Origin of the sequence: Aquirufa ecclesiirivi, assembly GCF_011250515.1 — a bacterium.
GTDB lineage: Bacteria > Bacteroidota > Bacteroidia > Cytophagales > Spirosomataceae > Aquirufa > Aquirufa ecclesiirivi.
Window position 1 is genome coordinate 1 of record NZ_JAANOP010000009.1, and the last position, 115,343, is coordinate 115,343.

General features: G+C 37.2%; 109 protein-coding genes and 3 tRNA genes (1 of these 112 running past the window's edge). 59 read left to right on the forward strand and 53 right to left on the reverse strand.

The annotated features are described in order from the left end of the window. Positions 1–272: 272 nt before the first annotated feature. From G9H65_RS11350 to G9H65_RS11365, 4 genes are read right to left on the reverse strand one after another with little or no spacing between them, the layout of a single operon-like run. Positions 273–1,115: a 3-hydroxyacyl-CoA dehydrogenase gene (locus tag G9H65_RS11350; RefSeq protein WP_166375462.1), complete on the reverse strand. Its 843-nt coding sequence runs from the start codon at positions 1,113–1,115 to the stop codon at positions 273–275. A 1-nt stretch (position 1,116) separates the two neighbouring features. Continuing rightward, on the reverse strand, positions 1,117–2,142 hold the full coding sequence (locus G9H65_RS11355) for a phosphotransferase family protein (protein ID WP_166375463.1): 1,026 nt from the start codon (positions 2,140–2,142) through the stop codon (positions 1,117–1,119). Beyond that, positions 2,139–3,350: an acyl-CoA dehydrogenase family protein gene (locus tag G9H65_RS11360; RefSeq protein ID WP_166375464.1), complete on the reverse strand. Its 1,212-nt coding sequence runs from the start codon at positions 3,348–3,350 to the stop codon at positions 2,139–2,141. The genes G9H65_RS11355 and G9H65_RS11360 overlap by 4 nt, the downstream gene beginning before the upstream one ends. Positions 3,351–3,355: 5 nt before the next feature. Further along, positions 3,356–4,123: a glucose 1-dehydrogenase gene (locus tag G9H65_RS11365; protein ID WP_166375465.1), complete on the reverse strand. Its 768-nt coding sequence runs from the start codon at positions 4,121–4,123 to the stop codon at positions 3,356–3,358. 111 nt (positions 4,124–4,234) lie between these two features. Here G9H65_RS11365 and G9H65_RS11370 point away from each other — a divergent pair, with 111 nt between their 5' ends. Continuing rightward, entirely contained in the window at positions 4,235–5,200 is a 966-nt protein-coding gene (locus G9H65_RS11370; protein WP_166375466.1) for a zinc-dependent alcohol dehydrogenase family protein, read from the forward strand. Between the two features lie 113 nt (positions 5,201–5,313). On the opposite strand, the gene G9H65_RS11375 is transcribed toward G9H65_RS11370, so the two are convergent. After that, complete coding sequence (locus G9H65_RS11375) at positions 5,314–6,501, reverse strand: alpha/beta hydrolase family protein (protein ID WP_166375467.1); 1,188 nt, start codon at positions 6,499–6,501, stop codon at positions 5,314–5,316. A 20-nt stretch (positions 6,502–6,521) separates the two neighbouring features. Beyond that, positions 6,522–6,902, reverse strand: coding sequence for an iron chaperone (locus G9H65_RS11380; protein ID WP_166375468.1), 381 nt, complete (start codon positions 6,900–6,902; stop codon positions 6,522–6,524). 660 nt (positions 6,903–7,562) lie between these two features. Here G9H65_RS11380 and G9H65_RS11385 point away from each other — a divergent pair. Further along, positions 7,563–9,089, forward strand: a complete 1,527-nt coding sequence (locus tag G9H65_RS11385) for an LTA synthase family protein (protein ID WP_166375469.1) — start codon at positions 7,563–7,565, stop codon at positions 9,087–9,089. Here G9H65_RS11385 and G9H65_RS11390 read toward each other — a convergent pair. The 4 genes from G9H65_RS11390 to G9H65_RS11405 form a co-directional block, all read right to left on the reverse strand. Continuing rightward, positions 9,063–10,265: a hypothetical protein gene (locus G9H65_RS11390; protein WP_166375470.1), complete on the reverse strand. Its 1,203-nt coding sequence runs from the start codon at positions 10,263–10,265 to the stop codon at positions 9,063–9,065. The two genes, G9H65_RS11385 and G9H65_RS11390, sit on opposite strands and share 27 nt — an antisense overlap. Before the next feature lie 5 nt (positions 10,266–10,270). Continuing rightward, a complete protein-coding gene (locus tag G9H65_RS11395) occupies positions 10,271–11,509 on the reverse strand; it encodes a YaiO family outer membrane beta-barrel protein (protein WP_166375471.1) in 1,239 nt (412 codons plus the stop codon). A gap of 179 nt (positions 11,510–11,688) precedes the next feature. Beyond that, entirely contained in the window at positions 11,689–12,540 is an 852-nt protein-coding gene (locus tag G9H65_RS11400) for a ThuA domain-containing protein (protein WP_166375472.1), read from the reverse strand. 76 nt (positions 12,541–12,616) lie between these two features. After that, on the reverse strand, positions 12,617–13,990 hold the full coding sequence (locus G9H65_RS11405) for a M20/M25/M40 family metallo-hydrolase (RefSeq protein WP_166375473.1): 1,374 nt from the start codon (positions 13,988–13,990) through the stop codon (positions 12,617–12,619). 217 nt (positions 13,991–14,207) lie between these two features. Here G9H65_RS11405 and G9H65_RS11410 point away from each other — a divergent pair, with 217 nt between their 5' ends. The 3 genes from G9H65_RS11410 to G9H65_RS11420 are packed head-to-tail and all read left to right on the forward strand — an operon-like array spanning position 14,208 to position 17,511. Then, the gene (locus G9H65_RS11410; protein ID WP_166375474.1) at positions 14,208–15,317 is read left to right on the forward strand and encodes an alpha/beta hydrolase family protein; all 1,110 of its coding nucleotides are present in this window, start codon (positions 14,208–14,210) and stop codon (positions 15,315–15,317) included. Then, complete coding sequence (locus tag G9H65_RS11415) at positions 15,317–16,522, forward strand: MFS transporter (protein WP_166375475.1); 1,206 nt, start codon at positions 15,317–15,319, stop codon at positions 16,520–16,522. Before G9H65_RS11410 ends, G9H65_RS11415 begins: the two co-directional genes overlap by 1 nt. Then, positions 16,519–17,511, forward strand: coding sequence for a zinc-dependent alcohol dehydrogenase (locus G9H65_RS11420; protein ID WP_166375476.1), 993 nt, complete (start codon positions 16,519–16,521; stop codon positions 17,509–17,511). The genes G9H65_RS11415 and G9H65_RS11420 overlap by 4 nt, the downstream gene beginning before the upstream one ends. Before the next feature lie 47 nt (positions 17,512–17,558). Here G9H65_RS11420 and G9H65_RS11425 read toward each other — a convergent pair whose 3' ends face one another. Beyond that, a complete protein-coding gene (locus G9H65_RS11425; RefSeq protein WP_166375477.1) occupies positions 17,559–17,771 on the reverse strand; it encodes a GDCCVxC domain-containing (seleno)protein in 213 nt (70 codons plus the stop codon). A gap of 63 nt (positions 17,772–17,834) precedes the next feature. Further along, a tRNA-Lys gene (locus G9H65_RS11430) sits at positions 17,835–17,907 on the reverse strand. A 134-nt stretch (positions 17,908–18,041) separates the two neighbouring features. Here G9H65_RS11430 and G9H65_RS11435 point away from each other — a divergent pair. After that, complete coding sequence (locus G9H65_RS11435; protein WP_166375478.1) at positions 18,042–18,779, forward strand: hypothetical protein; 738 nt, start codon at positions 18,042–18,044, stop codon at positions 18,777–18,779. Here G9H65_RS11435 and holA read toward each other — a convergent pair. Then, a complete protein-coding gene (gene holA / locus G9H65_RS11440) occupies positions 18,776–19,825 on the reverse strand; it encodes a DNA polymerase III subunit delta (protein WP_166375479.1) in 1,050 nt (349 codons plus the stop codon). The genes G9H65_RS11435 and holA overlap by 4 nt on opposite strands. A gap of 122 nt (positions 19,826–19,947) precedes the next feature. Here holA and G9H65_RS11445 point away from each other — a divergent pair, with 122 nt between their 5' ends. After that, positions 19,948–20,463, forward strand: coding sequence for an FKBP-type peptidyl-prolyl cis-trans isomerase (locus tag G9H65_RS11445; RefSeq protein WP_166375480.1), 516 nt, complete (start codon positions 19,948–19,950; stop codon positions 20,461–20,463). A 101-nt stretch (positions 20,464–20,564) separates the two neighbouring features. Here G9H65_RS11445 and G9H65_RS11450 read toward each other — a convergent pair whose 3' ends face one another. Then, positions 20,565–21,032 (reverse strand): deoxycytidylate deaminase, encoded by a 468-nt coding sequence (locus G9H65_RS11450; RefSeq protein WP_166375481.1) that lies wholly within the window; start codon positions 21,030–21,032, stop codon positions 20,565–20,567. A 561-nt stretch (positions 21,033–21,593) separates the two neighbouring features. Between G9H65_RS11450 and G9H65_RS11455 the strand changes: the two genes are divergently transcribed. Further along, positions 21,594–21,881: a GIY-YIG nuclease family protein gene (locus G9H65_RS11455; RefSeq protein WP_166375482.1), complete on the forward strand. Its 288-nt coding sequence runs from the start codon at positions 21,594–21,596 to the stop codon at positions 21,879–21,881. 289 nt (positions 21,882–22,170) lie between these two features. On the opposite strand, the gene G9H65_RS11460 is transcribed toward G9H65_RS11455, so the two are convergent. Beyond that, positions 22,171–22,244 (reverse strand) — tRNA-Met (locus tag G9H65_RS11460). A gap of 135 nt (positions 22,245–22,379) precedes the next feature. Between G9H65_RS11460 and G9H65_RS11465 the strand changes: the two genes are divergently transcribed. From G9H65_RS11465 to menD, 6 genes are all read left to right on the forward strand, one after another. Then, a complete protein-coding gene (locus G9H65_RS11465; protein WP_235927507.1) occupies positions 22,380–22,799 on the forward strand; it encodes an START-like domain-containing protein in 420 nt (139 codons plus the stop codon). A gap of 1 nt (position 22,800) precedes the next feature. Further along, positions 22,801–24,261: an LptF/LptG family permease gene (locus tag G9H65_RS11470; RefSeq protein ID WP_166375483.1), complete on the forward strand. Its 1,461-nt coding sequence runs from the start codon at positions 22,801–22,803 to the stop codon at positions 24,259–24,261. Positions 24,262–24,338: 77 nt separating this feature from the next. Then, the gene (gene rpsO, locus G9H65_RS11475; protein ID WP_166375484.1) at positions 24,339–24,614 is read left to right on the forward strand and encodes a 30S ribosomal protein S15; all 276 of its coding nucleotides are present in this window, start codon (positions 24,339–24,341) and stop codon (positions 24,612–24,614) included. Positions 24,615–24,731: 117 nt separating this feature from the next. After that, positions 24,732–26,879 carry a polyribonucleotide nucleotidyltransferase gene (gene pnp, locus G9H65_RS11480; protein WP_166375485.1) on the forward strand — a complete coding sequence of 716 codons (2,148 nt, stop codon included), beginning with the start codon at positions 24,732–24,734 and terminating at the stop codon, positions 26,877–26,879. 58 nt (positions 26,880–26,937) lie between these two features. After that, positions 26,938–27,801 carry a sigma-70 family RNA polymerase sigma factor gene (locus tag G9H65_RS11485; RefSeq protein WP_109323139.1) on the forward strand — a complete coding sequence of 288 codons (864 nt, stop codon included), beginning with the start codon at positions 26,938–26,940 and terminating at the stop codon, positions 27,799–27,801. A 34-nt stretch (positions 27,802–27,835) separates the two neighbouring features. Beyond that, positions 27,836–29,524 carry a 2-succinyl-5-enolpyruvyl-6-hydroxy-3-cyclohexene-1-carboxylic-acid synthase gene (gene menD / locus G9H65_RS11490; protein ID WP_166375486.1) on the forward strand — a complete coding sequence of 563 codons (1,689 nt, stop codon included), beginning with the start codon at positions 27,836–27,838 and terminating at the stop codon, positions 29,522–29,524. On the opposite strand, the gene G9H65_RS11495 is transcribed toward menD, so the two are convergent. Continuing rightward, on the reverse strand, positions 29,510–30,265 hold the full coding sequence (locus G9H65_RS11495; protein WP_166375487.1) for a tetratricopeptide repeat protein: 756 nt from the start codon (positions 30,263–30,265) through the stop codon (positions 29,510–29,512). The two genes, menD and G9H65_RS11495, sit on opposite strands and share 15 nt — an antisense overlap. 90 nt (positions 30,266–30,355) lie before the next feature. Here G9H65_RS11495 and G9H65_RS11500 point away from each other — a divergent pair, with 90 nt between their 5' ends. Next, a complete protein-coding gene (locus G9H65_RS11500; RefSeq protein WP_166375488.1) occupies positions 30,356–30,796 on the forward strand; it encodes a peptidylprolyl isomerase in 441 nt (146 codons plus the stop codon). A 3-nt stretch (positions 30,797–30,799) separates the two neighbouring features. Next, positions 30,800–31,036, forward strand: a complete 237-nt coding sequence (locus tag G9H65_RS11505) for a hypothetical protein (RefSeq protein WP_166375489.1) — start codon at positions 30,800–30,802, stop codon at positions 31,034–31,036. Here the strand turns inward: G9H65_RS11505 and G9H65_RS11510 are convergent. Continuing rightward, positions 31,033–32,832, reverse strand: coding sequence for a M61 family metallopeptidase (locus tag G9H65_RS11510; protein WP_166375490.1), 1,800 nt, complete (start codon positions 32,830–32,832; stop codon positions 31,033–31,035). The two genes, G9H65_RS11505 and G9H65_RS11510, sit on opposite strands and share 4 nt — an antisense overlap. A gap of 181 nt (positions 32,833–33,013) precedes the next feature. Between G9H65_RS11510 and G9H65_RS11515 the strand changes: the two genes are divergently transcribed. Genes G9H65_RS11515 through trmB form a run of 6 tightly spaced genes read left to right on the forward strand, consistent with a single transcriptional unit; the run spans position 33,014 to position 41,646 of the window. After that, on the forward strand, positions 33,014–36,037 hold the full coding sequence (locus tag G9H65_RS11515) for a tetratricopeptide repeat protein (RefSeq protein ID WP_166375491.1): 3,024 nt from the start codon (positions 33,014–33,016) through the stop codon (positions 36,035–36,037). A gap of 6 nt (positions 36,038–36,043) precedes the next feature. Next, the gene (locus G9H65_RS11520) at positions 36,044–37,741 is read left to right on the forward strand and encodes a TonB-dependent receptor (protein ID WP_166375492.1); all 1,698 of its coding nucleotides are present in this window, start codon (positions 36,044–36,046) and stop codon (positions 37,739–37,741) included. A 1-nt stretch (position 37,742) separates the two neighbouring features. Beyond that, positions 37,743–38,780: an HU domain-containing protein gene (locus G9H65_RS11525; RefSeq protein ID WP_166375493.1), complete on the forward strand. Its 1,038-nt coding sequence runs from the start codon at positions 37,743–37,745 to the stop codon at positions 38,778–38,780. Positions 38,781–38,784: 4 nt separating this feature from the next. Continuing rightward, positions 38,785–39,678 carry an energy transducer TonB gene (locus G9H65_RS11530; protein WP_166375494.1) on the forward strand — a complete coding sequence of 298 codons (894 nt, stop codon included), beginning with the start codon at positions 38,785–38,787 and terminating at the stop codon, positions 39,676–39,678. Between the two features lie 17 nt (positions 39,679–39,695). After that, positions 39,696–40,994, forward strand: a complete 1,299-nt coding sequence (locus tag G9H65_RS11535; RefSeq protein WP_166375495.1) for a bifunctional folylpolyglutamate synthase/dihydrofolate synthase — start codon at positions 39,696–39,698, stop codon at positions 40,992–40,994. Continuing rightward, on the forward strand, positions 40,987–41,646 hold the full coding sequence (trmB, locus tag G9H65_RS11540) for a tRNA (guanosine(46)-N7)-methyltransferase TrmB (RefSeq protein ID WP_166375496.1): 660 nt from the start codon (positions 40,987–40,989) through the stop codon (positions 41,644–41,646). Before G9H65_RS11535 ends, trmB begins: the two co-directional genes overlap by 8 nt. A gap of 46 nt (positions 41,647–41,692) precedes the next feature. Here trmB and gap read toward each other — a convergent pair whose 3' ends face one another. Continuing rightward, positions 41,693–42,685, reverse strand: a complete 993-nt coding sequence (gene gap / locus G9H65_RS11545) for a type I glyceraldehyde-3-phosphate dehydrogenase (RefSeq protein WP_166375497.1) — start codon at positions 42,683–42,685, stop codon at positions 41,693–41,695. 499 nt (positions 42,686–43,184) lie between these two features. On the opposite strand from gap, the gene G9H65_RS11550 reads away from it, so the two are divergent. The 6 genes from G9H65_RS11550 (at position 43,185) to G9H65_RS11575 (ending at position 48,384) form a co-directional block, all read left to right on the forward strand. Next, a complete protein-coding gene (locus tag G9H65_RS11550) occupies positions 43,185–44,003 on the forward strand; it encodes a 2,3,4,5-tetrahydropyridine-2,6-dicarboxylate N-succinyltransferase (protein ID WP_166375498.1) in 819 nt (272 codons plus the stop codon). A gap of 49 nt (positions 44,004–44,052) precedes the next feature. Further along, complete coding sequence (locus G9H65_RS11555; RefSeq protein ID WP_166375499.1) at positions 44,053–44,895, forward strand: CvfB family protein; 843 nt, start codon at positions 44,053–44,055, stop codon at positions 44,893–44,895. 77 nt (positions 44,896–44,972) lie between these two features. Then, positions 44,973–45,485, forward strand: coding sequence for a helix-turn-helix transcriptional regulator (locus G9H65_RS11560; protein WP_166375500.1), 513 nt, complete (start codon positions 44,973–44,975; stop codon positions 45,483–45,485). A gap of 374 nt (positions 45,486–45,859) precedes the next feature. Next, entirely contained in the window at positions 45,860–46,327 is a 468-nt protein-coding gene (locus G9H65_RS11565; RefSeq protein WP_166375501.1) for a pyrophosphohydrolase domain-containing protein, read from the forward strand. After that, positions 46,327–47,004: a response regulator transcription factor gene (locus G9H65_RS11570; protein WP_109325060.1), complete on the forward strand. Its 678-nt coding sequence runs from the start codon at positions 46,327–46,329 to the stop codon at positions 47,002–47,004. The genes G9H65_RS11565 and G9H65_RS11570 overlap by 1 nt, the downstream gene beginning before the upstream one ends. A 6-nt stretch (positions 47,005–47,010) precedes the next feature. Further along, positions 47,011–48,384: a HAMP domain-containing sensor histidine kinase gene (locus G9H65_RS11575; RefSeq protein ID WP_166375502.1), complete on the forward strand. Its 1,374-nt coding sequence runs from the start codon at positions 47,011–47,013 to the stop codon at positions 48,382–48,384. Positions 48,385–49,082: 698 nt separating this feature from the next. On the opposite strand, the gene G9H65_RS11580 is transcribed toward G9H65_RS11575, so the two are convergent. Beyond that, on the reverse strand, positions 49,083–50,525 hold the full coding sequence (locus tag G9H65_RS11580; protein WP_166375503.1) for a tetratricopeptide repeat protein: 1,443 nt from the start codon (positions 50,523–50,525) through the stop codon (positions 49,083–49,085). 54 nt (positions 50,526–50,579) lie between these two features. Further along, entirely contained in the window at positions 50,580–53,165 is a 2,586-nt protein-coding gene (gene gyrA / locus G9H65_RS11585; RefSeq protein WP_166375504.1) for a DNA gyrase subunit A, read from the reverse strand. Positions 53,166–53,720: 555 nt separating this feature from the next. On the opposite strand from gyrA, the gene G9H65_RS11590 reads away from it, so the two are divergent. Then, positions 53,721–55,496, forward strand: a complete 1,776-nt coding sequence (locus G9H65_RS11590; protein WP_166375505.1) for a metallophosphoesterase — start codon at positions 53,721–53,723, stop codon at positions 55,494–55,496. On the opposite strand, the gene G9H65_RS11595 is transcribed toward G9H65_RS11590, so the two are convergent. The 4 genes from G9H65_RS11595 to G9H65_RS11610 are packed head-to-tail and all read right to left on the reverse strand — an operon-like array spanning position 55,493 to position 58,762. Then, on the reverse strand, positions 55,493–56,515 hold the full coding sequence (locus tag G9H65_RS11595; protein WP_166375506.1) for a LacI family DNA-binding transcriptional regulator: 1,023 nt from the start codon (positions 56,513–56,515) through the stop codon (positions 55,493–55,495). The genes G9H65_RS11590 and G9H65_RS11595 overlap by 4 nt on opposite strands. Positions 56,516–56,556: 41 nt before the next feature. Next, on the reverse strand, positions 56,557–56,919 hold the full coding sequence (folB, locus tag G9H65_RS11600) for a dihydroneopterin aldolase (protein ID WP_166375507.1): 363 nt from the start codon (positions 56,917–56,919) through the stop codon (positions 56,557–56,559). Position 56,920: 1 nt separating this feature from the next. Then, entirely contained in the window at positions 56,921–57,838 is a 918-nt protein-coding gene (locus G9H65_RS11605) for a DivIVA domain-containing protein (protein ID WP_166375508.1), read from the reverse strand. Positions 57,839–57,862: 24 nt separating this feature from the next. Further along, positions 57,863–58,762, reverse strand: coding sequence for a WD40 repeat domain-containing protein (locus G9H65_RS11610; RefSeq protein ID WP_166375600.1), 900 nt, complete (start codon positions 58,760–58,762; stop codon positions 57,863–57,865). A gap of 54 nt (positions 58,763–58,816) precedes the next feature. On the opposite strand from G9H65_RS11610, the gene G9H65_RS11615 reads away from it, so the two are divergent. Beyond that, on the forward strand, positions 58,817–59,446 hold the full coding sequence (locus G9H65_RS11615) for a 4'-phosphopantetheinyl transferase family protein (RefSeq protein ID WP_166375509.1): 630 nt from the start codon (positions 58,817–58,819) through the stop codon (positions 59,444–59,446). On the opposite strand, the gene G9H65_RS11620 is transcribed toward G9H65_RS11615, so the two are convergent. Continuing rightward, positions 59,443–60,276, reverse strand: coding sequence for a transglutaminase-like domain-containing protein (locus G9H65_RS11620; protein WP_166375510.1), 834 nt, complete (start codon positions 60,274–60,276; stop codon positions 59,443–59,445). The two genes, G9H65_RS11615 and G9H65_RS11620, sit on opposite strands and share 4 nt — an antisense overlap. A gap of 152 nt (positions 60,277–60,428) precedes the next feature. On the opposite strand from G9H65_RS11620, the gene galE reads away from it, so the two are divergent. The 3 genes from galE to rfbA are packed head-to-tail and all read left to right on the forward strand — an operon-like array spanning position 60,429 to position 63,370. After that, complete coding sequence (gene galE, locus G9H65_RS11625; protein WP_166375511.1) at positions 60,429–61,448, forward strand: UDP-glucose 4-epimerase GalE; 1,020 nt, start codon at positions 60,429–60,431, stop codon at positions 61,446–61,448. A gap of 4 nt (positions 61,449–61,452) precedes the next feature. Continuing rightward, positions 61,453–62,508 carry a dTDP-glucose 4,6-dehydratase gene (gene rfbB, locus G9H65_RS11630; RefSeq protein WP_166375512.1) on the forward strand — a complete coding sequence of 352 codons (1,056 nt, stop codon included), beginning with the start codon at positions 61,453–61,455 and terminating at the stop codon, positions 62,506–62,508. A gap of 1 nt (position 62,509) precedes the next feature. Further along, entirely contained in the window at positions 62,510–63,370 is an 861-nt protein-coding gene (gene rfbA, locus G9H65_RS11635; RefSeq protein ID WP_166375513.1) for a glucose-1-phosphate thymidylyltransferase RfbA, read from the forward strand. Here the strand turns inward: rfbA and G9H65_RS11640 are convergent. The 5 genes from G9H65_RS11640 to G9H65_RS11660 are packed head-to-tail and all read right to left on the reverse strand — an operon-like array spanning position 63,367 to position 67,184. Further along, on the reverse strand, positions 63,367–64,539 hold the full coding sequence (locus G9H65_RS11640) for a chromate transporter (protein ID WP_166375514.1): 1,173 nt from the start codon (positions 64,537–64,539) through the stop codon (positions 63,367–63,369). The two genes, rfbA and G9H65_RS11640, sit on opposite strands and share 4 nt — an antisense overlap. A gap of 4 nt (positions 64,540–64,543) precedes the next feature. Beyond that, entirely contained in the window at positions 64,544–65,509 is a 966-nt protein-coding gene (locus tag G9H65_RS11645) for an isopenicillin N synthase family dioxygenase (protein ID WP_166375515.1), read from the reverse strand. 3 nt (positions 65,510–65,512) lie between these two features. Next, on the reverse strand, positions 65,513–66,220 hold the full coding sequence (locus tag G9H65_RS11650) for a superoxide dismutase (RefSeq protein ID WP_166375516.1): 708 nt from the start codon (positions 66,218–66,220) through the stop codon (positions 65,513–65,515). Positions 66,221–66,236: 16 nt separating this feature from the next. After that, positions 66,237–66,842, reverse strand: coding sequence for a recombination mediator RecR (gene recR, locus G9H65_RS11655; RefSeq protein WP_166375517.1), 606 nt, complete (start codon positions 66,840–66,842; stop codon positions 66,237–66,239). A gap of 9 nt (positions 66,843–66,851) precedes the next feature. Further along, complete coding sequence (locus G9H65_RS11660) at positions 66,852–67,184, reverse strand: ATP-dependent Clp protease adaptor ClpS (RefSeq protein WP_166375518.1); 333 nt, start codon at positions 67,182–67,184, stop codon at positions 66,852–66,854. Positions 67,185–67,248: 64 nt separating this feature from the next. On the opposite strand from G9H65_RS11660, the gene G9H65_RS11665 reads away from it, so the two are divergent. After that, complete coding sequence (locus G9H65_RS11665) at positions 67,249–68,685, forward strand: sodium:solute symporter (RefSeq protein ID WP_166375519.1); 1,437 nt, start codon at positions 67,249–67,251, stop codon at positions 68,683–68,685. Positions 68,686–68,740: 55 nt separating this feature from the next. On the opposite strand, the gene G9H65_RS11670 is transcribed toward G9H65_RS11665, so the two are convergent. Together G9H65_RS11670 and G9H65_RS11675 are read right to left on the reverse strand one after the other, a co-directional pair. Further along, the gene (locus G9H65_RS11670; RefSeq protein WP_166375520.1) at positions 68,741–69,304 is read right to left on the reverse strand and encodes a YceI family protein; all 564 of its coding nucleotides are present in this window, start codon (positions 69,302–69,304) and stop codon (positions 68,741–68,743) included. 134 nt (positions 69,305–69,438) lie between these two features. Further along, positions 69,439–72,150, reverse strand: coding sequence for a bifunctional YncE family protein/alkaline phosphatase family protein (locus G9H65_RS11675; protein ID WP_166375521.1), 2,712 nt, complete (start codon positions 72,148–72,150; stop codon positions 69,439–69,441). A gap of 280 nt (positions 72,151–72,430) precedes the next feature. Here G9H65_RS11675 and G9H65_RS11680 point away from each other — a divergent pair, with 280 nt between their 5' ends. The 3 genes from G9H65_RS11680 to G9H65_RS11690 all read left to right on the forward strand — a co-directional run bounded on the left by G9H65_RS11680 (position 72,431) and on the right by G9H65_RS11690 (position 74,818). Further along, positions 72,431–73,021, forward strand: coding sequence for a hypothetical protein (locus G9H65_RS11680; protein WP_166375522.1), 591 nt, complete (start codon positions 72,431–72,433; stop codon positions 73,019–73,021). A gap of 183 nt (positions 73,022–73,204) precedes the next feature. Beyond that, positions 73,205–73,978, forward strand: coding sequence for a hypothetical protein (locus tag G9H65_RS11685; protein WP_166375523.1), 774 nt, complete (start codon positions 73,205–73,207; stop codon positions 73,976–73,978). A gap of 201 nt (positions 73,979–74,179) precedes the next feature. Then, positions 74,180–74,818, forward strand: a complete 639-nt coding sequence (locus G9H65_RS11690; RefSeq protein WP_166375524.1) for a hypothetical protein — start codon at positions 74,180–74,182, stop codon at positions 74,816–74,818. A gap of 551 nt (positions 74,819–75,369) precedes the next feature. On the opposite strand, the gene G9H65_RS11695 is transcribed toward G9H65_RS11690, so the two are convergent. Next, positions 75,370–75,636, reverse strand: a complete 267-nt coding sequence (locus G9H65_RS11695; RefSeq protein WP_166375525.1) for a hypothetical protein — start codon at positions 75,634–75,636, stop codon at positions 75,370–75,372. 255 nt (positions 75,637–75,891) lie between these two features. On the opposite strand from G9H65_RS11695, the gene G9H65_RS11700 reads away from it, so the two are divergent. The 4 genes from G9H65_RS11700 (at position 75,892) to G9H65_RS11715 (ending at position 78,585) form a co-directional block, all read left to right on the forward strand. Next, the gene (locus G9H65_RS11700) at positions 75,892–76,419 is read left to right on the forward strand and encodes an REP-associated tyrosine transposase (RefSeq protein WP_166375526.1); all 528 of its coding nucleotides are present in this window, start codon (positions 75,892–75,894) and stop codon (positions 76,417–76,419) included. Positions 76,420–76,575: 156 nt separating this feature from the next. Next, the gene (locus G9H65_RS11705; protein ID WP_166375527.1) at positions 76,576–76,767 is read left to right on the forward strand and encodes a hypothetical protein; all 192 of its coding nucleotides are present in this window, start codon (positions 76,576–76,578) and stop codon (positions 76,765–76,767) included. A 167-nt stretch (positions 76,768–76,934) separates the two neighbouring features. Continuing rightward, a complete protein-coding gene (locus G9H65_RS11710) occupies positions 76,935–77,591 on the forward strand; it encodes a cupin domain-containing protein (protein WP_166375528.1) in 657 nt (218 codons plus the stop codon). Between the two features lie 466 nt (positions 77,592–78,057). Next, the gene (locus tag G9H65_RS11715) at positions 78,058–78,585 is read left to right on the forward strand and encodes an REP-associated tyrosine transposase (protein ID WP_166375529.1); all 528 of its coding nucleotides are present in this window, start codon (positions 78,058–78,060) and stop codon (positions 78,583–78,585) included. Between the two features lie 248 nt (positions 78,586–78,833). Here the strand turns inward: G9H65_RS11715 and G9H65_RS11720 are convergent, their stop codons facing one another. Beyond that, entirely contained in the window at positions 78,834–80,150 is a 1,317-nt protein-coding gene (locus G9H65_RS11720) for an alginate export family protein (protein WP_166375530.1), read from the reverse strand. Between the two features lie 295 nt (positions 80,151–80,445). Between G9H65_RS11720 and G9H65_RS11725 the strand changes: the two genes are divergently transcribed. Beyond that, complete coding sequence (locus G9H65_RS11725; RefSeq protein ID WP_166375531.1) at positions 80,446–81,879, forward strand: Gfo/Idh/MocA family protein; 1,434 nt, start codon at positions 80,446–80,448, stop codon at positions 81,877–81,879. 59 nt (positions 81,880–81,938) lie between these two features. Here G9H65_RS11725 and G9H65_RS11730 read toward each other — a convergent pair whose 3' ends face one another. The 4 genes from G9H65_RS11730 to G9H65_RS11745 form a co-directional block, all read right to left on the reverse strand. After that, a complete protein-coding gene (locus G9H65_RS11730) occupies positions 81,939–82,319 on the reverse strand; it encodes a PH domain-containing protein (RefSeq protein ID WP_166375532.1) in 381 nt (126 codons plus the stop codon). A 76-nt stretch (positions 82,320–82,395) separates the two neighbouring features. Next, positions 82,396–83,580 carry a helix-turn-helix transcriptional regulator gene (locus G9H65_RS11735; RefSeq protein WP_166375533.1) on the reverse strand — a complete coding sequence of 395 codons (1,185 nt, stop codon included), beginning with the start codon at positions 83,578–83,580 and terminating at the stop codon, positions 82,396–82,398. A gap of 89 nt (positions 83,581–83,669) precedes the next feature. Continuing rightward, a complete protein-coding gene (locus tag G9H65_RS11740) occupies positions 83,670–84,851 on the reverse strand; it encodes a helix-turn-helix transcriptional regulator (RefSeq protein WP_166375534.1) in 1,182 nt (393 codons plus the stop codon). A 399-nt stretch (positions 84,852–85,250) separates the two neighbouring features. Further along, a tRNA-Glu gene (locus tag G9H65_RS11745) sits at positions 85,251–85,322 on the reverse strand. Positions 85,323–85,450: 128 nt separating this feature from the next. Between G9H65_RS11745 and glgB the strand changes: the two genes are divergently transcribed. After that, the gene (gene glgB / locus G9H65_RS11750; protein ID WP_166375535.1) at positions 85,451–87,349 is read left to right on the forward strand and encodes a 1,4-alpha-glucan branching protein GlgB; all 1,899 of its coding nucleotides are present in this window, start codon (positions 85,451–85,453) and stop codon (positions 87,347–87,349) included. A 199-nt stretch (positions 87,350–87,548) separates the two neighbouring features. Here the strand turns inward: glgB and G9H65_RS11755 are convergent, their stop codons facing one another. Together G9H65_RS11755 and pyrF are read right to left on the reverse strand one after the other, a co-directional pair. After that, positions 87,549–87,956, reverse strand: coding sequence for a DUF2721 domain-containing protein (locus G9H65_RS11755; protein WP_166375536.1), 408 nt, complete (start codon positions 87,954–87,956; stop codon positions 87,549–87,551). 216 nt (positions 87,957–88,172) lie between these two features. After that, complete coding sequence (gene pyrF, locus G9H65_RS11760; RefSeq protein WP_166375537.1) at positions 88,173–88,997, reverse strand: orotidine-5'-phosphate decarboxylase; 825 nt, start codon at positions 88,995–88,997, stop codon at positions 88,173–88,175. 113 nt (positions 88,998–89,110) lie between these two features. On the opposite strand from pyrF, the gene rfbC reads away from it, so the two are divergent. From rfbC to G9H65_RS11775, 3 genes are read left to right on the forward strand one after another with little or no spacing between them, the layout of a single operon-like run. Continuing rightward, on the forward strand, positions 89,111–89,650 hold the full coding sequence (rfbC, locus tag G9H65_RS11765; protein ID WP_166375538.1) for a dTDP-4-dehydrorhamnose 3,5-epimerase: 540 nt from the start codon (positions 89,111–89,113) through the stop codon (positions 89,648–89,650). A gap of 34 nt (positions 89,651–89,684) precedes the next feature. Then, on the forward strand, positions 89,685–90,224 hold the full coding sequence (gene pyrR / locus G9H65_RS11770; RefSeq protein ID WP_166375539.1) for a bifunctional pyr operon transcriptional regulator/uracil phosphoribosyltransferase PyrR: 540 nt from the start codon (positions 89,685–89,687) through the stop codon (positions 90,222–90,224). A 10-nt stretch (positions 90,225–90,234) separates the two neighbouring features. Continuing rightward, positions 90,235–91,152 carry an aspartate carbamoyltransferase catalytic subunit gene (locus tag G9H65_RS11775; RefSeq protein ID WP_130925414.1) on the forward strand — a complete coding sequence of 306 codons (918 nt, stop codon included), beginning with the start codon at positions 90,235–90,237 and terminating at the stop codon, positions 91,150–91,152. Here the strand turns inward: G9H65_RS11775 and G9H65_RS11780 are convergent. Beyond that, positions 91,126–92,154: a glycosyltransferase family 9 protein gene (locus G9H65_RS11780; protein ID WP_166375540.1), complete on the reverse strand. Its 1,029-nt coding sequence runs from the start codon at positions 92,152–92,154 to the stop codon at positions 91,126–91,128. The genes G9H65_RS11775 and G9H65_RS11780 overlap by 27 nt on opposite strands. Positions 92,155–92,220: 66 nt before the next feature. Here G9H65_RS11780 and G9H65_RS11785 point away from each other — a divergent pair, with 66 nt between their 5' ends. Genes G9H65_RS11785 through mtgA form a run of 3 tightly spaced genes read left to right on the forward strand, consistent with a single transcriptional unit; the run spans position 92,221 to position 95,433 of the window. Beyond that, positions 92,221–93,450, forward strand: a complete 1,230-nt coding sequence (locus G9H65_RS11785; RefSeq protein ID WP_166375541.1) for a M16 family metallopeptidase — start codon at positions 92,221–92,223, stop codon at positions 93,448–93,450. Between the two features lie 8 nt (positions 93,451–93,458). Beyond that, positions 93,459–94,583, forward strand: coding sequence for a radical SAM family heme chaperone HemW (hemW, locus tag G9H65_RS11790; RefSeq protein ID WP_166375542.1), 1,125 nt, complete (start codon positions 93,459–93,461; stop codon positions 94,581–94,583). Between the two features lie 55 nt (positions 94,584–94,638). Beyond that, a complete protein-coding gene (gene mtgA / locus G9H65_RS11795; protein ID WP_166375543.1) occupies positions 94,639–95,433 on the forward strand; it encodes a monofunctional biosynthetic peptidoglycan transglycosylase in 795 nt (264 codons plus the stop codon). Positions 95,434–95,453: 20 nt separating this feature from the next. On the opposite strand, the gene G9H65_RS11800 is transcribed toward mtgA, so the two are convergent. Together G9H65_RS11800 and G9H65_RS11805 are read right to left on the reverse strand one after the other, a co-directional pair. Next, positions 95,454–95,780 (reverse strand): MGMT family protein, encoded by a 327-nt coding sequence (locus tag G9H65_RS11800; RefSeq protein ID WP_166375544.1) that lies wholly within the window; start codon positions 95,778–95,780, stop codon positions 95,454–95,456. A 60-nt stretch (positions 95,781–95,840) separates the two neighbouring features. After that, positions 95,841–96,413, reverse strand: a complete 573-nt coding sequence (locus tag G9H65_RS11805) for a DUF3109 family protein (protein ID WP_166375545.1) — start codon at positions 96,411–96,413, stop codon at positions 95,841–95,843. 158 nt (positions 96,414–96,571) lie between these two features. Here G9H65_RS11805 and G9H65_RS11810 point away from each other — a divergent pair, with 158 nt between their 5' ends. Further along, positions 96,572–98,173 (forward strand): LysM peptidoglycan-binding domain-containing protein, encoded by a 1,602-nt coding sequence (locus tag G9H65_RS11810; protein WP_166375546.1) that lies wholly within the window; start codon positions 96,572–96,574, stop codon positions 98,171–98,173. On the opposite strand, the gene G9H65_RS11815 is transcribed toward G9H65_RS11810, so the two are convergent. Further along, positions 98,170–98,811, reverse strand: coding sequence for an O-methyltransferase (locus G9H65_RS11815; protein ID WP_166375547.1), 642 nt, complete (start codon positions 98,809–98,811; stop codon positions 98,170–98,172). The two genes, G9H65_RS11810 and G9H65_RS11815, sit on opposite strands and share 4 nt — an antisense overlap. Positions 98,812–98,815: 4 nt before the next feature. Further along, on the reverse strand, positions 98,816–99,586 hold the full coding sequence (locus G9H65_RS11820) for a class I SAM-dependent methyltransferase (RefSeq protein ID WP_166375548.1): 771 nt from the start codon (positions 99,584–99,586) through the stop codon (positions 98,816–98,818). Between the two features lie 112 nt (positions 99,587–99,698). Between G9H65_RS11820 and G9H65_RS11825 the strand changes: the two genes are divergently transcribed. From G9H65_RS11825 to rlmB, 4 genes are all read left to right on the forward strand, one after another. Beyond that, positions 99,699–100,259, forward strand: coding sequence for a hypothetical protein (locus G9H65_RS11825; RefSeq protein WP_166375549.1), 561 nt, complete (start codon positions 99,699–99,701; stop codon positions 100,257–100,259). After that, a complete protein-coding gene (locus G9H65_RS11830) occupies positions 100,252–100,551 on the forward strand; it encodes a winged helix-turn-helix domain-containing protein (RefSeq protein ID WP_166375550.1) in 300 nt (99 codons plus the stop codon). The genes G9H65_RS11825 and G9H65_RS11830 overlap by 8 nt, the downstream gene beginning before the upstream one ends. 96 nt (positions 100,552–100,647) lie before the next feature. After that, positions 100,648–101,241 (forward strand): alpha-ketoglutarate-dependent dioxygenase AlkB family protein, encoded by a 594-nt coding sequence (locus G9H65_RS11835; protein WP_166375551.1) that lies wholly within the window; start codon positions 100,648–100,650, stop codon positions 101,239–101,241. A gap of 70 nt (positions 101,242–101,311) precedes the next feature. Next, the gene (rlmB, locus tag G9H65_RS11840; RefSeq protein WP_166375552.1) at positions 101,312–102,103 is read left to right on the forward strand and encodes a 23S rRNA (guanosine(2251)-2'-O)-methyltransferase RlmB; all 792 of its coding nucleotides are present in this window, start codon (positions 101,312–101,314) and stop codon (positions 102,101–102,103) included. A 2-nt stretch (positions 102,104–102,105) separates the two neighbouring features. Here the strand turns inward: rlmB and G9H65_RS11845 are convergent, their stop codons facing one another. Next, a complete protein-coding gene (locus tag G9H65_RS11845) occupies positions 102,106–102,855 on the reverse strand; it encodes an SDR family NAD(P)-dependent oxidoreductase (protein WP_166375553.1) in 750 nt (249 codons plus the stop codon). A 76-nt stretch (positions 102,856–102,931) separates the two neighbouring features. On the opposite strand from G9H65_RS11845, the gene pth reads away from it, so the two are divergent. Next, the gene (gene pth / locus G9H65_RS11850; RefSeq protein ID WP_166375554.1) at positions 102,932–103,492 is read left to right on the forward strand and encodes an aminoacyl-tRNA hydrolase; all 561 of its coding nucleotides are present in this window, start codon (positions 102,932–102,934) and stop codon (positions 103,490–103,492) included. Between the two features lie 249 nt (positions 103,493–103,741). After that, a complete protein-coding gene (locus tag G9H65_RS11855) occupies positions 103,742–104,218 on the forward strand; it encodes a hypothetical protein (protein WP_166375555.1) in 477 nt (158 codons plus the stop codon). A gap of 237 nt (positions 104,219–104,455) precedes the next feature. Here G9H65_RS11855 and metG read toward each other — a convergent pair whose 3' ends face one another. Then, positions 104,456–106,486 carry a methionine--tRNA ligase gene (gene metG / locus G9H65_RS11860; protein ID WP_166375556.1) on the reverse strand — a complete coding sequence of 677 codons (2,031 nt, stop codon included), beginning with the start codon at positions 106,484–106,486 and terminating at the stop codon, positions 104,456–104,458. A gap of 141 nt (positions 106,487–106,627) precedes the next feature. On the opposite strand from metG, the gene rpsU reads away from it, so the two are divergent. Beyond that, entirely contained in the window at positions 106,628–106,822 is a 195-nt protein-coding gene (gene rpsU, locus G9H65_RS11865; RefSeq protein ID WP_109323208.1) for a 30S ribosomal protein S21, read from the forward strand. 36 nt (positions 106,823–106,858) lie between these two features. After that, positions 106,859–107,737 (forward strand): tyrosine-type recombinase/integrase, encoded by an 879-nt coding sequence (locus G9H65_RS11870; protein ID WP_166375557.1) that lies wholly within the window; start codon positions 106,859–106,861, stop codon positions 107,735–107,737. Here the strand turns inward: G9H65_RS11870 and G9H65_RS11875 are convergent. The 6 genes from G9H65_RS11875 to G9H65_RS11900 form a co-directional block, all read right to left on the reverse strand. Continuing rightward, entirely contained in the window at positions 107,734–108,669 is a 936-nt protein-coding gene (locus G9H65_RS11875) for a homoserine kinase (RefSeq protein WP_166375558.1), read from the reverse strand. The two genes, G9H65_RS11870 and G9H65_RS11875, sit on opposite strands and share 4 nt — an antisense overlap. Before the next feature lies 1 nt (position 108,670). Then, entirely contained in the window at positions 108,671–111,133 is a 2,463-nt protein-coding gene (thrA, locus tag G9H65_RS11880) for a bifunctional aspartate kinase/homoserine dehydrogenase I (RefSeq protein WP_166375559.1), read from the reverse strand. Positions 111,134–111,197: 64 nt separating this feature from the next. Then, on the reverse strand, positions 111,198–111,710 hold the full coding sequence (locus G9H65_RS11885; RefSeq protein WP_166375560.1) for a DUF421 domain-containing protein: 513 nt from the start codon (positions 111,708–111,710) through the stop codon (positions 111,198–111,200). 1 nt (position 111,711) lies between these two features. After that, on the reverse strand, positions 111,712–112,113 hold the full coding sequence (locus tag G9H65_RS11890) for an ExbD/TolR family protein (protein WP_166375561.1): 402 nt from the start codon (positions 112,111–112,113) through the stop codon (positions 111,712–111,714). 5 nt (positions 112,114–112,118) lie between these two features. Next, positions 112,119–112,865 (reverse strand): MotA/TolQ/ExbB proton channel family protein, encoded by a 747-nt coding sequence (locus G9H65_RS11895; RefSeq protein WP_109323214.1) that lies wholly within the window; start codon positions 112,863–112,865, stop codon positions 112,119–112,121. A gap of 70 nt (positions 112,866–112,935) precedes the next feature. Then, entirely contained in the window at positions 112,936–113,880 is a 945-nt protein-coding gene (locus G9H65_RS11900) for a Ppx/GppA phosphatase family protein (RefSeq protein ID WP_166375562.1), read from the reverse strand. Between the two features lie 107 nt (positions 113,881–113,987). Here G9H65_RS11900 and G9H65_RS11905 point away from each other — a divergent pair, with 107 nt between their 5' ends. Further along, positions 113,988–115,343: the 5' portion of a tetratricopeptide repeat protein gene (locus G9H65_RS11905; protein ID WP_166375563.1), read on the forward strand. It continues 48 nt past the right edge of the window; only the first 1,356 of its 1,404 coding nucleotides appear in the window; its start codon is at positions 113,988–113,990; its stop codon lies off the right edge, out of view.

Here is a 115,343-nt window from a genome sequence, read left to right on the forward strand (position 1 = left end):
AGCTACCATCAATGCTAATACCAAATGGTCAGGAAAAATGTTTGGTTGGAATACGGTTAGAAACGAATTAAATATTTACTTCGCAGATAGATTATTAAACAATGACACAGTTCATTGAGCACTCCCTTATAAACTCAAATGTCAACCTATATCAGGACAAAACACAAGACATTCTTCATTCTACATTCTTCATTCTACATTCTTCATTCTACATTCTACATTCTTCATTCTACATTCTTCATTCTACATTCTTCATTCTACATTCTTCATTCCTAATACCTATAAAACCCTTCCCCCGATTTTTCGCCTAATTTTCCTGCATCTACATAGGTCTTCAATAGGGCAGCAAAGGATTTTGAATGGGCGTCAGGTAATTGGTGAGTGACATGCCAAGCCGTATCTAGGCCAATGGAATCCAAAATGGCAAAAGGACCCATGGGAACATGAAAATTCACCATCCATGATTTATCAATATCCTCAATGGTTGCCACCTCATTCACCAACAGTTTTCCAGCTGCTCCTAAGAAAGACAATAACATGGCATTAAAAATATATCCATGATTCTCTTTTTTGAGAACGACAGGTACCTGTTTTAGCTTTTGACCAAAATCTTGTAATATTTCAATCACCTCTGCATCTGTACCAGGATGAGGCATGATATCCACAATTTTAGAATAAAATACATCATGAAAATGAAAGGCGCAAAAACGACTTGGCCGACCCGTAAATGAAGCTAAAGAGGAGGGAAGTAAATAAGAAGTATTGGTAGTAAATATTGTTTTTTCAGGAGCAATTTGACCCATTCTTGCCCAAACTTGTTGTTTGAGTGCGAGGTCTTCAGTTACCGACTCGGATATGATATCTGCCTCCGCTACTGCCTCCTCATCATCCAAGGTATAGGATAATCTAGTGAATGCTTCGTCGATCGCTAATTGCGTATACAGTTCCGAAGCAATTAATCCTTTCGCTATCTTGGAAATCATCTTTTTGGATATAGTAAAGGATTCCTCTTTGATATCATATACTTTGACCCAATATCCCGACAATGCAGCTTGAAAGGCTATTCGGGTCCCTAAAGTACCTGCACCTAAAATACACACCTGTTTGATTTCCATATTATATCCGATGGGTTAAAATACTTTGAACAGCCAATTTTCCACAAGCTTTAACCACATGAATCAAAGCTGCAAAGCGAGGATCTGGGGCAAAACCTTGGACATGCCTTTGGTAGATTTGTTGGGCTATCACACCCACTTTAAATAATCCGAAAGCATAGTAAAAATGTATCTTATCTAGATTCAATGAACTCCGTTGAGCATAATATTCAATTACCTCTGCACGGGTAAAATTACCCTCGGCATAGGATAAATTGAACATTTTTAAAATTTCAGGATCTTTGGCCTCCGCCCAATAAGCTAAAACCGTACCTAGATCCATTAATGGATCTCCCACAGTAGCCATTTCCCAATCCAACACCGCCTTAATCTCCGGTTGTTCAAAATTCGATAAAACTAAATTATCGTATTTGAAATCATTGTGGATGAATCCTACATGCTCTAGTTCTGGAATATGTTGTTTTAGCCAACTGGCCAGATGGTCCATATCCAAAATTTCCTCTGTCTCTGCCTTGGAATATCGATCCGACCAACCCATCACTTGACGACTTACAAATCCCTCAGGCTTTCCTAAATTTCCCAAACCTGATTTCTCTAATTCCAATTGATGTAATTCCAATAAAACATCCAATGAAATAGCAGAAAGTTGTTTAAAAAAATGAGGCGATAGATGATGCCCTTCCGGCATTATATTGCGTAAAATAGGACCCTCTACATGTTCCATGATGAAAAAGGGTGCATCCCAAATGCTCTCGTCCTCACAACAGAGAATAGGTTTAGGTATTTTCTGATATCCTGCTCTTTCTAAGGCTTCCAAAATTCTAAATTCTCTGGCCATATCATGCGCTTTGGATATTTTCTTTCCCAAAGGTGGCCTCCGCAAAACCCATTTTTTACCTGGGGCTTCTAATCCATAGGTCAAATTTGAGAAACCACCTTTAAATGGTTTTAATTGAATTTCTAATGCAGAAACCTGTAAATGGTCCGACAAATATTCCAATAAAGTTGGATTGCTTACATTAATCATCTAGCGCTGTAGGATTGAATGATTCGCTTCGCTAAAACCGTTTTATGAACTTCATCGGGTCCGTCATAAATTTTGGCTCCTCGCTCATGACGGTACCAAAATGACAAAAGCGTATCGTCCGTAATTCCTAAAGCTCCATGTACTTGAATCGCCTTATCTATCACCCGCATCAACACATTGGAAACATAAAATTTGATAGTAGATATATCTTCTTTTGCAGCCTTGGCTCCATATTTTTCAATCAAATAGGCTGTTTGCAAAACCATCAATCGAGAGGCTTTAATTTCTGCGGCGCTTTCCGCTATACCATGCTGTATGCTTTGTTGATCCGCCAAAACATGATTTGGGTTCAATTCCCTAGTCATTGCCCTTTTACAAGTCAATTCCAATACCCGTTCACAAATCCCTATCCAACGCATGCAATGATGAATTCTACCTGGACCTAGTCGTTCTTGAGCCAAGGCAAAACCTGATCCTGCTTCACCGATTAAATTTGACTTAGGAACCCGACAATCCTTAAATTCAATTTCACCATGGGATAAATAATCTTCTCCAACATCGCCCATGATAGGAATATTTCGAATCAGGCGATAGCCCGGATTATCTAATGGAACTAAAATCATACTAGCCCGCTGGTAGGGATTGCTATGGTCAGGATCTGTCACGGCCATCACAATAGTAAAATACGCCCCATCCGCAGAGGAAGTAAACCATTTATGTCCATTGATGACATAATCATCTCCAACTAATACGGCACGGGTAGAAAGATGAATGGGGTTACTTCCTGCATGTTCTGGTTCCGTCATGGCGAAACAAGAACGTATTTCCCCTCTTTGTAATGGATGTAGGTATTGGGCTTTCAAGTCTTCCGACGCAAATCGATGCATCAGTTCCATATTGCCAATATCGGGTGCCTGACAATTGAACACATAATGCCCTAAGGGACTTTGACCTAATACTTCTGAAATCGAAGCAAACTCTAATAGACTTAATCCTAATCCACCTTCTTCTACTGAAAGATGCGGAGCAAATAAGCCCAATGATTTCGCTTTTTTTCTTAAATCACCTAACACGGGCAAATGAGCCTTAAATGACCCATAAATAGCACTTTGTTCCAAAGGTCTTAGGTGCTCTTTGACAAATTGTTGATAACGGGGCAAAAGAAGAGCCACTCGTTCAGACGTATATATAGCTGGTATTGATTCCATATCGATTAAATCGTAAATCCGCCATCGGCAGTCAAAACGGTACCCGTGGTATAAGAAGATGCCTCAGAAGCCAAATAAAGTGCCGCTGCGGCTATTTCTTCTGGCTTTCCCACTCTTTTAATGGGTAGGTTTTTCATCATGTGTTTGAGTATATGTTCATTGTCCCAAAGAGCTTCCGAAAACTTCGTCTTGATTAATCCAGGACAAATGGCATTGACTCGGATGCCGTGCTCTCCCCATTCCTTGGCAAATACCTCTGTCATAGAAATTAAGGCCGCTTTACTGACACTATAAATTCCTAAGCCAGCCTCTGGAGATAATCCTCCAATGGAGGAAATATTAATCACTGAAGCGCCATCTGATTTTTTTAAATAAGGAAAGCATATCTTCATCAGTTGAAAAGGAGCTTTTAGATTCACATCTATGATTTTATCAAAGGCTTCTAAGCTGGTATCTTCCACAGGGCCAAAAACAGGATTGGTGGCGGCATTATTGACTACAATATCCAATTGCCCATAAAATTCGATGGTCTGATCGACCAGAGCTTGTAATTCGTCCATGTGCCCCACATGGCAGGCAATAGCCTCCACCGACAATCCTTTTTCTCGGAGTTCTAGAGCCATTTCATCCAAAGATTCTTGCTTTCTACTACTGATAACCACTTTAGCTCCTGCTTGGGCAAAAGCCTCCGCTATACTTAAACCGATGCCTTTGCTAGCACCTGTAATTAAAGCTACTTTTCCTTCCAAAGAAAATAAGGTAAATGGATGCATAAAATATTCATTTGTTAAGAAACAATTTAAGCATTCTAAGCTAGATTTGAATTGGCAATCAACGATTTTTTTTATCTTCCTATTTAATTCCCCATTTAAATCTTCATTAACATGAAACAAGTCATTTTTGAACAAACTGGATTACCGAAAGATGTACTTAAGCTGGTTGATGCTCCCATGCCTGAACCCAAGGCGCATGAAGTTAGAATTCAGGTATTAGCCCGAAACATCAATCCTTCGGATATCATGTTTATTCAAGGATTATATGGAATACAGCCCCAATTACCTTGCAGTGCTGGTTTTGAAGCCATGGGGATCATAGAAACTACGGATAGTACATCTGTTTTTCCAGTTGGCACTCGGGTGATATTTACTACCATAGGGACTTGGAAGGAATATGTTTGTGTCCCTGTCAATGCTGTGATTCCTGTGCCAGCTAACATGAGTAATGAAATGGCTTGTCAGGCATTTGTTAATCCCTTAACGGCCTATGCCATGTTAGAAGCAAGTGGATTGAAAGAAGGCGATCATTTATTGATTACAGCTGGAGCATCTGCTTGGGGTAAATTGGTGATACAAATGGCTAAACAAAAAGGGATTTGGGTAGCTGCAACGGTACGACAAGCCTCACAAAAGATGCATTTATACGATTTAGGAGCAGATTTAGTGATTGATACTGAAAATGAAAAAGTTACACGAATCATCAAGGAACATGCCCCTAATGGGATTCAAGCTGTATTTGATGCAGTCGGAGGGACATTGGCTGCGCAGGCTTTATCCTGTTTAGCTGTAGGAGGGACCCTGTATGTCTTCGGACTGTTAAGCTTGGAAAACATTCCACTCAATTCAGGCCTATTGATATTTAAAGATTTGACCGTTACAGGTTTCTGGCTTAGCAGCTGGATGGAAAATGCTAGTCCTGAAACACGAAAAACAGCCATTAAGACTGTTTTTGAGCACTTGAGTAAAGAAAGTATCCAAGTTGACCTTGCCAGTACCTACCCATTAGAAAATTTCCAAGAAGCTATCCGTGCTTATGAAACTCCGGGGAGGAATGGGAAGGTTCTTTTAATGTAGAATGAAGAATGTAGAATTAATATTTACTATTGACTGAAAAGAATTACATAATGTACCTTTATTCCTGATTCTACATTCTACATTCTACATTCTACATTCTACATTCTACATTCTTACAACATCGACATCACCGCATCATCCCCTTGCAAGGCATTGGCTGGGATAGGATGCTGCGCATTGAAAACGCGTAATTCTTGATTTGTTAAAATCACTGATTTGTTTTCATCCACTTCACCTCTTTTATTTAAAACGAGGTTCATATCCATGCCTAAATGCTTGGCTAAAAATGGATATAAAGCCATGCGTTTATTAACGCCATAATCATGTACATCTTTGGCTAAATGTACATTTTCAACCATGGCTTCTTTTTGAAATAAGGAATAAATATGCTTGAAGTAAGGATATTCTACATGGGGAGTATTCTTCGTCCAATCTGCACCATCAGAAATTAATAACATAGGCCTAGGTGCCGTTAAAGACGCTATTTCCACATTGTTGGTTTGGTAATCTCCCTTCTTGTGGATTGGCATGCCACTTTCGCAATTACATCCTCCAAAGAAATGAGCTGAAACCATCACGCATGGCACAGCTACTTTAATTCTTTTATCGAGAGCAGCCAATAAAAATGTTTGAGTGCCTCCACCTGATTCTCCTGTCATGGCTATACGTTCAGGATCCACTTGAGGTAAATTCAACAAAAAATCCAAAGCTCGAGTACCATTAATGGTTTGTAATTTTAATGATTTCTTGATTTGATGCGAGCACTGTTGAGAATCACCATAACCTAGCATATCATAAGCAAATACGATAGCACCCATGCGGGCAAGCGTAGCACATCTCCTTTGAGTTTGCTCTCTAAATCTTCCTTCTGCTGCACCGTCATGTCCATGAGTACATAATATTCCTGGGTAGCTTTTGCCGGCTACTAATTCAGCAGGACGATAAAGATTGCCAGTTACATAAAAACCAGGAATGCTTTCAAAAGCCACATTTTCAATGGAATATCCATTGTATACTTTTTTACTGTGTATGATAGGAGCAGATTTAGGCGCTGGGGGCATTTTGTTTAACTCCATACCCGCTTTAATTTGCTTAATGATTAGTTCTGAACGCTTATTCCACGCTTTAAGATTAGCTGGTTTATGTTGCTCTAAAAAGGCTTTTCCTTGGGCTTCTGTAAAATAGCCTCCTCGACAAAGTTCGGGTTCATCGATAGCTTTAGCCCACGAGGTTGATGGAAGACAAAATGCCCCAACTGTTAGACTGGCAGATTGTAAAAAATGTCTACGTTTGATGTTCATGGTATAATAGGTTTAAAATTCTATTTTGCTTTATTCATGTTGATTTGGAGTTCCATTTCATGTACACGATACTGGATCATGTCACGAATTAGTTCCTTGGGTAAAGGTTGAGTCATAGGAAATTGTATGGTGCCTTTGGACATGACATATTGCTTAGATTGGTCTTGAAAGGCTTCAATACAGCCAGCATGTGGAAATAAACTTATGTGCTCTTTAAATGCACCAAAATAGGCTACAATTTTACCTTTCCATTTGAAGGCAGGCATATGGTAGGAAATCACTTCAACGGCTTCTGGGATTAATTGCTTCATGATCTTCCTAATCTCATGTAAACGAACATGTTTATCCAAATCTTGAGATTCAATGTACTGGTCAATGGATTGAAAATTGAATTTATCCATGTTTAAATTTTTCCAAAATGTAAAGAAAAAAATAATGCTATCTAGTAAATCTTGAGAATTATCATTTCAAAATAGATTCAAATTGACTTGGGTAATCTATATTTACTTTATTCAATTAAAATCATTAAATATGCAATTTATATGAATTTTCTATTCAAAAAGATAAAAGACCAAAAGTCAAGAGTCGCTGATTACAGCATTTCATTCATACGTTTAACACTAGTTTGGCTACTTTCTATCTTTTTCTTGAGTCTTTTAGAAATCACAATAAATAGCTTAAGTAAACAATTTCCCTCTAAAATATTTCAGGTAATAGCTTTTGCATTTGTTAGTGATTTCAATTTTTGGATTTCCTATCTTTTTAGTTTGTATTTCTTTTATTTATTCATTTCCTATATATCTTTTAGTTTAGCCAATCTACTAGCTAAACTTGGACTCCTCTTATTTTTTGGTCTACAATTGGCTTTAATGGTGTATTTCTACACGACTTCTGTGCCTTTAGGATCTGACTTATTCAGTTATTCGTTGAGAGATATTTTTCTTATAATAAGCGCATCCTCAGGTTTTAGCAACTCCGTTATATTTATATTTTTGGGACTATGGGTATTATTATATATTACAATTCAATTTCTGCCAAAAAGGGTGAAGGTGTCCCCCCGAATGGCCCTATTATTTCCAGCAGTTTCTATATTTTTCTATTTTATTCCAAGTAAATCAACCACGTTTCACCTAGGTTCAGAATATGAAAACAACCTAACTATTAATAAAACTGCCTTTTTTTTATCTGCTAGTGTTGATTATATTTTTCCCTCATTTGATGAAATTGATATCTATGCTGATAGTTATATTGGTGATTATGATGGTATGGATTCTAATAAGAGTCAAACGACCTATCCATTTGAATATGAGTATCCTTTTTATCATAGTAACCAAGCTCCAGATGTATTATCACCATTTTTTCAACCCATAAAAAGTCAACCCAATATTGTCATCATTTTGGTAGAAGGATTGGGGAGTGCGTTTTCAAATGAAGAGGCCTATTTAGGCAGTTTCACTCCATTTTTAGATTCATTGGCTAACAAAAGTCTCTATTGGAAAAACATGCTAAGTGCAGGAGGAAGAACATTTGCCGTTCTTCCCTCCCTCATGAGTTCTATGCCTTTTGGTAAAAATGGTATTTTGGAAATGGCCCCTAATATGCCTAGTCATCTTTCTTTATATAGCATATTAAAAAGAAATGGGTATCAAACTTCTTTTTTTTATGGCGGTAATACTGAATTTGATAACATGAAATCCTATTTAATCAAAAATCATGTTGATCAAATCATAGAAGAAAAATCATTCCCTGATGGATATACCAAATTGCCTGTTACCTCTCAAAATTTCACTTGGGGCTATTCTGACGACCAATTATATCGATTATACTTTGAGAGGAAAAATAAATCAGTTAATAAAAAACCAGAACTTAATGTGATTTTGACCGTCGCTACTCACGATCCATTTCTCATTAAAAATCAAGAAAAATACATTGATATGGCAAAGCTTAGGATTGATAAATTAAGTCTTGGTGCGGAAAAAAAAGCAGAAAACAACAATTTCTTACATCAATATTCCTGTATCATGTATGCTGATGAATCCTTAAAAAAATTCTTTCAGGAATATGCAAAGCGATCTGACTATAACCAAACCATTTTTATTATTACAGGAGATCACCGTATGCCTGAAATACCCATGAGTACCAAGATTGATCGATACCATGTTCCGCTGCTGATTTATTCACCCATGTTAAAGCGAAATGCTCAATTTGCATCTGTATCCACACATTTTGATATTATTCCTAGTGTACTTTCCTTGTTAGGGAAACAAACAAATATAAAACTTCCTAAGGCAGGAAATAGCTGGATGGGAGATGGATTAGATACCTTTAGAGTCTTTAGAAATATTCACCAATTTCCCCTGATGCAAAATAAATCTACCTTAATAGATTTTATCATGAATGAATATCATATGAATGGAAATAGTCTATTCAAAATCACTGAAAATATGGATGAGAGTCCAATTAGTGATGAAATTAAACTAAAACAATTACAAGCAGAATTTAATCGTTTTAAAGAGAAAAATGCAAAAGTCAAACCCGGATTTAAACTAGTTCCAGATTCATTAATCAGTCGATATGGAATTAACTGATGATTTAACATTTAGAAGACTTGCATCATCAAGAATTTGATTCATTAATGGGCGATAAAATTCCCAAAAAAAACTCCTTCTTTCCATAGGATTATTATCATTATAGAATAAAAATTTAAAGGCGTCGATACCCTTAAAATAGGATAGGTTCATTTGAACAGGATTATCGCAAAAATCACCTGAAAAATAATAAAAGGGAGCAAAACCCGATTTGGCTTTTATGACAGCAGGAAATGTTCTTGGAATACCGTATTTCTTCAACTCAGCTAATCCTAAAGCATTGGTTTTTAAAACAAATTGGGATACAACCTCATTCATATGTGTATCAGGTACAATCACATCAAACCAAAATGGATATTTCATCTCCTGGGGCAAACCATATTTTATCTGACCCAATTCCCCACTTTCAATAAATGGAATAGGATTGTTTAAATGATTTTGATCTTCCAAAACAACCACTTGCCCATTTTCCTCATGTACAAAAGCTATTCCCGACTTTTTAAAATTCCATTTGATGGAGTGAGTGGAATTATAATTTTTTATCATCCAAGGAGGTAATTCCAAATTCACAGTTGTATCTAAATTATCAAAAAACCTCGCAGTCCAACCTGACCAGCGCATACCAAACATGGATTCAAATTTTTCTCGATTCTCCTTTGTTGTCGGAGAACCAATCGTATTAAATTCTGCGACTACCAGTTTTTTCTTATTCTTCATCAACTGAAGAAACTCTAAATCTTGTTTACTTAATCCTCCATAAAGCATTCCAAATCCAACAGTCTCACCGACACTTTTGTGATACCACTCTTGTTTATAAATCCCATAGGTATCGGTAAAATAAGTCATAACAGCGTCTTCACTTAATTGCTTTAATTGATTCGATGAAAATCTTTCTAATCCTTTGATTTTAAACTGTTCATTATCTTTAGGAAAAAAACCAAAATAGTCGTGGTCAATTTTATAGAAATCCGAACTTGTTTTAGTCAAGCGCTTTTGATTCAATAACCAAAACAAACTGATATGCTCATTTCCATCCTTGCTTGAGGAAGATTTATCTATGATTACTACATTCCATACGATTTTAGGGGCAAAAAACCATAGGATGAACATGACTAGTGGAATAAGCCAGATTGGGCTAAAAAACCAAAAAATCTTACTCTTTAGTATTTTAGCCATGAGTTCTAAAATCGACGAATATATCCAACACCCAATTCAATGAAATTACCTCTTGTATCTTTTTGATATTCTTGATTGGTCCAACCAGCTTTTAAGTTGATTACATGAAATGATTTAATTGATCGCCGATAAGCCAAGGTCAATCCATTTGATTGAAATTTATATGACGAAGCATTGATTAATACAACATTTCTTTGATCATCTGGGGAAAGTCCAGTACTCAGGCCTAAACTTAAAAAGTCATCTGTTCCACCCACATAATATCGAGTAGTGAAAGTAAATGATTGTCCAACTTGTCCAGATGATGGAGTAAGATAAGTCCTCAAATTAAACCAAAATGATTTGACGTATTTTCCCAAAGAAGCTGTATAAATCCAAGTATTATCCCCGAACTGTAAATAGCGAAATCCAGCCTCTGCTTCATAACTTTTAGGTAAATTAGCATACAGAGAAAATCCAGCCCTAGTCTGTGGAAAAACGCCTAAATTGGGAGAATATCCTGCACTTATATAGGCCATAAATGTATCAGAAAGGCGTGGGTAAGCATCTACTTCATATTGAACACCATGGCTATTAAAACGATTGGCATAATTAATTCTTCCAATTATCGATCCAATGCTTGTTTGTCGACTATAATCTAAACTAGTCAAATGCCAAGGGTCAGCAAATTGCTTATCAAAGGAAACAAAGCCATAATTAACACCAATCCTATTGGCTGAACTATTTTCCCTTATTCTGGCAGCTAATGCACGGGCTTCAGTTTGTTTGGGATGCATATTTATTACCTCCGAAATAACTTGGTCTGCCTCAGCCCATTTATTTAAATCATTGAGAAATTTGGCTTTCAAAATGGCTAATTCTACTGAAGAAGGGAAATAACTTAATCCTTGATTACTTAAAATTAGTGCTTTTTCCGAATTGTCATTCCAAAATTCAAGGTTTGCATAAGCAATATAAACATCCTCTACATCCGCTTTTTGTTGAATAACTTGTTGGAAGACCATTCTAGCACTGTCGATTTGTTTATCCCAAGTGTATAGTCTCCCTAAAAAAATACGAATATCTAAGTAATCTGGAGACTTTTGTATGGCCGATTTGGCTAATTGCTTGGCTAATGTATAATTCTTACTCTCAAATGCGGCAGTTCGAGCTTGGCTATATAATTCCTCTGTATTCTGCGCAAAGGAAGTTAACGAAGAACAAAAAAATATGAAAAATAAAGAAATGTATAATTTTATAGACATACAGGAACGAAAATTGCATTTCTATAAAATTATAAAAAAAAGCGATAAAAAAGTGAATAGGAAGTATTATTAGGGGTTAGGGATTTTTATTAGGGATCCTGGGATTAGGTGGTAGGGATTAGGGGTTAGTTGTTTGGAATGCTCATTGAACGGCTAACTAAACCCCACTAGCTAATAATTTAAAAATTATCATTTACCATTAATTTATCGTCTTTCCCCGTAGAAAAAGCTTTACTGTAATCAATCCCTTGGTGCTGATTAGCAATGTATTTAATGCCTTGTAACAGATGATTTCTATACAATGGGTTCTTATAATCTGTTTTGGCATGTCCTAAGGTAGTTACCCAAACATGCCCTCCTTGGAAATTTTGGTACCAAACTGCTGGAAAATAATCCCCAAAAGTACCTGCATTTTTAAGAATTAAATCCGATTGTTTTTTATCTAAGGTGCTAACATCGTGCATCATTAATACTCGAATGCCTGGATACATTTCTCTCCCAAAATAACATTCATCTTCCTTGGTCCAAACACGAGGAATTCCTTCCATGGATGGATGCTTAGGATCAATATTGATTAAAGAAAATGATTGAAAATTAGCGTGCCATGTGAATGTTTCCCCTACCATCATTTTAAACCAAGCCCACTTTCTTTCCGTACCTGTCACTGAATGAACACCTACAAAACCTCCTCCAGCTTCTATGTAGCGCCTAAATGCCACCCGCTGCTCATCATTGGCAAACACATCATTGTTGGTGCTTGTGAAAATGAGCATGGAATACTTTTTCAAATTAGCCTCCGTAAAAACGCTTGGATCATTTGACACATCTACTGTAAACTTATTTTCGGCCCCCAATTCTTGAATGCTAGCTACTGCAGAAGGAATATTATCATGCACATAGCCTACACCGTTTTTGGTATACACTAAAACCCGACTATTCTTTAATTTATTTTTTTGAGCCCAAACAGGAGAAAGTAGGGTACAAAACACGAAAGCGAGTAACAAAAGGCGATGGTAGAAGGAAATTTTCATATTATTTTTTAATCCATGAACTACGCTTAAAACCCAAATGCACTTCATTTTTACTCAAAATTGAACGATTAAAAAATTATGGATTGGTACCATGCTGGTCTATCAAATAAATAATAGCCGCCATATTAACAGCACCTAAATGTAATTCACGTTTATTCACATTTTCAAATACATCCGTTTTGGCATGGTGTAAATCAAAATACCGTTGACTGTCTGGAATTAAACCTGACAAAACAATCGACGGGTTTACTTTCACCAAAGGCCCAATATCGGCTCCTGTACCTCCTAAAGTCAGTTCACCACCAAAAGGCTTAAACAGGGGAGACCACGTTTGAAATTTCTTCCATTGCTCTTTAGAACAAGTAATTCCAATGGATCGAGGTGTGAATCCTCCTTCATCACTTTCTAAGGCAAAAATATGTTTCTCTTGATTTAATTTCGCTTGATTAGCATATTCATTTCCTCCCCGCATGCCATTTTCTTCATTGGCAAATAAAACAAAGCGTATGGTCCTTTTAGGACGATACTGGATCGCTTTCATGGTTCTAAGAATCTCCATCGTTTGTACGATCCCCGCGCCGTCATCGTGCGCACCTTCATTGATATCCCAACTATCCAAATGACCGCCAACGGTAATGATTTCATCTGGAAACTCGGAACCTTTTAGTTCAGCGACAACATTATTTTCATCCGCATCTGGTAAAAAATAGCCATAGGTTTGTAACTGAACGCGAACGGTCGACTTTTTACTCAATTCATATAGTTCTTTGGCATCTTCAGGCCCTAAAGCTAATGCCGGGATTTTAGGATAAGCCTCATCATAGGCCATACTTCCCGTGTGTGGCTCATTGTCGGTAGCCGTACTCAAAGAATGAATCATAACGCCCACAGCTCCATATTTGGCGGCGCGACTAGGACCTACCCGACGAAAAACACCGGACTCAGCATAAGCTTTAAAAGTTTGGAACTTGGTCGGGTCAAAAACACTATGGAAATAAACAACTTTACCTTTGATATCATCTTTGCGTTTTTCCATTTCGTCAAAACTCGCAAATGCGATCACATCGGCTTCAATTAATCCATTAGAACCCATAGAATTACCCAAGGCGAGGGCTTTCATAGGACGAATTTGTGCTTTCCCATTCAATCCCACGATTGCAGCAAAATCATTTCCTCCACGCTTCCAATTGGGCGTTTTTACTGCTTGAAAATAGACTTTATCTGCTTGAAATTCTTCTAGACTTTTTTTACCCCAAATGGCCGCATTTTGTTGCTGCGGCGATCCAGCTAATCGACCTCCAATTTGTTTAGTTAATTCCCTCAATTTATCATAGGCTTTTCCATGCCTCATGATTTCATCAGCCATTTTCTTAATCGTCAAGCTATCTTGAGAAGATTGGGCATTTGCAAAAAAAGGAACAGTGAAAAGTAAAATAAGTAGTTTGCGCATGGAAGAATTCGTTTGTTGAGATATAAATCTAAAAAACAATCAGGAATAAATTGACCTGCCTTTTTAATTCCAACTTGTGAAATTTTGGTCATGGGTAGACCTCAAGCAATCATTCGTTTACTTTTAGGAATTACAAAAGAAAAATTCGCAGGAAAAAAATAGTAAATTGAAGCGTTAAAAATGGACAAAACCCTTTAAATACCTAATCCTTTCCAACATGAAGTATATTATTTTACTTGCATTAGCCAGTTTTTCACTTTTGGGCCAAATTGAAAAAAAAGATGTTGGACCCTTAAATGGTGGTACTTATCAAATCCTAATACCTAACAATTGGAATAAAAAATTGGTCATGTATGCCCATGGATACCAATTTCAAGGTCAAAAACCTCAAGAAGCCAATGTCGGATTAGAAAAACGATTACAAGTTTTTCTAGACCGTGGTTTTGCCATTGCTGCTTCGGATTATCCTGCGGTAGGCTTTGTGATGCCTGAAGGTATTGATGCGACAGAAGAATTAAGACAAGCATTTATCAAAAACATGGGAAAACCTGATTCTACCTTTATGGTAGGGCATTCCATGGGAGGGGGGATTACTTTGGGAACCATGGAAAATTTTGGTGAAAATTACCATGGGGCTCTTCCATTATGTCCATTAGCTTCTAGACCTTATCTTCAATGTAGGAAGGAATATGATATGTATGCGACTTTCAATGGCCTTTTTCCTGGCATTATACCCAGCCTGAAAGATATATTTGATGTTCATTCACAAGTAGGATATGTCAATCTATCTCAAGCTGGTCCCAAAATTGGTCAGATCATGAAAGCCATCATGGAGAAAGATTCAATCTTGGCTAAAGCCTTTGCCAAAAGATTTGATTTGAAATTAAAAGACCTAGGGGGATCGCTGTTTTTCAATCAAAACGTATTAAGAGATATTGCGGTCAGGTTAGGAGGAAACCCATTTGATAACTTACAAACGGTATATTCTGGTTTTCCAGATGACCTATTGACCAACCAAGTAGCAGAAAGATTAGCCGCTTCAAAAAACCCGAATCAATTATTTTCCCGTTATGATCGTACAGGAAACATCAATAAGCCAGTTTTATTGGTACATACCATTTATGATCAATTAATTCCTCCAAATTATGCTGTGGTGAATTATGAAAACATGGTGCATCAACAACAAAAAGATCAGTTTTTCACCGTTAAATATACCAACGGACAAGCTCATTGCGCCTTTACTCCTCAACAAATGGCTACTTCATTTGATTTATTGAGAAATTGGGCAAAAAATGGCGTGAAACCACAAGGAGGATTTTTAAAATAATGGAGAATCCAATCAAAATACATTCGAATGGCCCCATGTCGGGATTTCAAATTTTAATGGTAGCCCTTTGTTTTTTCATGAATTTCAATGACGGAATAGATGTATTAATCGTATCTTTTTCTAGTTCTGAAATCATTCGAGAGTTTGGTTTATCCAAAACAGAAATGGGCTATATTTTCAGTGCAGGCTTAGCAGGTATGACCTTGGGCTGTTTTTCATTAGCCCCCTTGGCAGACAAATACGGTCGAAGGAAAATCTTTTTAATATCCTTGCTTATGATCAGCCTTGGGATGTTTGGGGTGGCATTTGCACAAGCTTATTTACCTATTTTGGCTTGGCGTTTTTTAACAGGATTGGGCATAGGAGGTATTTTACCTACCATAGCTACTACTGCGGCAGAATATTCCAACGATAAATACCGAGATTTTAATGTAGGCATAATTCAGGCAGGATGGCCCATTGGAGCCATTTTAACGGGCCTCATTTGTGCTGATTTAATTCCGATCAAAGGATGGCATTATGCCTTCTTTCTTGCAGGTTGTTTTTCAGCCATGATGACCATTTTGGTGTTCTTTGTCATGCAAGATTCAGAAGAATTTCAAACAAAAAAAATAGAAGAACAAGGGGTCAAAGTATTGTTAACAGAAGAATTAAAACCCAATACTTGGCGACTCTGGTTAGCTGCCTTTTTTGGCTTTATGACCTTGTACACCGTGATGAGTTGGGTTCCTACCATAGCCAAAGATTCAGGAATGCCTTTTGAATTAGCAACTTATGTGGGTATTTCACTTAATATTGGCGCAGCTATAGGCTCTTCGTCCATTGGTGCTTTGGGTTCCAAATTTGGATTGAAGAAAACTCATTTTATTTATATGCTTGCGGCCTTTATTGTTATGCAATTATATGCTTTTTTACCTTTAAATACAGTCATCATATTCGTATTAGTGATGTTTATTGGTGTATTTGCTCAAGGCGGATTCAACGGAATTTGGCCTATCTTATCCCGTATTTATCCCACTTCCATTCGTGCTACGGGAGTTGGGTATACGGTGGGTATTGGTCGATTAGGCGCCATTTTAGGCCCTGCTGTCTTCGGAATTTTAGCGGATAATCAAGTGAGCAATACCGTATTGTTTGTTTTATTTTCTTTACCACTATTGGTGATGGGTTTCATTATTCGAACCTTACCTTCCAACAAATTATGAAAGCAGTCGTCTTAGAAAAACCGAATTATATTCAAGTACAAAATCTGGAAAAACCAGTTCCTAAAGCGAATGAAATACTGATTCGTTTGAAGTCAACAGGGATTTGTGGGTCTGATGTGCATTTATTCTTAGGCGATCGATTATTGCCTGTACCTACGGTATTGGGTCATGAAGGACTAGGAAATGTTGAGGCTATCGGATCTCAGGTTAGAGGTTTTCAGATAGGTCAAAGAGTCGTTATAGAGCCCAATATTCCCTGCGGTTCATGTCGTTTTTGTCAAAAGGGCAGAGGAAATATTTGTCCAAATAAACAAGTCATAGGAGTTAATTCCCCCGGTTGTTTTGCAGAATACATCTGTTTGGACGCTGATTTTTGTTGGAAATTACCTGATTCCATTTCGGATGAAGATGCGGTGTGCATTGAACCTTTGGCAGTTGCTGTACATGCTTTGAAAGTAAGTTCTGTTAGCTCAAAAGGCCCTATAGCCATATTTGGATTAGGAGCTATTGGTTTATTGTTATGTCAATTAGCGCTGACAAAAGGCTACCAAGTTTGGGTAAAAGACTTAAATGAAGACAAACAAAGCTTGGCTGTTGCCATGGGAGCAGGCATATTGCCTGCAGAAGGATTGGAATCATTTTTATATGATCAAGAAGTGGCAGCTATATTTGATTGTGTCGGTGTAGCTAAGGCCACCAATTTAATCTTAGAAACTGCACCTAGAGGCTCAGAGATCATCTTAGTTGGACTAGCCAATGAATCAGCACAGTTTGTACCTTTAAAAATCGCGAGAGAAGGAATTTCCATTTTACCTTCTATCATTTACGATCATCCCAACGACTTTGCAGAAACCATTGACTTGATAGCAAAGGATAAAATTCATCCGGGTCAAATTATTTCTGGCCGTTTTCCTTTGGATAGGATAGAGGAAGCTATGGCTTTGGCTGTGAGTGGAATAGCTACGAAGATTGTTTTGGATATAGAATAAGGATTAAATCTTCCATCAATTACCATTTCAGGTTATTTTCGAAGGAGTTAACAGCAATTCATTCCTTGTTGGATGGGAGGACATAAAACAGTTCCATAGCTACAAAACACAGAGCAATCTCCTGACTTAGGTTTTAATCGTTCTCCACAAAAAGTACAAGCATTGAAATATTGACAGGCATTTTCTGGCATGATTTCAGGAGCCTGTTTGGCAAAATGCGGGCAAGTGATGGTGGATTCTAACAAGAAGGCTTGAAGCATATTTGTTTGATTAGCCCAAAACAAAAAAACCTTGCCAAATTGACAAGGTTTCTTAATTAGAAGTGATCCCGCTGGGATTCGAACCCAGGACCCATACATTAAAAGTGTATTGCTCTACCAACTGAGCTACGGAATCATCAAGCTTACGCTTGTATATTAATTGACCCACTCTGGAGTCGAAATGAAGTTTAGCCACTGGCCAACTTCTGTTTGCAAAAGTAGAACATTTTCCCCTTATTGCGGTGCAAAACTAGTACGGTTTTTCGAATTATGCAAGTCTACCATCTAAATAAAATTATATTTTTTGCACTTTTTTCTTTCTGTATTTGGCAACCTGCTTATAGCCAAATAGATAGAAATCAATTGACCCTGGCAGATTCTCTGTTTAAAAGCAATCGATTGTTGGAAGCAGAAAAAATTTATTTGCCCATCGTTGAAACCCAACGCAGCGAAAATGAAACTATCCGATTAAAATTAGCCTACATCGCCAAAGCCAAAAATGATTGGTTACAAGAATTATATTATTTATCCAGTTTACAAGCGGAGCAAGATCGACCGGCAATTGCCAAACGCTTGCAAGAAATAGGGGATAGGCAAGGTTTATCTGGTTTTCAAATCAATCTCATGGACCAGTTTCTTTGGATTTATTTTACTTATTTCCCATATCTGATGGGATTTTTGTTTGCTTTGGCCTTCTACGTAGTTGGTATTCTAAGCTTCAAAAAAGTCAAAAAGATGAAGATCAAAGCTTATAGCTTGTATTATCTAGGGTTTTACCTATTATTTTTAGCTTGGTTCGCCAATTTTCCTGCTTTGCTTCAATACGGCATAATTACCAAGGAAAAAGCCTATTTGAGAGATTTTGCCTCATCTGCAGCACCTGTTAAACAAATGCTAAAAAAAGGAAATCGAATTATCCACTGGCAGAAAAAGGATATCTGGGTAAACTGCTATTTCGAAGGAGAATTGGGTTATGTGAAAGCAGATGATTACTTACCAATCAACTAAAGATTAAAAATCTCGAAACTCAAGTCGAGAATGATTTCTCGCTCTTTGTCACTGTTTCCTATCACACCTTTTATTCGTAAATCGGCATTTTTAATGGCTTCTATGATACGAACGACCTTTCCTAGAGGGTAATTACGTTTAGCCAGAGTGTAATCCTTGACAAAGTAAGGATTGACTCCAATGGCGCTGGCCATTTCTCCCTCGGAGATTGCTCCCAAATCATGAACTTGTAAAACCTTGGCAAAGAAATTAAATAACATGATCAACATGGGTGCCGCAGGGTTCTGTTTAGTATTATCTGCAAAATAAAAGGCAATTTTCTGACCCTTTTCGCTATTTCGCTGAATGATGGCTTTTTGAAATTCAAAGTAATTATATTCTCTACTGATCCCAATGTACTTTTCAACTTCATCTAGGCCTATTTCTTTGCCTTGTGGGACGTTCACGATCAACTTATCGGCCTCATGTGCCATTCTCTTCAAATCTGTCCCTACAAAGGAAACCATTAATTCTTGGGCATTCGCCTGGATATGCAAAGAATGAGAACCCAAATAATCTTTTAACCAAACTCCAAGACGATCTTCAGAAATTTTCTTCGAAGCTACAACCACCCCCTTTTTATCTAGAGGCGCTAAAATTTTGGATTTATCCGTCAATAATGTTTTGAGTGTAAAAACGAGGATGGTTGAATCCGTTGGTCTTTCACAATAGTCTACCCAAGCTTTCCAATCGGAATTCCCTTTGTCTTTGGCATCTGTTTTCCCTTTGGCCATCGCTTCTAAAAAGACGGCTTCTTTCACAATAATAACTTGTTTGTCCGACATCATGGGAAATCTTCGAGCATAGGATATTACCTCACCTAAAGATTGGTCTTTGCCATACATGACAAACTGATTAAAACTCTGCTGATCTGGACTCAACACCTTATTTTCAAAAGCATCCACCACTTGATCTATAAAAAATGGTTCATCTCCATGTATCAGGTATACAGGTGCCATTTTTTGTTGTTTGATGTCTTTTAATACGTCTTGAGCACTTTTTTGCATGGAAATCTTGGAATTTAAATCGAATTACAAAGCTAATCAAAAGCTTTTGATCCAAAAATATTAATCAAGGAGCATCAAGCTTTACAAATTAATCCCGTAGGTTTGCTGCAAAATAGAACAATATGCAGATTAAACCGAACTCCGTTGTATTCATTTCTTACCAATTATCCTTCCCAAATGAAGAAGGTGAGCCAGAAGTGGTAGAAATTGTCGACGAAAATGAACCTATGGTATTCATCCATGGATTAAGTGGATTGCCTGAGGCTTTTGAAAATAATTTAAATGGCCTTTCCGTAAACGATACCTTTGATTTTACCATTCAGGCGGAAGACGCTTATGGTGTCGTTGACCCAAATGCTATTATAGAATTACCGAAATCCATCTTTCAAATTGAAGGCCAAGATACCAGTGATATGTTGAAAGTTGGGAACTTCATCCCCATGACGGACGACCAAGGAAACCGCATGCAAGGTATGGTGGTACAAGTAGGTACTGAAAATATTACCATGGATTTCAATCATCCATTGGCAGAAAAGGACTTAATGTTTAGTGGAAAAGTAATTAAAGTGAGAGAAGCTACTGCTGAAGAAATTGCTCATGGCCATGTTCATGGTGAAGGTGGGGTTCATCATCATTAATTAAAAATGAAGAATGTAGAATTAAGAATTAAGAATTTTTATAGTTCCCAAAATTCATTCTACATTCTTCATTCTTCATTCTTCATTCTACATTCTACATTCTATTGCAACTCCATTTCAGCATAAGCCATCACTTCTACGCCAAATTTGCGTAAAAAGTCTACACCTTCATCGGAAGGAAGTCCTTTATAGGCAGCATAAGAATTTAGGTAGATTACTCGCTTAATTTTCATGCTATAAATGATTCTGGCGCAGGAAATACAAGGGGATAGGGTCACATAAATCGTTGAACCTTCCACATCAGCACCATTTTTGGAGGCATACAAAATCGCATTTTGTTCAGCGTGTAAAGCCAGAGAACAAGAACCCTTGGAATCTCTTGGGCAACCCACTTCACCAAATTCATCATCGCAGTTGTGAGTACCAGCAGGTGGACCATTATAACCTATGGATATAATTCGAGTTTCTTTGGTGAGAACACAACCTACTTGGGCTCGGGTACAATGCGATCTCAAAGCTAGGTTTTGAGCTAATTCCATGAAAATCGCATCGAATGGTGGTTTATTCATAAAGGCTAAAGAATCGGTGAAGCAAATTGACCACAAATATCCAATTAATTTTTCATTTGAATAGTAGTGGGCCTACTTTATATATTTTCTGTTAATATATCAAATTAGGGGATTTTCCATTTAAAAGTGCCTTCGAGGGAATCAGGCAATTAAGGCATTTCAACGAAATTAAGGTTTCAAATGTGCCTTCGAGAGCCTCAGGCACCAGTAGCACCACTAAATGTCTAAGATCATGCAAGTGCCTTCGAGAGCCTCAGGCACCTTTGGTATATAGCTGGTAACTGAGGTTCTTGAATTTAACTAAAGTACTCGAAGGTGGCTGAGGCTCTTGAAGCCACCGCATGAAAAAAAAATTTATCCCGAATTCTCAATAGTTATCCGAGACTATTTAGGTTTGAAAAGCGCCCTTCCAAAGATGCCTTCGAGAGCCTCAGGCACCTTTGGTATATAGCTGGTAACTGAGGTTCTCGAAGCCACCTTGCAACTAATTGATAATTTTAATCTCGAGCAAAAACAAAAAATCCATTTTATTAATTTTCCAATAAACCTAACCGAATTAACATGAATGGATACATGTATATTTTAAAATGTTGTGATGACAGCTTTTATTGTGGTAGCACAATTAACCTTCTAAAAAGAGTCAAACAACACCAAAAGGGTAAAGGTGCGAATCACACAAAAAATAGGTTACCAATCACCTTAGTTTATTTTGAAATTTTCCCAAGTATTTATTTGGCATTTCAGCGTGAAAAACAAATTCAAAAATGGAGAAGAGACAAAAAAGAAGCACTCATTAAAGGAGAGACAAACATACTACCTGAACTAGCAATTGCATTTCGGGATATATAACAACAGGTGCCTTCGAGAGCCTCAGGCACCTTTGGTATATAGCTGGTAACTGAGGTTCTTGAATTTAACTAAAGTACTCGAAGGTGACTGAGGCTCTCGAAGCCACCGCATGAAAAAAAAATTTATCCCGAATTCTCAATAGTTATCCGAGTCTATTTAGGTTTGAAAAGCGCCCTTCCAAAGATGCCTTCGAGAGCCTCAGGCACCTTTGGTATATAGTTGGTGGCTGAAGTTCTCAAAGCCACCACAAATAAAAAAAGACAAATCTTTCGACTTGTCTTTCTAATTGTAGCGGGGAGCAGAATCGAACTGCCGACCTTTGGGTTATGAATCCAACGCTCTAACCATCTGAGCTACCCCGCCAAATTGCGTTGCAAAGGTAGCAGAAAGCGATTAGAGTCACAAATAATTTCTTAATATTGATTAATTTTGTGGCAGATTTGGGATTTAGCTTAGAAATAATACCTTTGCTAATAGCGGGTTAGAATCACGTGTGTCATGCCTAATCCATTAATAGATAAAAATATGCCAGCAAACAATTTTGAGTTTGAATACGAGGTAAAAGCCTCACCAAAAGTACTTTACACTTATTTAAGTACCGCTTCAGGACTTCAACAGTGGTTTGCAGATAAAGTCACGGTTCCCAATGCGAGCACCTTTCACTTTTACTGGGATGACGAAAATCATCCTGCCGTATTAGTTCAAAGTAAATTAAATAAATTTGTTCGATTCGAGTTTTTAAATCCCAAAGATGAAAGTTCCAAAGGGTTTATCGAACTCAAGTTGGAGGTTAGTGAACTTTCCAATACCACCTATTTAAAAGTGACCGATCGTGCATCAACTTTTAAATCAGACGATGATGCTGCCGAACTTTGGGATTATCTTTGCGATAAATTAAAAGAAATCGTCGGGAGCTAATATGCGTAAAATAGATAAACTAGTCCTCAATGCCTTTTGGGGGCCATTTGTTCTTACTTTTCTTATTGTCATTTTCATTTTCCTATTACGATTGGTCCTATTTTACTTTGCCGATCTATTTGGAAAAGACCTAGGTGCGACCGTTTACGTCGAACTATTCTTCTATTTTTCCCTCATTACCGTTCCTCTGGCCATGCCATTGTCCATTTTGTTATCCTCGCTGATGACATTTGGAAAATTGGGTGAAAATTTTGAATTAACTGCCCTAAAAAGTGCTGGCATTTCCATTTTTCGCATTTTTATACCCATTTTTGTTACTACTATTCTCATCAGTATCTTCATGTTTTGGTTTGTCAATGTAGCCCTCCCTTGGGCCAATTTGAAAGGGTGGAGCCTTTTATATGACATCAAAACCACTAAAACTACCCTAAATATCAAAGAAGGAATATTTTACAATGACCTTCCAGGTTATTCCATCAAGGTGGCTAAGAAATTCCCAGACAATAAAACACTAAAGTCGCTCATCATCTATGACCACACTGGAAATGATGGAAACCGACATGTCACCGTGGCTGATTCCGCCCAGATGTACACTATTTTAGACAGAAAATACCTAATTTTTGAACTATTTAATGGCAAAGATTATATCGAAGATGCTGACAGAGGACCTGGAAATGATTTATCCGAACTAGCCGTTCATAGCTTTAAACGCAGTAAAATTGTGATGTCCTTATCTGGTTTTGATTTACAAAAAACGGAAGAAAATCAGTTTGCTCATCACCAAATCATGCGCAACAACAATCAATTGGCAGATGATGCTGATTCTTTGTCGAGGAACATTAGCAATATGAAAAAAGGCTTTTCCTTGGCTTCAAGCGTATATTATGTCTATTTCCGTAAACCTGTAGGCGCTTCACTAAGAAGCATGAATCACAATACCAAATGGATAGGGCCTAAAATCGCAGAAAAGACTAAAAATAGCAAAGATTATAGACCCATGGAGGAATTGGCCAAACAAGAAGTCCAAAATTTAATTGCTTTCGGACAAACCAATGAAGTCAACTTAGCCGAACGTGTCACCGAATTAAAAAAGACCGATTTGGAATGGCATCATAAATTCACCAATTCCTTGGCAGTATTGGTGATGTTTCTCATTGGCGCTCCCTTAGGGGCCATCATCAAAAAAGGCGGATTTGGTATCCCTGTTGTAGTAGCTGTATCCTTCTTTATTTTGATGTATATCCTAACCCAGCAAGGTGATAAAATGGCTAAGGAAGGGAAGGTGTTGGTTGAAATCGGAGCTTGGATCTCGAATGGCATTCTGGCACTGATTGGGGCTTATTTCTTGAACATCGCCTTAAAAGACTCCCGACTATTTGAATCTGACTTCTACAAAATCCTGTGGGATCGAATAAAAACCTATTGGGAGAATCGCAGGAACAAGATATCATCCAAAGCATAAGATCTACCATTTGGAATTTCTCTTTAAAATTCCTACTTTTGCAAATTAATTTTTCACATTTTAAAAACTGGTAAAAGATGTATTTGTCACCCGAGAAAAAACAAGAAATTTTTGAAGCAAAAGGGAAAGCAAAGTCAAAAATCGATACTGGTTCTGCTGAATCGCAAATTGCGTTATTTACATTCAGAATCAATCATTTGACGGAGCACCTTAAGAAAAACAAAAAAGATCACAGCACTCGCTTAGGTCTTTTGAAATTAGTTGGTAAGCGTCGTCGTTTACTTGATTACTTAACTCGTACTGATATTTCACGTTATCGTGCTATCATCGCTGAATTAGGTATTCGTAAATAAGATTAATTGCAGGGTTTCATGTCATGAAGCCCTGCTTTATTCATTGCGGTACAGTTTGAATCATCAAACAAACATCTTTATTCTACGCATAGGGCGTAGCAATTTATTCAAAAACGTATGTCATTTAACATTATTACGAAACATATTTCAATGCCTGACGGCAAGGAAATCCAAATCGAAACTGGCAAATTAGCCAAACAAGCCGATGGAGCCGTTGTAGTCAAATCAGGAAATATGATGTTGTTAGCTACCGTAGTAGCCAACAAAGAGGCCAAAGAAGGAGTAGATTTCCTTCCATTATCTGTTGATTATCAAGAAAAATTTGCGTCCAATGGGCGTATTCCTGGTTCTTTTCTAAAAAGAGAGGCGCGCCTTTCTGATTATGAAATCCTCATCTCTCGTTTGGTAGATCGCGCTTTGCGTCCAACTTTCCCAGATGATTATCATGCAGATGTACAAGTATTAATCAACTTAATCTCCGCAGATTCAGAAGTATTACCAGATGCATTTGTAGGTTTAGCCGCTGCTGCAGCTTTAGCAGTATCAGACATTCCATTTAATGGACCTATATCTGAAGTACGTGTTGCGAAAATCAACGGAGTATATAAAGTAAATCCAAGCGTTAGCGAATTAGTAGGTGCTAGCCTAGAATTAATCGTTGCAGCCAACGCAAACGACATTTTGATGGTAGAAGGCGAAGGAGATGAAGTTTCAGAAGCAGAAATGATCGAAGCTCTACGTATCGCTCACGATGCCATTAAATTACAATGCCAAGCATTGAATGAATTAACTGTCGCTTGCGGAAAAACTGAAAAACGTACTTACTCACATGAATCACACAACGAAGAGTTACGTGCTGAACTGTGGAAAAACTACTACGAAAAATACTTAGCCGTAGCTAAACAAGCGAACCCAAAGAAAGACGAACGCAAAGCAGCTTTCAAAGCGATTGTTGACGAGTATATCGCAACATTGCCAGAAGATCACTTAGTGAACCTTTCTATGGCAAAAACATATTTACACGATATCGAAAAAGAAGCAGCTCGTCAATTAGTATTGCAAGAGCGCTACCGTTTGGATGGACGTAAATTGAACGAAATCCGTCAAATAACTTGTGAAGTAGATTATTTACCTACTCCTCACGGTTCTTCCGTATTTACACGTGGAGAAACACAATCTCTGACTACCGTAACTTTAGGTACTAAGATGGATGAGCAAATCATCGATCAACCTATGACACAAGGTTATAATAAGTTCATGTTACACTACAACTTCCCTGGATTTTCAACTGGTGAAGTGAAGCCAAACCGCGGCGTAGGTCGTCGTGAGGTAGGTCATGGTAACTTAGCGATGCGAGCTATCAGAAAAGTACTTCCTAAAATGGAAGACTTTCCTTATACCTTACGTATAGTTTCCGATATTTTAGAATCCAATGGTTCATCTTCTATGGCAACCGTTTGTGCGGGTACCTTAGCCTTGATGGATGCTGGAGTAAAAATCAAAGCTCCTGTTTCAGGTATTGCGATGGGTTTAATCTCTGATTCTAAAACAGGTAAGTATGCCGTTCTTTCCGATATCTTAGGTGATGAAGATCACTTAGGGGACATGGACTTTAAAGTAACGGGTACCGAAAACGGTATTACAGCTTGTCAAATGGACATTAAAGTTCAAGGACTTTCTTACGAAGTATTAGTTGAAGCTTTATCTCAAGCTAAAGAAGGACGTTTACACATCTTAAACGAGATGAAAAAAGCGATTCCTCAAGTGAGAGAAGATTTCAAACCTCAAACTCCTCGTGCTACAGTAATCAAAATCATGAAAGACCAAATTGGTGCGGTAATCGGGCCAGGTGGTAAAGTAGTTCAAGATATACAAAAGCAATCAGGTGCTACAGTAACGATTGAAGAAAAAGAAGACGGTGGTTATGTTAGCGTATTCTCTGCGAATGGCGCTGCTATGGATCATGCCGTTCGAATGATCAAAGGTATCGTGACTATTCCTGAAGTAGGTGAGGTATATGACGGTAAAGTGAAAAACATTCAAGCTTTTGGAGCTTTCGTGGAATTTTTACCTGGTAAAGATGGTTTACTTCATATCTCTGAGATTTCTTGGGATCGCATCGAAACCATGGATGGCGTTTTCAAAGAAGGAGACAAAGTGAAAGTAAAATTGGTCGAAGTAGACAAGAAAACAGGAAAATTCCGTTTATCTGCTAAAGTGTTATTACCAAAACCAGAACGTAGCTCAGAAAATTCTGACAACTAATATGTTATTTCATGGGTTATATGTTTTATATAACCCATTCATTCTTTTGTAAGCCCCTATGAGACAGCTAAAAATTAGCAAACAGATTACCAACAGGGAGAGTCAATCACTCGACAAATACCTTCAAGAAATTGGCAAGGTGGATTTGTTGACCCCAGACGAGGAAGTAATCCTCGCTCAAAAAATTAGAGATGGGGACCAATTATCCTTAGAACGTCTCACGAAAGCCAATTTACGTTTCGTCGTTTCAGTGGCAAAACAATATCAAAACCAAGGTCTTAGCCTAGGAGACTTAATCAACGAAGGTAACTTAGGTCTGATTAAGGCTGCTCAGCGTTTTGATGAAACTCGTGGATTTAAATTTATTTCTTATGCTGTATGGTGGATTCGTCAATCTATCCTACAAGCATTAGCTGAACAATCTAGAATTGTACGTTTGCCTTTGAACCGCGTTGGTTCATTGAATAAAATTTCAAAAACCTTTTCTGAACTAGAACAAAAATTCGAACGCGAACCTTCTCCCGAAGAATTAGCCGAAGTTTTAGAAATTTCGACCGGCGAGGTAGTTGATACTTTAAAAATATCAGGTCGTCACGTCTCTATGGACGCACCATTTGTTCAAGGAGAAGAAAATTCCCTTTTGGACGTACTAGAAAATGATTCTGAAGACAAACCTGATTCTGGTTTGATCAATGATTCACTTCGTAGAGAGGTTCAACGTGCTCTTTCTACCTTAACACAACGTGAAGCCGATGTGGTGACCTTGTATTTTGGATTGAATGGAGAACATGCCATGACTTTAGAAGAAATTGGAGAAAAATTCAATTTAACGCGTGAACGTGTAAGACAAATCAAAGAAAAAGCGATTCGTCGTTTACGTCACACTTCGAGAAGTAAAGCACTGAAAACATATCTTGGATAATTTTAAAAAGCCTCTAACGAGGCTTTTTTTACCTATGGCCTTTCCCTCTGGACTTGTAGAACTGATCGAGACCCTTAGCCAACATGGTGTAGAGCAGGCTGTTATATGCCCTGGATCTAGAAATGCACCCATCATGCTGGCGATTAGTCGTAACTCGGCAATTCAATCATTTTCTATTAGTGATGAACGTTCCGCTGGCTTTTTTGCCTTAGGTTTAGCCCTTCATTCGAAAAAGCCTGTCATCCTTTGTTGTACCTCGGGTTCAGCTGCTTTAAATATGGCTCCTGCCATGGCAGAGGCCTATTTTCAAGAAGTTCCACTGATTGTATTAACCGCAGATCGTCCTCAAGAATGGATCGGTCAATGGGATGGACAAACCATCTATCAAGAGCGAATTTTTGGATTACATGCCAAACAATATTTTTCTTATTCTACTCAAGCAAACGAGTCTCCAGATGAAATTTGGTACCGAAATAGAATAGCCAATGATGCTTTTTGGTCTGCATTTTCTTCTCCACAAGGTCCAGTACAGATTAATATTCCTATTAAAGAGCCATTTTACCCAGAAAAAGGAGAAGCTCTTCCGATCGCTAAACCAAGTAGAAAAATTCAGAAATGGATTGCTCCTAAATCCTTGGATATAGCTACCAAAACATTCATCCAACGACAAATTAGTATTTCATCTAAAATCGTAGTAACAGTAGGTCAATTACAACAAAGTCCTGCCATTCAATCGGCTGTAGCTGCTTTAATGAAGAAAGGAATTCCCGTTTTAGCTGATTCCATAGCCAATTTATCTGGTATAGCCTTTGATAGCCATGATTTGATTCTCGCTAACTCGAATATGTGGGAAAGCCTCCAACCTGATCTACACATTCACCTAGGAAAAAGCTTTGTGACGAAAAGAATCAAGCAATTTTTAAGGTCAAATGATCATAAACAAGAATGGCAAATAAATTCACATCCCTATGATCTTATCTCGGATCCTTTCAAAGGTGTGCAACATATTTTTGAAATTGATGAAGTAGACTTCTTGAATGAATTAGTTCTACTGAACTTTTCAGAAAAACAACAAACCTATTTTCAGGCATGGAAAAAGGCAGATGAAGTCGTTTCTACAAAACGATCAACTAGCATTAATGAATGGAATGAATTGGGTATTTTCCAAAAAATTGCCCAGAATTTACCTCCATACAATGCTGAAATACACGTAGCTAACTCACTAGCAGTCAGATACTTAAATTGGGTGAATTTTGTTCCAAAAGGCCTTGAGGTATTTGCAAACAGAGGCACTTCAGGTATAGATGGATGTTTGAGTACAGCCGTAGGAGCAGCCCAAGGCAATCCTAATTTAGTGATTTCCATCATAGGTGATGTCGCTTTTCACTATGATAAAAATGCCCTTTGGAACTCATATGTTCCCAATAACTTAAGGATTATCCTGATGAATAATCAGGGTGGGGGCATCTTCAGAAATTTAGAAGGAGCCAAAGACCTACCTGAATTGGAAGGATTCATGGAAACTCAGCAAGTATTTCATGCTGAAAATACAGCTAAGGACGCAGGTATCAATTACATCCATGTAAAAAATAATGATGAATTACTCCATGCTTTAAGGCACTTTTTCCAGGAATCAGAAAAGGCTCAATTAATGGAAATTGAAAGTAATTCTAGCATCAATGCTGCCGCTTTAGCCGAATATATGGCCTTATTTAAGGGCTAATTCCTTATTGATTTTCTCTAAATTCTTCAAAAATAAGGCATTGTTAGGCTCTATTTCCAATGCTTTACGCACCCACTTTTCGGCCAACTTCCACTGCCTTCTTTCGATTTCCAAATAACCTAAATTATTGTAAATCAAGTGCTTATATTTTCCCTTGGTAAGAGCACGTCGAAAAGCTGTTTCTGCTAAATCCAACTCACCCATCGTCTGTAGCACCACTCCCTTATTAATCATGGCTTCCACCAAATTACTATCTAATTGAATGGCCTTATCATAAGAAGCCAAAGCTTGATTATTGGTTTCCATTTCAAAAAAAATATCACCTTGTAATCGATGACAAGCCGATGAGTCTGGAAAAAGCTTCACTAATTTTTGTGCCTCCAACGCTGCCTCATCTAACCGTTTCATATTTTGAAGCATTTCCACCTTTTTAAATAGGGCAGGAGCAAATTGAGCATCCAGTGAAACGGCTTCTGAAAAATCAGTTAAGGCTTCCTCATTTTTTTCCAATTGCTCATAAATCAAACCTCGATTATAATAGGCGTCCGAAAAATCCTTTTTCTTTAATATGGCTTCACTATACCATTTAATTGCCTCAAAGTATTCTTTTTCCTTAAACTTTTGATTTCCTCTCAAAAAAAACTGAGTCGCCTCTTTTTTCTCTTTTTCAGCATCACAAGAAAATAACCCGACAAAAATCAGCAGGCAAAAGAACGAGCTTAATCGATTCGTTGAAAACATGAGGTGGCTTAAGTTTAGTCAATTAAAAGAATTCAATTTAAATAATTCAAATTTCATTCGCATCTTTGTGCCTCAAAATTAAATGAAATTATGGCATACGCAGAAATGTTGACCGATAAAGGGTTAATGAAAATTGAATTTTATGAGGAAGATGCTCCCATTCACGTGAAAAACTTCATTGATTTGTCCAATAAAGGATTTTATGATGGAGTAACATTTCACCGAGTAATTGCTGATTTTGTGATTCAAGGAGGAGATCCAACAGGAACAGGTGCAGGTGGTCCTGGATATTCTATTCCCTGCGAATTAACAGGAAATAATCAATTCCATGATCGTGGTGTATTGTCAATGGCTCACCGTGGACCCAATACAGGTGGTTCTCAATTCTTCATCTGTCATTCAAGAAACAATACAGCTCATTTAGATCGCAAGCATACTTGTTTTGGAAAGGTGGTTGAAGGTTTAGAGGTGATTGATTTAATCCGTGAAGGAGATAAAATCCAAAGTATCAAAATCGTAGAAGAGGCTTAGAATATGCATTTCATCAAAGAAATTCCCCACGAATCCATGCGAATTTCCTTGTTTGAATGGAACTCCAAATACATTGTGAAGTTTGAAGCGCCTAATTTAGAACAGAGCTACAAATTTTCTGTTTTGGACTTTTCCTCTCAAAAAGAAATAGAGGAGCTGGCATCCAGCTCCTCCTTTCAAACGTATGTCCTGAATAATTTCCATTCCATGTATACCGAAATGGGCAAACATATCAATTAATTGATTTTACCCAACCACTTCATTCGCAATGCTTTTTGACTTTCAGTCAAATTTGTCATCGAACTAATTTTATAAGCTGCCAAATTGGATTTACCCACTGGTATAGCTAAAGTTCTTTCTAAACCATCCCGACGAACCGTAAACAAAATAGTATCACCTACTTGTTTGTCTTTCAAGGTCTTATCTACACTTTCAAAAGTTTCCGCATTCACTTTTAAAACTTCATCTCCTACATTCAAGCCGTGATCGTAAGCTGTACTTCCTTTTAAGACTGTTGAAATTTTCCCAGCTGTAACGGTAAATCCTACGTAAGGAGTCGTTTTTCCTAGGTTTGCATCTGTCCATTCATATCCTACTTCATGCAGTAAATTGGCATAATCCGGTTTCATTGTCCCATAAACCAATTGCTGGAAAATAGTTTTAGCCGATGTACCTGCGACAGATGAAAAGGCATTTTCTAATTCCGCATCCGTAAATCCCCTTTGTTGTTTCAAATAATAATTTTGGTATAAATAACGGAATACATCGTCTAAATTCGCTTTACCTTGGCTATGTTTAATTATCCAAAGATTCAATACCGTTCCAAGCACAGATCCCTTGGAATAATACGATACCGTGGAATTTCTACTATTTTCATTAGGACGATAGTATTTAATCCAAGCATCCCATGAAGCTGATGCGGCTGATTCTACTTTATTTCCAGGTGTATTTTCTACCGATGTAATTTCATCAGCAACTCCTTTTAAATAAGCGTCTGTATTGGTTTGACCAGAACGTTGCAATATCAAAGCTCCGTAATAGGATGTCATCCCTTCAGACAACCATAAATTATGCGTGTAATTTTCAATTTCATAATCAAATGGTCCTAGAGCCTTCGGACGAATACGCTTCACATTCCATAAATGGAAATATTCATGAGATAATAAACCCAAGATACCATGGTAACCATTTTCTGTTTCATAGGCAGTACGAGCAACTTGACAAGTAGTAGAATACAAGTGCTCCAAACCACCTGATCCTTTTTGTAAGTTATGGATAATGAATAGATAATGATCACAAGGATGTTGGCCAATCACGCGAGCCGCTTCTTCACACATTTTCTTCACATCCGCAATGAATTTGGTTGTGTCTACCTTAGCAGGACCATAAAAGGCAATTTGATGTGGAATATTTCCAACCTTAAATTCAAACACTTGATGATTTCCTATCTCAATCGGGGAATCAATTAGCTCATCCAAGTTTTTAGCCTCATAGGTTTGAGCTGCCGTTTGTTTCAAAGCGGTAGAAATCTTTTGAAATGATTTATATGGATTAATTTGAACCGACTGAGCTTGTTGAGAAAACTCATTGACATATAATAATACAGAGGCAGGATTGATATAGCCATGTGTATCATCTAAGAAAGAAGTTCGAACAGATAACTCAAAGGCATATACGTCATAAGAAATACTTACTTGCTTTTGACCTTTAGTCAAATACACACGCCAAGTATTTTTATTGATCTTCTCCACAGGAACAGTTGTTCCGTTTTTTACTGTGGTTAAAGACTCTACATTACGCGCAAATTCTCGAATCAAATAGGAGCCAGGAGTCCAAGCTGCCATTTTAAAATCCACATAGGGCTTGTTCCAAAGCCTTTGACTTAGGTCTACGCTAGTTTTGACTTGAAAGTAATGAGTGTGCGGTGCTGGCATACTAATTTCATGCCGAAGAACAGGAGTGGCGCCAAAGCCTAAAAGGTTGATTCCCAACAAAAGTGTGGCGAACACAAGAGAATTTAATGTGAATTTTATCATGGAAATGTAAATATGAAAGGTTGATTAGGTGTAGGATGCAAAGATAGGAAAATCGGCTTAATCAAACTAAAATTGGCCATTGTATCCCCAATTTAGCCTAAATAAATTGGACTGGTGCAACAATTAATTGGAAGAAAAATCGTATTATTGTAGTAATTGAGAATGCTGTAATCTTCTACAAATGAGAAAACAAAATCGTACGCTTTGCTGGATTCCAGCTATTTTATTTTTCATGCTTTCTTGGTCGGTGGTAGCACAACAAACCTTGAGTTTCGGGGATCAAACGCTCCACTTTCGACAAGCCAAAGAATATTTTGATTCAAAAAATTATGTAGCGGCGAAGGAAGAGTTTTCTGCCTATTTGGCGAGTTTGGAACCTCTAAATAATGAGCAAGCTGGTCAGCGAGTTTTAGCAGAATATTACATGACCATGTGTACACTTTACATGAGTCAGCCTGAAGCTGAAATTGTTGCCGACCGTTTTGTAGCTAATTATCCTGAACATCCTCAAGCTGTTAAATTAATGCGAGGAATTGGAAGTTTCTTTTACGATAATGGAGATTACAAAAAAGCCATCAAATACTTAAGTAAATCTTCCGATACCAATTTAGAGGCCAAATTCAAATTAGCAGTTTCCTATTATCAATTGAAGGATATTAGAGAGGCCTTACCCTTATTCAATGAAATTAAAGTAGAGCCAGAAGAGGAATTCGCCTTTGCAGCAGCATATTATGCGGGTGTTATCAATTTTGGTGAAAAACGCTTCGGTGAAGCCAATACTGACTTCAAAAAAGCCGAAGGTTCTAGTCGTTTTAGAAAAGATATTCCCAATTGGATAGCCATGTGTTATTTTCATGAAGGAAAATTCAATGAGTTGTTAAACTATGCTGAGCCCATCTTAAAGCAGAAAAAAGCAGGCTATAATTTAGACGAATTATCTCTTTTAGTTGCAGAGGTGCAGTTTAAACTAGGTTATTTTGAAAAAGCGGCGATTAGTTATAGTTTGTACAAAAAACTAAATCCCACTAAAATCACTTCAGAGATTCAATATCGTTTTGGTTACGCTTTATACAAAACCAATAAATTCAATGAGGCTTCGGATGAATTAAAAGCCTTAGCTAGTAAAAAAGATACATTGGCTCAATATGCTGCTTTTACTTTAGGTTTGGCACAATTGAAATCTGGAAATCTGGAAGCTACTCTGCAGGCATTTGGTCAAGCCAAAGATTTATCATTCAATGCTCAAATTCAAGAAGAAGCCTATTTCAACTTTGCTAAGGTACTATTAGACTTAGGAAAGGCGAGTGAAACCATTTATGCTATTCAAGAATTCAACAAAAAATATCCCAACAGTAAGTTTACCGAAGAGTCCACGGAATTGGTGGCAGATGCATTTATCCATTCCAATAATATTCAAGCGGCTTTGGATTATTTGAAAGGTCTAGCCAACCGAAATGCCAAATTAAATGCCGCTTACCAAACCTTGACCTATAATTTAGGTGTAAAGGCCTACAATGAGAATAAGTTTGATCAGGCTTTAGAATTGTTCCAAACCTCTTCAGAAAACCCAGAGAGTGCTGATTTGAAATTTCAAGCTTTATTTGGGAAAGGAGAGGCCTTGTCTCAACAAAAGAAATATGAGCAAGCCATTCAAGCATATACTCCTTTGTTGATTGGTACGCCTCCAGTAGCCAAACCGAACGATTTCCTACAAAAAGTTCGTATGGGTTTAGCTTATGCCTATTTCAACATCAAAGACTTTAACAAGGCCAATGTGCTGTTTAAAGCCTATGTAGATCGCTTGAAATTGAGTCCAGATGCCAAAAACAATCCGACCATTTTAATTCGTTTGGCCGATACCTATTTAGTTTCTAAAAAATACGATGATGCCTTAACTTATTACAATCAAGCAATAGACTTGGCTAAAACAGAAAAGGATTATGCACTATACCAAAAAGGTGTGACCTTGACTTATTTGAATCGTGATACTGAGGCGAAAGCAAGTTTCAAACAACTAAGAACTTCTTTTCCGAATTCTAAATATGTAGATGATGCGGCGTTCCAAGAAAATGTCATATCCTTCAATACGAATAAATACAAAGAAGCGATTGCTGGATTCACGGATTTAATCGAAACGAATTCAAAGAGTCCCTATTTTACACAAGCATTATTGAAGCGTGCACAATCTTATGCCAATACCAATCAGCATGAGTTATCCATTGTGGATTATAAACGCATCATTCAGGAATTCCCTACCGACAAAACGGCTAAAGATGCCTTGGTTGGCCTTCAAGAAGAATTAAACGAAGTAGGTAGACCAGAAGATTTCGGACAATTATTAGGCAACTTCCAAAAAAGTAGTCCAGATGAAGCAGAAAATGTGGATTTAGAATATCGAGCGGCTAAGGGTATTTACCTCGGTGAAAAATACGACAAAGCCATTGCTCCATTGAAAGCATTCATTGAAAAATATCCAAATAATGAAAATTTAGTGGAAGCTACCTTCTTAATTGCTGATGCCGCATATCGTACCAATAACAAAACAGAGGCGTTGGTTTATTACAAAAAGATGGTTGAACAAAATGTCCATCCACAGATCAACAAAGCCATACAACGTAGTGCGGAAATCGAATTAGAAAATAAAAATTATTCCGCTTCTGCTACTTTGTATCACTTGTATAAATCCAAATATACCGGAGCTAAAGATCAATTAGTAGCAAATAATGGCTTGTTGAACACCTTCTTGGAGGCGAATATGTTGGATTCTGCTGCTTACATCACAGATGAATTAATTCAATTAAAAGAAATCAGTGAAGAAGAAAAAGCAAAATTGGCTGAAAAGATGGCCGCGACCTTTGAAACGGGTGGAGATGTCATCAACCAAAGAAATTGGTTGGGTATCACGATTAATTTGGATAAAAATGACATTGGCGCTTTAGCACAATTAAAATTGGCGAGTCTTTTGTATAAAGAATCTAAATTCAAAGAGTCGAGCGATATGATTTTAGATAAATTCAGAAATGTATTTTCGGAAGCTTCCGATGCCATTTTAGGTAAAGCTTATATCTTATTGGCTGATAATTTTATCGCTTTAAAGAATATCCCACAAGCTAGAGCTACCTTAAAATCCATTGTAGATAACTCAAGTGACGCAGAAGTTATCCAAGCAGCCAAAACTAAATTAGAAAGCTTACCCTTAAAATAATATAAGATGAGATTCAATCGAACAGCTAAACAAGTACTATTCACTGCTACATTCGGACTCTGCTTAGGCGCATTTGAGGGTTTTGCCCAGAAAAGGGAAGGCTCCATCCAGGATGAGGCGATTGAAGTAGAAAAAACCAGAAAAATAGAATTACAACCACAAGTTTCGCGTGGATTTGACCCATTAATGGAAGCCCAAGATTTACGGAAGGATCGTAAAATGAAATACGATTTAGTAGATCGGAAATGGGAGGGAACATCTTTACCCAAAATCAATAATTCGATCGTTGACCCTAGAGAAGGTGATGAATTAACATCCTCTTATGGACCAAAGTTTAAAAATGTATTCAAAGTTGGAGCTGGAAATTATGGCCATACCTTAATGAATGCTCATTTTGGATTTACTCCCAATGAAAATTCCTTTCATGGTTTATACATTAACCACGACGCGAATCGCAGAGGTCCTGTTGCCACCAGTTTCTCGGGTAGAAATGAAAATGAGATTAAAATTTATAGCAAAACATTCACGCCATCTTATTTGCTAAATGGCTCAATCGGCTATAAAAGGGTAGAGGCCAACTGGTATGGCAGACCAGAAGAGCAATTCAATAACATAGCCAATGGTACCTTTGGTATTTATTACGATCGCTTTAACTATGTCGGAAGTATCTCTAGTGCTAAAAAAGATGCGAAATTCGACTATATAGCTACTTCTGGATTAACGATGATGTCCAGCTCTCAAAATGAACGTGAGTGGTTATGGGATAGTAAAATTCAAACGGTTTTAACGATCAACGATAATTTGTCGGCCCATTTTTCAGGCGATATGACCATGAGCGAATATGCTAGCTTGGAAAATAACCGCAGAGAGCTTTATCGAGTTAAACCAAGTTTCTTTTATAAAAATGATCGCGTATCCGTGCATGCCGGTATCAACGTGGTTAATGAAAAGGATAAACTTAAAGGTTTAAACACGACTAGTCTATTTCCAGTCGTGAAATTAGATTACAAAGCGGCTAATTTTATTCACTTTTTTGCAGGTTTAGGTGGAGATACCTATTTCAATACCTTGAGTCAAATGGCTTCACAAAACCCCTGGTTGAGAAATCAAATCGATTTACGAAATACAGCTCAAACAGCGAATATATTTGGTGGATTTAAAGGATCTAATGAGCGTAGCTTCGATTTTGAATTTAAATTCATGTATTCAGAATTTAAAAATTTATCCTTTTTTGTACCTAGTACAGCTGATAGCTCCAAATACACCGTTATCTATGCAGGCGATTTGAAAAATGCACAGGTTTTGAATTTCTCGGGACAATTTAATTACCAGTTGAATGAAAGATTCTTGTCAGTTTTGAAATATGATATTAATCAATATGAGAATTTAGGTAGTTTGGAAAAGGCCTACCACCGTCCAGCCATGAACATTTCCTTCACCAATTCCATCACATTCAAAGATAAAATCATCATTTCCCCAGATGTATATTACATGAATGGGCTTTATGGTTTAAATCCTAGAACCAATACAGCGGTGGCTATGAAGGATATCATAGATTTGAACTTAAAAGTGAATTATTTAATCACTAAAAAGTTTAATGCGGCGGTGAGTGCCAATAATTTACTTGGAAAAAATTACGAAAGGTATTTATTTTACCCTTCACAAGGCTTAAACTATACAGTAAGCGTTGCTTATTCATTCTAATATGACCATCAATAACTCCATAGTTACATTAATTGAAACATTACTCTATGAGCATGACTGCATCATCATTCCTAATTTTGGGGGTTTTGTTGTCAATGTGAAAGATTTTGAGTTCAATACTAAGGAGGAAAAAATATACCCCAGAAAAAGGTGGATTGCCTTCAACGAAAGACTACGGTCTGATGATGGTGTTTTAGCGACAGCCTGGGCAAAAAAGGAAAGAATCAGTCATAAGATAGCTTTTGACCAAATCAGTCAATTTGGTCAATCACTAAAAGATTCATTGAAATCTGAACCAATTATCGTTTTACCTAAATTAGGAACATTTAGTTTAACTGCTGAATCAAAAATTTCTTTCCTTCCTAATCCTGAACAAAATTTTGATTTAAGTCAGTTTGGTTTATTGCCTGTAGGTTTACCCTCAGCTACAAAAATTTCAAAGCCTGTTTTATTGGAGAACCCCATTGAAAAGTCCTTGACTTTGCATGAAGAAATAAGTGAGGAAACAATAGAAGAAGAGGAATTGGTACCCAGCAGAATCAGTACGAAAGTTTATGTATATGCACTTCTAGCCTTTTTATTAGGAGGATTAAGTGCCTATTATTTAACGGAACCAAATTCGCGTTATGTTAATAGCTCATTGAGTCCATTTACGATTAAAATCAAGAAAGAGAAAAATACTCCAACTATCTCAAAAAGCCAGTTGCCAATTCCTGAGGAAAAGACAATTGCCACTGATTCAAGTATTCAAGCAAGTCCCCAAGAGCCTTCTATTGAAGATATAAAAACTCCAGTTAACCATGAATCCAATTCCGTTTTCTTGGTTGCAGCCAGTTTTCAAACACAGGCAAAAGCAGAATTAGCTCTAAGTGAATTAAAGTCCAAGGGATTTGATCAAGCTGTCATTTTACCAAAATCAGCAGATGCAATTCATTTTCGTGTAAGTATTGGCACAGAAGCCAGTATGGAAGCAGGATATAAAAAGGCGGCTGAAATTAAAAGTCAAAAGAAATTAGACATTTGGGTGTATAAACCATAAGGATATGAATAGCGTTCTAGCACAAAAAGAACTAGAGAAAAAAAATCAGTTAAAGGCATTAGCACTCACGATCTTAATCAATGGTGGGCTTTTGTTGATTTTCTGGACTTTGAATATTTGGTCTGGTGATGAGGTAAAAATGGAAATTCCAGCTGGTGGATTTGAAGTTAACTATGGAAATACGGATGAAGGGGGAGGAAATGTTCAAACCCACAATCAAGCCAATGACTTACCTGATGAAGTAGAATCTAAACCAGCGGATAAAAAAGTAGAACCTAAGAAAGAAATTGTTAAAACTACACCGACTAAAGAAAGCCCCTTATTAAGCTCAACAGTAAAAAGTACGGTTAAAATTGCTGATAAACCAGCTGAAAAATTGTCTGTTCAGCCTCCGAAAACCGTAGTGGAAGAACAACCTAAAATTGATGAATCTGCTTTATTCAAAAAGAAATCCAGTAGTAATGGAACCAGAGGAACTAGTGATGCTCCAGGAGGAAATTCCAATGGAAATGATAAAGGTAAAATAGGCGATAAGGGTCAATTAGATGGGGATATCAATAATTCTGCCATTTATTCAGGACAAAAGGGTAAAGGTGGGGGTAGTGGAGGTGGAATCGGTGGAGGAAATGGTGTAGCCTTAAATATGACGGGATGGGCATTAGCCTCTAGACCTCAAGTAAACGATGATTCAGATGAATCGGGTATCATTCGTTTTTCTCTAAAAATTGATGAAAGTGGAAATATCATTTCTTTACGAATCATTGAAAATACCTTATCGGCTTCTGTGGCTCAGAAATATAAAAGAGCAGTAGAAAAATTAAGTTTTAAGCCTACTTCTGGAGGTGAACGCCCAGAAGTATCCACTGGAACCATTGTATTTAAAATCAATTCGAAATAATTCTATTACATCATCGAATGGATTATAAAGAAGTCATTGCTTTTTTATATAAGCAATTACCCGTGTTTCATCGGGAAGGAAAAAAAGCATTCAAACCCGGTCTTGGGAATATCCAACAATTATGTGAACGTTTAGGAAATCCTCAAGATTCTTTCAAAGCATTGCATATTGCTGGCACCAATGGAAAGGGGAGTTCTTCCCATTTCATGGCATCTATTTTACAAGAGCACGGATATCGAGTAGGACTTTATACCTCTCCACATCTACAATCTTTTACAGAGAGAATTAAGTTCAATGGGCAAAATGTCGCAGAGGATTGGGTCGTACAATTTGTAGAAAAAAACATTCAACTTATTCAGGATATCAAACCATCCTTTTTTGAGTGGACCGTGATAATGGCTTTCTCTTATTTCAAAGAACAACAAGTGGAATGGGCTGTCATTGAAACAGGATTGGGTGGTCGACTAGATTCTACGAATATCATTCTGCCGGAAGCTTGTTTGATAACGAATATCAGTTGGGATCATCAAGACATTTTGGGTGATAGCTTAGAGTTAATTGCTGGGGAAAAAGCAGGGATCATTAAACAAGGAGTTCCAATCTGTATTTCGGAGCGACAAAGTTTTTCTGAACAAATATTCCAAAAAAAGGCTCAAGAGATGTTTGCGCCTATCATTTTTGCTGAAGATAAAATACATTGGGATTCATATGTCAATGATCAGGACTTTCTACATCTTCGTGGAAAATCAAGTCAGCATAAAACTTTTGATATTATTTCTCCCTATACTGGTGAATACCAAGTAAAAAATATTGCTGGCGTTTTAGCTTGGTGCGAACAAATTCAAGAATTACATATTATTCCATTACAGTGGGATAAAATTTTGATTGGAATAGAGAAATCAAAAATAAATACCCAATTGCGAGGTAGATGGGAGATACTTCAAAAAAATCCTTGGATTGTAGCTGATACGGGACATAATGAAAGTGGTATTACCCAATTATTAACCCAGGTCAAGCAACAAAACCGAGGTCAATTGTGGATAATTTTGGGCATGGTTGCCGATAAAGATATTCATTTGGTGTTAACATTATTCCCCAAAGATGCCAATTATATCTTTTGTCAAGCACAAAATCCAAGAGCCCTTTCCGCAGAAAATCTTCAAAAAATGGCATTAGAGCATGGATTAGAGGGTATTTGTGAAAATAATGTAAATAAAGCTATTGAAATAGCTAAACTTTCCAGCAAGGAAAATGATTTTATTTTAATTACGGGTAGCACCTATTTGGTTGCTGAAATAAATGTAGGTTTTGAGTAGAAGAAAAGAATACAAATACGATATAGCGATTCGTTCACCTTGGGTCATTCAGTCAGGTAAAGATTTTTTTGATTCCTGTAGAAATAAGTGGAATGAAATTTATTTTAAAAATTCGAATCCCATAGTAGTAGAACTTGGTTGTGGTCGGGGTGAATATAGTTTAGGTTTAGCTAAATTATTTCCGGAAAAAAATTTTATCGGAATTGACATCAAAGGAGATCGGTTGGCAGCAGGTGCTAGACAAGCGGAAGCGGAAGGATTAACGAATGTCGTTTTTTTGAGAATTCATATCCAGCATTTACCTGAATTCTTTGCAGAAAATGAGGTGGATGAAATCTGGATTACTTTTCCTGATCCGCGTCCAAAAGATCGGGATGAAAAGAAACGCCTGACTTTCCCTTTTTTTCTAAACAAATATCAAACTGTGTTAAAAAGTCAAGGGATTGTACATTTAAAAACAGATTCAGATTCCTTATTTGAATATTCCTTGGAACAATTAGATAAAGAACCTTGGCAATTACTCATTCAGACCTGGAATTTATATCAATCAGAATGGAATCAAGATCATTATGGGATCAAAACACGATTTGAAGAGCTTTTTTACCAAAAAGGATTTTCCATTAAATATCTTCGAGCAATTAATAACAAATAAAAAAGGGAGGTTTAAGCCTCCCTTTTTTAATATAACATATGAAATACTATCCAACGCGAGCAATTAAATCTGCTGCACGAGAAGAATAACCATATTCGTTATCATACCAACCAACTACTTTCACTAATGTACCCATAGTTGATGTCAATTTAGAATCAAAAATACAAGAGTGAGAGTTTCCGATAATATCGATGGAAACGATTTCGTCTGTATTGTATTCTAAGATTCCTTTCATTGGACCTTCAGCTGCCTTTTTAACAGCTGCATTGATTTCGTCTGCAGTAACTTCTTTTTTCAAGATGGCAGTAAATTCAGTCACTGAACCATCTGGTGTAGGAACACGCATTGAAGAACCATCCAATAAACCTTTTAAGTGAGGTAATACTAAACCAACGGCTTTAGCAGCACCTGTAGAAGTAGGAATGATGGAATAAGCTGCAGCACGTGCACGACGTAAATCCGAGTGAGGAGCATCTTGCAAATTCTGATCAGCTGTATAAGCGTGGATAGTTGACATATATCCTTTCTCTAAACCAAAAGCATCATCTAATACTTTAGCCATAGGAGCTAAACAGTTAGTTGTACATGAAGCATTTGAAATGATTGTCATTTCATCCGTTAATGTATCTTCGTTAACACCTAATACCACAGTTGGAACATTTCCTTTAGCAGGAGCAGAGATAATTACTTTACGAGCGCCAGCAGTTAAATGTTGGCCAGCACCAGCTTCATCAACGAAACGACCTGTAGATTCTAATACTACGTCTATTCCTAAAGCACCCCATGGTAATAATTTCGGATCACGCTCAGCTAATGCTTTGATTGATTTTCCATTGACAGTAATAGAATCAGCATCAGAAGTCACAGTTCCATTAAAACGACCGTGAACAGAATCATACTTCAACAAATGAGCCAGAGTGGCGTTATCTGTTAAATCATTGATCGCAACGACTTCGACATTTTCCTTTTCTAATAATCTACGAAAAGTAAGTCGACCAATACGACCAAATCCATTAATAGCTACTTTAATTTTTTTCATTGATACAAATAATTTGATTTCAGATTAAAATCAAAAATAGCCATTTTTCCTCAATTCTCAAAAATTGAACGATAAATATAAGTTTAATCGCACAGGAGGCACTTTACACAAAAGTAAACAGGCAATTAAACATTTACCCAAATAGCTAAATATATGAATTTATTGAAAAAATTACTGGATACGTTTTTTATTCAAGCTTTTTTTGCATATTTACATAAGCCAATCGCTCTGCATTCATAGAAGGGTAGGGGCGTGACAGAATGTCACTTGTCTTTTTAGCTAATTTCTAGCGCTGTTTCCACCAAATATAATTTCGAGCATATTATCAACTAACTGATAATCAACCATTTGACTTATTAAAGTTGAAGTTAAATTTTACTGCTATTTTTGCTATTTTGAGAAAGGTATTTCAATATTCCTACAGATAATTCCTTTACCATATTGATTATGCAGGCATTTTCTCCGTTCTTTGTAGTATCAAATTTTGCATACATATTATATGAATTCATTAGAAAATATCATTCAATCTGCTTGGGAAGATACTTCCTTGCGTCAAAACCCGGAAGTTGTACAAGCCATTGAAGAAGTAGTAGAAAAAGTCGACAAAGGAATCCTTCGTACGGCAGAACCACTAGCTGATGGAAGCTGGCAAGTGAATGAATGGGTTAAAAAAGCCATTGTGATGTATTTCCCTATTCGTCAGATGTCTGTTAGTGAAGTAGGCATATTTGAATACCATGATAAAATGCGTTTAAAATCAAACTACAAGGAATTGGGAGTTCGTGTAGTTCCGCCAGCTGTAGCCCGTTATGGTGCTTATTTAGCGAAAGGAACTATTTTAATGCCTTCTTATGTGAACATAGGTGCTTATGTAGATGAAGGAACCATGGTGGATACTTGGGCAACAGTGGGTAGTTGTGCTCAAATTGGTAAACATGTCCATTTAAGTGGTGGTGTAGGTATTGGCGGCGTATTAGAACCCCCTCAAGCTGCACCGGTGATTATTGAGGATGGCGCATTTATTGGTTCACGTTGCATCGTAGTTGAAGGTGCTCATATTGGCAAAAAAGCTGTTTTAGGAGCTGGTGTGACCATTACAGGTAGTTCAAAGATCATTGATGTCAGTGGTCCAGAACCAGTAGAATACATTGGATATGTTCCTGAAAATTCTGTCGTTATCCCTGGTAGCATACAAAAGACTTTTGCAGCTGGCACTTATGGTGTTCCATGTGCACTTATCATCGGAAAAAGAAAAGAAAGTACTGATTTAAAGACTTCCTTGAATCAAGCCTTACGAGAAAACAATGTAGTCGTTTAACGTCAGAAATTTGAATACCTTTACACCCGGCTAAACACCGGGTTTTTTTATGGAAAATGAATTAAAAATTGGGGAATATAATCGATTAAGAATCGTCAAAGAAGTCCCCTTTGGATTGTATTTAGATGGTTATGAAGATGAAATACTTCTACCTCTTCAGTATGTACCAGAAAGCTATGAAATTGATGGCTTTATTGATGTTTTCATCTACCGAGACTCGGAAGATCGAATCATCGCTACGACTTTAAAGCCATTAGCTACGATTAATCAGTTTGCTTTCTTAGAAGTTAAACAAGTTACACCCATTGGCGTTTTCCTTGAATGGGGGCTCATGAAAGATCTTTTGGTTCCTTTTGGGCAACAATGGGAAAAGATGTCAGTTGGGAAGTCCTATTTAGTATATGTCTACCTAGACGCACAAACAGATCGTATTGTAGCTTCGGCTAGAATTGATAAGTTTTTATCCCAATTAGACGAGGTTGAAGAATTTACCATTGGACAAAAAGTACAAGCATTACCTTTTGAATACACGAACTTAGGAATCAAATGCCTTGTAAACAATTGTAAACTAGGTCAATTATTCAAAAATGAAATATTTACAAATGTTAAACTTGGTGAAATGTTAGATGTTTACATTGATAACATTCGCGAAGATGGTAAATTAGACTTACGAATAGAACCCGTAGGCATTCAACGAATGGATTCACAAAGGGAAAAGATCATGGAGGCAATTACGCTACATGGTGGAACCTTAAACCTACACGACAAAAGCCCTGCTGAAGAAATATATGAGCAATTAGGTATGTCCAAGAAAGATTTCAAAAAGGCTGTAGGTGGATTATACAAAAGTAAACTCATTATACTTGGTGACAATTGTATAATCAAATCGTAAACATTTGTAACACAAATAAATTTTGCTTTTGTCTTTTATAAATTTACCTTTGTAACTCCAATTGATTATTTACAAAGATGAATTTAAGTCAAAAGATAGAATTGTTAATTCAGAGAAAACAAATCAGTTCTTCTCAATTTGCCGACAAGATAGGAATACCACGCAGTAGTGTGTCCCATATCTTGTCGGGCAGAAATAAGCCTAGCTTAGATGTTGTTCAGAAAATTCTCAAAGCTTTTCCAGAGTTGACGGCAGAGGAATTGTTATTTGATGATCGACTACTCTCCGTGAATTCATCGCCTAGCCAGAAAATTGAAGTAAGTAGCATTAGTCCTTCTCTTTTTGATGCTCCAGAAGTAAGCCCTTTAGAATCGGATAAAAATTCTTTAGCTGAGTCAACCATCGTACAATCAAATCTCAGGCGAAATAGAGAAAGTACTAAAATCAGTAGTGGAAATGCTAGTTCCATCAATTCTCCAGGTACAACTCCGAGTCTACCCGTTTCCAATACTCATTTAACTAAAAAGATTGAGCGAGTGATCATCTTTTACTCGGATGGATCATTTAGTGAAAGTAAACCTAGCGAGTGATGAAAACGACAAGAAAATAATTTCCTGCTATTTAGTTCATCTTTTGTAGTTAACAATTAGAAGCTCTCTGATTGACTTATCCACGACTTATCCACATTCGTGCACAATTGTATTTTAGAATTCTTTATTTCGATCCAATCTGAACAAAAATTCGTGGATTTTAGAAAATTCAGGCATTTTAAATAGGACTTATCCACATGAAACTGTGGATAAGACGTGGAAATGTGTACAAAAGGAAACAGATGCAGCTACATCTTCCTTTCATTTCAAATTTAAAATAGAATATCGTAGTAGAGAGTGTGGATAAAGCTTCCATTTTAGGGATTTACTTTAACCAATTATTTGACTAATTTTAATCTAATTAGATATACCCTATGAAAAAAATCGATTCCTTAAATCAAGTTGCCTTATTTCATGAAACATTTGGAGCTCCCATTTTGGCTCAACCTTGTATTCCCTCTAGTGATCGTTGTCAATTAAGGGTGAGTTTATTAGCTGAAGAATTAGAGGAATTGCAACAAGCCATTAAAGATCAAGACTTGGTAGAAATTGCGGATGCTTTATGCGACTTGCAATATGTGCTTTCTGGAGCAGTTTTGGAATTTGGATTAGGTGAAAAATTTGTCGATTTATTCAATGAAGTTCAGCGTTCCAATATGTCTAAGGCTTGTAAAAGCTTAGAAGAAGCCGAAAAAACAGTGGAATATTACTTCTTAAAAGATGGCACAGAAGCTGAAATAAAAGAGGAGCATGGTCTTTGGAAGGTATATCGTAAATCCGACAATAAGGTATTGAAATCAATCGCTTACTCACCAGCTAATTTAAAAGATATCCTTGGATGATACGAATCTTACTCATAGAAGATGAACCCAAAACAGTACAATCCTTGAAAAGAGGCTTGGAAGAAAATAACTATGAAGTAGAGGTGGCTTACGACGGACTCATGGGTAAGCAATTAGCCACTAGAAATACATATCAGCTCATTGTCTCAGACATCATCATACCTGGAATCAATGGAATAGAACTCTGCAAAGAACTGAGAAGCTTGGGAATCCAAACTCCCATATTAATGTTGACTGCCTTAAGTACTACCGACGACAAGTTGATTGGCTTTGAAGCAGGTGCCGACGATTATCTGGCGAAACCATTTGATTTTAAGGAGTTTATGGCGCGTGTCAAGGCACTCATCAAGCGTTCCAATCAAACTCTAGTGGATTCTCAAGTCCTAAAATTTGCAGATTTAGAGCTCGATTTAACCAGTAAATTAGTCACTCGATCCGGACAAAAGATCAATCTTACCGCCAAGGAATTTCAATTGTTGGAATACTTCCTAAAAAACCAGGAAAAAGTGATTTCAAAAGCAGAAATTGCGGAAAATATTTGGGAAGTTGAAGATGAAAATTCGTCCAATCTTATTGAAGTATATGTGAATTATTTACGAAAAAAAGTAGACAAAAATTTTCCTAGTAAATTGATTCATACGCAATTTGGTATGGGTTATATACTCCGACAAGAATAAGAAAACATGCAGATACGTTCCCGATTGACATATCAATTTACCTATTTGGTGTCAGCGATATTATTCGTATCCTATTTAATTATCTATATTTTCTCCCAACAGAATTACAAAGAGAATTTTTATTCTCGTTTAAGGCAAAAAGCCAATACTGCCGCAGAACTCTTGGTCAATGTTAATCAAGTGGATTCCAAGTTATTACGCATCATCGACCGAGCTAACCGCGATATTCTATTTCGCGAAAATATCATGGCTTATGATACCTGCAATGAGCGTATTTATCGTTCAAATGATACCATTTCCTTTCATATTGATGTAAACCGAGTTAAGGAAGTTCGAAGAAAAAAAGAAGTACGTTTTGCTCATGAAGATATTGAGATATTAGGTACTGTTTTTGCAACTCCAGAAGGCCGAATCGTCGTTTTTGCGGGTGCAGTGGATCAATATTCCGCTGAAAATGCCAAAGACCTAAAAAACATTCTTATCGCCTTATTTTTATTATTTGTGTTCATTGTGGTGATTTCAGGTTGGTTTTTTGCTGGAAGAGCAGTTAATCCCATTTCAGAAGTTATAAAACAAGTTGACCAACTTTCACCCAAACGATTGGAAGAAAGGCTGGAATCCTCTGATTCTGAGGACGAAATAGGGAAGATGGTATCTACGATCAACCGGCTATTGGAACGCATTGAGAATGCCTTTAAACTGCAAAAAACCTTTATTGCTAATGTATCTCATGAACTTAAGAATCCATTGACTAAGATTTCATCTCAATTAGAGGTAAGTCTATTAAAAGAAAGAGCGGCTGAAGATTATAAAGAAACAATTGCCTCAGTATTAGAAGATACACAGGAATTAGCAGCCATTACGGAATCCTTGTTGGAATTAAATAAAATTAGCGTATCGGATTACCAGGCTGGTTTTCAAATAATACGTATTGATGAAATTATTTGGGAAGCTAGAAGCTTAACTCAAAAACTCAACAGCCACTATAAAGTAAGCATTGATACCTCATTCATGCCAGATGATGAAGAAGAATTGATGATTCGGGGCGATGAGAAATTGATTCTCACAGCGATTAAGAACTTAATGGAAAATGCCTGTAAATTCAGTCCTAAGCACTGTGCCTTTGTGGGATTGCGCGTTTACCATAACACCATCAATATTCGTGTGAAAAACGAAGGAAAAGGCATCCCTAAATCAGACCTACCTTTTATTTTTCAACCCTTTTTCCGAGGTGAAAATACCGCTTCATCTAAGGGCTATGGTATTGGACTTTCTTTAGTGGAGCGCATCATTCACTTGCACAACGGCAGTATTCAGGTTCAATCCAATCCAAATGAATGGACGGAATTTACAATGTCTTTACCGCAGACAAAACCGTGAGGAAATGATACATGATAATTTATAAATGGTGGTTTTAAAAGAATATGGTACTTGTTATATAATTTATATTATGTTAAATAGATTATTGATTTGTGTAAATGGTTTATTCTAATCTATCCCTCTTATTAGCCTAGGATTTAAATCCTAGGCTAATATCAAATGTTTTTAGAATTGTGTATCACAAGCCCGGGATTTAAATCCCGGGCTCATTCATATCAAATGTTTTTAGAATTACGTATCACAAGCCTTGGATTTAAATCCAAGGCTTGCAAGTTTAAAATTTCATATAAATCAGACTATTTACGAATTATGAATTATATACAAAACCAACCATCAGCCTGGGATTTAAATCCCAGGCTGATATCAAATGTTTTTAGAATTACGTATCGCAAGCCTTGGATTTAAATCCCAGGCTGATATCAGATGTTTTTAGAATTGCGTATTACAAGCCCGGGATTTAAATCCCGGGCTCATATCAAATGTTTTTAGAATTACGTATCACAAGCCTTGGATTTAAATCCAAGGCTCATATCAAATGTTTTTAGAATTGCGTATCACAAGCCCGCGATTTAAATCCCGGGCTCAAAACGAATTATAAACAAAAAGCCCAATCTATTGATTGGGCTTTTTGCGCTTACATAAACAAGCCTAGGATTTAAATCCTAGGCTTGCATATTTGAAATTTTAAAGAATCCTGACTATTTATCTAATTCAGCCAATTTGCTTTCCATCTTAAGCTCACGATAAACTTGCTTTAAGATTTCTTTCAAATCTTCATCTTTCTTTGTAGAATAAGCCTTTTCAAAGAAAGGTAAAGCTTCATTGTATTTAGCCGAAATTTGAGCTTCTACAGCCTTTCCATCCTTCTTATAAGCTTCCATATCCATGGCATTTACTTTCTTCTTGATTTCTGCTGCTTCATTGTAGCGGAAAGCCCCCATTTGATACAATGCATCATAATAATTCGCATCAATAGCTAATGCTTTGGTATAAAAACCAGGTACTTCAGATTTCAATGCATCGACTTTTGCAGTTAAATCAGCCAATTTAGCAGCATTTTGTGCGACATCTCCTACTTCTGCTTCTGCCTTTGCTAATTCACCTTTCAACTCCTCTAATTTTCCATTTTGCTCTTTAACAGTTCCGTCCAATTGTGAAATTTGAGCTGTAATAGCAGCTTTTTGCTTCGGTTGAGCTGTTTTTAACTTAGCCTTATTACGTGTGATCTCCTCTACAAAAGCTGTAACCTGCTCTTTTTGAGCAGCAATCCTACGTTTTGCTTCATCCACTTTAACTGTTTTTTCTGAAATTTTACGAGCGTCTTCATTCAATCCATTGATTTTGTTTTCATACAATAAACCAATATTCAATAATGACATGGCATCCTTAGGGTCCGCTGCAATGGTTTTTTTCAATTGATCAATCGCTTGGTCAATTCGATTGAAAGAAATCAACATATTGAATTTTTCATTCTTCAAATCCTTACTACCTGGATAAAGACCGATTCCTTGATCCAACAAAGCTAAGGCTTTGTCTTCTTGCTTCTTACTTTTATAGATTTGAGACAAACCGTAAATAATGGCTACGTCCTTACCTCCTATTCCCATATAACGTTCGTAGGCTGTTTGTGCTACATCATCATTCTGGGACAATTGAGCAACAACACCTGTATACATGGCAGATGTTGTATCTTTTGGAGTCAATTCAGATGCTTTGGACATGTATTTCAAGGAATTTTTATAATCTTTCCCTTGATACTTAATAACTCCCATGTTCATCAATGCACTGTAAATTTTCTTGTCTTCAATCAATTTCTCCGCTTCTTTTGCTACGGAACCTTTTTTACCATCTTTGGTATCTAACTTAACCGCTTCATTGATGTATTCAATGGCTTTAAAAGCCGCATCCGCATCCGTCAAAGCAAACGTAGAATCTGGAAATGAAGCTACGTCAACATAAGCCAAAGCTCTATTTAACCATGATTTGGCCTTCGTAGGCGCTTTTTTTACCTCTTCATCTGATTTCTTTACAGACTCTAAGATCGATTTTTTCTGAGCCTCTACCAAAGCCTTATCCGCTTGAGCGAAGGTCGAGCCCATGGCCATAGCCACAGTAAACAGGGTTAAAACTAGTTTTTTCATGTGATTGATTAAATTAAAAAAAAGCCCGAATTTAACCTCGGGCCGATAAAATTATTATTCTTCTGTTAAAGTCTCACCTTCAGCTCCTAAATCCTCACCTTCATTGCCCGCTTCTGGTGATGTTGGAATCGATTGATCTTCCACCACAGTTGCAATTGCATCAACTACTTCTGCTTCTTCGATTTCAGGCTCTTTGTCGATTTTGGTTACAGATGAAATCTCATCCGACTCATTCTTCAAACGAATCAACTTAACTCCTTGTGTATTTCTACCCATCACGCGTAGCTCTGCAACACTCGTACGAATCAAAATACCCGCTTTCGTAATGATCATCAAGTCATTGTTATCATTAACTTCCTTAATCGCTACTAAATTACCTGTCTTTTCCGTGATATTCAACGCTTTAACACCTTTTCCTCCACGATTCGTCAATCGGTAATCTTCTACCTCAGAACGCTTACCAAATCCTTTTTCAGATACCACCAACAACTGCTGTACCTCTGGATCTGATACGCAAACCATACCAACAACTTTCTCCGTTGCAATATCCTCATCAATCCAAATACCCTTCACACCAGCGGCAGAACGACCCATTGGACGAACACGCGTTTCTTCAAAACGAACAGAACGTCCCGTATTCGTTGCAATGACAATTTGATTGTTTCCATTGGTTAAGGCTACATCCAATAATCGATCTCCTTCACGAATCGTAATGGCAATAATACCATTCTGACGAGGACGAGAATATGCTTCTAAACTTGTTTTCTTGATGGTTCCATCTTCTGTACACATCACAATGAAATTATTATCAATGTAATCTGGATCTGTGATTGATTTCACATTGATTACCGCACGGATACTATCTCCATTTTCAATGTTCATCAAATTTTGGATAGGTCGACCTTTGGAAACTTTTGATCCTTCAGGTACTGCATACACCCGTAGCCAGAAACATTTACCTCGTTCGGTAAAGAATAACAACCAATTGTGCATGGTAGCAGTAAACAAATGCTCCGTATAGTCATCGTCTTTCGTAGCCACAGCACGAGAACCTACTCCTCCCCTAGTTTGGGAACGATATTCAGTAATTGGTGTACGTTTAATGTATCCTTGAGCTGATACGGTGATCAACATCTCATCATCCGCAATCATATCTTCGACCGAGAATTCATCGTCCGTCATGTTAATTTGCGTTCTTCGCTCATCACCATAACGCGTTTTCATATCGATCAATTCATCTTTGATGATTTGTAATTGTCGCTCTGGCTTCGCAAGGATATCTTCTAATTCCTCAATCAGCTTCATGATCTCAGCATACTCATTCATGATTTTCTCACGCTCCATACCGGTTAGACGCTGTAAACGCATCTCCAATATTGCTTTCGATTGTAAATCAGATAAGTTGAAAGTAGACATCAAGCCTTCTTGAGCCGAACTTGGATCTTTGGACTCACGAATCAATTTAATCACTGCATCTAAATTATCTAAAGCAATGATGAAACCTTCTAAAATATGCGCTCTCTTACGAGCCTCGCGTAAATCGTATTTGGTACGTCGAACAATAATCTCATTTCTATGCTCCACAAAATGATGAATCAAATCCTTTAGATTGAGCATCATAGGGCGACCCTTAACCAAGGCCACGTTGTTTACACTAAAAGAAGATTGAAGCGCTGAATGCTTGTATAAATTATTTAAAACAACATTGGCAACGGCATCGCGCTTTAAGTCAAAAACGATACGCATTCCTTGACGGTCAGACTCATCACGAATTTCAGAAATCCCATCAATGCGTTTATCATTCACTAAATCAGCACATTGCTTAATCAAAGAAGCTTTATTGACCATGTAAGGAATCTCAGAAATTATAATCTGCTCCTTTCCTGTTTTCGATGTATCAAAAGTCGCATTTCCACGAACGACAATACGTCCTCGACCCGTTTCAAATGCATTCTTAATGCCTTGAACACCATAGATGGTACCACCTGTAGGAAAATCTGGGGCTTTAATATACTGCATCAATTCCATGATAGTGATATCACGGTTGTCAATGTACGCCGAAATTCCATCTACAACCTCCGACAAATTATGCGGAGCCATGTTGGTCGCCATACCCACCGCGATACCCGAAGTACCGTTCAACAATAAATTAGGAATCTTAGCCGGCAATACAGTAGGCTCCTCTAATGAATCATCAAAATTGGGTTGAAAATCAACCGTTTCTTTATTTAAATCCGACAACATTTCATCGGCTATACGCTTTAATCTGGCTTCCGTATAACGCATCGCTGCCGGTGAATCTCCGTCGACCGATCCAAAGTTACCTTGACCGTCTACTAATGGATAACGCAATGACCAATCTTGGGCCATACGAACCATGGTATCATACACCGAGGAGTCACCATGTGGGTGATACTTACCTAATACCTCCCCGACTATACGAGCTGATTTCTTATACGATTTATTGTAACTAACTCCCAACTCCTCCATTCCAAACAACACCCTCCGGTGAACCGGCTTTAATCCATCACGAACATCGGGTAATGCACGAGACACAATAACAGACATTGAATAATCAATGTACGCCCCTTTCATTTCATCTTCAATGTTGATAGGGATAATATTTGTAGATACTGACATAAATTATGGTTTGATGCGTTGAACAACCTCAAAGAATCAAGACAAAAAATGTTTGAATAATAGAGATTTCCAATAGCTACAAATATCATCAATTATGCCAATTTTTCCAAGATAAATCACAATAAATTGACAATTTTTAAGGCTACAAAAAAATGACTTTTTTGCCCATTTTTCAATCCAATTTTAACCCACAAAAGGTGAACAATTATCCCCTCTGTCCAGAGCTTAATTCTTTCCATTTTTAACCGCTTCTGCCGTGTATTTCCTTAAGGTATTGAGAATGAGAACACTCATCAGAAAAAATCATCTTAACCTTTTCATGACTGCATAAAAAACAACTTGGCTCGAATTTGCTTCTAGCCCAATCAATCATTGGTATATCATCTTTTCTTTTGTAGTTTTGGAATTATTTATATCCAATCTAAATAATGTATTTTAAAGTTATAGGCTAAAAAAAGACATTGAACAACCTAGTATTAAATTTTACATCTCATTGACCAACAACTGAATACAAAAACATAGGCTTTTGATTACCTTTATGCACTTTCTACATTTATGAACCTAAGAAAATCATCCTATAACGCCTATTTCCCGTTTATTGGGTATATCTCCTTACTAGTCATTTTAGGTTTCTCCCCTATTGCAACTGCTCAAAAAATCACTCGGTATCCTTACATTCAATTAGCACTATCTAATTCTGTTTTAATTCGGTACAGAACGGATCAAGCTACTATTTCTGAAATTAGCTTAAGTACCGATGGGAAAAACTTTAGCCCTAGTATCAAAAGCGCCATCCCTCAAACAGAACATAGTCTTTCTTTAACGGCACTTCAACCAAGTACTAAATACTTTTACCGTGTTCATTTGGGAGAAAAAGAACTGTTAAGTGATTCTACCTACTTTTTCAAAACAGCTCCTAGCATAGGTTCCAAAGAAAAAATATCCATTTTCTCAGTTGGAGATATGGCTGCTGGAGAAACCCAAAAAAAGGTTTATAACGCCTATTTAAACTACCAAAAAAATAATTATACCAATCTATTTATCAGTTTAGGTGATAATGTCTATTGCGGTGGAAGTGATGCTTGTTGGCAAGAAGAATTTTTTAGCCCTTACCATGCTGGTCGATTGTTGCGACAAAGTGCTTTATTTCCTTCCACAGGAAATCATGATTACGATAATCAGCCTTTCCCCTACCAACAAGATGAGCCCCAAATGACTTATTTTCAAAATTTCACTTTACCTAGTAAAGCTGAATTAGGTGGAGTACCCTCCTCCTCCGAAGCCTATTACTCTTATGATTATGGCAACGTCCATTTTGTCTGTTTGGATTCCTTTGCCTGGGGAAAAGACAATTTTCGGATTTTCGACCAAGTCAACAACATCCAATTAAATTGGCTTAAAGAAGATCTAAAAGCTACTAAACAAGATTGGAAAGTGGTTTATTTCCATTTTCCTGTATATACCAAAGGTACATACGACTCCGACGTCAACGCTGAAATCGTTAAACTTAGAGATTATTTAACTCGGGTATTTGATGAATACGGTGTTGATTTAGTGATGTCTGGCCATAGCCATGTCTATGAAAGATCTAGACCATTAAAAGGACAATATGGCTTGTCTTCTGAGTTCTCCCCTGAAAAAAACTGGCCAATCAATTCGTCTGGCAGATATGATGGTTCAGATAAATCCTGTGCCTATATCTTCAACAACTCCGATCCCAGCAAAAAAGGCACAACCTATGTAGTCAATGGTTGCGGAGGGCAAACCGCCACGCATCGCTTTAATTGGCCACATCCCGTGATGGAATTCTCTTTAGATAAACGTGGAGGTTCAATGGCCATTGACATTGAGAATAATCGACTTGATGCTAAATTTATTGATGAAGACGGAGCCATTTTGGATCAGTTTACGATCATGAAAGAAGTCAATAAGGTCACCAAACAAACCATCAATGCTTATGATCCGATTGAACTCAAGGCATCTTGGCCAGCTCCATCCAATTCATATAATTGGTCATCAGGTGATAAATCCCAGAAAATTAATTTAAGACCCTTAAAATCAAGTACCTACACGGTAACTGACAGCCAGAAATGCCTACAAGATCAATTTGAAATTACTGTTAATCCACCACTTGGAACTACAAAGTGGGAAGAATTACTATATCAACCTTTTGATTCATTAGAAATATTTGATCTACTAGGTAGAACGTGGAAATCCATTCAAAAAGAAGGTATTGTAGATCAACAAATCATGGATGGAATACCAAGTGGCCAATACATTTTGGAATACCAATACAAAGGAAAAAGATTCACCCTAAAATTAAACCATTAATTCAGTTGGGTTGAGGATTCTCTCACGACTAAATTTGTCTTCAATACTTCGATTCGCGGGATTGATTCTCCTGTTTTATGTTCAATTTGCGCCAAAAGTAATTCCACAGAAATCCGTCCAATTTCATCCAATGGCTGAGAGACCGAAGTAATTGTTGGAGAAATCACCTGACAAATAGGTTCATTGTTGAAACTAACAATCTTAACATCCTTAGGAACACTGATTTTTAATTCTTTCAAAGCCGTTAAAACTCCGATGGCTAAGCGATCCGAAACGACTAAAATTCCATCTGGCCGATTGTCACTTTGCATGAGCAAATGCGTCTGAGATCTAGCTGTATCTTGGTAATAATCGGAATGTAGAATCAAACTAGGGTCTACTGACAATCCTGCTTCTTCCAGAGCATGAATATAGCCCAATCGACGCTGATTACTAACAGAAACATTTTTGGGTCCCGCTAAAAATGCAATACGCTTGCACCCATTTTCAATCAAATGCTTAACCGCTTCATAGGCAGATTGCTCATTGTCCACCATGACTTTGGAAGCCTCAATTTCCTCACAATTTCGATCAAAAAACACCAAAGGGATTCCCCTTCTTTGCAATCGGGTTAAATGTTCAAAATTGCTAGTTTCTCTAGAAAGAGAAATGATGATACCATCCACTTGCCCCCTGGATAAATTTTGAATATTGGTCAATTCTCTCTCGTAGGATTCCTGAGTTTGGGTAATCAGCAAACTGTAACCCGCCTTAATGGCCGCTTCCTCAATGTGCTTAATGACGGTAGAAAAGAAATAATACCCTAAATCTGGCACAATCAAACCCAGGGTCTTTGTTTTACTTTTTACTAAACTGGTGGCTAATAAATTAGGCTGATAATCCCACTCTTTGGCCAAATCCAATACAAGTTTTTTCGTATCTGGATGAATATCAGGTAAATCCCGTAGGGCACGAGAAACGGTAGCCACAGAAACATTCAACTGCTTAGCAATATCCTTGATTGTTACTTGATGACGCATTCCGTTTGACGTTTTGTTTCTACCTGTTTTTAACCAAACTACTATTCAAATGTTTTATTCCAATGAATGCAAGCATTACCTTTACTTTGACCCAAGGGTGGATTTTCTTTTCTTAAGCTCAATTGCAAGGATTTAATGTGTGGCCATCGGTGAAAGATGGAATTTCCTATTTTTTCAACCAATGTTTCCAATAAATCAACTGGCACTTTCATGTTGTCTTGACAAATCTGATAAACCTGTCCATAATCCAAGGTTTGGTTTAAATCATCTTGTATGTCATTGGCTGATTCCAGATGAATAGTTACATCTAATTCATACCAATTACCCAATATTCTTTCCTCAGGAAAATAGCCATGATACGCATAAAAACGCAATCCTTGCCAGGCAACTTGATAAAAATCCATATTAATTTATTTCCCCAATTTTCCCTTGAGGCCCTGAAGATTTGGCATAAGCTTCCAATACCTTATTCAAAGTAGGTAGGCTATCGTCTGGAACTAATTGAGTGGGGTCTATTCCTTTTTTCTTGGAACTTGGCGAATTTTTGGGGCCTCGGGCATTCACGGGTTTCGCTGCTTGGCTTATTACTGCCGACTTGGGCTTTCTTCCTCTTTTAGCAGGACTCTTTTTATCTGCAGTAGCTGAAATGGTAGATTTGGGTCTACCTACTTTTCCTTTGGGTTTCGCTTTTAACGTAGTTTTTTTAGCTTTATTTGCCTGTTTTGATACTGTTTTCGATTTGGGCGTCATCGGTTTTTTCACCTCAACCATCACTTTCTCTTGAGGCTCTTTCGGTTTGGTTAAAGTTTCATTGGAAACTGACCAGGTTTTAATTTGCTGTAAAGTCTTTTCTGAAATGCCCATCAATTGTTCAGCAACCTCTTTTTGTGCTTCTTGAAGGCCACGCAAGACACGCTCTTGTTCTTTGATGGTCTGGTTTGACTCTACTAATATTTGCTTGGATTCTCCTTCAGCTAGCAATTTAATTTTAGCAGCTTCTTTTTCAGCCTGCTCAATCAAAAGGCTCGACTGCTTTTGAGCTTTTTGCAAGGCTAATTCAGCATCTTTTTCCGCTTTTACTTTCCAATTCAATTGAGCTTCTTCAGCCATTTGAACAGCCATCAGCATGGATGATTCTGCTTCTTTTAGTCGATTAAGTTCTTTCTCTAACTCTGCTATCTTGGATTCTAATCGATCTCGAGATTGTTGAATGGATTGATGGTACTCCTCAATTCGGAATAAATAATCATTCACTTCAGAAACATCATATCCACGAAAGGATTTTGAAAAAGATGCTTCGGGTAGTTCGTATATATGCTCCATAATTGTGCTAAAATAGAAAAAAAATTAATGAATCTTCCAAACTGAGATATTTTTATCATCGGATGCCGAAACCAATTGATCCTCAAATGGAGTCCAAATTAGTTTATTAACCGAATTTTTATGCCCACCATATCGAGCGGCATCGATCACTTTAATTAAGGTCAAATCTTGGGCATCCCAAATCTTAATCGTTTTATCCATGCTAGCACTGGCAAACAAAGGCTTCTGAGGATGAAATGCCAAATCATGGATGGCATACATATGGGCAATAACTTCTGATTCAGGCTGAAATTGATTTGTGATTTTATGTAAATTCCATTTCTTGATTCGGGCATCTTTCCCCACCGAAATAAGCACATTTTCCTGTTCCCAATACTGTACACCAAAGACACTACCTTCATGAGCCTTCCAAGCATATTCCAATTCAAAGTTCGAGTTGAAAATTCGAATATAGCCATCACTGTAAGCGGCAGCCACCCTATTTTGAGGCAATAACCGAAGGTTTCTGACGCTTTTCTCACTTGCCTTGATGTGTTTTACAATTTGCTTTGAATTTGCATCTATTACGCTGATCAATCCATCTTGATGAGCTACCCAGACTTGCGTATGATTAAATAGAATATCAAAGATGGAATTAGCTCCCAATCCTATCGAAAAAATACGCTCTTGATTAGACAATTGAATCCCATGAATTCCTTCAAAATTTTGCCCTACCCACAAAACCCCTTGTTCATCATGCTTCATGGCATAAACAGAACCATTTATTTGCGCAACCACCTTGCCCAAATCAGGTTTTTGTAAATTCCATTGAACGACCCATCCATCAGAACCTGCCGAATAAAATTCATGCGCTTGTTCCCCAAAGGCTAAAGAATAAATCGGTCCACGATGCCCTGAAAAGGTATCTATCCGTTCAATTTGCATGATGTCTATATTTGAACACAAAAATGGTAATTTTGCGAGCAAATACGTTCAATCATGCCTCAAATTTTCCCACTTCGTGAATTATGCTTTCCTGATTCTTCATGGATGATTTGGGAAATCACTGAAAATGAGGCCTATTTTAATCAAATTCCAGATTCTTGGAAAATAACCCTTCCTTCCAATCATGCACTTGAGCTTAAAAGATTGGAATCCTTGGCTGCCCGATTTTGTCTCTGGCAATTAGTGAAAAACCAGATAGGACATGAACTTGTCTTAGTAAAATCAAGTAATAATCGTCCGTTTTTTCAAGATTCCGACTTGAAATTGAGTATTAGCCACTCCTATCCTTATGTAGCCGCAGCTATCAGTAAACAGAAAAACATAGGAATAGATTTAGAAAAAAAAACTAGAAATATACAGAAAGTGGCCCCTCGATTCCTTTCCACTACCGAACTTGAATGGTCTGAAATGGACAGTAAAAAACTTTTGGCGGCATGGACAGTGAAAGAAGCTATTTATAAAGCTCAACATCAAGCTGGACTTGATTTCAGAAAGGAAATCAGTTTTGACTGCCAATTTCCCTTACAAAAAGGACATGTGCAAGTAGACCAAAAATCAACAGATTTTGATCTTTGGCATGAAGAATTTCCTCAATTTGGGATAAGTCTTGCGATTCGAAATTAATCCAAGGAATCAATGATTTGACTCAATTCATTTTTATGTTCCTCATCACCCGCTTTGTCGTAGGCCATGATTAAATTTCTTAGAACCCGACGAATGATTTCTAAGTTAGAACATGGATTATAATAAATTTCATTCGGAACTAAATTCAACTGAGCCAAATAATTATCAATATCTACCCGATTGAAAATCAAACCCTTATTGAATACATTGATATAGAACTGAACACCTTTTTGTTTATACGTTAACACAAACAGATTAGGTAAATTCACGCCATAGACTGGAAAACCAAGTCGTTGGGCTATCCACATGTAAATCACGCACAGACTTATGGGATTGCCTTTTTTACTCTCTAAAACAACATTAATGTACGAATTATTAGCCGCATGAAAGTTTTTGGTATTCGCTCCAAATTTTAATTGATCAAACATCACTCCATTTAAGACCTTAATTTGATCCATGGGATGCAAATTTTCTCTGATTTGAGGCCAAACTTCAAAATAAAGCTGATCCAATTCTGTCTTTAATTGAGAAAAAGAATAATCAGGAAAACGATAAGTGGCCACAATCCACATTCCCTCCATGAGATCCATACCACCTGCCTCTTTCCAATGAGTCAGACGATTACGCATGGATTCCAACTGAAAATCATGAATTAGATTTTCTATTTTCTCTTGCAAAAGTGGATTTAAACTCAATTGCTCCCACTCAGATTCCAATACAGGAATAATGGAAGGCCCCAAGGTTCGAATCTGTTGCTCCACCAATTGTACGACCTCTGTATCACTGTCGTCGAGCAATTGTATCATGGCTTTGATAGCTGGTTCCTTCATAGGGTATTAATTTAAATCAAAAATAAGCACTAAGCTTCGAAATACAAACCGCTTACATGACAAGCCCTTACAATAAATGATGAGCCTATATATTTTTTTTCAAGAGAATATAAACCTAAATTTGCTAGCTCATTGAAGCATCAATTCAATATATGAATATTTTAATAACTGGAGGAGCGGGTTTCATAGGTTCTCATACCTATGTAGTCTTAAAAGAAAACGGCTTCACTCCTATTATCGTTGATAATTTTGCCAATTCCTCTGCTGAGGTCATTGAACGTCTCAAAACCATCACACAGGATGTCGTTATCTACATGGAAGGTGATGTGAATGATGCTTCTGTCTACGATAATTTATTTCAAAAGTATAACATTGATGGAGTTATACATTTTGCTGCAGCCAAGGCGGTAGGAGAATCGGTGGAAAACCCATTGAAATACTACCGAAACAATGTAGCTGCCACCGTCCTCTTGTTGGAGAAAATGAATGAATACGGCATTAAAAACCTTGTTTTTTCCTCTTCCTGTACTGTTTATGGACAACCTGAAAGCTTACCTGTAACCGAATCGGCTCCTGTTCAACCTGCTGTTTCTCCTTATGGGAATTCCAAGCAAATATGTGAGGAAATCATTCGAGATAGTGTACATGCTCAAAATGCTCATTTAAAAGCTATTTCATTGCGCTATTTTAATCCAATTGGGGCTCATGAAAGTGCGTTAATTGGAGAGTTGCCATTGGGACCTCCTGCTAATTTAGTACCCTATTTAATGCAATCTGTCGCAGGTTTACGTGGCCCCTTGCAAGTATTTGGAGATGATTATCCTACACCAGATGGTACAGCCATCCGCGATTATATCCATGTTTGCGATTTGGCAGAAGCACATGTAAAAGCTTTAACTTATTTACTTGAGCAACCTCAATCCACTTATTATGATTATTTTAATATTGGAACGGGAACAGGTAGCTCGGTCATGGATGTCATTCATGCCTTTGAAAAAACAACAGGAAAAAAAGTACCTTACGAAATAAAACCTCGTCGATCTGGTGACATTACAGCTGTTTATGCTGCTACAGACAAATCCAAAGAGGTCCTAGATTGGTCAACGAAAAAAAGTTTAGAAGAAGCCCTAGCAGATTCTTGGAGATGGCAAGAAAAGCTTCTTAAATCATAATTGTATGAAAAAAATTGTCATAACCGGTGGTGCCGGATTCATTGGTTCACATGTGGTGCGTTTGTTCGTTCAAAAATACCCTGAATACCAAATATTTAACCTGGATGCTTTGACCTATGCGGGGAATTTGGCCAATAATGAGGATATCGCTCATTTACCAAATTATCACTTCATTAAAGCAGACATCACCGACGCCGACCATATCGATGCCTTATTTGCTGAACATCAATTCGATGGAGTATTGCACTTGGCGGCAGAATCGCATGTAGATCGCTCAATTTCAGATCCATTGGCTTTTGTTAAAACCAATGTCATTGGAACGGTGAATTTATTACAAGCTGCCAAAAAGCATTGGGCAAATCAAATGGAAGGAAAGCGTTTTTACCATATTTCGACTGATGAGGTTTATGGTGAATTGCACAATCCAGAGGAATTCTTTTTGGAAACCACTCCTTATGATCCGCGTTCTCCCTATTCAGCCTCAAAAGCTTCATCTGACCACTTTGTGCGTGCTTTTCATGAGACTTATGGCTTGCCTACCGTCATCACCAATTGTTCGAATAATTACGGGCCAAACCATTTTCCTGAGAAATTAATCCCCTTGATGATCCATAATATCCTCAATAACAAACCTTTACCAGTCTATGGGAAAGGCGAAAATGTGAGAGATTGGCTCTATGTGGTAGATCATGCTCGGGCGATTGATACCGTTTTTCACCAAGGAAAAATCGGTGATACCTACAACATTGGTGGATTCAATGAATGGAAAAACATCGATTTAGTGCATTTATTATGCCAAATTATGGATCAAAAACTTGGTCGTGCTGAAGGTACATCTAAGCAATTAATTACCTATGTCACCGACCGTGCTGGCCATGATTTGCGTTATGCCATCGATGCCCATAAAATCATGAATGAGCTAGGTTGGGAGCCTTCTTTGCAATTTGCAGAGGGCCTAGAAAAAACAGTTGATTGGTATTTAAGCAATGAAAAGTGGCTCAAAGATGTGACATCAGGCGCCTACCAACAGTATTATCAAAACATGTATCAAGGAAGATAAAATGAAAGGAATTATTCTAGCAGGCGGTTCAGGTACGCGTCTACATCCATTGACTTTGGCAGTAAGTAAGCAATTAATGCCTATTTACGACAAACCTATGATTTATTATCCCTTATCCATTTTGATGTTATCTGGGATACGTGAAATATTGATTATCTCCACACCTCATGATTTACCTCACTTTGAGAAATTATTAGGAGATGGTTCACAAATTGGTTGTCATTTTGAATATGCAGTACAACCAGAACCGAATGGTTTGGCACAAGCCTTTGTCATTGGCGAAAAATTCATTGGAAAAGCAAAGGTGGCCTTGGTATTAGGCGATAATATCTTTTATGGTTCTGGATTAAGTAAATTGTTACAGGCCAACAATGACCCGGATGGCGGAGTCGTATATGCCTATTCAGTGAATGATCCTGAGCGGTATGGTGTAGTTGAATTTGATGCAGACAACAATGTATTGTCGATTGAAGAAAAACCCAATCAACCTAAATCAAATTATGCAGTTCCTGGCTTATATTTCTATGACAATGAAGTGGTGGAAATTGCCAAAAACATTGCTCCTTCTCCCCGTGGTGAATATGAAATCACAGATGTGAATAAAGAATATTTAAAACGCGGAAAGCTTAAAGTAGGTATTTTAAACCGTGGAACGGCTTGGCTGGATACAGGTACATTTGCTTCTTTAATGCAAGCTGGACAGTTTGTTCAAGTTATCGAAGAAAGACAAGGCATGAAAATTGGTTGTATAGAAGAAGTAGCCTACCGTATGGGATATATTGAAGCTAAACAATTAGAAGCCATCGCCAAACCATTGGTAAAAAGTGGATATGGACAGTATTTATTAAATCTGCTTCGTTAAGAAACGATTATTCCTGCCAATAAAGCAATGACGAATAAGGCAATTGGAGGGAGCTTGGTCATTTGAGCTACCAAAAATGTCACAATCACAATACCGAATCCAATGAAATTCGCTTGTAAAATCATGGGATGAATGAAGGTATAAACCGCCACGATGGTTAGTCCAACCGAAACAGATTGGATTCCAGGCAATGATGCTCGAATAAAGCGGTATTGCTTTAATTGCCCCCAAATTCTGTAAACGAAGAAAATAAGAAAGGTACCAGGCAGAAAAATACCTAATGCTCCGATGACACTGCCCGTCAGTGCCCCCAATATTCCATAATCTTTCATCAGCAATACTCCAAGATAGGAAGTAAGTGCAAAAACGGGCCCAGGTAAAGTCTGAGATAGTGTCATCCCCGTAAGGAAATCATCTTCTCGGATGAGGTGTTTGAATTCTACAAATTCCGTAAATAAAACAGGCACTAAAACTTGTCCCCCGCCAAAAACCAAACTTCCGTTTCGGTAAAAATTCTCAAATATTCGAATTGGATAATAATCCGTAAAATGTCCTAAAACAGCTAAAAAGAGAGCAAATCCCCAGAATAAATGAAAGTTTGCCCATGGAATAATCATTTTATGCTTATTCTGGCGGGGGAAATCTTTAAAATTCAACGATGATATCAAACCTCCCAACAACAGTAAAACAGGAAATATGAAAGGACTTTGGATGTACAATCCGATGGCCACCGTAAACAAAAATATCAGGATATACATGGGGGCCCGAAGAAACTTTTTGGCCATAATCCAACCTGCTTGTAATATTAAACCAATACCAACAGGGGTAACAAACTGGATGATCTCTCTATTTCTCAAATAGGTCATACCAAATGCCGCTAATGTCATAACAAAAACAGCTGGTGAAATCCAAGCAATTAACGTTAAATAAGCCATGTTGGCACCACCTCGTTTATAGCCAATAGCCGTAATCATCTGAGTCGAGGTTGGTCCAGGTAAAAAAGAACAAAGAGCTTGAATTTCAAACAACTCATCTTCCGTCAAATAGCCCTTCTCCTTCACTAATTTTTTAAGGAAAAGGGCTATATGAACTTGTACACCACCAAATGAAGTCATAGCCAATACTAACACATCCCATAAAAACTCGACATGTTTGGGCTTTCTCCACATGGGCTTATTTTTTCAAACCTAATTCAATTAAGCGCTCTGTTAAAAACTCTCCAGCACTCATATCCGTATACATTTTTGGACTATCTGTGGATACACAAGATTCCAAACAAGTTAAATCCATCTCCGATCTAGGATGCATAAAAAAAGGAATGGAATAACGGGATGTTCCCATTTTTTCTCGTGGAGGATTCACCACACGGTGAATGGTTGATTTTAAATGGTGATTGGTCAAACGATCTAGCATATCCCCCACATTCACCACTACTTGATCAGGTAAAGCCGTAATTGGAATCCATTTTCCATCCATTCGAAGTACTTCTAAGCCCTCAGCTGAAGCGCCCATCAATAAGGTTATCAAATTGATATCCCCATGCGCAGCGGCACGAACAGCTCCTTCTGGCAAAGCATCTGGATTTGGAATCGGGAAATAGTGAATGGCGCGCAAAATGGAATTACCATTTTTTACTTTGTCTTCAAAATAATCCTCCGGTAATTCCAAATACAAAGCAATGGCCCTTAATAGTGTTTTACCAGCATTTTCTAGCGTTTGATATGCTCCTACGGTATACTTCTCAAAATCGGGGTATTCTTTGGGGAAAACATTTTCTGGATATTCATTCCATACCGAGTCTCCATCTTGTTGATACTTTTGGCCTACATGGTAAAACTCCTTTAAATCAGGCACTTTAAAGCCTTTGGCAGTCTCTTTACCTTTTCCGATATAACCACGCTGACCTGCTATTCCTGGGATTTCATAAGCTTGCTTCAAGGAATCTGGTGATTGAAAAAATTGCTCTACTTCTTGATACAATTTTTTTGTGAAATCATCCGACAAACCATGACCCTTTACGGCCACAAAGCCAATGGTATTAAAGGCATTACCTAAATCTTGAACAAATTGGGCCTTTCTAGCAGGATCACCCGAATTATATTCATTCAAATCTAAAGAAGGTATTTCTTCCAACAACATAGTTTATTTTTTTATGGATGAAAATTGTTGAGATACAAAATCCCAATTGACTACATTCCAAAAAGCATTGATGTAATCTGCTCTTTTATTTTGGTATTTCAAATAATAGGCATGTTCCCAAACATCCAAAGCTAAAATTGGTGTTCCTTTTACTTCTGCAACATCCATTAAAGGATTATCTTGATTGGGAGTTGAACTAATCACTAATTTCCCCTCTTTCCAGATTAACCAAGCCCAACCTGAACCAAAACGACCCGTGGCCGCCTTTGCAAATTCGCTTTTTAACGTATCCATTCCACCTAAATCTTTCTGTATTTGTGCCAATAAATCAGCACTTGGTTTGGAACCTGTAGCTGGTCCAATCAATTTCCAAAAAAAGCTATGATTCCAGTGACCTCCGCCATTATTACGAACAGCCGTAGGCAATTGACTCATTTGACCCATCATGGCCTCTAATGATAAAGTAGCTGCGGCTGTACCCATTACTGCTTTATTTATATTATCCACATAGGCTTTATGATGGCGATCATGGTGAATTTCCATCGTTAATTTGTCAATATGCGGCTCTAAAGCATCAAATGAATAGGCCAAAGCTGGCAAAGTAAATGGAGCAGTCTCTAGGCCATTTTGTGCCTTAGTTACCAAAGATGGTAATACCATGCTCGCGCCCAAAAGCCCGAACGTTTTCTGTAAAAAATGTGATCTTTTCATGAATGTGGATAAAAGATTATTCATAGACTACTCGGCCGACAATACTTCGTCCAAGGGTAATTTCATCAGTATATTCCAAATCACCACCTATGGGTATACCACGGGCAATGGTGGAAATTTTAATCGGGAATTCTTTTAATTTTTTCGTCAAATAAAAGGCCGTCGTATCGCCTTCCATGGTCGGACTAAGTCCTAATATCACTTCGGTCACTTTACCCGTACTTACTCGTTGAATAAGGGAATCTATTTGCAAATCACTTGGAGAAATACCTGCTAATGGAGAAATAATGCCTCCGAGAACATGATAAAGACCCATAAACTGACCTGTATTTTCGATGGCCAAAACGTCACGCATATCTTCCACCACACAAATCAGGCTTTCTTCACGCTTATGACTATGACAAATACCACATAAACCTCCATCGGAAATCATGTGACATTGAGGACAAAATTGGGTTTCCGTTCGTAATTGAACTAAAGCATGCGCTAATTGTAAGGATTGCGATTCGGGTCTCTTCAATAAATGAAGCGCTAAGCGCAAGGCGGACTTTTTCCCTATACCCGGTAACTTCGATATTTCTTCTACAGCCTGTTCAATAATCCGAGAAGGGTAATTATTCATGGCCATACGCTATTGATAAGACTCTATTTCGGCAGAAATACCACGACGACAAATTTCATTACGCATACTTACCAATTCTTCAAAATCTCCTGATTTAACGCCACATCTACCTCTAAAATGTATTTGAAGCGTACATTGTTCCGCCTGTTCCGGACTGTGTTCACACACTTCCATCAAGGTTATGATAACATAATCAAAGGAGTTAACCTCGTCATTGTACACTACCAACTGATGGGAAGCTACAACTTCTTCATCAAAGGCCAACTCGACATCTTCTTGATGCTTTTCTTGGTTTTGAAAAGAAATACCAAAACGAGAAATGTTATCTTCCGAGAATTCCATATTTTTGATACGATTTATAAAAACGACCTCTTAGCAAATTTAAAAAAAATCCTTTGAAACACCTATGTCTGTAACTTTAGCCGGAGGAATTCTTGCCATCTATTTTGGCCTACTATTAATCATATCCTACTTTACTTCCAAAGGTGCTGATACACATGCATTTTTTACTGCTAATAGGCAATCTCCTTGGTGGTTAGTAGCCTTCGGCATGATTGGTACTTCCATATCAGGATTAACGTTCATTTCCGTCCCAGGTGCTGTTGGCAAAACATCCTTTACCTATTATCAATTAATCTTAGGGCATTCATTGGGTTATTTAACCATAGCCCTCGTTTTAATGCCCTTGTACTATCGCTTAAATCTTATTTCCATTTATGGTTATTTAGAAAGTCGATTCGGTTTTTGGTCCTACAAAACAGGTTCAGCCTTTTTCTTGTTATCCCGAACCATCGGATCAGCAGCCCGTTTATATTTAGCTGTTAATGTCTTACAAATTGCCATTTTTGCTCCCATTGGTGTTCCCTTTGGCTTAACGGTATTCATTTCCATCTTGCTGATTTGGCTATACACGCACCGTGGTGGCGTAAAAACGATCATCTGGACAGATACTTTACAAACCTTATTCTTACTGATTGCCTTGTTTATTACCATCTTCTTGGTAGGTCAACAAATGAACATGGGATTCATGGATATGGTTCATACCATTTCAGATAGTAAATATTCCCACATGTTTGAATGGGACTGGAAAAACACCCATTTCTTTGGAAAAGACTTCCTTGCCGGGGTATTTATCGCCATCGTGATGACAGGTCTTGACCAAGATTTGATGCAAAAAAACCTGACTTGTAAATCCATTGGTGAGGCGCAGAAAAACATGTTTTGGTTTTACTGGGTGCTTCTTTTAATAAACCTTTTATTTCTTTCTTTAGGTGCCTTATTATACATCTATGCCCAAAGTAAAAACATCGCCATTCCTGCGCAAACAGATAATTTATATCCTATGTTGGCTTTAAACGGGCACTTTGGTACCTTGGCAGCAGTCACCTTTTTACTCGGTATTATTGCCGCTTCCTATGCCAGCTCTGATTCTGCCTTGACGGCATTAACTACCTCTTTTTGCATAGATTTCTTACGAATTGAGAAGTTTCAAGAACAAAAAAGACATAAAATCAAGCATTATGTTCACCTAGGTTTTTCAGCTTTATTCTTTGTAGTGATCGGCTTATTTCACTTATTTAATAATCAAGAACTAATTTCTGCCGTATTTAACTTGGCTGGATACACCTATGGACCATTATTAGGTCTATTCTCTTTTGGATTATTTACCAAAACACAGGTAAAAGACAAATGGGTGCCAATCATTTGTGTGGCCTCTCCTATCATTACCTTTTTGTTAGAATGGCAATCACAAGCGCTCTTTGGAGGATTTGGCTTTGCCAAGTTGATCCTCAACGGTGCTATTTGTTTTGCACTACTTTGGGCTATTCGGATAAAAAAATAAAGTGCATAAAAAAGGCGACCTAGGGTCGCCTTTTCATTAGAACGGGGAATAATGATTACTCTTGAATAAACTCACCACTAGCGCGTAATTCAATATCTTCTCCTACCATAGCTGCTGGCATGGTACCAACACCCCAAGCAGTACGATTGATTGCTCCAGATGCTTTAAAACCAGCTACTTTTTTACCTTGACGGTTTGTAGTAGTTCCGTTTAACACTAAATCCAAAGTAACAGGTTTAGTTACTCCGTGCATCGTTAAATCTCCAGCTAATTTATATTTACGATCAGCTACTTTACTGATTGACTTGCTTGCGAAAGTCAACGTTGGGAATTTAGCTGCATCAAAGAAATCAGGACTTTTTAAGTGTGTATCACGACGCTCATTATCTGTAAAAACAGTATTTACATCGGCAACAATATTGAATTTTGCATCAGTAAAATCATCTTTAGCTGAAATCATAGTCGCTTCCGTAATTTTAAATGCTCCTTCAACATCTGAAATCGATAAGTGAACCACGCTAAATCCTACCTTCGAGTGAGATTTATCAACATTCCATTTCTGAGCTTGTGCGGATAATCCACATGACAATAAAGCAATAGCAAAAAGTATTTTTTTCATAATAATTATTTTTTATTGGGTTAATTATAGAATTCGAAACTACCATTAAATAACACAAAAGCAATTAACAAATCAAAAAATCGTTCGGGATAGGAAGAAATTTGCGACAAAAATCCAAAATCCTGCGAAAAAGTCTACTTGTCTCCTAGGCTTTTATAATGCTCTTTGCGCATTTGCTCGACATTATCCATCTCGACCCTTTTCTTAATTTTCTTCCAATCGATGGTCTTATTGTATTTTTTCATCGTTACTTCTGGCTGAAAAATACGTCGGTCAGGAAAAACAAAATCCACAGGACCAAAGTCGGGCTTATCTGTAAAGAAATCATCTAGCAACGTAGCTGTTTGATCATAATGATTCACGCTAGGTACTCCAAAATTGGTATAGATCAAACGTAATAAGGACCCAAAATTGGCATGTTTGTGAGATACATAATTACGCTTCACATAAGGTCCGGCCATCATCAAGACACTTCGGTGGGCATCTACGTGGTCTACCCCTCCTTGTGGGTCATCTTCTGTAACGATCACCAGCATATTTTTCCAATAAGGCGTAGTTGATAAAAAATTAATCATTCTGGCTAATGCCAAATCATTATCTGCCATAAAAGAATGATTGCTCACATATCCATCTTCAGGTCTAGGATCTGAACCATGGTCATTGGGTAACTGAATAGTCACTACCGAAGGCATTTTTTTCTTGCCTGTTAACCACAACTTAGTAAATTCTGATTCAAATTGCTCCGCACGGAACATGTCTGGAATATCCATATTGAAACCCGCATAATTGTGGCTTGTATTCTTCCACAAGGCTTTTTGCATGGGAACCATGACCACATGACCCGCTCCTGTCAAGGTATCAAACCATTCTTCTCGCGTATGAGCCGTTTCATTCGCTTCTCCAAAATTGTAAAAAGAAATATTTTTGCGCTCCAAAGCCTCCCACAGTCCACCTACTTCCGCATAATCTTCTGGATCAATACTTCCTGTGGTACCAGGATGTCTTCTACCCGGTGCTTTGGAGAATATTTTAGCTGATTTACTAACACTAGAATTCGCTTCGACCCATTCATTCGGTATCACGCCCACCATCCAGTGATGTCCATGGATGGATGCATCACTGTCACAATAAAAATTATCACTCATCGCAAATCGCTTGGCTAAGAGTGAATGATTCGGCATCACATTGACGTTATGGAAAGTCGTTTTCAAGGAATCCGGCAAAACTACGGTTTGATTTAAGCCATAACGAGCGATGGTAGAATCGCCATTGGCTCCTTTAAATTGACCAAAAATCTCATCGTAGGTACGGTTTTCCTTGGTAATGTAAACGATGTGCTTGATGGGAGATTGAGCCTGTTTGTTTTTATCCAAGGAAAGAATCTTATTCCCCCTACCCTTGGCTGAATATTCTTGGTACGTATTGTTCTTTACTTCTTGTGTATAAGCTGCTAATTGTGCCTCATTGGGCATATTAATTGTTTGGAATGTACCTAATTGAATATCCCCTACATAGGAACCTTGTTCTGGCGCTTTAAAGTCTTTACCTCCATTGGGTCCTGCTCCATAGCCACGGCAAGTCGTAACATAGAGCGTTTTCTCATCGGCAGATAGTCGCACTCGTGTCGGCCCCCAACCCGTTGGAATAAAACCTTTGGTTTTTTGACTTGGGATATCAATTACTGCCACGGCATTTAATCCTAATAAGGTCACATATAAGGTTTTTTCATCTTTACTAAGACATAAACCAAAAGGCAAATAACCCCTGCGTTTATCCAAAATCGGATTCAATTTGATCGGAATATGGGATTTAATTTGTTTGGTGGCATAGTCCAACACCGCAATATTATCGTTGGTAGCATTACTCACATAAGCAAATTTAGAACTGACAGCCAAAGAGTTGGGGCTAGATCCACCTACCACTTCCATCTCTTCCACCATTTCACCTAATTGGAAACCTGGTTTGTATTTTTTGGTAATTTGATTATTCGACAAATTAATTTGAAAAATACTCATCGCCTCATCCGAACGAGGGTCACCTACCCCTGGAATCTTTTTTCCCATGATTTCAGTGCCTTCACGAGATTCTTTGGTGTCGTTGGCATAGGGATGCCAAGGGATATGTTGTTTCTGTAAATTGGCCAGGTTGGTTCCTTCCACCAAGGGATATGAATACATCCCCACATTGGCGACAAAAGCATTTAGGTGATCAGGACTTAAAGATATACCAAAAGGTTGACGCCCAGTAGGCACCAAAGCCACGATTTCTCCACTATCGGCCTTCATCCGCACCATTCTAAAATTAGCACGATCTAAGACCAATAATTCGTTTAGTTCAGGCAATAAAACCAAATCAGAAGTAAAGCTATCGTCAAAATCATAGCCTTTGAAAGTTCCGTTTAAACTAAAAGTCTTTAGGATTTTACCTGTAGACAATTCTACGACCAACACATTCCCAGAATCTCCCCCACTGAGGTAAATCCATTCACTATTGGGAGAAAAGGCAATACCTAAATAGGTGCTTTTCCCATAAGGAGAAAGTTTGGAAGGAGTTCCATAAGGCGGAAAGCGTTTCGAGACCTGTTTTTCTAAATTAATACGCGTAAAAGCACCATTATGTAGCGTAACGGCCCATTTCCCGTCTGGACTAACCGCCATACCAAATGGATCGCTGTTGATACGAAGCGTTTTACCAGCCGGTTTCACCAATCGACCAGAAGGTAATACGGAATAACCATTGACGTCAATTTTGGCTGGCAAATCTCGCCCTGGAACTTCTAAAATTGTTTGTGCACTAACTTGAAATACACAAAATGAGAGGAAAATAGATTTTAATATAGTTTTCATAGGTTTAAATAATTTAACGAAGGTAAGATTCTTCTGCTAAAGGCTTATTAAGTAAGGGTTAAAATATCAGTAAAAATGGTAAGTAATTTGGGTGCTTTGTGAAACATTTAGTTTCGTTTCTGCTACCCATTGATATTTGATAATACTTGGTATATTTGGGTTAATCTAACCTCTTTATGTTAATACACCTATTTGTGTATTTATTTTAGATATAGGGTAGCAGGTGTATTCTAGTTAGGTGCAATACTGCTTGACAATTCAAAACTAAACTTTATACAATATGGACGCATTTAAACAGCAGCAAGTTTTAGTTCAATATATCAACCAATATAAACCTGTTATCGACAAAACCCTTACAGCACTTCGAGCCAATAAAGGAAACCTTCATATTCCTTATGCTCAATTTCTATTTTCTGTAATAGACTACTATGGATTATTGTACATTGTTGCCACGACAAGACGATTTAATAAGCGAGACAAGAACAATTTCCTTGACTTCTTTGCATCCTCTTATTTTCCCTCTGTTGACACATGCAAAAAGTCATTTCTATACTTTGTAAGAAACGGAATAATACATCAAATCTTTTCGAAAGCAAGTAGTGTAGGGACTTCCGCTGAAAATAAATTGTTTTTTAAAGACACATCAAACGGAAACATACCTGCATTGAATTTAGACTATCTTGATAAAGTAACTATTTCAGCTATTGACAATTTCTCGAATGACCTTAAAACTAATTCTACTTACATAGACAACTTGCATGACATACTATTAGTAACAAATTATGGACTTAATGACCATGTTGAATTGACTTCAGAATTTGATGGTTCATTCATTGGTGACATTAACAAAGTTTTCGACGACTGTATTTAATATATGACACCCCAAAAATTAAAGTACTGTACCTGACACGGGTTTTGCGTAGACGGGGTGATGAGCAAACTTGGAGCTTTGTTTTTCTATTCAACTTCGGTGAAGGTTGACTGTTTTGTGCTCCGATATCCACTTATTTGCAAAGCCGCAAAAATTGGCAGTAATTTTCAGACCTATGGAACTATGAAACATATTAAGAGAAAATTTTTATTTCATGACGTCTTGCAAAAAATGGAAATCCCGAAAAAGGGTGAATTCTTTGAAAAAAAGGACATTGATCAAAAGTTCTTAAAAAAAAATTCTAAAGACAAAATTGCGATTTTGACAACTGAAACTGGAGAAAAAGTCTTTAGTTTTATATATAATAATAATGGAACTCATTGTATGATTCCTGTTCCTGATTTTTCATTGGTTAATTATAATTTTGCGTATAAACTAAATATTGAAAGGAAAGGTCATAGAAAAAAATTAGTAAAAAATTTGGCCGATTTAGATACTCTAGATGAAGTAAGCAACACATTTGCTTATGATTATCAAGGCTGTGCTAGTTCTTGTGTAATATGTCTTTTTACAGCAATAGAATGTTTTGTTAATGACATTATTCCAGAAAATTTCAAGTATGAAATTTATAGTGAACGTAAAACAGAAATTTATAATAAGCAACAGATACAAATTTCAATTTCACTCATGGATAAATTAACTAAAGTTTTACCCATTGCTTTAGAAAAAAACTTTTTTGCAAATCCAACTCCAACCAATTCCCATATATATAATTTAAAAGATTTAAGAAATGAAATTATTCATACAAAATCAGATACAACTGGTCAAAATAATGTAGAAATTTTAAAGCGACTTTTAAATTTTAAATATGATGAAACTTTAATTGCAACATTTAAATTATTTAATTTTTACAAGGAAGGATTTATTGAAGAATGCCCTTGTGAAAAAGATTGGTAAAAAAACTACTACCAATAGCCGTTTCAAGAAATAGCTAAAATCCGCTATTGGACATATTCCGAAGGGTCATGTCGAACGATAGATGAAAGGGATTTGCAATCCCATGATATTATTTTAGTTAGCTTCGAGAGCCTCAGCCAACTTTTATAGTAAAATCACCACCTTCACCAAGCCACCTATCGTTATACTCAATCCAAAAAAATGCTGCTACTTTGTAAAATACAATGTGAAGAGTTCATCAATGACATGTATAACAATGAATATTTGTATTTCAACTGGTTAGGCGAATTTCGAAGTAAAGATTCTGACAACTCAGGCCGACTAGATCCTAGAGAATTAAATACCAAAACAACCCAACTAAAGACTCTAAAATTGAAAGTTGAGGGTAAGGATTTTCTCCTTCATGAAATAAGTAAAGAATTCAAGGGACAATTCATCGAGCACCTTGCAGATGCAAAAATAAACTCCTGTTCATTGCATTTGCTAGAAGTTGAATTCGGACAAATTCCAACAACCTTTAATCACAAACTATTGAATATGGGTGATAAAATGCTACTCATCTACGACTGGCAAAAGTTCTTTGAAATTCTTGATAAATCAATTGAAGAATTGGGCTATCAGTATTCAAGGAAAAAGTTGTTGTATTATGACCCGACTAATCATAATGGAGAACTTACTCTTCACCACAAAGACAATAAATTCAAATATCAAAATGAGTACCGGATATTAATTGCTCCAACAAACCAAAAGGCTATGATGGTCTATTTACCAGGTTTGAAATCCATCAGCCAAGTAGTGGACACCAATGACTACATGAAAATAAGTATTAAAATTGAATAACAGAATTGAGAATAACTTTGCTACTCACCATGTTCTCAATTTTGCTGTTCGACAAGTTCCGAAGGGTCATGTCGGACGACAGATGAAAGGGATTTTTAAACCCAGACATCCACAAAAAAATCACAAACAATTTGCCGTTTAATTGCTAAAATGTAGCATTTTGTTTCTGCATTATTTTTTATCTTGGTTGACAGTTTCTGCACCGAAAACAGCAACAGCGCAAGGCGTGGAAACGTTAGCTACAACTGTTCCGGACCGACAGTGCTATGACTTCGGGGTTAAGAAAACACATTGAATGACTGCCCACCTTTTGCCCTTCGACAGCAGACAAGTACAAACTTTTAAGTTCTGTGCTTCTCTTTTGGGTTTCGTGCGGATGGACAGTAATCCAATATCTAAAGGTCGACAGCGAACTGACGACAAAACCAATCTGGAACAACTACAACTAACTTTACGCCCCTAAACAATGAGATAAAAAATAGCCATCCAAAAATGGATGGCTATAATGTGGCGGGGCACTGGCATCGAACCAGTTCACTAGCATATAATATTTAAAACTTGACACAAATTATTAGTTGGTTGACCGACCCGCCTGCAATGCCAACGCCACCGCCAATCTGCACAATATTTACGCTTAAAAAAGTTAGGATAAATCCAATTGTGATATGTGCGACAACAGCTTTTAAAATTTCCATAAAATTTATTTTTTTTAAGTTAATATTCAAGTGACTGATAACGGCAACCAAAACCTCTTTTAAATGCCAAACTTTAAAGAACTCTGCTAGGGTTCCCAGATTTTCAGGTTTCCCAATATGCAAATATATTATATTTTATGGGCGACACTAAAAAACATTTAAAATCTCTGCTGTCTCCGCTGTTCGACATGTTCCAAAAGGGTCATGTCGAACGATAGATAAAAGGGATTTGTAATCCCAGACATATCCCAATAAATCAACAATACTCCAATAAACTGATTTCGTACCACTGTTATCAGTTTACAAATTACTATTGTTCATTTGCTGGTTTATTTTTGAAAACAAAAAAACCTCAATATGTCCATTTGATCTGTAACCATGGCTCATTTATATTCCATTCAAGACCCGCAAGGTCAATATTTTATCACTTGTACCGTCCATCAATGGGTTGATATATTTACGAGGAAACTATATGTCGATATCTTATTGGATAGTTTACGCTTTTGTCAACAAAAGAAAGGTCTAAAAATTCATGCTTGGGTTATCATGAGTAATCATAACCATCTGATTGTTAGTAGTGAAGTTGAAAATCTATCTAACATAATCCGTGATTTCAAAAAATTCACTTCTAAACAAATTTTTGAAGCAATAAAATCCAATCCTAAAGAAAGTAGGAAAAATTGGTTGCTCTGGTTATTCACAAAAGATGAACAAATCTGTTTTTGGCAAGCTGGTTATCATGGTAAAGAAATCCTAACTCAATCTTTCTTTGAAAATAAATTGGATTACATCCATTTAAATCCTGTTAGAGCAGGGTTTATTGAAAAGGAAGAAGAATACATGTATAGCAGTTGTAGCGATTATTATGGTACAAGAAAGGGGTTGTTGGAGCTTGATATAGCATAATAGTCCTTTTGATCCCTTGGAAAATGTCTTATAAGTTTTAATATTTAATCTGGGATTACAAATCCCTATTATCTGTCGTTCGACATGACCCTTCGGAACATGTCAAACAGCATTGGGTGTTGGCTGAGGCTCCCGAAGCCAACAAAACGCTCGACGTTGGCTGAGGCTCCCGAAGCCAACAAATCACTCTCGACGTTGGCTGAGGCACTCGAAGCCAACAATACACACTCGACGTTGGCTGAGGCTCTCGAAGCCAACAAATCACTCTCGACGTTGGTTGAGGCTCTCGAAGCCAACAAATCATTATCGACGTTGGCTGAGACTCTCGAAGCCAAAATTATTTTTTAACTTGGTATTGGAAATTCCTATTCTATCGTTCGACATGACCCTTCGGTTTACACCGAACCATTGGGAGGTGAACATGTTGGACAATGGAGTAATACCCGCCCCTTCACCAAGCGTCAAATCGTTAGCAATAACGATTTAAAAACGACATCAAACATCAAACCCAAAAAATGAAGCAAAAAATAAAAAAAACAGCTATGTGGACACTATCAATAATCGTTGGCTATATACTAGTTGGCCTAATCGTACATCATTGGATAATACCAACAAAAACTCCTGAATACAGCAACTATTTTAAAGTTGGAAAATCGTTCCATTCTAAATTAGAAGGTCTTACTCAGACTGTTGTAAGGATTGAAAATGGAAATCTAATGACAGACATTGAGATACAAGCTAAGGCAGCTGGACCAGTGACTCACCTACACGAAAAATTTGACGAAACGTTCACTGTAAAAAGCGGTACCCTTTCTATGCAATATGGCTCAGAGATAAAAAAAATTACAGCTGGACAGACAATTGTAATTCCAAAGAACACGCCGCACAAACCATTTAACGAAACGGATTCAGTAGTGGTAGTGACGAGTGTGATGCCCTTGGACTTAGCGTATTGTCTTTCTCAAATATATCCATTTTGGGACAAAGACGAAGCAAATTCTAGACCACCTATAGTTCTATTTCAACTTGCCGTGTTTGGTGATAAATTCGACTCTTACCCAACAGTTGACGCACCACCCAAACCAATTTTAAAAACCTTAAAATTTTTACTTGCACCGACAGCAAGACTTATTGGCTATAAGAACTATAATGAAGAATTTCAACCCAAATAAAAGAAACCATACAGCAAACAGCACTTACCCAAAAGGTTGTTTTTCGTAATCCAAAGACTGTTTTGAGGTAAAAGTCCTTCCCTACTGTAAGCTACAAACTTTTATAAATAATTGGACTGTCTTTATGTAAAATGACCCATAGTTAAACCTATTAAATGAACTAACATAAATATCTACCATGAAGAAATCCAATGCTCCCATTCTGTCATTAATATTCATTCTATTATTTTGCTTGAGTTGTCAATCAAATAGTGGGGTTGACAATCCGCTGTTCGACATGTTCCAAAGGGTCATGTCGAACGATAGATAAAATGGATTTTTATTCCCAGACATCTCCCCATAAATCACAAATACTCCAATAAACTGATTTCTTCCCGCCATTATCAGTTTACAAATTACTATTGTTCATTTGCTGGTTTATTTTTGAAAACAAAAAAACCTCAATATGTCCATTTGATCTGTAACCATGGCTCATTCATATTCCATTCAAGACCCGCAAGGTCAATATTTTATCACTTGTACCGTCCATCAATGGGTTGATATATTTACGAGGAAACTATATGTCGATATCTTATTGGATAGTTTACGCTTTTGTCAACAAAAGAAAGGTCTAAAAATTCATGCTTGGGTTATCATGAGTAATCATATCCATCTGATTGTTAGTAGTGAAGTTGAAAATCTATCTAACATAATCCGTGATTTCAAAAAATTCACTTCTAAACAAATTTTTGAAGCAATAAAATCCAATCCCAAAGAAAGCAGGAAAAATTGGTTGCTCTGGTTATTCACAAAAGATGAACAAATCTGTTTTTGGCAAGCTGGTTATCATGGTAAAGAAATCCTAACTCAATCTTTCTTTGAAAATAAATTGGATTACATCCATTTAAATCCTGTTAGAGCAGGGTTTATTGAAAAGGAAGAAGAATACATGTATAGCAGTTGTAGCGATTATTATGGTACAAGAAAGGGGTTGTTGGAGCTTGATATAGCATAATAGTCCTTTTGATCCCTTGGAAAATGTCTTATAAGTTTTAATATTTAATCTGGGATTACAAATCCCTATTATCTATCGTTCGACATGACCAATAGGAACATGTCGAACAGCGTTTCTCGAAGCCAAATTTAATTTTTAACACGGGATTACAAATCCCATAACATCTGCCATTCGACATGACCCTTCGGAACATGTCGAACAGCGTTAAGCCAACAATACACACTCGACGTTAGCTGAGGCTCCCGAAGCTAAAACTTATAAGCAGCCCTAGCAGCCATATAGTTTACATCTTTTCCTGGTCCCGCTTCCTTCAAATAATCCCCTGCCTTACAGAAACCCAATTCAAATTGAAACGTCAAATGTTTATTGGCAAAATAATTGGCATCCAAAGCAAAAATATTGGCAACCCCACTGGCATTACTTTCGATTTGTCGACCTAGCACGGGAAGCAATGCCGACATATTAGGAGTAAAAATACCATCGCGGAGACTAGCTCTTTGAACCAAAGATGCCCGTAATGTCGTCATCCATTTATGATTATCAATAAATCGTATATATGGACTAATATTCAGCGTATTGGTGATATTCAGTGAAACTGTTTGTCCAAATGGAGGCCTAGAATATAAGGTATTGAAGGTGTTTAATTGTTGATCCTCATTCGATACATCGCCTGGCACCCAGTTGCCACTGAATCCTAGGAAAAAATGCCGCTTCATTTCGTAATTAAAATCATATACAAACAAAAAGGCTTGAATGGTCAAATCATTAAAATGCCCCCATTGAGCCGCCATTTCTACGTCATAATTAAATGTCTTTTTTTCACTATACCAGCGAGTTCCTACCGTATTTCTGGCCTCCAATCCATTCTTCAAAAAATAAACCCGCTGTGAACTTTCCATGTAAAAATAATAGGCATCAAAAAAGTCTCTTTTTGTAGAAAATGTATGATTCCAGATACTGCCTGCTACCACTTCAGAAGAACGAACATCATCAAAAACACCCGTATTTTGTCGAATTGGATTGGCAATGAAGGCATCAATTTTCTGATTTTCATGATGCCATTTAAGGGTGGCTCCATAATAGGGTTGTCGTGTATTAGGTCCTTCTTTCAGGGCCATTAATCGTTCTAATCCCCAGGTATATTCTTGCCTACCTACACGCAAAGCCAGATTGGGCTTTACATTCCATTCAAAAAAGGTCTGATGAAATGACAAAGCATTTTGATCTAAAGTAGAGGTTATTGGGTTGTCATTTAAGAAACGAAGCGTATTATTCAATTGAACAAATACTCTAAATTTTGGACTCCATTCCCAATTAGCATGCAGCATGATTCGGTGCATGATTTGATGTGGATTCTCGGTGATAAAATTATCAGGCACATCCCCAAAATTCACATGTGTATAGGATTGATATTGCTCTCTCCATTCCCCTCCAAAACTCAGCGTGCTAGATTGTATAAATGGCAGGTATTTTAATGATTCATCCCAACTTTTAAAGCGATTGGTATCTAACTTTAAATAGGAGAAATTGTCATCCTGACGCATTCTGGCAATGTTTTGCGCCAAAACTTGGGGTAAAAATGCAACACCAATTAAAAGAAAAATAAATAAACTCTTTTTCACTAAAAGAAAAATAAGGCCAGATTATGTCCAAATGATACGATAATGCAAATTAAGTAAATTTAATGGGCGAGCTACCCTGAATCAAGGAATTTGGAATATCGGCCTTGACTCCAACCCTATTTTACCTATTTTAATCCAAATACAGATAGAAATTATTCTATTTTAAACTATATTGGCTTATCTAATTCGATCTGAATTAATTTTCAACATCATCTAAATCCATTAAAATACATAGCTAATGAGCATTTCAAGAAGAAGTTTTTTAGGTAAAAGCGCACTAGCAGCTGGTAGCTTTTACATCGTTCCCCGTCATGTCCTGGGAAAAGGATATCAAGCGCCTAGTGATAAATTAAACATTGCGGGTGTCGGTATCAATGGAAAAGGTTTATCTGATGTGAATAATGCCTTCAATGAAGGTGTTAATAACATTGTGGCGCTTTGTGATGTGGATTTAACCAGAGCCAAACCCTTATTTGAGAAATATGCTAAAGCGGGTCAATATCAAGACTGGCGTGTGATGTTGGAAAAAGACAAAAGCATCGATGCGGTAACTATTTCTACACCAGATCATAACCATGCTGCCATAGCCATGGCGGCCATGCAATTGGGAAAACATGTCTACGTTCAAAAGCCCATGTCGCATAATATTTTTGAGGCCCGTACCATGACGGAAGCCGCTAGAAAATACCAAGTTGTTTCTCAAATGGGAAATCAAGGAGCATCTAGTCCAGGCACCCAGCAAATCGTAAAATGGATCGATCAAGGATTAATAGGAAAAGTTCATACCGTGAACATTTGGACGAATCGTCCTATTTGGCCCCAGGGCATACCCGTTCCAACTGGACAGCATGCTAAACCTGCCGATATCGATTGGGATGTTTGGTTAGGGCCAGCTTCATTAATCGATTATAATCCTGCCTACCATCCGTTTAAATGGAGAGGTTGGTGGAATTTTGGTACGGGTGCATTAGGAGATATGGGTTGCCATTTAATAGATGGGCCTTTCAGAGCCTTAGGCCTTGGTTATCCAACCGAAGTGGAGGCTAGCATTGGATCTGTCTTCATTAGTGGCAATCAGCCAGAATACATTCCAGAAGGTTGTCCTCCTTCAGCTTCCATTCAATTAAAATTCCCTGCCTCCAAAAAGAATAAGTCGGCCGTAACCATGAACTGGACCGACGGAGGTTTACGGGGATTCCATCCCGATTTAATTCCTGCTAATGACCCAATTGGAACAGCAGACAATAGCAATGGAGTGGTGATGATAGGGACTAAAGGGGTACTAACCCATGCCACTTATGGCTTAGAACCACGTATTTATTTGAATAATGGGGATAAGATTGAAATGCCTAAACAAGAGCCCAATAATTTAAAAGAATATGGGCATCAAGCCATGTGGGCAGAAGCTTGTAAGGCCGGCTTTAATTCAAAGGAGCACAAGGACTTGTCTTCTTCGTTTGATTATGCTGGACCATTGTCAGAAACGGTTTTGATGGGTAATTTGGCTATCCGTAGTTATACGCTTCGCACTCCTATTCAAGGTCAAGCGAATCGTTTCACCTATCCTGGACGTAAGAAATTGATTTGGGATGGTCAAAACATGAAAATTACCAATTTCGAAGATGCCAATCAGTTCGTGAAACGCGAATACCGGGCCGGCTGGAAATTGTAAGAATTTAATTTTCAAAATTAAAAGCATGGCCAATATAGCCATGCTTTTTTTGTGATGTATTATTTCAATACATGAAATGCCAAGACTTTTTGAACTTCATAAACGTCCACTGATTTATTGAATTGCTTAGTTATACTCGGGTTGGCTTCTCCAGATATCCAGATTTTCAATTCCGCATCCAATTCAAAGGTTCCAGCTGTTTCCACACTAAAACGAGAAATGGATTTATAATTAATGGATTTATATTCTGTTTTGGAACCCGTTATTCCTTGTTTATCGATTAAAATTAAGCGTCTATTCGTAAAAATAAAGGTATCCCGAAGTAATTTGAACCCAATTTCGATGACCTCGCCATCAATCATGATTTTGGCATAATCCTTTTGTAATTGATCAGGTGAAACAGCACCTGCATTACCTAAAATGGCAGAAAATAAACCCATAAAATGTTATTTGAATAGTTAAAAATTAAATAATCATGCAGGCAGAGAAATTCCCCAAACATATTTAGCCTTGAAACTAATATAAAAATTCAGAAAAATACTGACCAGGAGAAACTCCTTTGATTTTTTTAACTGCCGAATTGAAACTTTGACGAGTTCCAAAACCTGATTCCAAGGCTATCACTTCCAATTTATAATTTTTCCATTTCGGATTTTCGCGACATTGCTCCTCAGCAAATTGAATTCGCCAAGTATTGACATAATCTGAAAAAGAAATATCCATTTCTGTTTGCAAGGCTAATCGAATTAATCGAGGCTTCATTTTAAGTTTCCTTGCCACTTCTATTAAGGTCAGGTTCGGATTCAAAAATATCCTTTCTGTTTCAAAATATCGATTTAAGGATTCCAACAAAGCTTTTTCACGTTCGAGACCTGATACAATTTTTATGGAATGAACTTTCTTATTACTTAATTCACCCAAACCCTCCATTCGTCCTAAGGCTTGTTGCCATACCAAACCTTTTAACGAAGGACCATATAATAATTTAGGATTGAACAACATAAATAACATCATCAAAACATATTCTACTAAATAGAAAAAGTCCTTCCACGGTAAATTGATTTGATCTTTTTCAGGAATTACATACTTATAAACAATCAATCCAAGAACAATGAATTTCATGGCCATGTTGGAAAACAACCAAAAAACAATCAATTGATTGTTTTTGATGAATGACTTAGAAGATAATAGATAATATTTAAGTAAATCAATAAAACTCAAACTGACATAGATAAAAAAAGAAGTAAATCGGATATAAATATGGGTCCTCATGGTAATCCACCCATATTTTGAATGTATGGTATAAAGGGTGTTTTCTGAGATCATTTCTTTTATTTCCAAAATTTTCAGCTCAGCAGGTAACAGGTAAAATGGAATGTATTCGATCACATGCAAGGCAAATGGTAAAAAATGCCATAAAAGAGCGGGGTTTAATTTTCGCTCTGGATAGAGTAAATATTGCTGAAATAAGTAATACAGGGGACCAATGGTCAACATCAATGGCGAAACTGTCCTGAAAAAATGGGGATATTGTAATAAATATTCAGGACGGATGTAATAATTAAGAAAAGTTTGAAGGCCTAAGACAACGAATAAGAGGCCTAGAAATTTAGTGGCAACAATCCCTTTTTTAAAGAAGAAGGATCCTCCAAAGGCGAAAAAAACAAAACACAGATAATACAAATAATCAATGGGTGACATGTTTGGCAGTATCTTAATTGATAATTCACCTTTGAAATTATTGGAATTTGTCTGATAATTCCATGTAATGCCTTATATTTATTTGAAGCTTAAAGGATGTTTTCAAAGTATTTCCCGGGTGAAACTCCCTTAATTTTTTTCACTGCTGAATTAAAGCTTTGTCTTGTCCCGAAACCCGATTCCATCGCTATGACTTCCAATTTATAATTTTTCCATTTTGGATTTTCCCGACATTGCTCTTCGGCGTATTGAATACGCCATGTGTTGACATAATCAGAAAATGACAGGTTCATTTCTACCTGTAGAGCCATACGTATAATTCTGGGCTTAATTTTCAAATACCGACTCACCTCAGCTAGTGTGATGTCTGGACGAAGAAATAATTGTTCAGTTTCAAAATATCGATTTAAAGTAAATAAAACTGACTTATCTCTGGACGACTTTTGATGGGCCTTTTCTTGCTTCGTTGTTTCATTTAATTGCTTTTCATTAAAGCCTGCAGAATGTTGAAAAACTAAACCTTTCAAGGTAGGACCTTTCAATAATTTAGGATTCATCAGCATAAAAACCATCATGATTATATATTCAAGCACAAATATATAATCCATGTAAGTTATCTCTAAATGCTTTTTTTTGGCAAAAACTAAGTTAAAGCAATGCAGAATAATAACGACAAACTTCATGACCATGTCACTCGTTAACCAATAAACAATTAATGAATTCTTTTTCAAGAATGATTTAGAGGTTGTTATATAAAATTTATATAATTCGTGTAGAGTCCAAAAAATGTAAGCGGTATAATATATGGTTTTTATAAAAAGGTGATCACGCATGGATATCCAACCATAGATGGACTGAGAACTATAAAAGGTTTTTTGGTGAAATACATTTTCCACTTCTACTAATTTCACCTCGGCGGGTAAAATATAAAAGGGGATATATTCAATGATATGTAAAATAAAAGGCAAAAAATGTAAGGTATGTACCCATCTGAATTTTCGCTCTGGATAAAGTAAAAAATGTTGAAAAAGATACGCAAGCGGACCTAATAAGTATAAAAATGGAGAAACAGTTCTAAAAAAATGTGGATATTCATGGATATGACTCGGTTGAATAAAATAGCCAGCAAAGAGCTGATAGCCTAAACCAAGAAATTGAATCCCAAGAAATTTGGTTGCGATTAGGCCTTTTTTTAGGAATAATGATATCCCAAAGGCGAAAAAGACAAAACTCAAATAAATCAAATAATCTACCGGTGACCAAGAATTCATGCTGACCAATATTATTTATAAGGTTATAAATAGTATGATGTTTTGACACGGAGATACGTAAACTTATCAAATTAAATCTTTAAAAATAAATTCAACTGGATGTCTAATGACAATTATTTATTTAACGTATCTTAATTTAAGGAATTAGTTTCCCGAATACAATTTCCAAAAAGACATAAATATTTAGTCCAACAAGGGAAAATGCAAAAAACAATCAACTATTCCATCTTTATTAGTTGACCCAAAAGAAAAATTTGAGGCAAAATTTTGGTGCATTTGACACGATTAAAATACGCCAAGATAGGCTCAAATGCTTGGATGCAAGTTTGCACGTAATATGGTCAAAAAACAAAAAACCCTGTAAATTATTCATTTACAGGGTCAAATTGCCTACCGAAGTAGTCCGTACGGGAATCGAACCCGTGTTTCATCCGTGAAAGGGACGTGTCCTAACCCCTAGACGAACGGACCAATTATTAATTTGGTGGCACAAAGGTAGGAGTTTCCTTTAAAAATTCAAATACTGTGCGTAAAAAAAAACTGAGTTTTAATCAATTTAATTTTATTATTTTAGCCTTTACATTGAAACCCACCCTCTTATGGCCATAGTTAAACCTCATTCTTTTTTTAGCGATTTTGATATTGCCCTCTTTTTAAATGGTAAACATACCCGTTTATATGAGAAACTGGGTGCATTTGAAATTGAGCTTGATGGAGAAAAAGGTACTTATTTCTCCGTTTGGGCACCCAACGCTGAATCTGTTTTTGTGGTAGGCAATTTTAACTTCTGGGATTCTAGCGCTCATGGACTATACCCTCGTTGGGATTCTTCCGGTATTTGGGAAGGTTTTATTCCCAACGTTAAAACAGGGGAAACCTATAAATATTGGATTAAAAGTAAAACAGGTGAAATCCTCGAGAAATTAGACCCAATGGGCCTTTTCTGTGAAACACCTCCCAAAACTGCCAGTATCGTTTGGAATACCTTTAAAGAATGGAAAGATCAAACATGGATGCAAGAGAGAAAAGAAAAGAATTCACTCAACGCCCCCATGTCTATTTATGAGGTACATCTTGGTTCATGGCAAAAGACATTAGAAAACGAATACCTAAGCTACGCTGACCTAAGCGATAAATTAGTTCAATACGTCAAAGATATGGGCTTTACACACGTGGAGTTCATGCCCATCATGGAGCATCCCTATGCGCCTTCATGGGGCTACCAAATAACGGGGTACTTTGCTCCTTCTTCTCGGTTCGGAGATCCACAAGGATTTATGGCCTTGGTAGAAAGATTCCATCAAGAAGGAATCGGAGTTATACTAGACTGGGTCCCTTCCCATTTCCCAGGTGATGACCATGGTTTACGCAATTTTGATGGCGGTTGCTTGTATGAACACCCGGATCCTAAACGAGGCTTTCATCCAGATTGGCAATCCTATATTTTTGATTACGGGAAAAATGAAGTTCGTAGTTTTTTATTGTCCAATGCGGCGTTTTGGTTAGATCGTTACCACATTGATGGTTTGCGTGTAGATGCTGTGGCATCCATGCTCTACCTAGATTATTCTAGAAATGAAGGTGAATGGGAAGCCAATGTGTATGGGGGAAATCATAATTTAGAAGCGATTTCATTCCTTCAAGAATTAAACATTCACATGTATGGAGAATTCCCTGATATTCAAATGATTGCAGAGGAATCAACCAGTTTTCCTGGGGTTACTAAACCTGTTTTCCAAGGTGGTTTGGGATTCGGTCAAAAATGGATGATGGGCTGGATGAATGACACCTTAAATTTCTTTCATAAAGACCCCATTCACCGTAAATACCATTTAAATGATTTAACTTTTTCACTCATTTATGCTTTTACCGAGAATTTCTGCCTACCCCTTTCGCATGATGAAGTAGTATATGGCAAAAATTCTTTATTGAATAAAATGCCAGGCGATGAATGGCAAAAATTTGCCAACCTTCGGGTATTATTGAGTGAGCAGTTTACGCATCCAGGAAGCAAGTTATTGTTTATGGGAGGTGAATTTGGACAAAATGAGGAGTGGAACCATAATCAGTCGCTGGATTGGCATGAACTAGAAAATCCTTACCATAAAGGGATACAATCAACCGTCAAGGCCTTGAATCAGCTGTATCGAGAAGAAGCTGCTCTTTACAGCAAACAATTCTCCCATGAAGGATTTGAATGGATCGAATCGAACGACCAAGGTAATTCCGTCATTACTTTCATCCGTAAAGGGGAAAATGCTAAACAGCAGGTCATTGTTATCCTGAACTTAACCCCAGCACCAAGAGAAAACTACCGCATAGGCGTACCATTACCTGGTATTTGGAAAGTACTTTTCAATTCAGACAAAAGTGAGTTTGGAGGAAGTGATTACCCTATTTCAGGAGCTGTGATGACCGAAGAAATCAATTGGCAAGGTAAGGCATTTTCCATCTCTTTAAACCTTCCTCCAATGTCAGCTGTTATACTAAAGGCCTAAAACAATAAAGACTCAGAAAAATTCCGAGCCTTTATTCAATCCGCCTAAGTAGTATTTTTAATGTTTGATTCTGTTTCAATACAATTTCGTGCTATTAATCATTGAAATTGTACACAAAAATAGTATTAATATTCTATACTTGAAATAGCATAAAAAAATATTTTTAATTATTCGAATAAAAAATAAAAATAAATTTGGATTACTTTCGTTTGGCGATGATATCTTCCATATCAGAGAGTTCAACTTCCAAAGCTTTGGTGGAAATTGTTATTTCCCAAGCACTTAAACTCAAGGCTAAACTCATTCCAATTAGACCAATTCCGAAAAACCAACGTGCAATCATTTCTTCATTCATGAAAAGAAGAAACATACAAATTACACTAAACAACAAACTGAAAATTGCGATAATTTGCATGGACTGAATCAACTTCATGCGCAATCGTAAATTCTCTATTTGCTTAAAAATAGCGTCCTCTGGATTCTTCTGAAACTTTAGATGTAAATCCCGAATCAAAGATGCCATCGACATAAAACGATTTGTAAAAGCAATCATCAATAAAGAAACCGTTGAAAATAATAATGCGGGAGTTGAGATGCTAAGCTCCATAGGAAATGGTGAATGGTGAATGGTGAATTATAAATTGTAGATTATGAATTATAAATAATAGATTATCGAATTTCAGGGTTAATTATAAAATCTATTTTTGAAAATTAGAATTAATTATTCTATTAATTTAGATATTAAAAATTTAAAACAAATGAATTAAATAAATGACAATCAGTACATTATAAAACAAAACATTTATAATTCATCATTTACAATTTACTTCCTGTATTCATCCAAATAACGATCCATCTCTTCTTGAATTTTCTTGGCTTCTCGGGCTGAGGAGACCGAAGTATCATCCCCAGCATAAATAATTCCTCGAGAAGAATTAACCAATAATCCAACATTGGAATTCATGGCATATTTAGCCACATCTTCCAAACTTCCACCTTGGGCACCTACACCAGGCACTAAAAAGAAATTATCTGGGGCTATTTCCCTTACTTTTTGTAAAAAATCTGACCGTGTGGCGCCTATGACAAACATCAAATGTTCAGGAGATCCCCACGACATAGCTGTGCGCATTACCCGCTCATATAAAGGCATATAATCTTCGGATTTAGTCATCTGAAAATCATGACTCCCTATATTGGATGTTAATGCCAACAAAATCACCCATTTATCTCGAAACGTTAAAAATGGCTCTACAGAATCTCGGCCCATATACGGTGCCACGGTAATCGAATCAAAATTCAAACCGCTGCTGGAGGGACCAAAAAATGTTTGAGCATATTTCAAAGCCGTATTCCCAATATCTCCTCTTTTGGCATCTGCAATCGTAAATATATCCTTGGGTATATAATCCATCGTTTTCTGTAAACTCTCCCAACCACGAGGCCCCATAGCCTCATAAAAAGCAATGTTAGGCTTGTATGCCACGGCATAAGGGTGAGTAGCATCTATGACCGCTTGATTAAATGCAAAAATGGGATCTTTCTCAGAACGAAATTTACTGGGAATTAGACTGAGATCAGAATCCAATCCTACGCATAAAAATGATCGTTTTTGTTCAATTTGCTTAACTAATTCAGATGAATTCATAGAGATTGGGAAATGACATTGTTTAAATGCCGAAATATGAATAATTTTGGCGCAAATTAAGTTCTTTCCAAGCAATATCAAAAAAACAGGAAAGCAATCACGATCTAGAATTTATGCAATTTATCAAACACCAGCTCCCAGGAGTTATTGAATGTATCCCAACGAAGTTTTTTGATGCCAGAGGCCATTTTTATGAGTCTTATAACCAAAAATTATTTGCTGCCAACGGTATACCAGAAGATTTCGTTCAAGATAATTATTCATTTTCCACTCCCGGTGTTCTTAGAGGATTGCATTTTCAAAAAAATCCACACGGTCAAGGAAAATTAGTACGTTGCATGAAAGGAAAAGTGATGGATGTGATCGTGGATTTACGACAAGATTCTCCTACTTTTGGACAACATGAAAAATTCATCCTCGAAGCTGATAAAGGGAATATGCTGTATGTTCCAGTAGGTTTTGCTCATGGATTTGTTGCCCTAGAAGAAACCATATTTGTATATAAATGCACCGATTTCTGGAATAAGGAAGCTGAATCAGGAATTCGCTGGAATGACCCTACCCTAGCTATTGATTGGGGTGTAGCGCAACCCATCGTATCTGATAAAGATCAAATTTTGCCAGATTTTAATGCTCAAGAGCGAATCTTCTAAAGTAGAATTGCTGAAAAACATTAACTTTGTACCAATGACTCACAAGCTGATTTTATCAAGCCCACTATTGGAAATAACCATATCTAGGTTATGCCAAGAGCTCATTGAAAATCAAATGGAAGGTATTGAAACTGTCATTTTAGGCCTTCAACCTAGAGGCATTTACTTTGCCGAAAGAATTGCCAAAGAATTAAGTAAGCATCTACCTGAAGCACCGCAAATTGGCCAATTAGACGCCACATTCTACCGCGACGATTACCGTAGACGAGATACAGTGGCTCCCAATAGCACGAATATCCCCTTTATCATTGAAAATAAACGGGTTATTCTAATTGATGATGTATTAGCTACAGGTAGAATGGTTCGGGCAGCACTTGATGCCATGACAGCCTTTGGAAGACCTGCCAAAGTGGAATTATGTGTCTTAATCGATCGAATATATAACCGTGATTTACCAATTAATGCCGATTATATTGGGAAAAGTGTCAATACACTTTCCACCGAAAAAGTACTGGTTGAATGGACCGAACAAGGACATGAAGCAGATAAAATTTGGTTAATCACTCATCAATGATGAAATAAATATGTTGAAATCGCCACATTTATTAGGAATAAAAGACCTGGATGCTGAATCCATTGACCTGATAGTAAAAACGGCCAAAGAATTTAAAGAGGTCCTTAACCGACCTATTAAAAAAGTGCCTTCTTTACGCGATGTGACCATTGCCAATGTATTTTTTGAAAATTCCACACGTACACGCCTTTCCTTCGAACTAGCAGAAAAAAGACTTTCTGCAGATACCATCAATTTCTCAGCCTCAGGAAGTTCGGTAAAAAAAGGAGAAACATTACTCGATACTGTCAACAACATTCTAGCCATGAAAGTGGATATGATTGTGATGCGACATGCTAGCCCAGGTGCTCCACATTATTTATCCAAGCACATTAAAGCGAACATCATTAATGCTGGCGACGGTACACACGAACACCCTACCCAAGCACTTTTGGATACCTTTTCTCTCAGAGAAAAATTAGGAGATTTAGCCGGTAAAAAAATAGCCATCATAGGTGATATTTTACACTCTCGTGTGGCTCTTTCCAATATTTATGCCTTAAAAAAACAAGGAGCTCAAGTACGACTATGTGGGCCAAGCACTTTGATCCCCAAACACATACAAAGTCTAGGAGTAGAAGTATCCCATGATGTCAAGGACACCCTAGCTTGGTGTGATGCCGCCAATGTCTTGAGAATTCAATTAGAACGTCAACAAATCAAATATTTCCCATCATTGAGGGAATATGCTCAGTTCTTTGGAATCACAAGAAAAATGCTAGATGAATTACCCAAGGAAATTGTCTTGATGCATCCTGGTCCAATCAACCGAGGAGTAGAATTAAGTTCTGATGCTGCTGATTCACCACATTCCATCATCTTAGATCAAGTAGAAAATGGAGTAGCTGTCCGAATGGCCGTTTTATATCTTTTGGCTTCCCGAGCTTAAAAATTCTTGATAAGCCTGAAAAAGAGCCATTGCTTCAATGCCTTCTCCGCAGGCATAATGCCCCAAAGGACAATTCTTCTTTCCATGGTCCCCACATGGTCTACAACTCAATACTTCTTTCGTTTCTATTACACGATTCCAATCAGCTAAGGGCCCAAAGCCAAAAGATGGAACAGTAGAACAATAAACGGCTACTGTTGGTACATTTTCAGCCGAGCAAATGTGCATGGGTCCTGAATCATTCACAAAGCTCATCTTACTTTGTTGAAATAGATAAGCCGAAGCTAATAATGGATGCTTTCCCGTTTCATTCAATATCACCCGATTACTTCCCTGAAATGCCTCGGCGATTTGAAGTGATAAATCAATTTCTCCAGGTGAACCCATTAATATGACCACCTGACTTTCAGGTAACAAACGAATAAATTCAATCCAAATACGAATGGGTAGTCGCTTGGTTTCCCAGACACTTCCTGGAGAAATACAGATATACTCCTTCTTCCGAATCTCTGGGACTAAGTCGATCTCAGCGGCTTTTAAACAAGGTTTAAAGACCTTCTCCCCTAGCCAAGATTTAACAAGAGCCGTATTTCGTTCTACTTCGTGAATCCCCGTTCCCCATTCATGCTTCACTTTTTCAGTAAAAAATAAAGACATGGGGTTTTTATCAAAACCTACCACTCGCTTTGCTCCTATACTGAGGCTCAAAAGCCCCATTCCAAAAAATCGCTGAATCACATAAACGGCATCAAAATGCGCTAAACTAAGATCATGCCGAAGTTCTAACCAAGAAGACCATTTTCTAGATTTATCGTAAGTCCAGACACGATGTAAATTGGAATAAGGATATGCCTTAAATAGACTTTCATTGCCTTTTCTAACCAAAATATGTATTTCTGTATCTGGAGATTCATTCCGTATTTTTTCTAATAAAGCAGTAGCCAGAACAGCATCCCCTAAAAAAGCAGTTTGAATTAAAAGAACTTTGGAATGCTTAAGCATAGAAAAAAATGAATGAAATGGCCATAAATTTAGTTAAATTTGGGACATTTTTATCCAATTAACTACATGAATTCGATTCAAACCCGAACACTTTCCAATGGCATGATCCTTGTCCACCGACAAGTTGTACATACAGAAATTTCGCATGTAGGCATTATGTTGGACATAGGTAGTCGGGATGAAAATGACTCCGAACAAGGACTGGCTCACTTTTGGGAACATATGGCTTTCAAAGGCACTCAAAAAAAGAATAATATCCAGATTATCAATCGTTTGGAAATTATAGGAGGAGAATTAAATGCCTATACGACCAAAGAAAAAATTTGTTTCCACGCCTCCGTTTTAAGTCCTTATTACGAACGAGCCTTGGAACTTTTGGCTGATATTACCTTTCATTCTACCTTTCCACAGAAAGAAATAGAAAAAGAACGAAGTGTCATTTTGGAGGAAATGTCCATGTATTATGATTCTCCAGAAGATGCCATCCAAGATGATTTTGATGAATTATTGTTCCCAAATCATTCGCTTGGAATGAATATTTTAGGAACGAATGAAACTGTACAGGGATTTCAACAATCCGACTTGCTTCAGTTCATAGAAAGAAATATGGACACTTCCCGCATTGTATTTTCTTCCATTGGTAAATTACCACATGATAAAGTCTTTGTTTGGGCTGAAAAACATTTGGGTCATATTCAGGCTAAAAAACAACAAGTAAAACGCCTTCAACCTATTTGGATGATTCCCGAAAAAAAGGTCGTCAAAAGAGGTGTAACCCAATCTCACGTGGCATTAGGCAGACAATCCTATGCCTTGGCTAATCCCAATCGAATGGCATTTTTCACCTTAATCAATTTATTAGGTGGGCCTGGCATGAATTCTTTACTGAATGTTTCCGTTAGAGAAAGACATGGATTAGTCTATTCCATTGAAGCTAGTTTCACATCCTATATTGACTCGGGGTTTTGGGCCATCTATTTTGGCACAGAACCGAATCAAGTTAATAAATCCATCAAATTGATCATGCGGGAATTTGACAAACTGCAACAAAAAGCATTGTCATTACCTGCCTTACAGAAAATCAAGTCGCAACTTAAAGGTCAACTTGCCATGGCAGAAGAAGGTAATTTAAACTTCATGCTCATGATGGCTAAAAACTTATTGGATCGAGAAAAAATTGAAAGTTTGGATGAATTATTCCTGCAAATAGACGCGATTACATCCGATAAACTACAAAGCTTAGCTCAAGAGATGTTTGTACCCGATCAGCTTAGTTACTTAATCTTTGAACCCTAAGGAATCCCTTGCACCTATACCTACACATTCCATTTTGTCGACAAGCTTGTCATTATTGTGACTTCCATTTTTCAACGGTACTTTCTCAAAGAGAGGTCATGGTGAATGCGATGGTGCAAGAACTGAAAATTCAAAAAGCGTATTTGACCCATAAAAAACTGACAAGCATTTACCTCGGAGGAGGTACACCTTCCCTATTATCGGAAAAACAATTAAATGTGCTGTTTGACCAAATTAACCTTCTATTTTCCATCGATGCAGATGCCGAAATTACTTTAGAAGCGAATCCAGAGGATTTAACTCAGGAATATATCCAAACGCTAAAAAAAACAGGAATAAACCGCTTAAGCGTAGGAATTCAAACATTTAATAATGAAAGTCTTAGGCATTTACACCGAAACCATGACAGTCAACAATCCACTCGTTCTATAAAATATGCACAAGATTCGGGTGTAGATAATATCAGCGTGGATATCATTTATGGCCTAAAAGAACATACTTTATCTGATACGGAATACGATATCCAACAGGCTATCTCGTTGGAAGTTGACCATATTTCTGCTTACAGTTTGACCATTGAGCCAAGAACTGTTTTTGGAAAGCAAAAGGAGAATGGTTTGCTCAAAGAATTACCCGACAATCAAATGGCTGCCCATTTTGAATTAAGTCACCAGCTATTACAATCTGCTGGATTTGAAGCTTATGAAGTATCCAATTTTGCTAAAAACAAACGCTATTCCAGGCATAATTCCAGTTATTGGAACCAAGAAGAATACTTGGGAATAGGCCCATCAGCACATAGTTTCAATGTTCAAAGCCGACAATGGAACGTGGCCAACAATAAGTCGTATATGTTGGCCATAGAGCAAGGAAACCCTCATTTTGAAGTAGAAAATCTGAGTCCAGAAAATCGGATCAATGAATACATCATGACTCGATTAAGAACCATGTGGGGCTTGGATTTGGCGTATTTGAAACAGTCATTGGAACAAATAAACCAAAGCTTGCCAAGAACGGAAATCGAAGAATGGAAAGAAAAGCAATGGGCGAAAGAAATAGATGGATTTTTAATCTTAACAGAATCTGGAAAATTGATTGCCGATAAATTGAGTAGTGATATTTTTCTAATTTAAACCTGCATTTCAATTAAGATTGTATTTTTGCAATCTATTATACCTCAACATCTCAATGGCAAAAAGAATTGACTTAACGAAAGAAGCGCGCCTAGCCACAAAATCGTCTAAATTCGGAAAAGTTAATTCAAGTTCAAGTGTAAAATCCAGCAGTACCTTCAAAAGGTATCTCAAAAAGTTCGCTTGGTTTGTATTTTATGCTTGGATAGCTTCCTTGGTGATGATACTATTGTTGAAGTTTCTCCCCATTTACTTCACTCCTACCATGGCAAGCCGTAAAATCGATGCAATCATGGAAGGAAAGCCTAGTAAAATTTATTCCAATTGGACATCCTATTCAGAAATTGACAAAAACTGTGCTTTAGCTGTCATTGCTTCTGAAGATCAACTTTTCCCAGAACATAAGGGATTTGATTTTGAGGCTATGTGGGGCGCTATGCGTCATAATATGAAGGGAAAACGTATTAAAGGAGCTAGTACCATTTCGCAACAAGTGGCCAAAAATGTCTTTTTATGGCAAGGCAGAAGCTATCTAAGAAAAGGATTAGAGGCCTATTTCACCTTCATGATCGAATTAATCTGGGGCAAACAAAGAATATTAGAAGTCTACCTCAATGTGGCAGAAACGGGTAAAATGACCTTTGGAGTCGAAGCCGCTTGCCGAAAATATTATGGACATTCTTCCTCAGAGGTAAGTCGGGCGGAAGCAGCTAGAATTGCCGCAGTATTACCGAATCCCATCCGTTTTTCCATCCAAAACCCATCCAATTACGTACAGCGGAGAACGAATACAATTCAGCGACAAATGCGGATGCTAGGGGGTAAAAAATTCTTGAGTCAGATTGATTGAAAGCCTACAAGCGATTAATTTTATAACTCAGAACTTGGATCCCAAAAATGCTGTTGGAATCCAATAATTTTATCCTCTTTCACCTGAATTCCCTCCTCTTCCAAAAGTTCTTGCATCCGATTACCCCCAAAGAAATTTTTACCCGTCAAAACTCCATTTCGATTAACCACTCGATGCGCTGGTACATTTTCTAATGTATGTGAGGCATTCATGGCCCAACCCACCATTCTAGCCCCTCCTTTCATTCCTAAATAAGCCGCTATTGCTCCATAAGAAGTCACTTTCCCTTGGGGAATCAGCTGTACAACTTGATAAATAGCATCAAAGGAATTCAGATGGGTAGCCATTTAAATACGATTCTCTAAACTCGAAAATTAATAATTTATAAATTATAATTTATAATCTAATTACTCTTCTTTTCTTTCCTCAATTTCTTTCTCCAACTCACTATACCATTTCTCTCCAAATTTCCGAATCAAGGGCTCCTTTAAAAATTTATATATGGGCACTCCCAATTGTTTCCCATGTGAACAAGCATCTGAGCAGATACTCCAGCGATCATAATTTAAAGCTTGATACTCCGCTAATTTGGCGATACGAATAGGATATAAATGACAAGAAATAGGTTTTCGAAAGTCGATCTTTCCATCAAAATAGGCTTGCTCAATCCCACACTTTAAATACTTTTTATCGTCATAAATGGCATATACACATTCTCTTCCTTCAATGACCGGAGTTGAAAAGTCCCCATCCTCATCTTTGACCCAAGTACCCACTTGCTGTATAACAGCTTTCCCTTCTTCTGATAAATAAGGAGCAATTTGGTCTTGTATGCTTTCTATAATGGCTAGTTCATCCTCCTCTAATGGAGCGCCTAAATCCCCTTCTACACAACAAGCTCCTTTGCATTTACTTAAATCACAAACAAAGAACTCATCGGCTACATCCTCACTGATAACAGTATCGTCAATTAAAATCATTTTATGCTATTTTTCACAAAGGTAAAGATATTCCCAAGCTCTTAAAACAAAAGAGCATTTAGCAATAATCCTATTTTAAAACCGTTAAATGAGAATATTTGGTAATTTTACATGAAATAGGCTTTCAAAGTCATCATTGCTTTATTAATCCATCCTCTATGAATCAAAAAAAGCTACTATTTCTTTTTTTGTTTTTGGTAAGTTGCTCTTTTATTACCATCCACGCTGGCAATCGTACGGATACCTTAAGTTTAGGTAATTTGCGCGTAGCCATTCACCCTTCGGCTAAACCCATTTTGGAAAAAGAATGGGCCATGTTAGGTGCCAATAAAAAATTTGTGGGCATGATGAAAGACAAAATGCGCCTATTTTTCCCCTTAATTGAGCCTATTTTAAAAGATGGAAATATACCCGATGATTTCAAATACCTCTGCGTACAAGAGAGCTCTTTAAACCCCAATGCCGTCTCAACGTCCAATGCCGTAGGATATTGGCAGTTTAAATTAGAAACAGCCAAAGATGTAGGATTGAAAGTAAATAAAGAGGTAGACGAAAGGCGACACATTCTGGAAGCCACCAAAGGGGCAGTCAATTACTTAACTCGAAATAATACCGTATTAAACAACTGGTTAAGCACCTTATTATCCTATCGTTTAGGCTTAGGAACACTTAAAAAAATGCCCTTAGCAACGGATTGGCTTGGAAAATCCATCATAGAAGTTGATTCAAGTACCGATTGGTATGTCCTACGATTCCTAGCTTATAAACATTTTTGGGAAACAGAGTTACAATTAAATTCTACTGAAAACATAGCTTTAGAAACACCAAGCATGATTACTTATAAGCCGGTCAAAGGCAAAAGCCTGATCGACTTATCCGATGAATGGAAAGTAAGTTATGATGATTTAAAAAAATACAATTCTTGGGTATTAAAAGATTGGGTACCGGATGACAAGGAATATACCCTATATCACCCTTCGAATGTATCAATTTTCGAATCTAAAAGTAATGTAAGCTTGGCGGCACAAAGCATGGCATTAACGGCTTCCAATGATACCAATAAATTGTATGTCGAGGCTGAAATTCCTCAAGAAGCACTTTATCCCAAGAAAAAACATAAGCCCATATTAAGCGATAAAGTAGAAACTCGCTTTCATACTGTGGAATCTGGTGAGAGCTTAAGTTCCATTGCGCGCAAATATGAAATGAAATTGCCTGACTTATTAAAGTTAAATGGCTTAGAAATGAGCTCTTTAATAAGTTTAGGACAAAAAATTAAAGTAGCTCGAAAAATACCTATGCTGGAATTAATTGCAGAGCAATTGGATGAAAAAGCAAAAAAACCCCCTATTAACACTCGCAGCAATGAGGTTAAGGAAAAGCCAGAAGAAATTATCCCTGAAGAACCTAAAGTAACGATCAAAAGTACAGGAAGTTCTATTTACATAGACCCAGCCGTTGGTCGAGAAATTACCATTCATTCTGATACTCCCGAAAAAGATAAAAAATCAGATGTCAAAGTAGTGGAAGAAAGAATAAAAAACACAGTGGAAAACACCAAGAATGTACAAGAATCCAAAGCTGCGGTTAATAACCATTCAATCCCCGCAAAAAATAGTATACATGTAGTGAAAGCTGGAGAAACACTTTTTAGAATTGCTTCCCAATATGGGATCAGTGTTCAAAAATTATCTGAATGGAATAAATTAAGTAAAAACCCCAAGATACAAGTTGGACAAAAATTAAAAATTCAGCCTTAAGCTTTCTTTTTGAGAATCAAAAGTCCATCACGCAAAGGTAAGAGCAGGTTCTCTACTCGCTGGTCATGTAGACACTTTTGATTGAAATCCCTAAGTGCTTGGGTTGATTTATCTTTTGCGGATGCATCCACCACTTTTCCACTCCAAAGTACATTATCTACAATAATTAAACCTCCTTTTCTTACCTTATCCACTACAAGGTCAAAATATAAGGCATAATTACGCTTATCGGCATCGATGAAGACCAAATCTATTTCTTCTTGAATGTTCGGAATTTCATCTTTAGCATCCACTATTCGGTAGTCAATTTGAGAACCTAGCGGAGATTGATCAAAAAATGAGCGCGTAAAACGTTCTAATTCTTCATTCACGTCCAGGGTAATTAACTTACCTGTCGACACTAAACCTTCGGCCAAACAAAGGGCAGAATAACCTGTATATGTCCCAATTTCAAGGATTAATTTGGGTTGCATTAAGGACGATATCAATGCCAAAAACCGACCTTGTAAATGCCCAGATAGCATCCTAGGTTGTAAAATTTGGGCATGCGTCTCACGATCAAGACGTTTTAATAAGTCATTTTCAGGCTCAGAAAATGCTCTGGAGTAAGCATCAATGGCTGGGTCTATGAATTCCATGGTATTATTTTATACCGGTATAAAAGAAATCAAAGGAAGTATCAGGTGTTTGATTTAAGGAATAATCATCAACCTGAATGGAATCCACTAATTGATTATTGGCTTTGGAAACAATCAAACGACTCATTCGATTGGCTATATCATAAGGAACTTGTAACCAAGTTCTTGGTAATCTGTATTGCAGATTTAATAGATCAAATCGAGTAATTTTTTGAACTGACTTTTTATTTTCTTCATAATAATCCATCACTTTGGTATTTCCATGTATCCCTTCTGTAATGACCGAAGAAAAGTGTTTTTCCATCAATTTCTGAAGTCCATGGGCATCATATTCTCGAACATGCCATGGATTACGCGTTAAAGAGAATTTCTTATTGACCGTGGTTAAATACAATTTACCACCTGGTTTCAAAACCCTGGCAGCTTCTTGAAGAAAAAAATCGTCATTTTCAATATGCTCAATCACTTGAAAAGTAACTACAAAATCATAGTGATTGGAGGGTAAATCCTTCAATGGCGGCAAAAACATATCAATAAATGTAAATGAAGGATAATTTTTACTTAACTCCTGCATCAACTCCGTATTTTTATCTACACCTGTATAATTACTGACCTGCGGAGCTAATACGCCTACTCCCCTTCCTGTTCCACACCCAATTTCCAAAACATCGCCTGAAACTAAATGGCTCACATGTAAATAAGGGAATAAAAGTCGTTGGTGAATCGGATTATCCGAAGCAATCTCAGAAGAGGCAATTTCAGTCGTTTTATACATATTAGAAAATTTGAATACAAAGGTAGGAATATTCAAATAAATATTTTTTCCTAAATAATTTGGTTTGTATTACAAACTACATTAATATTGCAAACACTATACCACTAAAAACATGTCTGAAACAATACTCAATCCCAATGAGAGCTTAGCCATTATCCAAAAAGTCGTTAACTCCACACGTCAAGATTATCACATTCAACGAAAATTCTACATACTCTGGGGAATTCTCATTGCTGTTGCCAGCTTTTCGCAATATGCTATTGAAAAAAATATATTATCCCTCCCGAAGTATTATCCATGGATATTTTTTCCTGGCGTTGGGCTTATTCTAAGTATCTATTGGGGATACGCTGGCAAAAAAACCTCTTTAAGCTATTACAATCATTTTGTTTTGACGATGTGGTTTACTTTGTACATCGCTTTGGGTTTAACACTTTATATTTCCTTATACAATCAGGTTAGCCCATTCCCTTATATTTTGGTATGTGTAGGTATTGGCACCAGTATTTCAGGCTTCTTGATGAAGAATCTGTTGTTTATCCTATGTGGATTGATTTTTGGAATAGGATCAATTTACTGCTTATTTATACCCTTTCAGCAGCAATTACTTCTCAATGGAGTTTGTATGCTCCTAGGGAATGTTATGCCGAATCTAATATCTCAACATGTTTAATGACTTAGATCCTTTATTAAATTCTCCGGTCCGTCTAGCCGTTATGTCCATTTTACTCACTGTAAAACATGCTCATTTCAATGATTTATTAAAAGAAACCCAAACTACCCAAGGGAATTTAAGTCATCAACTAAAAAAACTACATGAGGCAGGATATGTACAAATAGAAAAAACCTTTAAAAATAATTACCCATTAACCATCATAAGTATTTCCCAAACAGGGAAGAAAGCATTTGAAGTTTATGTAGAAAATATAAAAAAGTACCTCCATTTAAATGAAAACAATACCTAACCATCCTATAAGCCATATCATTTGATTTAATTTCGGGCAATAAATTAGATCCTGGCTCCTTTTAGGAGTCAGGATTTTTTTTTAGTTTAGGACATCATGCACATAAATCAACAAAAGGATAATTTGCTCCCATTTGATGGAGAATTGTATTCATATGGTAGAATTTATACCGAAGAACAGGCTAATAACTTATTAAATACCTTAATACAAAGTATCGCTTGGGAACATGATCTAGTACGACTTTTCGGAAAAACCCATATAACTGCTCGAAAAGTAGCTTGGTATGGTGATCTTGGTAGAAGCTACCAGTATTCAGGTAGTGTAAAACAAGCTCATGCTTGGACTCCAGTCCTATCGGAAATCAAATCTAAGGTGGAGGAAATTTGTCAGGCCAAATACAATGCATGCCTTCTCAATTTATATCATAATGGAAACGAAGGTATGGGATGGCACACAGATAATGAAAAATCCATTGTCACTCATTCAAGCATAGCCTCCTTGAGTCTTGGTTGCCAAAGGAGATTTGATCTTAAACACAATTCCAGTGGCGAAAAAAGAAGTTTAGAATTAGAAAATGGGCAATTAATCAATATGCAGGGATGTATTCAAGAACATTGGAAACATGCTTTAGCCAAATCAAAAAAGATCCATGAACTGCGTATTAACCTTACTTTTAGATTGATGATTTAGCTCTAATTAAGGATTTTAAAGAAAAATGAAAAAAAATCCCGACCTTTGCACTACATTTTAGCTATCCAACGTGTCATTCGAACAAGATCCCAAGCCATACAAGAAGCCCTTTAGGCATTTTACTACTCCGAAAACAGATAATAAAGAATTTGTATTTGGTATTCAATCCGTTTTAGAAACTCTTCGTGCTGGAAAAGAAATTGACCGCTTACTAGTTCAACGGGAATTGGGAAGTATTGAGATTTTGGAATTGGCCAAAGAAAAAGGTATTCAGGTTCAAAAAGTACCCATTGAAAAGCTAAATCGCATTACGCGTAAAAATCACCAAGGTGCTATTGCTTTCGTCTCTGCCATACATTACGCCAAAATTGATAATATCATTGCTGACACTTTTGAGAAAGGCCAAACACCTCTAATTCTGATTTTAGATCGAATTACTGATGTGAGAAATTTTGGAGCTATTGCGCGTACTGCTGAATGTGCTGGGGTTCATGCCATCGTAATTCCTTCTCGCGGAGCTGCTCAAATCAATGCAGATGCCATGAAAACCTCTTCGGGTGCATTAAACTTTTTACCGGTTTGCCGAGAAGAAAACCTAATTAGCACGATCGAATACCTACAAAATGCTGGCCTTAAGGTAATTGCATGTACAGAAAAAACGAAGGATTCTGTTTATGTCAAAGACTTTAAAGAACCCACAGCCATCGTACTAGGTTCAGAAGAAGATGGTATTTCTGATGAAATCATTCGTAAAGCAGATGATTTGGCCGCTATTCCTCAAAGTGGACAAGTAGGATCTTTAAACGTATCAGTAGCCGCAGGTGTTATCATCTACGAAGCTCTACGTCAAAGACTTAACTAAAACTATAATACCTTTTTGATTTGAGTAGCCGATGCCTGTGCGCTAGGTAAAATAGTCACGTCCGCTAAATTCACATGAGCAGGACAAGAGACCATATAGGCGATTAAACTGGCAATATCAGCTGCATCCAATGGTGTAAAGCCTTGATAAACCGATTCTGCCCTTGGTAAATCCCCTTTAAAGCGAACCGCTGAAAATTCCGTATTTACAGCTCCTGGAGCAATATTGGACACTTTAATATTAAAAGGGTTTAAGTCGATACGCATTCCTTGAGATAAAGCCTCTACCGCTGCTTTGGAAGCGCAATACACATTCCCATTGGCATAAGTTTGTTTTCCTGCTATCGATGAAATATTAATGATATGCCCTTGCTCCCGACGAATCATTTCAGGCATCACCATTTTTGATACATATAATAGACCATTAACATTGCCATGTAACATGGCATCCCAGTCTTCTAAAGAGCCTTCTTGAATCGGAGAAAGCCCATGGGCATTTCCTGCATTATTAATCAATAAATCGATATTTTTCCATTCCATTGGCAAACTTTGGAAGGCTTGCTCTACTTCGCTCCAATTTCGAACATCAAAAGTTAAGATATAACTAGGTAAAGAGATGGATTGCTGTAATGCTTCTAATCGTTCACGTCGTCTTCCGCATAGAATCAATTGATATCCTAAATCAGCCAATGCTTTAGATGTAGCAAATCCAATTCCAGAACTGGCACCTGTAATACAAGCAATTTTATTCATGTCAATTTTTTCTACTAAGTTAAGCTCAAAGCTGTCTTCTAAAAAATTTGCTTGTACTTTTGTCAAAAATTGAATTATGAATTATCTAATTGTAGGATTAGGCAACATTGGTCCTGAATATTTATTTACCCGCCACAATATTGGATTTATGGCTTTAGATTATTTAGCCAAACTCAAAGACCTAAAATTTTCACCCGATAGATACGCCAGCCAATGTTCCTACAAACTAAAAGGACATCAAATCCACCTCATCAAACCTAATACCTACATGAATTTAAGTGGTAAAGCGGTGAATTATTGGATGCAACATCTCAAAGTACCCAAAGAAAATATGTTAATCCTGGTTGATGACCTAGCCCTACCCTTTGAGACGCTACGTTTAAAACCCAAAGGATCCAGTGGTGGACATAATGGTTTAAAAAGTATTGAAGCTAGTCTTCAGAGTAATGAATATCCACGTTTACGGATGGGTATTGGTGACAATTTTCCGAAAGGTCGACAAGCCGAATATGTACTAAGTAACTTTTCCGAAGAAGAATTAGGACTTATTCCAGAGGTACTAGAGAGGTCCATTCCCTTCATGGAAACATTTTGCTTAGAAGGCATCCAACAAACAATGAATAAATACAATCAGTAATTGTACTTTTTAAAGAATTTTTGAATTATTCCTAAATTTTTAAATTAGAATTATCAAAATGTATCAAGAAGTATTACCAAATTATATTTTGAAATACTACAAAAAACTTTATATAAATTCTGTTTTTATATTAAAATAACAAATTTTAAGAATTTTTGAAACACAAATTGTCTAAATTCAAGTTTTGCTATATCGAAAAAATACAATAATTTTGTATTGTTGATTTAGGAAATAAATATAACAAAACTTATGAAAAAGAATTTATTAGTGATTAGCTGTTTAGTGGGACTAAGCCTAATCGGAGCGGAAACAAAAGCAAGCGGTACAACTCGTAACAACGAAACGTCGACAAGTAATTTGTCTATCAAGAAGGAAACTTTATCTGAAGTTATTCAGAATTTTATAAAGAAAGATCAAAAAGCAACTAAGCCATCTGCGGCTAGCCTAACTATCTCTATATTAGAAGATTATCAAAATGGCAAGGCAGAATACTTACTTGCAAACAAACAGGATAAAATCACGTTTAACCAAACTATCCAGACGATTTCACGCCAAGCGCAAAATTTCTCTGATGAAAAATCGTTAAACTGGATGAAAGAAATTAACAAATCGGCGAAAGCCATCAATACAATCTGGGCAATTTTAGGTCAAGAACCAGTAATCGAATCAAAATTAGATATTGAATTCGAACAAAGTCCAGAATTAATTGTTGTATTTAAAAATTAGATTGTAAGTAGTTTTCATAGTTAAATAGGTTTAGAGGTAATAAAAAAAGGTGTTGTTCATAACGACACCATTTTTATTTAATCTAAATGATACAATAATTTTTTTTGCATTAATCTTATATTATTCTAAGAAATCATATATATTTGTATAAATTTTCATAGTTAAATAGGTTTAGAGGTTAAATAAATAAGGCCAGAAGCATCTTCTGACCTTATTTTTATGCCCTTAAAGTCCATTTTAACTCACAGAAGCCCCATTCCAAATTCCCATATCTGGCTGAATAAAGGACAATTTTCCATCTTGTCCTTCCGCCATTAAGATCATTCCTTCACTTTCTAAACCCATCATTTTTCGTGGAGCTAGATTCGCTAAAAAAGTAACTTTTCTTCCTATTACCTCTTCCACTTGAAAATGCTCCGCTATTCCGCTTAAAATGGTACGTTGTCTAATTCCATCATCAACCGTTAACTTCAGCAACTTCTTGCTCTTTTCCATTTTTTCAGCTGCAATTACCTGACCTATACGAATATCCATCTTCGCAAAACTTTCGAAATCAATGGTTTCCTTGATTGGATTAGGTTGTTTAGACTGCAATAACATCTGTTGTTTGGTTTGATTCAATTTGTCTACCTGTTTTTGAATGACATCATCTTCCAATTTTTCAAACAATAAACCTGGATTTTTCAATACCGTACCTACAGGGACACTGTCAAAATCACCCAAAAGCGACCAATCTGCCTTCTCTATCCCCAAAGCATTTCGTAATTTTTGCGTGGTAAATGGCAAGAAAGGTTCTAAGGCTATACTGACATGTGACACTAATTGAATCGCATAATTTAATACATGTCCTGCTTTCTCAGGATTTTCTTTCATCAACTTCCAGGGTTCAGCTTCTGCCAGGTACTTATTTCCCAATCGAGCTACCTCCATAGCATAGACTAAAGCATCTCTAAATTTATACCCTTCCAATGCCGCAGCCAATTTGTCCGGAATCTCAGTTAATGCTTGCTTTAAATCTTTTTCCAGTACAGAATCCTCTAATTTAGTTGGAACCTTGGATTCAAAATTCTTATCCAATAAGACAAATGCCCGATTGACAAAATTGCCCAAAATGGCAACCAGTTCGGAATTGTTCTTTGTCTGAAAATCTGCCCAAGTAAAATCCGCATCCTTAGTCTCAGGACTAGAGGCAGTTAATGCATAGCGTAATACATCCTGTTTCCCAGGGAATTCTTTTAAATATTCATGCAACCAAACCGCCCAATTCCTTGAAGTAGAGATTTTATCACCTTCTAAATTCATGAATTCATTTGCAGGAACCTGATCGGCTAATTGATATTCTCCATGAGCCATACACATTGCTGGAAAAATCAAACAATGAAATACAATATTATCCTTTCCAATAAAATGTACAATTCGACTATCCTTGTCTTTCCAATATTTCTCCCAATCCGGCCTTAATTGACTCGTCATAGAAATATATCCAATAGGTGCATCAAACCACACATACAACACCTTTCCCTCATTTCCCTCAATGGGCACAGGAACCCCCCAAGATAAATCACGGGTCATAGCGCGCGGCTTTAATCCATCATTTAACCAAGATTTAACTTGTCCTGATACATTAGGCTTCCATTCAGGATGAGAAGCTACATATTTCTCAAGTTCGGGTTGCCATTGGTCCAAGGGTAAAAACCAGTTTTTCGTTGGCCTTAAGGAAGGCGCAGATCCACTCAAGGTAGATTTTGGATTGATTAGCTCATTGGGCGACAAAGTAGAACCACATTTTTCACATTGATCTCCATAAGCTCCAGGCTGGTGGCAACTTGGACACTCTCCTACAATGTAGCGATCTGCTAAAAATTGACCCGCTTCTTCATCGTAATACTGCTCGGTCACCTCCTCAATAAACTTCCCTTCTTGGTATAACTTCAAAAAGAAATCCTGAGAGATTTTGTGGTGAACCGGATCTGAAGTTCTACCGTAGATATCAAATGAAATACCAAAATATTCAAACGATTGCTTAATTTCTTTATAATAATAATCCACCACTTCCTGTGGTGTTTTTCCTTCTTTTTGAGCCTTTATGGTAATAGGAACGCCATGTTCATCCGTTCCAGAAACAAAAATGACGTCTTTGTTTTGTAGACGTAAAAAACGAACATAGATATCTGCAGGTAAATAACAACCCGCCAAATGACCAATATGTATAGGTCCATTGGCATAAATTAATGCTGCAGTAACAGTAGTCCGTTTAAATTCTGACATATCTCAAATTAAAATGAAATACAAATTTAGCTAAAAAACAGCATTTTGAACTCGAATAAATCTCTTAAAATCTTGAATTTAGGTTTGCATGTAAAAAAACTAAGAGTTATATTTGCGGACATTTTAAAAATCATTACGTACATGTTAATAATTTCAATCAAAGAAAACGAGTCAATAGACAAAGCATTAAAGCGATTCAAAAAGAAGTTCGAGAAGACAGGTGTAGTTAAAGAATTGCGTAGAAGATCTGCTTTCGAAAAACCATCTATCGCTCGCCGTACTGAATTGATTCGTGCGTCTTACAAGCAAAAAACTTACGGGAATATCAATAACTAATTCCCCTAATTTCCAATAATTGACTACTTTCGAGTGATGAATTCGGACGTAGTCAATTTTTTTTTAGAGCATTTATCGGTGGAGCGACGCTGCAGTCCGCACACGATTATCTCCTATGCGACTGATTTAAAACAGTTTAGCCTCTTTCTTGAAGAGCAGCATCAATCCCTTCCTTTGACCGAAGTATCGTCCAGTCAAATCCGACTTTGGTTAGTGCATTTGTCTGATAATTCCCTTGAAAATCGTAGTATAAATCGAAAATTAGCGAGTCTACGAACCTTTTATAAATTTCTACTTCAAAAAGGTCGTATCCAGGAAAATCCCCTTTTGCCCATTCGAACCATTAAAACCAGGAAAAAAATTCCTCAGTTTCTACGCGAAAGTGAAATGGCGGAAATCCCTAGCATTGATGAAACAAATCAAGACTTCGGAACCATCAGAGATCAACTGATTTTATACTTATTGTATGGAACAGGTATGCGTTTGGCAGAACTGATTTCCCTTCAAAAAAGCCATATTAATCTACCTCAAGCTACATTACGTGTTTTGGGAAAAAGAAATAAAGAAAGAATTATCCCTATCCCTGCCTTTCTTTTACAACTCATTCAACGATATTTGACCCTTTGTCCCTTTGAAAGTTTGTATTTAATTGTCGACAATAAAGGGAAGCAGGTCTATCCCATGATGGTACAAAGGCTAATCAAAAAGCAATTAGGCGAGATTAGCACCTTAGAGAAACTTTCTCCCCATGTGCTACGGCATACCTATGCCACGCATTTATTGAACAATGGAGCTGATTTAAATGCGATTAAGGAGCTACTTGGACATGCAAACTTAGCAGCTACCCAGGTCTACACCCATAATTCCATGGAAAAAATCAAAGAAATATACGCTCAAGCACACCCCAAAGCCTAATTAGGCAATATCATAGGGCCTTGTTGATTTATCGGTGACACGAATATATCCGAACCAATGCCTACTAGAGCAAACTGATCCCGCATAGCTTCTGCTACTTGCTTTGCTACTTCTTCTCCTTTTGATAAGGCAAACAAAGAAGGACCAGAACCCGAAATGGAACAACCCAAAGCACCTGCTTGTAAAGCAGCCGCTTTCACCTCAGCAAATTGAGGAATTAATATAGCCCGAGATGGTTCTATAATGACATCCACGAGGGAACGACCAATCAAGGCATAATCAGGAAGCATTAATCCTGCAACCAAACCAGCCACATTTCCCATTTGTGTAATAGTCGTCGACAAAGAAATCTCTTTATCTAAAATACCTCGCGCATCCTTGGTATTGACTTCAATGTGCGGATGCACAATACTGGCATATAATTCAGAAGGGGTCGCAATTTGAATAATATCCAATGGATCGTAACTTCGAATGATGATGAATCCACCCAATAAACTAGGTCCTACGTTGTCAGCATGAGCAGAACCACAAGCTACACGTTCTCCTTCCATAGCGAATGGAAGTAGTTCTTTTTGAGTCAAAGGCTTATCCATCAATTCATTAGCAGCAAAAACACCCGCCACGGCCGAAGCAGCCGAAGAACCCAATCCCGAACCTAATGGCATGTCTTTGTGCAAGGATAAATTAAATCCTTGATCCTCGCGACCGATATGTGTCAAGTATTTTTGTATGGCTATGCCAGCAGTATTTTTTGCTACTTCCAGCGGCAAACGACCATCATCACCCGTAATTTCAATGATGCTAATTCCTGGTTCAGCTCTTTTCTCTAAGACAATTTCATCGCCAGGTCGATTGACTGCAAATCCGAAAATATCAAATCCACAAGCGACATTGGCTACTGTGGCAGGGGCATAAACACGTATCTTTTCCATATTATGCTAAATAGCTACCCATTGAAACAATATCGGCAAATACACCAGAGGCTGTCACCTCGGCACCTGCCCCTGGCCCTTTAATTACTAATGGGCGATCGTGGTATCGTTTGGTGGTAAAAGCAATGACATTATCAGCTCCATCCATTTGATAGAAAGGATGTTGTGCGTCGATTTCACGCAAACCAATCGTGATTTTTTGATTTTCTAAAGCTGCTATATAACGTAAAACATGGCCTCTTTCAGCGGCTGAGGCTACCATTTTTTCAAAATAATCGTTCGCCTTTTCTAATTCCAAAAAGAAATCATCTACTGTAGCAGCATGTTCACAAGCTGGAGGAATGATTTTTTCAATGGTGATATCCGTAAACTCCAGTTTGAGACCAATTTCACGACTTAAAATCAATATTTTTCGAGCTACGTCCATACCGCTCAAATCTTCTCTGGGATCAGGTTCGGTATATCCTTTAGCCTTGGCTTCTCGCAACACTTCGGCAAATGAGCGTCCTGGTTTAAATTGATTGAATATAAAGGATAAAGTACCTGACAAAATACCCTCAATTTTTTCAAATCGATCACCTGAGGCAATTAATCCTTGCAAGGTATTAATAACAGGCAAACCTGCTCCTACATTGGTTTCGTATAAAAATTTGACTCCTTTTTCTAAAGCTGTTTGGTGTAACTCCGCATACAAAGGATAAGGGCCAGAATTGGCCACTTTATTGGGAGTTACAACGGAAATATTCGACTTAAATAATCCTAAATAATGGGAATAAATTTGTTTATCCGCAGTACAATCCGCAAAAATGGAATTTGGTAAATTAAGGGCTTTTATTTTTTCAATAAAGGCAGGCAAATCTTGAGATTTCCCCTGTTGTGCCAATTGATCTAAGGCCGATTTTACATCTATTCCTTTTTCTTGAATGAGCTGTTGTCTTGAATTAGCAATACCGACTAATTTGACTTTCAGTCCACGATATTTGGCCAAATAGCGTTCTTGTCCAGCTAATTGATACAATAGAGTCTTACCAATTAATCCCGTGCCCACTAAAAACAAATGCAATGTTTTTAACTTCGAAAAGAAGAAGGTTTCATGAATGACATTCAGAGCTTTGGACAAATCCTTCTGCTCAATGACAACGGATATATTTAATTCGGAAGAACCTTGGGCAGTTGCCACAATGTTAATCCCGTTTTTACCTAAAACAGAAAATAATTTACCACTTACACCTGTGTGCTTCCGCATCCCCTCACCTACCACGGCTATAACGGACAAATTGGATTGTATATCAATGCCCTCAATGTCACCGATAAGCATCTCCTGTGCGAATTCTGCTTCCAAAATTTCTCTCACTCGAACGGCATTTTGCGGTTCAATGGCAAAACAAATCGAGTGTTCAGAAGAAGCCTGAGAAATTAATATGACTGATATTTTTTCTCGAGCTAACACAGTAAATAATTTAGCCGAAACCCCAGCTACTCCTATCATTCCTGATCCTTGTAAATTAACTAGGGCCAAGGAATCAATGGAACTTATACCCGTAATAATGTATGGATTGGGTTTTTGTTCCTTACTAACAACTGTCCCTTTAAAGTTCAAATTAAAGGTATTCAACACCCGAATGGGGATATTTTTTGCGAAAGCTGGCTGTAAAGAAGGTGGGTATATCACTTTGGCGCCAAAGTGTGTCAATTCCATAGCTTCCGCATAACTAATGGAAGGAATGGTAAAGGCATTAGTCACTTTACGTGGATCGGCAGTCATCATACCATCTACGTCCGTCCAAATTTCAATTTCTTTAACGCCTAAAGCAGCCCCAATGACCGAAGCGGTATAATCTGAGCCCCCACGACCGAGTGTCGTTGTTTCTCCAAGAGCATTCGAACCAATAAATCCTGTGATCAAACAGATTTCATCAGCATGTTGCTCAAAAAAAGCTTGAATCAAGGTATTGGTTTGGGCAAAGTCAACCTCTGATTTTCCAAAGGTATCATTGGTTTTTATGAACTGACGAGCATCGACAAAGAGAACAGGCAAGCCTTTTTCTTTTAAGATGGCTGTAATTAAAGAGGTGGATAATCTTTCCCCAAAACTGACCAATAAATCCGAGGTTTTAGGAGAATTTTCTTTGACTAAGGCAATCCCCTTTAATACGTCCCTTAATTCATTCACTAGAGTACGAATTTGGGCTATAACTTGGGATTGTCCTTTTAAGGGAATGAAGTGCTTAATGACTTCAAAATGCCTTGTTTCGATGGATTCAATCAATGGCAAATAAGGTTCTTTACCTTGTGATGCTAATTTACCTGCCTCCAACAACGAGTTGGTAACTCCGCTCATTGCGGAAAATACCACGGCAAACTGTTTTGATGATTTCCAATTGGATTCAATGACGGATAAGACGGATTGGATACTCTCGACGCTTCCACAACTGGTCCCTCCGAATTTTAAAATTTTTTCCATTAATAAAGAAGAGAAAATGATACTTGCCTCTACAAACAGGCAAGAATTCGACAAATATACGAGATTAGGCGGTATTTTTTCCTATAATTCGATGACCTCCATGGCGTCTTTTCGATATTTTTTGATAGTTTTCGGAAAGAACGGATATATTTCCATCTACTTCAAAAACAGCCAGATTCACATCTTCCATTTTTTCAACGCCGTGCTCTCGAATAGCTGCCTCTAATTCTTCCTTCGTTAAGTTAGCTTCTTTCAATCCAGCCGTTTTTAATGCACCTTGATAAATCAGCAAAATAGGTTCACCATCGATCACTTTGGAAAATATTTTGTTGGAAATCATGACTTTTTTTAAGGTAAAATTCATGATAAATAAAGCCAAAGCAGCTACCAAACCTCCTATCAGGGTCGTGTCGTTTCCAACCATAGCCGTTTGAACAGAATTAGATATTAGCAAGATAAAAACGACATCTACCACAGATAATTGGGCAAATTCTCGCTTTCCAAAAAGACGAATAGCCGCCACGATGAACACGTAGACGGCTATTGATTTAAGGGCAATAAGGATATAGCCCTCCATGTTATTTTTTCTTTTCTGCTGCCATCACCATGGATAGGTTCAATTTGGCAGCTAAGTCATACACGTTCGTTAATTCCTGAACCGTTTGATTGCGATCCATACGTACAATTAATGTAGCTGCTTTTTTCGCAGATACTGCTTGAGTCAACTCGGTTTCTAAATTGGCAAAATCAACTGGATTGTCGTCGATGAAGTAATTCCGATTCTCATCAACCGTTAAGCGAACCACCTCATTAGCAGGAGTTGGCGCTGGTTTAGCTGTTTCAGGAAGCAGAAGCTTAATAGCGTCTGGCGAAGCTAAGGTAGATATCATCAAGAAGAACATGAGCAAGAAGAATAAAATATCTGCTAGTGCTCCTGTTTCAACTTCCGAGGCTTCTCTATTTCGTTTTCTAAAATTCATACCTCTTAAACTTTATTAGCTGGTTTATGAAGGATATCTAAGAAATCAATCGCTGTAATTTCCATTTTATTGATTGTACGATCAATCATGGTCATTAATAGGGTATACAATACATAGGCGATGATACCGACAATTAAGCCTGAAGCAGAAGTCACCATTTTCTCATAAATACCCCCTGCAATGGTTGAAATATCAATTTTATTGGAAATAGAAATATTATGAAAGGTACGAATCATACCCGTTACTGTACCTAAGAATCCAAACATAGGAGCTATACGTGCAATAGCACTCAAGATTCCTAAATTCTTTTCCATGTTATAAATTTCCACTTTGGCTTTATTTTCTATGGCTGTCTCTATATCGCGAATAGGAGAACCTAGTCTACTTAATCCTTTCTCTAATAACTTAGCAATGGGATATTGAGAAGTTTTGCAATAAGTAATGGCCCCTTGAACATTTCCATTCACGAGCATATCGTTAATCGTATGCAAGAAATTCTCATCCAACTTGGCTGTTTTACGAATATATAAATACCGCTCAATAAACAAGAAAACTGCTCCTGCAAATAAGAATCCGATGGGATACATCACATATCCTCCTTTTCCTAATAGATCAAGTACAGAGAACTCTTCCACTACTTTGGTAGCTTGTTGAACCGGCTGGGCATTGACAATGGAATCGGAAACTGCAGCGGACACTGAATCGAGAGTCGAACCTGCTTGAAGTAGAATGGAAGCTAGCGATAAAGCCATAAAAGATAAGTCTTAAATAAGGTTTACAATTGTTTACAAGTTTACGATTTTTTTTTCAAAATCTCTAGTCCTATTTATCGGCCTGAGATTGCATAAAAAACCAATATCCTTCTTTTAAGCTAAACGTAGAAATCCACATTTCAGGTATATGGTATCGGCCTAAAACTTGAGAAATTAATGCATTGGCATAAGGCAAGATACTAGCCCGGAACATTTTCATACCGGGTAATTTGACTCTTTCTTTATAGGATATTTGATCAATGAGCTCTTTATTCTTTTGAAATTGATTGATTGACAAGGGGCAGGAACTAGAGAAGGACATCTTCTTCTCCATTTGAGCCAATTCTAAGTCGAGCAGGGTCTCAAACGCTCCAGCAGCACCTATCAAAACTTGAGGCATATTATTTTTACATAATTGATCTAAAGGCTCCAAAGCTTGCTGAATGAAACTTAATAGGGAACTATCGAGACTTTGATCATACTCTCCATGCACATGAAATAAAGATTGCAATTGTAATCCGCCGATTTCGAGACTCATTTTCCCCAACACTTGATTTTCCTGAAATAGAATAAATTCCACACTTCCTCCACCAATATCCATCACTAAGCTAATGGCATGCCAAGGCTTAGGTAAAGACGATTGAATTCCTTGATAGATTAATTCAGCCTCTCTAATCCCAGAAATAATCTCAACCTGAATCCCTAATTGGCTTTGTACTCTTGCTACGAATTCAGGCGTATTTTTAGCCCTTCTTAAAATACTAGTACCTAATGCAATCACCTGATTTTCTGAACATTGATACGAAAGAGCTATTTGTTTGAATTCCTTCAAAGCTTCAAAGGCCCTTCCCATGGCATCATCCTGCAATAGGTTGGAATCCATGGCACCTTTACCCAAAGAAACTGGCCTTTGTTCGTGGGCTAAAATTTCCATTTCGCCATTAGATACATGCTTTTGTGCAATCAATAATTGGAAGGTATTTGTACCTAAGTCGATAATTGCACAAGGCTTCATGATTATTTCTATTTTGGAACAAAATTAATCCCAATTGAGGTTAAAGTCCTGAATTATTTTCTTTATTTTAGAGGAAACGTTCGCTTCCTCCATCTCAACAAAAATTTATGCTGGATCCAAACTATGATGAAAACAAGGAAGATATACATTCTTCTGTTCAGCGTTTCGAAAAAATGATTTATCAGCATGAAAATTCTTTTTTTGATGTTGAGACTTTAGAAAATATTGCCGAGTACTATTTTGTTCATGCCAAATTCGATGAAGCTCTGAAGGCCTGTGATTTAGGCTTGACTCATTTTCCCTATACCTTAGAATTAATTTCCTTGAAAGCGCAGATTCTTGGTGATATGCAAAAGCCAGAGGAAGGAATGGAATTAATTGAAAATGCTATTCTATTATTCCCAACAGATTTAGAAATCATGTTGGTGAAAGGCTCTTTACTCAGTCAAATGCAACAACACGAAGCGGCCGTTGAGGTCTTTTTGGCTGCATTAGAAATTGCTGAAGAAAAAGACGAAGTATATTTTAGATTGGGATTAACATATCATGCTTGGTCTAAGCCTAGGGAAGCGGTGGATATGTTTAAAAAGGCTTTAGAAATCAATCCAGAAAATGAAAATGCTTTAGTAGAATTAGCCAATTCATTGGATGATATTGGTAAAATTGAAGAAAGCATTCCTTTCTATAAACAATTCATTGACGAAGACCCATTTTCCTACACTGCTTGGTATAATTTAGGCATTGCCTATTCTAAACTCAAACAATACGAAAAAGCGATCGATTCGTATGAGTATTCTTTAGCCATTGAGCCCAATTTTGGTTCATCTTTGTTCAATCTTGGGAATACGCACATGAACTTACAGGATTATGTGCAAGCGGAAGAAAATTACCGTCAATGCTTGAAATACGATGAGCCCAATCCCGAATTATATTGTTGCTTGGGAGCAAGTTTAGAAAGACAAAAGAAATTCAAAGAGGCGATTGAATTCTACAAAGAAGCCATTAAAATTGATCCACTTTGGGATGAAGGATATTATGGTTTAGCTGTTTGTTTGACCGAATTAGACAAATGGTTTGAAGCTCTACATTTTTTAAAAAAATCGCTGAAGCTTAATGAAAGCAATCCGCTTTATTGGACAGGTTTAGCGGATGTAGAAGCTTATTTAGGTAATACCCTTTCAGCGGATGAAGCCTATCAAAAATCGATTGAATTAGATTCTTTTTTTGCTCCTACCTGGATAAAATGGGCTCAATTACATTTTGAATTAGAGGATTATGAGAAATCAGCAGATATTATGTTATCTGCCATAGATGAACTACCGGAAGAAGCCGAATTATATTATCGCTCTGCTGTCTACCTAATTAAAGCAGGTCAATTCAAAGACGCCTTTCATTTTCTAGAATCAGGCCTTCTATTGGATTACGACAAACATGAAGTCATATTTGAATTTTTCCCAAATTTA

Excerpts from the sequence above, each read along its gene's own strand:
- G9H65_RS11350 (WP_166375462.1), bottom strand. The coding sequence starts at position 1,115 with ATGGAAATCAAACAGGTGTGTATTTTAGGTGCAGGTACTTTAGGGACC.
- G9H65_RS11355 (WP_166375463.1), bottom strand. The coding sequence starts at position 2,142 with ATGATTAATGTAAGCAATCCAACTTTATTGGAATATTTGTCGGACCAT.
- G9H65_RS11360 (WP_166375464.1), bottom strand. The coding sequence starts at position 3,350 with ATGGAATCAATACCAGCTATATATACGTCTGAACGAGTGGCTCTTCTT.
- G9H65_RS11365 (WP_166375465.1), bottom strand. The coding sequence starts at position 4,123 with ATGCATCCATTTACCTTATTTTCTTTGGAAGGAAAAGTAGCTTTAATT.
- G9H65_RS11370 (WP_166375466.1), top strand. The coding sequence starts at position 4,235 with ATGAAACAAGTCATTTTTGAACAAACTGGATTACCGAAAGATGTACTT.
- G9H65_RS11375 (WP_166375467.1), bottom strand. The coding sequence starts at position 6,501 with ATGAACATCAAACGTAGACATTTTTTACAATCTGCCAGTCTAACAGTT.
- G9H65_RS11380 (WP_166375468.1), bottom strand. The coding sequence starts at position 6,902 with ATGGATAAATTCAATTTTCAATCCATTGACCAGTACATTGAATCTCAA.
- G9H65_RS11385 (WP_166375469.1), top strand. The coding sequence starts at position 7,563 with ATGGCCCTATTATTTCCAGCAGTTTCTATATTTTTCTATTTTATTCCA.
- G9H65_RS11390 (WP_166375470.1), bottom strand. The coding sequence starts at position 10,265 with ATGGCTAAAATACTAAAGAGTAAGATTTTTTGGTTTTTTAGCCCAATC.
- G9H65_RS11395 (WP_166375471.1), bottom strand. The coding sequence starts at position 11,509 with ATGTCTATAAAATTATACATTTCTTTATTTTTCATATTTTTTTGTTCT.
- G9H65_RS11400 (WP_166375472.1), bottom strand. The coding sequence starts at position 12,540 with ATGAAAATTTCCTTCTACCATCGCCTTTTGTTACTCGCTTTCGTGTTT.
- G9H65_RS11405 (WP_166375473.1), bottom strand. The coding sequence starts at position 13,990 with ATGCGCAAACTACTTATTTTACTTTTCACTGTTCCTTTTTTTGCAAAT.
- G9H65_RS11410 (WP_166375474.1), top strand. The coding sequence starts at position 14,208 with ATGAAGTATATTATTTTACTTGCATTAGCCAGTTTTTCACTTTTGGGC.
- G9H65_RS11415 (WP_166375475.1), top strand. The coding sequence starts at position 15,317 with ATGGAGAATCCAATCAAAATACATTCGAATGGCCCCATGTCGGGATTT.
- G9H65_RS11420 (WP_166375476.1), top strand. The coding sequence starts at position 16,519 with ATGAAAGCAGTCGTCTTAGAAAAACCGAATTATATTCAAGTACAAAAT.
- G9H65_RS11425 (WP_166375477.1), bottom strand. The coding sequence starts at position 17,771 with ATGCTTCAAGCCTTCTTGTTAGAATCCACCATCACTTGCCCGCATTTT.
- G9H65_RS11435 (WP_166375478.1), top strand. The coding sequence starts at position 18,042 with ATGCAAGTCTACCATCTAAATAAAATTATATTTTTTGCACTTTTTTCT.
- holA (WP_166375479.1), bottom strand. The coding sequence starts at position 19,825 with ATGCAAAAAAGTGCTCAAGACGTATTAAAAGACATCAAACAACAAAAA.
- G9H65_RS11445 (WP_166375480.1), top strand. The coding sequence starts at position 19,948 with ATGCAGATTAAACCGAACTCCGTTGTATTCATTTCTTACCAATTATCC.
- G9H65_RS11450 (WP_166375481.1), bottom strand. The coding sequence starts at position 21,032 with ATGAATAAACCACCATTCGATGCGATTTTCATGGAATTAGCTCAAAAC.
- G9H65_RS11455 (WP_166375482.1), top strand. The coding sequence starts at position 21,594 with ATGAATGGATACATGTATATTTTAAAATGTTGTGATGACAGCTTTTAT.
- G9H65_RS11465 (WP_235927507.1), top strand. The coding sequence starts at position 22,380 with ATGCCTAATCCATTAATAGATAAAAATATGCCAGCAAACAATTTTGAG.
- G9H65_RS11470 (WP_166375483.1), top strand. The coding sequence starts at position 22,801 with ATGCGTAAAATAGATAAACTAGTCCTCAATGCCTTTTGGGGGCCATTT.
- rpsO (WP_166375484.1), top strand. The coding sequence starts at position 24,339 with ATGTATTTGTCACCCGAGAAAAAACAAGAAATTTTTGAAGCAAAAGGG.
- pnp (WP_166375485.1), top strand. The coding sequence starts at position 24,732 with ATGTCATTTAACATTATTACGAAACATATTTCAATGCCTGACGGCAAG.
- G9H65_RS11485 (WP_109323139.1), top strand. The coding sequence starts at position 26,938 with ATGAGACAGCTAAAAATTAGCAAACAGATTACCAACAGGGAGAGTCAA.
- menD (WP_166375486.1), top strand. The coding sequence starts at position 27,836 with ATGGCCTTTCCCTCTGGACTTGTAGAACTGATCGAGACCCTTAGCCAA.
- G9H65_RS11495 (WP_166375487.1), bottom strand. The coding sequence starts at position 30,265 with ATGTTTTCAACGAATCGATTAAGCTCGTTCTTTTGCCTGCTGATTTTT.
- G9H65_RS11500 (WP_166375488.1), top strand. The coding sequence starts at position 30,356 with ATGGCATACGCAGAAATGTTGACCGATAAAGGGTTAATGAAAATTGAA.
- G9H65_RS11505 (WP_166375489.1), top strand. The coding sequence starts at position 30,800 with ATGCATTTCATCAAAGAAATTCCCCACGAATCCATGCGAATTTCCTTG.
- G9H65_RS11510 (WP_166375490.1), bottom strand. The coding sequence starts at position 32,832 with ATGATAAAATTCACATTAAATTCTCTTGTGTTCGCCACACTTTTGTTG.
- G9H65_RS11515 (WP_166375491.1), top strand. The coding sequence starts at position 33,014 with ATGAGAAAACAAAATCGTACGCTTTGCTGGATTCCAGCTATTTTATTT.
- G9H65_RS11520 (WP_166375492.1), top strand. The coding sequence starts at position 36,044 with ATGAGATTCAATCGAACAGCTAAACAAGTACTATTCACTGCTACATTC.
- G9H65_RS11525 (WP_166375493.1), top strand. The coding sequence starts at position 37,743 with ATGACCATCAATAACTCCATAGTTACATTAATTGAAACATTACTCTAT.
- G9H65_RS11530 (WP_166375494.1), top strand. The coding sequence starts at position 38,785 with ATGAATAGCGTTCTAGCACAAAAAGAACTAGAGAAAAAAAATCAGTTA.
- G9H65_RS11535 (WP_166375495.1), top strand. The coding sequence starts at position 39,696 with ATGGATTATAAAGAAGTCATTGCTTTTTTATATAAGCAATTACCCGTG.
- gap (WP_166375497.1), bottom strand. The coding sequence starts at position 42,685 with ATGAAAAAAATTAAAGTAGCTATTAATGGATTTGGTCGTATTGGTCGA.
- G9H65_RS11550 (WP_166375498.1), top strand. The coding sequence starts at position 43,185 with ATGAATTCATTAGAAAATATCATTCAATCTGCTTGGGAAGATACTTCC.
- G9H65_RS11555 (WP_166375499.1), top strand. The coding sequence starts at position 44,053 with ATGGAAAATGAATTAAAAATTGGGGAATATAATCGATTAAGAATCGTC.
- G9H65_RS11560 (WP_166375500.1), top strand. The coding sequence starts at position 44,973 with ATGAATTTAAGTCAAAAGATAGAATTGTTAATTCAGAGAAAACAAATC.
- G9H65_RS11565 (WP_166375501.1), top strand. The coding sequence starts at position 45,860 with ATGAAAAAAATCGATTCCTTAAATCAAGTTGCCTTATTTCATGAAACA.
- G9H65_RS11575 (WP_166375502.1), top strand. The coding sequence starts at position 47,011 with ATGCAGATACGTTCCCGATTGACATATCAATTTACCTATTTGGTGTCA.
- G9H65_RS11580 (WP_166375503.1), bottom strand. The coding sequence starts at position 50,525 with ATGAAAAAACTAGTTTTAACCCTGTTTACTGTGGCTATGGCCATGGGC.
- gyrA (WP_166375504.1), bottom strand. The coding sequence starts at position 53,165 with ATGTCAGTATCTACAAATATTATCCCTATCAACATTGAAGATGAAATG.
- G9H65_RS11590 (WP_166375505.1), top strand. The coding sequence starts at position 53,721 with ATGAACCTAAGAAAATCATCCTATAACGCCTATTTCCCGTTTATTGGG.
- G9H65_RS11595 (WP_166375506.1), bottom strand. The coding sequence starts at position 56,515 with ATGCGTCATCAAGTAACAATCAAGGATATTGCTAAGCAGTTGAATGTT.
- folB (WP_166375507.1), bottom strand. The coding sequence starts at position 56,919 with ATGGATTTTTATCAAGTTGCCTGGCAAGGATTGCGTTTTTATGCGTAT.
- G9H65_RS11605 (WP_166375508.1), bottom strand. The coding sequence starts at position 57,838 with ATGGAGCATATATACGAACTACCCGAAGCATCTTTTTCAAAATCCTTT.
- G9H65_RS11610 (WP_166375600.1), bottom strand. The coding sequence starts at position 58,762 with ATGCAAATTGAACGGATAGATACCTTTTCAGGGCATCGTGGACCGATT.
- G9H65_RS11615 (WP_166375509.1), top strand. The coding sequence starts at position 58,817 with ATGCCTCAAATTTTCCCACTTCGTGAATTATGCTTTCCTGATTCTTCA.
- G9H65_RS11620 (WP_166375510.1), bottom strand. The coding sequence starts at position 60,276 with ATGAAGGAACCAGCTATCAAAGCCATGATACAATTGCTCGACGACAGT.
- galE (WP_166375511.1), top strand. The coding sequence starts at position 60,429 with ATGAATATTTTAATAACTGGAGGAGCGGGTTTCATAGGTTCTCATACC.
- rfbB (WP_166375512.1), top strand. The coding sequence starts at position 61,453 with ATGAAAAAAATTGTCATAACCGGTGGTGCCGGATTCATTGGTTCACAT.
- rfbA (WP_166375513.1), top strand. The coding sequence starts at position 62,510 with ATGAAAGGAATTATTCTAGCAGGCGGTTCAGGTACGCGTCTACATCCA.
- G9H65_RS11640 (WP_166375514.1), bottom strand. The coding sequence starts at position 64,539 with ATGTGGAGAAAGCCCAAACATGTCGAGTTTTTATGGGATGTGTTAGTA.
- G9H65_RS11645 (WP_166375515.1), bottom strand. The coding sequence starts at position 65,509 with ATGTTGTTGGAAGAAATACCTTCTTTAGATTTGAATGAATATAATTCG.
- G9H65_RS11650 (WP_166375516.1), bottom strand. The coding sequence starts at position 66,220 with ATGAAAAGATCACATTTTTTACAGAAAACGTTCGGGCTTTTGGGCGCG.
- recR (WP_166375517.1), bottom strand. The coding sequence starts at position 66,842 with ATGAATAATTACCCTTCTCGGATTATTGAACAGGCTGTAGAAGAAATA.
- G9H65_RS11660 (WP_166375518.1), bottom strand. The coding sequence starts at position 67,184 with ATGGAATTCTCGGAAGATAACATTTCTCGTTTTGGTATTTCTTTTCAA.
- G9H65_RS11665 (WP_166375519.1), top strand. The coding sequence starts at position 67,249 with ATGTCTGTAACTTTAGCCGGAGGAATTCTTGCCATCTATTTTGGCCTA.
- G9H65_RS11670 (WP_166375520.1), bottom strand. The coding sequence starts at position 69,304 with ATGAAAAAAATACTTTTTGCTATTGCTTTATTGTCATGTGGATTATCC.
- G9H65_RS11675 (WP_166375521.1), bottom strand. The coding sequence starts at position 72,150 with ATGAAAACTATATTAAAATCTATTTTCCTCTCATTTTGTGTATTTCAA.
- G9H65_RS11680 (WP_166375522.1), top strand. The coding sequence starts at position 72,431 with ATGGACGCATTTAAACAGCAGCAAGTTTTAGTTCAATATATCAACCAA.
- G9H65_RS11685 (WP_166375523.1), top strand. The coding sequence starts at position 73,205 with ATGAAACATATTAAGAGAAAATTTTTATTTCATGACGTCTTGCAAAAA.
- G9H65_RS11690 (WP_166375524.1), top strand. The coding sequence starts at position 74,180 with ATGCTGCTACTTTGTAAAATACAATGTGAAGAGTTCATCAATGACATG.
- G9H65_RS11700 (WP_166375526.1), top strand. The coding sequence starts at position 75,892 with ATGGCTCATTTATATTCCATTCAAGACCCGCAAGGTCAATATTTTATC.
- G9H65_RS11710 (WP_166375528.1), top strand. The coding sequence starts at position 76,935 with ATGAAGCAAAAAATAAAAAAAACAGCTATGTGGACACTATCAATAATC.
- G9H65_RS11715 (WP_166375529.1), top strand. The coding sequence starts at position 78,058 with ATGGCTCATTCATATTCCATTCAAGACCCGCAAGGTCAATATTTTATC.
- G9H65_RS11725 (WP_166375531.1), top strand. The coding sequence starts at position 80,446 with ATGAGCATTTCAAGAAGAAGTTTTTTAGGTAAAAGCGCACTAGCAGCT.
- G9H65_RS11730 (WP_166375532.1), bottom strand. The coding sequence starts at position 82,319 with ATGGGTTTATTTTCTGCCATTTTAGGTAATGCAGGTGCTGTTTCACCT.
- G9H65_RS11735 (WP_166375533.1), bottom strand. The coding sequence starts at position 83,580 with ATGTCACCCATTGATTATTTGTATTATCTGTGTTTTGTTTTTTTCGCC.
- G9H65_RS11740 (WP_166375534.1), bottom strand. The coding sequence starts at position 84,851 with ATGAATTCTTGGTCACCGGTAGATTATTTGATTTATTTGAGTTTTGTC.
- glgB (WP_166375535.1), top strand. The coding sequence starts at position 85,451 with ATGGCCATAGTTAAACCTCATTCTTTTTTTAGCGATTTTGATATTGCC.
- G9H65_RS11755 (WP_166375536.1), bottom strand. The coding sequence starts at position 87,956 with ATGGAGCTTAGCATCTCAACTCCCGCATTATTATTTTCAACGGTTTCT.
- pyrF (WP_166375537.1), bottom strand. The coding sequence starts at position 88,997 with ATGAATTCATCTGAATTAGTTAAGCAAATTGAACAAAAACGATCATTT.
- rfbC (WP_166375538.1), top strand. The coding sequence starts at position 89,111 with ATGCAATTTATCAAACACCAGCTCCCAGGAGTTATTGAATGTATCCCA.
- pyrR (WP_166375539.1), top strand. The coding sequence starts at position 89,685 with ATGACTCACAAGCTGATTTTATCAAGCCCACTATTGGAAATAACCATA.
- G9H65_RS11775 (WP_130925414.1), top strand. The coding sequence starts at position 90,235 with ATGTTGAAATCGCCACATTTATTAGGAATAAAAGACCTGGATGCTGAA.
- G9H65_RS11780 (WP_166375540.1), bottom strand. The coding sequence starts at position 92,154 with ATGCTTAAGCATTCCAAAGTTCTTTTAATTCAAACTGCTTTTTTAGGG.
- G9H65_RS11785 (WP_166375541.1), top strand. The coding sequence starts at position 92,221 with ATGAATTCGATTCAAACCCGAACACTTTCCAATGGCATGATCCTTGTC.
- mtgA (WP_166375543.1), top strand. The coding sequence starts at position 94,639 with ATGGCAAAAAGAATTGACTTAACGAAAGAAGCGCGCCTAGCCACAAAA.
- G9H65_RS11800 (WP_166375544.1), bottom strand. The coding sequence starts at position 95,780 with ATGGCTACCCATCTGAATTCCTTTGATGCTATTTATCAAGTTGTACAG.
- G9H65_RS11805 (WP_166375545.1), bottom strand. The coding sequence starts at position 96,413 with ATGATTTTAATTGACGATACTGTTATCAGTGAGGATGTAGCCGATGAG.
- G9H65_RS11810 (WP_166375546.1), top strand. The coding sequence starts at position 96,572 with ATGAATCAAAAAAAGCTACTATTTCTTTTTTTGTTTTTGGTAAGTTGC.
- G9H65_RS11815 (WP_166375547.1), bottom strand. The coding sequence starts at position 98,811 with ATGGAATTCATAGACCCAGCCATTGATGCTTACTCCAGAGCATTTTCT.
- G9H65_RS11820 (WP_166375548.1), bottom strand. The coding sequence starts at position 99,586 with ATGTATAAAACGACTGAAATTGCCTCTTCTGAGATTGCTTCGGATAAT.
- G9H65_RS11825 (WP_166375549.1), top strand. The coding sequence starts at position 99,699 with ATGTCTGAAACAATACTCAATCCCAATGAGAGCTTAGCCATTATCCAA.
- G9H65_RS11830 (WP_166375550.1), top strand. The coding sequence starts at position 100,252 with ATGTTTAATGACTTAGATCCTTTATTAAATTCTCCGGTCCGTCTAGCC.
- G9H65_RS11835 (WP_166375551.1), top strand. The coding sequence starts at position 100,648 with ATGCACATAAATCAACAAAAGGATAATTTGCTCCCATTTGATGGAGAA.
- G9H65_RS11845 (WP_166375553.1), bottom strand. The coding sequence starts at position 102,855 with ATGAATAAAATTGCTTGTATTACAGGTGCCAGTTCTGGAATTGGATTT.
- pth (WP_166375554.1), top strand. The coding sequence starts at position 102,932 with ATGAATTATCTAATTGTAGGATTAGGCAACATTGGTCCTGAATATTTA.
- G9H65_RS11855 (WP_166375555.1), top strand. The coding sequence starts at position 103,742 with ATGAAAAAGAATTTATTAGTGATTAGCTGTTTAGTGGGACTAAGCCTA.
- metG (WP_166375556.1), bottom strand. The coding sequence starts at position 106,486 with ATGTCAGAATTTAAACGGACTACTGTTACTGCAGCATTAATTTATGCC.
- rpsU (WP_109323208.1), top strand. The coding sequence starts at position 106,628 with ATGTTAATAATTTCAATCAAAGAAAACGAGTCAATAGACAAAGCATTA.
- G9H65_RS11870 (WP_166375557.1), top strand. The coding sequence starts at position 106,859 with ATGAATTCGGACGTAGTCAATTTTTTTTTAGAGCATTTATCGGTGGAG.
- G9H65_RS11875 (WP_166375558.1), bottom strand. The coding sequence starts at position 108,669 with ATGGAAAAGATACGTGTTTATGCCCCTGCCACAGTAGCCAATGTCGCT.
- thrA (WP_166375559.1), bottom strand. The coding sequence starts at position 111,133 with ATGGAAAAAATTTTAAAATTCGGAGGGACCAGTTGTGGAAGCGTCGAG.
- G9H65_RS11885 (WP_166375560.1), bottom strand. The coding sequence starts at position 111,710 with ATGGAGGGCTATATCCTTATTGCCCTTAAATCAATAGCCGTCTACGTG.
- G9H65_RS11890 (WP_166375561.1), bottom strand. The coding sequence starts at position 112,113 with ATGAATTTTAGAAAACGAAATAGAGAAGCCTCGGAAGTTGAAACAGGA.
- G9H65_RS11895 (WP_109323214.1), bottom strand. The coding sequence starts at position 112,865 with ATGGCTTTATCGCTAGCTTCCATTCTACTTCAAGCAGGTTCGACTCTC.
- G9H65_RS11900 (WP_166375562.1), bottom strand. The coding sequence starts at position 113,880 with ATGAAGCCTTGTGCAATTATCGACTTAGGTACAAATACCTTCCAATTA.